The following is a 107,374-nucleotide window of genomic DNA, read 5'->3' on the forward strand; positions in this document are numbered from 1 at the left end:
GGCTTCGGTGCCATCGTCGCTGTCATCGCGCTCATCGCGGCTGCACTGCTGGCAGTCCGACGCAACAACTAACGACTGACCGCCGCAAGCGGTCTCACCGCGAATTCTTTTATCAACACGCTACCGCCCCAGAGCCGCTGCTCTACCGAACCTGACGAGTAGCAGACTTCTGGTATCAAACGAGGAGTTGCGCCGCTCCGTAGTCGGCGTGAAAGAGTCCGAAAAACGGCAGGGATGGACTCGGCGGGATTTGAACCCGCGGCCTTCCCCGTGCCAGGGGGATGATCTACCGCTGATCTACGAGCCCGCGGCGCATCGATTCGTACCGCGGTCCGAATAATAAGGGCTTCGACTCGTCTGCTGGGCGTCGAGGGGGGCTTCGAAACGGTTTAGTGCCGGAGCGAGAACACTATGTCGGGAACGGCGCGACCGCAAATCTGACTCGCCCATTTGGGCTTGGGATTGCGGGAGTGCGTGTACCGACAGCTGTCGGTCACGATACGCTTCTGCGGTCTGTGCGGTTCCAATCTACCAATGGCACGAATGCATACCCGCCGCCGTGGCTCGTCCGGTTCGGACAAGCCGGCGGCAGACGAACCCCCGGAGTGGAGCGACGTAGATGAATCTGCCATCGAGGAGCGGATAGTCGAACTCGCCGAGCAGGGTCACGACCCGAGCGTCATCGGGATGAAACTGCGTGACGAGGGCGTGAAAGGCACGCCGATTCCCGACGTCAAACTGGCGACGGGAAAGAAGGTCACGGAGATTCTCGAAGAGAACGACGCCGACGGTGACCTGCCGGCAGACCTGCGAAACCTGATGATTCGGGCGATTCGCCTGCGCGAGCACATGGCGGAGAATCCGCAGGACCATCAGAACAAGCGCGCACTCCAGAACACGGAGTCGAAAATTCGTCGACTGGCCGACTACTACCGCGGTGACGCCCTCGACGAGGACTTCACCTACAGCTACGACGTCGCCGTCGAACTACTCGAAGAGTAATGTCCACCGCGCCCGCTGCTGTCGAGGACGCCGCCGGCGAGATTGCCGCCGCGCTGCGCGACGCCCCGTTCGTTCGGGTCGTCGCCGCCGCCGACGGTGACGCACTCGCCGCCAGCGGCGTCCTCGTGCGGGCGCTCAGACAACTCGGCACCCCGTTTCAGGTGCGCGTCGAAGCGGTCCCCGACCCGATTCCGGGCGAGGGCGACGACCTCGTTCTCGGCATCGGCGCCGGCGCGACCGGCGGTGACCGCTCTCTCACCGGGGCCGACCCGGCGAGTCTGGTCGCCGCGGCCGCGGTGCGCGAACTCGGCGCGGACGTGGACCCGGTACTCGCGCTCGCCGGCGTCGCGGCGGCGGACAGACCGCTCGACGCCGGAGACGCGGCGACGCTGTTGGAGACGGCCCGGACGGAGACGGCCGTCGACCGCCGCCCCGGTCTCGCGATTCCGACGACGGACGTCTCGGAAGGGCTCGCCCACTCGACGCTCGTCCACGCACCGGTGTCGGGCGACGGCGAGGCGGCGCGGGCCGCTCTCGACGACCTGAACGTCGGACCGGACCCGACCGACGAGGACCGGCGTCGCGTGGCGTCGTGGCTCGCAATCGAAGCGACGGCGTCGTCGGCGCGGGCCGCCGAGGCCGTCGAGCGAGTCCTTCGACCGCACGCGACCCCGGACGGTCGGTTCGCGACCATCGAGGGTTTCGGCGACGTCCTCGACGCCGTGGCTCGCGAGCGCCCGGGAACGGGCGTCGCACTCGCCATCCGCGACGGCGGGTTGCGCGCCGCGGCGCTGGACGCGTGGCGGGCACACGCCCGCGGCGTCCATACGGCACTCCGAGAGGCGACGACGGGCCGGTACGACGGCGTGTTCGTCGCTCGGACCGAATCGGCCGCTCCCGGTCGACTCGGGACGGTCGCCCGGCTCTGCCGGGACTTCCAGTCACCGGAGCCGGTCGTCCTACTCGTCAGCGACGAGGGCGCCGCGGCGGCGAGCGTCGACGACGCTCGTCTTGGCGACGCCATGCGCGAGGCGATTCGGAGCGCCGACGTCGAGGGACGGAGCGCCGGGAACGGCACGCGGGCGACGGCACAGTTCGACACAGCAGTCGAGGTATCGAGGTTCGTCACGGCGTTCAGGGAGGCGCTATGAAACGCGCCTGCGTCGAAACGACACACGCGGACGCGGAGACGATTGCGGCCGCGCTTCGGCCGGACAACACGCCGTCGATGTCGACGCGCGTGGATGGCGACGTGGTGCGGACGCGAATCGAACGCGAGACTGCGGGCGGACTGCAGTCCACCGTGGACGACTACGTGGTGAACCTGACGGTCGCAGCGACCGTCGCACGAACGACACGCGAACACAGACACAACCATGAGTGAACGCTCAGTATCCAAGCAGAAACGCGGCAAGCGCTGGTACACCGTCTTCGCCCCGGAGCAGTACGACCGGGCGGAACTCGGCCAGACGGTTGCCGACGAACCGGAGAAAGTCATCGGACGAACAATCGAAACCACCCTCGGCGACCTCACTGACGACGCCGGGGCGAACAACACTAAGCTCACGTTCAAGATTACGGACGTGGGCTCGGACGCCGCCTACACTGAGTTCGTCAAACACGAACTCACGCGGGACTACCTGCGGAGTCTCGTGCGCCGCGGCGCCTCGAAAGTCGACGCGACCATTACCGTGCTGACGACGGACGACTACCGCGTCCGCGTCCAGCCCGTCGCGTTCACGACGAAGAAGGCCGACCGCAGTCAGGAGCAGGCCATTCGTCGCATCATGATTGACATCATCGAGAACGCCGCCACCGAACGCGACTTCCAGTCCTTCGTCGAGAGCGCCGTCGAGGGCCGTCTCTCCTCCGCCATCTACGGCGAGGCCAAGACGGTCTACCCGCTCCGACGGGTCGAAATCCAGAAGCTCACCCTCGAAGCGCGACCCGAAGAGGTCGCCGCCGAGGAAGAAGCCTCTGTCGACGTGGACGAAGAAGACGTCGCCGTCGAGGAGGACTGAGGCTCCGTTTTCACCTTTTTCGCGACGCTCACCGGCGAGCCGAAGGCTTATCTCCGGCCGTTTTTTAGGCATACCTAAAATGAATGGGTCGACGGAACAGATAGCCGGGGCCGTGTTTCGAGCAATCACTCGACACGGGCACGAGGAGGTCGAACAGGCAGCCATCAACGCGTACGCCGACGTCGACGAGGATGCCCGGTCAGATAGAGAGGGACTCTCGCGGACGATGTTCGCGGAGTTGCTCGATGCGCTCGCTCACCATCTCGACAGCGATGAACAGGTCGAGGTGCTCACAGCAGCAATCGAAGGACTGGTGAACCGCTTCGGGACCGTCATCGACGCGGCACCGGTTGCCATCTGTGCCGTCGACGCCGATGGCGTGGTTCAGTTGTGGAATCCCGCCGCCGAGCGGACGCTCGGATACGACCAATCGGTAATACTCGGTCGCCCGTTCGAAACGACGTGGGCCGACGACGACGAGACGATATCGCTGTCGGCGTGTCTGGAGCGGATTCGGGCGGGAGAACGGCTGACCGGCATCGAGACGCGACACCACCGCCCCGACGGCTCACTCCTCGATACGCAGGTGTGGGCCGCACCGCTGGACGACGACACCCAGAATGCGATGTTCGTCGTCGTGGACGTGACCGAACGCCACGCGCGACAGGAGCGACTGTCCGTCCTCAATCGGGTGCTGCGTCACAACATCCGGAACGACCTGAACGTCGCCATCGGCCATCTGGACCGTCTCGCGGAACAACTCCCGGCTGACGACCCGAGTCTGCGACTGGTCCGCGAGCGACTCGACTCCATTCTCGAACTGAGCGATACCGCCCGTCGAATCGAACGGGTCGCCGACGCCGACCGCACCGATGCGATATCGTTCGACCTCGCTACCGTCCTCGCCGACTGCATCGACCGCCTCCGCCAAGACGTTCCCGCCGCCGAGGTGTGTGCAACGCTCCCCGACCGCCTCGCTGTCGTCGGGCACGAACTCCTCCCCTACGCCTTCGAGAACGTCCTCGAAAACGCCGTCGAGCACAACGACGCCGCCGAACCGACGGTATCGGTCGAACTCACGCAACCACCCGATGGCGACCGGGCGGCGGTCCGTATCACCGACAACGGACCGGGGTTGCCCCCGGTCGAACGGCAGGTGCTCCAGACCACCGAGGAGACCCAGCTCACACACAGCACCGGTTTGGGGCTATGGCTCACGAACTGGATCGTCCGCAAATCGAGCGGGCGGGTCGACGTCGACTGCTCGGCGAGCGGGACGACCGTCGTAATCGAACTCCCGACGGAAACCGGTCACTCCTCGACGACGACCTGACCGACCATGCCCGCTCGCTCGTGGGGGATGCAGAAGTAGTCGTAGGTGCCCGGCACCTCGAAGGTGTGGCTGTATCGCTGGCCGTTTTCGAGGGCGCCGTTCATCCCGTCCCACGCCTCGCGGGCGGCCGCCTCCGTCTCGTACCCGCCCGTGGCGAAGTAGTCGGCCTTGTCCGGGATGGATTCCTCGTAGGCGGTAATCGAGTGTGCGCGGGCGCTGTTGTTGTACCAGACCACTTCGTCGCCGACGGAGACGGTGAGTTCCGCGGGTTCGAAGGCCACCGCGGTCATCCCCACGTCGCCGTCGACGCCGCCACCGACCGCGCCGAGAGCGGCACACCCCGACGTTCCCGCGGCGAGCGCCGTTCCGAGGGTCGCGAGCACTCGACGTCTGTGCATACCCATCTCTCGGGGAGCGGCGGATATAGGCGGCGTGGTTCGCGCGTCGAAGGGGCGATATAAAGACGTAAATCCTCGGTGGCTGAGTGAGCCACTATGCAACCGCGGTTCGTGGGCCGGCTGGGACTCGCGGACGCCGTCACCGTCGGCAACGCGATGCTCGGCTTCCTCGCCGCGTTCGTCGCGACGCGCGATGCGGCGCTCGCCGCCCGAATCGTCCTGCTCGCGGCGGTGCTCGACGGTCTGGACGGAGTTATTGCGCGCAAGCGCGGCGGCACGCTCGCCGGGCCGTATCTCGACTCGCTCGCGGACGTCGCCTCCTTCGGCGTCGCGCCCGCGCTCCTCATCGCGTCGCGCGCGGCCGAGACGTGGTCGCTCGGCGCCGACCCCGTCAAATACGGGCTCGCACTCCTCTTGCCCGCCGTCTACGTCGGTATGGCGGTCACCCGACTCGGGCTCTACACCGCCTACGACAGCGACGTCTCCGAGACGAAAGGGGTTCCCTCGACGCTCGCGGCGACGGTCCTCTCGGCGGGCGTCCTCGCGGGGTTCGTCGGGCCAGCGCTTCTCGTGGCGCTCTCGGGACTGCTCGCGGCGCTCATGGTGACACAAATCACGTACCCCGACCTCCACCCGCAGGACGCTATCGTGATGGGTGTCGTGCAGGTGCTCGCCATCGTGCTTCAGGGGCGCCCCGGCGAAGTGTTTGCCTTCGCGCTGCTCTTTCTCTCGCTCGCGTATCTCGTCCTCGGGCCGCGGTTCTACTGGACGTGACGGCTCGCGGGCGGCGTCACATCCCCATGTCGCTAGCTTCCTCGGGAACCGGTAAGTCGTGGACGCTGACACCGAGGAGTTCGGCGGCGTGGTCGAGCGCCATGTCGAACCCGTAGTATCGCTCCAGTTCGTCGCCCTCGGCGTCGCGGCGGACGGTCACCATCGCGTACCCCTCGCTGTTCTGGGCGAGCGCGGCGGTTCGACCGTCGCGCTCGAAGACGACGACCCGCTCACCGCCCGCTTCGTAGTAGCGAGCGGTCACGTCGTCCGTTTCCTGTACGGCGTTTCCCGTCTCCTCGTCGCTCATGTGGTCGAATCGACGCTCCGGCCAGTCGAAACTTCCGGTCCACCGGTCGACCCCATGACAATCACTATAAGCCATCGCGGCGCAGTACGTGTATGGCACTCGATGCCGTCGAGACGGACAAGAGCGTGGGATTCGGCATGCTGTTCGGGATTCTCGCCGCCGCCGGTGCGCTGGGTATGCTCGCCGCCCCCGGTCAGTTGGCCAAAGCCGGCGGGTTCGCACTCGCCGTGGTCGCCGCCCTCTGTTCGGTCGTGGCGGTGCAAGTGTACGCCTGACGGCGTCCGCTTGAAAGAGTTAAGAGCATGAATCCCGTAACAGGGGTGAACGATGACCTCCCTGACTGAAGAGGAACGGCGAATCCTCGCGTATCTCCACGACAGCGTCTCTCGGGGTGAACGCTATTTCCGCGCGAAGAACATCGCCGACGCAATCGGTCTGACGGCCAAGCAGGTCGGGTCCCGGCTCCCCCGACTGGCCGAGAAATCGGAGGACGTGGAAATCGAGAAGTGGGGACGGGCCAAATCCACGACGTGGCGCGTCACGCAGGGGTAACCCCACGCTTTTTGGCTGTCCGACGGAACCACATCGTATGACCGTACGTGTCCGGCGGGCGTTCGAGTTCGAGGTGCCGGCGGAACGCGTCTGGGACTTCATCTCCGACCCCGGCAAGCGCGCCGAGGCCATCAGCGTCGTCCGCGACTACGAGATAGACGGCGACGCCGCGACGTGGCACATCGACCTCCAGTTGCCGCTCGTAGACCGAACGGCCACCGTCGAAACCGAAGACGTCGAGCGCGACGCCCCGACCTACGTGAAGTTCGTCGGCCGCTCGAAGGTACTGCGTGTCACGGGCGAACATCGCATCACCGAGACGGAGACGGGCTGTCGACTCGACAACGAGTTCGTCGTCGACGGTCGGCTTCCGGGCGTCGAGCGCTTCTTCAAGAAACGGCTGGACGACGAACTCACGAATCTCGAAACGGCGCTCCGGCGTGACCTCGGGCTGACGGCATGAAACTCGCGCTGGCCCAACTCGACCAGACGGCGGGTGACGTGGACGAAAACCTCGACCGGGCCGCGACTGCCGTCGCCGACGCCGCCGCTCGCGGCGCCGACCTCGTCGTCCTCCCCGAACTGTTCACCGTGGGCTACTTCGCGTTCGACAGCTACGCCCGCGTCGCGGAGGGACTCGACGGGCCGACGTTCGACCGGCTCTCGGCCCTCGCCGCGGACCACGGCGTCGGCCTACTCGCTGGCAGTCACGTCGAGGACCTCGCGGCGAGCGCCGACGCCGGCGTCGACGTGCCCGACTCCGACGGCCTCGCGAACACCTGCGTGTTCTACGACCGCGACGGAGCGCGTCGCGCCGTCTACCGCAAACACCACCTCTTCGGCTACGAGTCGGCGGAGACGCGCCTGCTCACGCCGGGCGAGACGCTCGCGACCGTCGAGTTCGAGGGGTTCACGCTGGGGATGTCGACGTGTTACGACCTGCGCTTTCCCGAACTCTACCGTCGGCTCGCCGACCGGGGGGCGACGCTGGTCTGTGTGCCGAGCGCGTGGCCGTACCCGCGGGTCGAACACTGGGAGACGCTCGCGCGAGCGCGGGCCATCGAGAACCAGTGTTACGTCGCCGCCGCGAACGGCGCCGCCGAGTTCGCGGACGCGACGCTGCTCGGGCGCTCGACGGTGTACGACCCGTGGGGGACGACGCTCGCGAGTGCGGCCGACGACCCGACGCTCGTCGTCGCCGACGTAGACGCCGACCGAGTCGAGGCGGTCCGCGAGGAGTTCCCGGCGCTTCGGGACCGGCGAGACTGACCGTCCGCCGCCGGTGTCGGTGGATTTATCTGTCGCAGGAACAAGATTCGGGTGCCGACGCATCGACGCTTTTCTCGTCGAGACTCGGCAACAAAACTCCACCACGTCGTCGCTCGCCCGGACCCGGACCCCTCTCGCCCGGCAGGGTGTTCCGGGTCACCCTTCGTCTCCTCACCTCGTCCACCCCTTTCGTAGTGTGCATTGTGACTGTGTCCCGCTGGTTCGCCACTCCGTTCCGGCGAACCAGCAGTGCTGACTCATAATAAACACTATCATGCCGCGCGCTTCTCGATTTCGCCCTTGAGCGCCGCGGCGTCGAAGCCGTGGTCCGGCCTGATGTTGACGAAATCGAGGAACTCCCGCGCCGCGAGGAGTTCCTCCGTGGTGTAGGCCGTCGCCGCGGCGTCGACGGTCGCCGCCGCACCGATGAGCGGTTCGAGCGCCGCCAGCCCGCAGGCCGCGTCGTACGACCGCGCATCGTCCCGGCCCTCGGAGCCGACGTTCGTGGCGTCGATGAAGTAGAGTTCGCCGTCGAGGATGAGAACGTTCTCCGCCCGGAGGTCACCGTGTGCGAGGCCGTGGTCGTGCATCGTCCGCAGCGCCGCAAAGAGTTCGGGCGCGAGTTCGCGTTCGGTCTCGCGGTCGAGTTCGTCGAGCGGCCGGAACTCCGGCAGATATTCGAGAACGACCACGCCGAGGCCGTCGATTTCCAGCGCTTCGAGGGGTTCGGGCGCGTTCAGCCCGATGTCTCGCATCTGTCTAGTCGCGTCGAGTTCGTGTTCCGCCATCCCGTAGGGGGTGCCGAAATGCTCGAAAAAGCCCTCGGTCCCGGCCGAGAAGACGCCGAGGTTGCGCCCGGTGGTAATGAGGGCGTGCACCAGCGAGTTCTGCTTCGAGATGACTTTCACGAAGAGGTCCTCGTCGAGAACGACCGGCGTCGAGAGCCAGTTGTCGGCGTCGAGACAGCGGACCGACGGCTCCTCGCGACCGTACCGCGTCGCGACTTCGTCGACGACCCGGTCGAGGCGGTCGTCGTCGATTCGACCGCGGAGGAGCTGCCGGACTTCCATCAGCGCTCGATACGCCGTCGGGAGGGATATACTGTTGGGCGAACCGAGACAGCCGCTATCATCGCTCCAGTGCCGCCGAGAGCGTCTGTGACACCCGTGTCCCCTCGGAGCGCGCCACCGGGAGACGGACGTCGCTCTCGCCGAATCGCTCGATGACGAGCGCCGGCTGTCGCGTTCGGAGATAGCGCCAGCCGAGCGCGAGCGCCCCGGCACAGAGTCCAACGCCGCCGACGAGAAGTAGCGTCGTGAGAAGCGAGAGCGCCGCGACGAGGGCGTCGGTCACGGCGAGGACGCTCCCGATGGGGGCACCCTCCGCGCTCGCGCTCACGGCGAGCGTCTCACCGAGACCCATCGCACGGAGGGCGACACTGCCACCGACGGCAACGAGGCCGTAGACGCCGGCGCGCAGACTCCAGCCGAGCAGTTGGCGCTCCCCCTCGGCGTCGACGCCGACGCTGCTGACGTTGGGTCGGGGGACCGCTTCAAACCGGCGTCCGTCCGCGGCGGGGTCGTACGCGAGGACGCGATGGCTGGTGACGGCGACCCAGCCGTCGCCGAGGGACGCGTTTTCGACCACCTGTTCGCCGGCGTAACAGAGGTCCTCGGGGTCGTAGTCGGTCGATGCTCCCGCGGTGTCGGCCATCGGACGCCCCGACGGGCGCCGCCCTCCTGACCCTTTCGGCGGGTCGACCGGGCGATTTTAGACATCGGCGGAGCGAGGTGGCCCGTATGCACGTAGGTGAACGGAGCGGATGAGCGACGATTCGGAGTCCAGTTTCGTCGCGTACGGCATCGAGGACAAACCACCGGTGCTCACGTCGGCGCTGCTCGGCGTCCAGCACTACCTGACGATGGTGGGGGCGAACGTCGCCGTCCCGCTGATTCTCGCGGGTGCGCTGGGGATGCCCGAATCGGTCATCCCGCGGTTCGTCGGGACGTTCTTCGTCGTCTCGGGCATCGCGACGCTCGCACAGACCACCTTCGGCAACCGCTACCCCATCGTTCAGGGCGCACCGTTCTCGATGCTGGCCCCCGCGCTCGCCGTCATCGGCGTGGTCCAAGCCAGCAATCCGACGGGGCCGGCGTGGGAGGCGGCGCTTCTCCAACTGCAAGGGGCGATTATCGCCGCCGCACTGGCCGAAGTCGTCATCGGCTACTTCGGCCTGCTGGGCCGGCTCCGTGCCTACATCTCGCCGGTCATCATCGCGCCGACCATCGCGCTCATCGGTCTCGCGCTGTTCAACACGCCGCAGGTGACGAGCGCGAGCGGGAACTGGTGGCTGCTGGGGCTTACCCTCGGCCTGATAGTCCTGTTCTCGCAGTATCTCGGTGACGCCTCCCGGGCGTTCAAGCTCTTTCCCGTCCTGCTGGGCGTGGTCGCCGCGTGGCTGGTCGCCGCGGTGCTGTCGGTGACCGGCGTCTACGCACCGGACACGTCGGGCTACGTCGACCTCGCGTCGGTGGCGGCGGCGCCGGCGCTCATGCCCATCCACCCGCTCCAGTGGGGAGTCCCCCAGTTCGAAACGGCGTTCATCATCGGGATGCTCGCCGGCGTCGCGGCGTCCATGCTGGAGTCGTTCGGTGACTACCACGCCGTCGCTCGCCTCTCGGGCATCGGCGCGCCGAGCGAGCGCCGAATCAACCACGGCATCGGTATGGAGGGGCTGATGAACGTCTTCGCGGGGCTGATGGGCACCGGTGGCTCCACCTCCTACTCCGAGAACATCGGCGCCATCGGGCTGACAGGCGTCGCCTCGCGGTACGTCGTCCAGATTGGGGCGGCGGTGATGCTCGTCGTCGGCTTCGTGGGCTATTTCGGCCAACTCATCGCGACCATCCCCGACCCAATCGTCGGCGGCCTCTACGTCGCCATGTTCGGCCAAATCGTCGCCGTCGGCCTCTCGAATCTGGAGTACGTCGACATGAACTCCTCGCGAAACGTCTTCGTCGTCGGCATCGCGCTCTTTACCGGCCTCGCCATCCCGGCGTACATGGGTAACGTCGGGAGCGCCGCGGCGTTCCGCGAGGGGATGCGCGGCGTCGCCGTCCTCGGCCCGGTGCTCGGCGCCCGCGCCGTCGCCGACACCATCTACGTCATCGGGTCGACCGGCATGGCCGTCGGCGGCCTCGTCGCCTTTGTCCTCGACAACACTATCGAAGGGACGCGAGAAGAACGCGGCCTCGTCGAGTGGGAGCAAGCCACCGAAGACGAGGGCGATTTCGCATCCGCGTTCGACCGCTTCCTGCGCGACTGACCGACACGCTTTTTGTTTTAGGCAAGTCTAAAAACACATAGCAGGACCGGGATTCGGCTTCTGGCCGACTGGTGAGATGCGTCTCTGTCACTCGCTCATTCTGTCGTGGCTATCGGAGGGTTTTTGTATTTTTAGGCTGGCCTAAAACACATGCGGCACTCCAGACGAAAGTTACTACAGACGACCGGCATTGCCCTCGGTGGCATCGGGCTGGCCGGCTGTAGCGGGCAGAGCAGTACCGAAACGGAAGACTCGACGGCGACTTCGACGGCGACAGACACGAGTGCGCCGACCGAGACGCCGAGCGGTGGGGCGTCGGCGGACACGGCACTCGCCGCGGAGTGGAACACGATGCGCGCTCGACTTCACGACGCGGCGGCGCTCGGGCGCGCCGAACAGTCCGGCGCGGCGGCGTCGCTGGTCGGCGACGTCTTCAGCCGATTCGAGCAGGCGTCGGGCGAGTACGGCGCACACGAGGGGCTGGAGTCGACGGACGAGTCAGCCTACGAGTCCTTCGAGGGCACCCTCGGCGACGCCCGGTCGGCGTTCGAGGCCGGCAACGTCGAGGAGGCGACCAGTGCGCTCGGCACGGCCGAGGATAACCTGTCGTCCGCCCAGCAAGCGCGGACGTCCGGGAGCGCCACCGAGGCGTTCTCGCTTTTCGTCTTCGCTTCGCGCGTTCGGAACGTCGACGCGCTGGCGACGGCGGGCAAGACGGACGCCGCAGCGACGGTCGGACAGCAGGTCTTTGCCGACTTCGAGCAGGCGGCCGTCCACGACACCATCGAGTCCGCGGGCGAGGAGTACTACGAGGGCTTCGAGGGTGGTCTGGAAGACGCCATCTCGGCCGCGAACGACGGCGACGCCGACGGCGTTCACGAGGCGGCGCTATCCGCGTCGACGGCCGTCGTCGACGCCGCCTACGAACTCGTCTCCGAACCCGTCGCGGGCGTCGGCCACCTCTCGCTGATGGGTGCGGTCGGGTTCGACGCCGAGATGGTCGCCAGCATGGGCGGGCCGGGCGTCGCCACCGCCCACGCCGCGGGGCTGAACGCCTACCGCGTCCGCGTCCGTGACGCCGCGTGGCTCTACGACGCCGGACAGCCCGAGGCGGCGAAAGCCGCCGCCCAGTCCATCTTCCAGCACTTCGAGGGCGCTCGCGCTCACGAGGCGCTCGAAGAGGCGAGCGAGTCCGCCTACACCCAGTTCGAACACGAGGGGCTGGAGTCGCTCATCACGGCCATCGAAGACGGGAACGACCAAGGCGTCACCGACTCGGTGACGACGGTCCACGACGCGCTCACGACGGGCATCACCACGCTCGCGAGCGACGCGGGGCCGACCCTCCAGTCCGGCTTCTTCCGCGCCCGACTCGGTGACGCCGGCGAGCGCTACCGTCAGGGCGAGGCCGAGGTGGCGGCGACGATTGCCGAAGACCTCTTCGCTCGCTTCGAGGAGAACGAGGCCGGCTTCCACGAGGCGCTCGAAGACACCAGCGAGGACCTCTATCACACCTTCGAGGAAGACCATCTGGCGGCCCTGCCCGACGCCTTCCGCGCGGGCGACGACGACGCCGTCGAAACGCATCTCACCGGCGCGCAGGACGCGCTGGTCGAGTTCGAGGCGACGACGAGTACGCCGCTCGCGAGCGCCGCCGCCGCGGGCTACATGACCGGCCGCGCTGGCGACGCGGGCGTTCTCTCGACGCTCGGTGCGACCAGTCGCGCCGAGACGGTCGCCAGCGACGCCTTCAGCTACTTCGAGGCGGGCGCCAACGGCTTCCATGAATCCGTCGAAGAAGCCAGCGAGGACCGATACCACGCCTTCGAGGAAGCGCTCGGCGCCGTGCGCTCCGCGACGACCGGTGACGCCGACGCCTACGACGCCGCGACGACGTTCGCCGACGAGGCGACGGCCGCCGTCTACGCCGTCGTCGAGAACGGCGGCTCCGGCGGCGACGTGAACGCCGGACCGCTCGTCAGCGACGTGTTCGCGGCGTTCGAGAACGCCCGCGTCCACGAAGCCCTCGAAGCGGGTGACCACGAGGCCTACGAGACGTTCGAGGGAGCGCTCTCGGACTACGTCTCCGCACTGGAGAGTGGCGAGGGCGTCGATGCCGCGGCCGAGCGGTTCGCGAGCGCCACACAGCGCGCCGGCTTCGCCGTCGCCGGAGCGATGGAGCAGGCTCCGCCGCTCGCCGAGAGCGGCGGTGGCGAGGAAAGCGGGGGCGGCGAGACGGACCTCCAAGGCGGCCCGAACGTCGTCGAGGGCGTGCCGGACGACGCCGACCACGTCGTCGACATGCAGGCCGTCGCGTTCGAACCCGCGGAACTCACCGTCTCCGTCGGCGACACAGTGGCGTGGAGCCACGCGGCGGGCGAACCCCACTCCGTCACGGCCTACGGCGACAACATCCCGGACGACGCGACGTACTGGGCGTCCGGCGGCTTCGATTCGGAGGAGGCCGCTCGGACCGGCTGGGAGGAGGGCAGCGGCGCCGTCCAGTCGGGCCAGTCGTACGTCCACACCTTCGAAACGGCCGGCGAACACGCATACGTCTGCATCCCGCACGAGGCGGCGGGCATGGAGGGGACAGTCGTCGTCGAGGAGTAACGCACTCGGCGGCCCCCTGACCGCCACACCACCTCGCTACCGTGGGCACGGTAACGTACACTCCCTCCACTCCTTTTCGCGGCGTCGACGACGTGACAGTCGAAAGGTTCTGGTTCGTCCCCGTCACAGAGAGGGACATGTATCGCCGAGGCCACTGGGGCGTCTCCTTGCTCGTTTTCGCACCCGTCGGGTTCGCACTCGTCAGTTTGGGGCGCCCCGAACTCGCCGTCGTCGGCGGCGGCGCCATGCTCTGGCTGTCGACGGTGCCCGACTGGGACCACCGACTCCCGCTCATCTCACACCGCGGTCCGACTCACACGCTCGCGTTCGCGCTTCTCGTCGGCCTCGTCGGCGCCGGCGCGGGAGCGGCGTTCGCCGAGGTGTTTCCGGGCGACCGGACGACACTCGTCGCCTTTGGGTTCGGCATCGGAACGCTCGGCATCCTCGCACACCTCCTCGCGGACGCCCTGACGCCTGCGGGCATCCCGCTTCTGTGGCCACTCTCCGGCCGCGATTTTTCCGTGTATCTCACCCGCGCCGACAACACCGTCGCCAACTACACCCTCTTTGCCGTCGGGGTCTGTGCCACTGCCGCCGCCGCGTTCGTCGCGACGGGAGTGGTCTGATGGGCGATATTGAGCCACAGAATCGCAAAATGGTCGCCGCATCCCCGATATAATTTGATATGTTATATCATACCACGCATCCCCAGAAACCTTATATCTCTGCTTTTCGTCGTATGTGACGCAATGGCGACTGGTACGGTTGCGTTCTTCAACGACACGGGCGGTTACGGGTTCATCGAGAGTGAAGATGCGGACGAAGACGTCTTCTTCCACATGGAAGACGTCGGCGGTCCGGACCTAGAGGAGGGTCAGGAGGTGGAGTTCGACATCGAGCAGGCCGACAAAGGCCCGCGAGCCACCAATCTTCAGCGACTCTGAGGTCGAACCGCGGTTCGGTTCGACGCCCGAGTAGCGGCGCACGAACGACAATGTCCTATTTCTCTCACCCTCATAGCGTGCCCGCTGCCGCACGCTCGCGTATCCGCGCCACTCGCTCCCGAATCGCCGCCCACTCGTCGGCGGACTTGTCGTCGACGTGGCTGTACATCAAGCCCATTCGCCCCGTTCCGCGTAGCGTCGACTCGTGGTCGTTCAGGAACGCCCAGTAGAGCGCGTTGAACGGACAGGCATCGTCGCCCGTCGTCGCGTCGACGTCGTACGGACAGGCGTCGCAGTGGTCGCTCATCCGGTCGATGTAGTTGCCCGAGGAGACGTAGGGCTTCGAGGTGAACGCGTCGGTAGCGAAGGTGCCCATCCCGAGGACGTTCGGCGCCGTCACCCAGTGATAGGCGTCGACGAACCCGAACTGAAACCACTCGGTCAACTCGTGAGGGTCGGCGCCGTACAGCGTCGCGAAGTTGGACAGGACCATCAGGCGCTCGATGTGGTGGGCGTAGCCCCGCTCGTAGACGTGTGACACCGCCTCGTCCAGACAGCGCATTTGCGTCCCCTCGCCGTAGTACAGCGGCGGCAACGACCGTGACCGGTCGAGCACGTCGCCATCGGTCAAATCGGGCATCGTCCGCCGATAGACGTGGCGCATGAACTCCCGCCAGCCGAGAACCTGCCGGACGAACCCCTCCACGCTCTCGATGGGCGCCGCATCGCGCTCCCACGCCTCGACGGCGGCGTCGACGACTTCACCGGGGCGGAGGAGTCCGAGATTGAGCGACGCCGACAACAGCGAGTGTGCAAGCGCCCACTCGCCGCCGACCATCGCGTCCTGATACGGGCCGAAGTTGGGGAGGCGATGCGTGACGAAGTGGTCGAGGGCGTCGAGTGCCTCCTCGCGAGTGACGGGCCACGCGAACCCCCCGATTTCGCCCCACGTGTCGAACGTCTCCGCCACCCAGCCGAGCGTGTCCCGAGTCAGGTCGTCGGGGTCGTACCGTGGCACCGGCGGTGGCGACCAGTCCGCCGGCGGCGTCTCGCGGTTCGACTCGTCGTAGTTCCACTGCCCGCCGACCGGGTCGTCGCCGTCCAGCAACACGTCGTCTCGCCGTCGCATCCAGCGATAGAAGTTCTCGTGGCGGAACTCGTCCTCGGCCGAATCCCACTCGTCGAAGGCGTCGGGCGGACAGCGAAACCGGTCGTCCTCGACGAGCGTGAGCGAGCCACCGCGGCTCTCCACCAAGTCACGCAGACGGGCGGCGGCGCCGTGGGTCGGCGGACGCATGAGACGCAGGTCGTCGCCCGGATGCGCCTCGAAATGGGCGTCCAGCGCGTCGCCGAAGGTGTCCGCCCGACGATACTCGACGTCGTACCCCGCTTCGCGACGCGCGTCACGAGCGTGGCGCATAGCCGCAAACACCAGTCCGAGTTTCTGCGGGTGGTACGGCCGGCGTCCGGCGAAATCCGTCGCTTCCACCATGAGCACCCGGTCGGCGCCGTCGAGGACGTGATGCGACGGGTGGAGGTGGTCGCCGAGTAACCAGACGGTCATGCCGGGGCGTTCGGCCTACCGCATCAAAACGGTGGGGCCGACGTGCGGTGGTCACGTCAGTCGGTGACCTCCCCGCGTCGACGGGCTATCGACACCCCATACCGGGAATAAAGCGTTCCAGATACCGTCGGCTCGGCGTCTAGCGTCTGAAAAATGTTGCTGTCTGTCGCTGTGAGCGACAGTCGTTGTTACAGTCGGACGACGTTCGCCGCGCGAGGCCCCTTGGGCGAGGACTCGATGTCGAACTCGACCTCAGTACCTTCCGTGAGGTCTTCGCCGCCAACGTCCTCCATGTGGAAGAACACGTCTTCGTCGTCGTCGAGGTCGCCGTCTTCAGTCGAAATGAAACCGTAGCCGCCTGTGTCGTTGAAGAAATCAACCGTACCAGTTGCCATTACATACAGACTGAGGGTTGGGCGAGGGATAACCCTTCCGCGAGTCGGGGTACCACGACCCAGAACGCACGTGGCGGCCGACCTGTGGCCGTCCGAATACGACTGGCGTCGCCATCTTCGTCACGAACGTCGGAAAACGAGTGCGTTGGGTCGAATTTGAACCACAGTCTTTCGTCAGTCTATGACACGGACGCTCCGCTCACAGTCGCGATATCGACAGAAATGGGTTGGGGCAGATTCGAACTGCCGACCTGCTCCGTGTGAAGGAGCCGTCATAACCGGACTAGACCACCAACCCGCCAGTACATCGATACTGGCGAGGTGGACTTAAGGGTTGTCTTACTCCGCCGAATCGTCGCCGCGGTATCGGCGAATCCGCTCCCGGGCGTTGGCGATGGCAGTCTGTGCCTCGCCCTCCGCCCGCTCTTCGAGTTCCTCCAGTTCCGACTGCAGTGTCGCCAAGCGCGACGGCTCGGGCTCCTCCTCGCGGCCGGTGAGTTCGCGGAAGCGCTCTTCGAGCGGTTCGAGCTCCTCCAGCGCCCCCTCTTTCGCGTGTTCGCCCGCTCGACCGATGTAGTACAGTGCGTCCTCGAAGTGCTTGTTCATATATGACCAAACGCGAAGGACAGATATAGCCTTTGTGGCGACTATCGTCGCGGACCGAGACACCGTCTGTCGATGTGAGGGGAAGGCCGGAGTCGACACAGAAATGAGCCGGTCAGTACGTCGGGCGGTCTTCGGGGACGCCGTCTCGCTGGTTGACGAGGCGAGCAAGGGTGAACAGGGCGTCGGAGAGGCGGTTGAGATAGGCGATTGCGTCAGGGTTGATGGGGTCGGTGCCGGCGAGGTCAACCGCCCGTCGCTCCGCTCGGCGGACGACGGTCCGAGCGTGGTGGAGCGACGCCCCCGCCTCGCTCCCGCCGGGGAGGACGAAGGACTGGAGCGGGTCGAGTTCTTCCTCGGCGGCGTCAATCCAGTCCTCCAATTCCTCGGTGTGGGCCTCGCGGACGACCGGGTCGTCCTCGTCGGGGTCGGGGTTGGCGAAGTCGGCTTGGACGATGTGGAGATGGTTCTGGATGCGTTCGAGGTGGTCGTCCACGTCGTCGTAGCCGGTGGGTCTGATGGTCCCGATGAGCGCGTTGGCCTCGTCGACGGTGCCGTAGGCTTCGATGCGCGGACTCGTCTTCGAGACGCGGGACATGTCCCGGAGGTCGGTCATGCCCTCGTCGCCGCGGCCGGTGTAAATCTTCATGCGAGGGTTCGGTCGACGTACTGCAGGATGTTCTCACTCTCGGCCATGGTGACACCTCGGCCGTCGTCGACGATGACGGGGACGCCGCGCTGTCCGCTGACGCGTTTGACCTCGTTTCGCTTCGAGTGCAACGCCTCGACCCACGTCGTCTCGTAGTCGACGCCCGCCTCCCGAAGCGCGTCGTGGACCGCCTCGCAGTACGGACAGCCGTCGAGCGCGTAGAGCGTGATGGCCATACCTGCCGTTGGGACGGGGCGGGCAAGTAGCTTGGCCCGCGACGGGCCGTGAGCGGCCACTGCGAAGCGAATGCTATCAGTGATGAGAATTTGACCGGCGGACTTTAGTGGGCGACAGGTGCGTTCCCGGATATGAATTTACTGTCCGGTATCGTCGGCGCCGTGTCTCAGGAGGCGAGTACGACCGATTCGACGGAGACGGAGGACGTCGAAATCGAGTCCGAATCGAAATCGGAAGCCGGCCTCGGGCTAGACGCGGATTTCCACACGATTCTGAACCACATCGACACGCCCATATTCATCATCGACGCGGACGGGAATCTCGTGTTGTGGAATCGGGCGCTCGAATCGTTGACCCAAGAGTCCGAGGAGCGAGCCAAAGAACTCACCCGCGAACACGGCGTCACTGGTCCGGCCTTTTACCCCGACGGCCGGCGGTCGAAAACGCTGGCCGATAAGGTCACCGACGCGCCGGAACAGGCCCACGAGGAGTACGATGTGCCCCGGATTGCGGACGTCGAGTACACGCTCTACGGTGACGAGAGCGTGATGACCGACGCCAGCGGCAACGACCGCCATATCGAGTTCACCGCCGCCCCGCTCTACGACGACGACGGCACCTTCGTCGGCGTCGTCGAGATGATTAACGACCGAACGGAAGACGCGCTCAAACAGCAGGAACTCGAGGAACTCGTCGACGAACTGCAGTCGACGATGCAGGCCATCGAAGGCGGTGACCTCGGGGCTCGCGCCGCCGTCTCTGACCCCGAACACATCGACGCGGAACTCCTCGAAGTCACGGAGAGCCTCAACGAGATGGCGAGTCGGCTGGAGGGGATGATAGACGAGATTATCGACATCGCGGACACGGTGTCGGCGACGAGCGAAGACCTGAGCAGCACCAGCGAGGAAGTGACCAGTTCGATTCAAGAGATTGAGGCCTCCAGCGGGGAGATAGTCGAGGGCGCGGACGAACTCGCGGAACAAGTCTCGGACGCGGACACGAGCATCTCGAATCTCTCGGCGTCAATCGAGGAGATTACCGCGACGACGAACGACGTCAACGAGCAGTCGGAGCAGGCGGCGGACCTGGCCACCGAGGGCGTCGAGGAGGCGACCGACGCAATCGGCCAGATTCAGAACGCGGTCGAGGCCGCCAACGAGATACAGGACGACATCGACACGCTGGAGCAACAGATGGACGAAATCGGCGAGGTGACGGACTTGATTGCCGATATCACCGACGAGACGAACCTGCTCGCGCTGAACGCGAACATCGAGGCCGCGCGCTCTGCGGACGGCGGCGACGGGTTCGGCGTCGTGGCGAACGAAATCAAGTCCTTGGCCGAGGAATCACAGGAGGCGACCGAGGAAATCGAAGCGATAATCGAGGAGACCCAAGACCGGACCGAAGACGTCACGGAGCAAATCAACACCGCGACGACGGAAATCACGGGCGGCGCGGAGGCCGTCGAAGAACTGGTCACGGTCTTCGAGGAAATCGACACCGCGGTGTCCGACGCCAGTAACGGAGTCGCAGAGATAGCGCAGGCGGTCGAATCACAGGCTGAAGAAGCCGACGAAGTGAGTCGCGTCGTCAAGGAGACGTCGGCCATGTCGGAGCAGATTGCCGGGTCGATACAGCAGATTTCGACCGGCGTCGAACAGCAGTCGTCGGCCATGTCCGAGACGGCCGATATGGCTCAGGAGTTGAGCCACTCCAGCCTCCAACTTCACGAACAGGTCGCGCGATTCGACACCGAGCGTAGCCGAAGCGAGCGAGGCACCGAGAGCGACTGAGGGCGTCACGAGCCAGAGGAAGCGGTCTCTTTGCGTGGTATCCAAAATCGACGAGTCGGACGTTCGCCGATCTATTTTGTATAGCATTATAGAATTTATCACGCGTTTCGGGAACCAGTATCTTCAATGTGACCGGTTCCCGAGGGGAACGTATGAGTCTGGAGATGGAACACGACTGTCCGGAGTGCTCGAACGACACCTTCTGGCGGACGGCGAGTACGGCGCTACATCTGGGTGAGAAGACGAAGTGGTCGTGTACGGACTGCGACTACGGCATGATTCGAATCAACGGTATCGATAGCTCGAAACACACCGGCTTCTGAGGCGGCTCACTCGATTTGGTCGCGGTACTCGTCCGGCGAGAGCAGCGTGTCGAACTCCTCGGGCGAACTTGGCTCGACTTCGAGCAGCCAGCCGTCGCCGTAGGGGTCCTCGTTTATCAGTTCCGGCGTGTCGAACAGCGCTTCGTTGACGGCCGTGACGGTGCCCGAAACGGGCGAGACGAGGTCCGAGACGGCCTTGATGCTCTCGACGACGCCGAACTCCTCGCCTTTCGTCACCGTCTCGCCCTCCTCGGGGAGTTCGACAAAGACCACGTCGCCCAGTTCGTCCTGTGCGAACTCGGAGATGCCGACGCGAACGCTGTCGCCGGTGGTCGTCCATTCGTGCGATTCCAGATACCGTCGGTCGTCGGGTACGTCAGAGCTCATGTGTCGATGAAAGGTGGTGTCACTACGTTCGCCTGTTTCGGTTCGCCGCGGACGACGACCCGGACGCGAGTGCCCGGCGTCGCCTCCTCGGAGAGGTATCCGAGGCCGATTGGCTCGCCGAGCGTCGGACTCATCGTCCCGCTGGTGAGGTGGCCGAGGCGGTCGCCGTCGCCGTCGACGACTTCGTAGCCGCCGCGCGGGACGCCTCGCTGGAGGAGTTTGACGCCGCGGAACCGCTCTTCGGCCCCCTCGCGCTCGACGCCTTCGAGGGCGTCACGCCCCACGAACTCCCTATCGAGGTCGACCGTCCAGCCTACGCCCGCCTCGTAGGGCGTCCGGGGCTCGTCTTCGGGGTCGAAATCCTGCCCGGAGAGCAGAAAGCCCATCTCCATTCGGAGCGTGTCGCGGGCGCCCAAGCCGCAGGGCTGGCAGTCGAACGCCGACCACACCGTCTCGGCGTCGTCCCACGGAATCAGGAACTCGAAGCCGTCTTCGCCGGTGTAGCCCGTCCGCGAGGCGTAACACCGGACACCAGCCACGTCGAGAAAGGCGGCCTCGAACCGGTCGATATCCGTCGCCGCGCCGTCGGTGGCGTCGTCGGCGAGTTCGGGCGCGTCGGGGCCCTGCACGGCGACCATCGCCCACTCCTCGGTGGCGTCGTGAACCGTCGCGTCCAGCCCCCACTGCTCGCGGTACTCGGTCCAGCGCGCGTACATCTCGGCGTCGTGGCCGGCGTTTGGGATGAACAGGTACTGCGGGCCGTCCCCGTCGTCCGGAAGCCGGAACACCATCGTGTCGTCGAGGATGATGCCGTCCTCGTCCGTGATGCAGGCGTACTGCGTGTCGCCCACGTCGAGTTCCCGCACGTCGTTGGTGGTCAGTCGTCCCATCAACGTCGTCGCATCGGGGCCGGACACCCGAATCTCGCTCATGTGCGAGACGTCGAAGATGCCCGCAGATTCCCGGACAGCGGTGTGTTCGGTCCGGATGGAGTCGAACTCGACCGGCATCTCCCACCCGCCGAACTCGGTGAGCGACGCACCCAGTTCGGTGTGAACGTCTTGCAACGGCGGCTTCCGTAGGCCCATGCCCCTACTGAGACGCCTCGTGACCTAATGGTTTTGTCCGTTCGCTGCCGGCCGATTATAGCCATAAATCCTATGTCGCGATAGGAAATCGGGACAGGGCCGAGACGCTACCGCCGAACGCGCACCGGTTCGCCGGCGACCATCGCGACGTCGCCGGTAGCGGGGTCGTGAAGCATGAGCGCCCCCGACTCACAGCGGGTCGACGGGAAGATGGGTGCTTCGGGGATGTCGTAGTCCGAGGGGTCGCGGCTCGTCGCGGCGATGGTCCACGTCCGCGCCAACATACTCGACTCCTCGCTCATGACTGCGAAGGGGGCGCGGCGAACTCGTCACGCAAGTGAGCGGGCGTTCGGCCGTGGCGCACCGCGAGCAGTTCTGCGACGATACTGTGGGCTATCTGATAGGGCGTCCCACCCCCGAGGTCGAGTCCGACCGGCGTGTAGAGGCGGTCGAGCTCCGACTGCGAGAGTTCACGCCCCTCCGCCCGCAGTTCGTCCGCAATCCGTTCGAACCGCTCTGCCGGTCCCATCAGTCCGACGTACGGCACGTCGGAGTCGAGAAGTTCGCCGACGGCAATCGTGTCGTCGACGAAGTTGTGCGACATCACCACCGTGTAGGTGTCGGCGTCTAAGTCGAGTTCCTCGCGAATCTGTGCCGGCGAGAGCGAACGCACCGCGTCTGCCGTCGGAAAGGCCTCGCTCGTCGCGTCGCCACCCCGGAAGCCAGCGACGGTGACGCGGAAATCCGCCAATCGCGCGAGTTCGACGACCGGCGCGATGTCGTGGCCCGTGCCGAAGACGACGAGGTCGGCCGGCGGCGTCACGACGTCGACGAACACCTCCGTGCGCCCGCCGGGACGGGGAACTTCGACCGTTCCCGACTCGTCCGCGTCGCGAAACTCGCGTCCGGCGTCGGCCAAGTCGTCACCGAACCACTCGGGGGCGTCGGCGGGCGTTGGGCCGTCGCCGACGGCGATGGCACGCTCACCCACGGGCACCGCGGAGTGGTCGGCGTCGACGACGGTGTAGACCACCGCGTCCGTGCCGTCGTCGTACGCGTCGACGACGGGACGGTATTCCGCGTCGAGGGGTTCGAGCAGGATGTCGATGACGCCGTTACAGCCGACGCCGAGCCCCCACACGTCGTCGTCACCGGTCAGGTCGAAGCGCTCGACGCGGGGCTGACCCGTCTCGCGCACCTCGCCCGCGCGTTCTATCATCACGTCCTCCAGACAGCCAGCGGTGATGCTTCCAACCCCTTTGTCGCCAGTGACGAGCATCTTCGCGCCCGGCCCGCGGTAGGCGCTCCCCTCGACGCCGACGATGGTCGCCAGTACGGTCGGGTCGCCGGCGTCGATGGCGTCTCGTATCGACGACATCACGTCCGCTTCGGGGGCGCTCCACTCGGCGTCGGGATTCATGGGTCCGCTCCAATCGCAGTCGGTCGGCGAGTCGGTACAATCGTCGGTGTGGTGTGTGTGCGTGTCATCTCTCGGTGCGTCGCCAGTCGTGTTCGTAGCCGACGGGGCGTCGCCGCCGGCGAATCTGTCGAGCCAAGTCGAAGAGGTCGGCGGGCTCGGCGAACGCAAAGAGCCCGTCGAGGTGGGGGAGGGCAGCCGACATCCCCCGACAGGTGGGTTCGTACGCAGTCGAGGCCGCGAGCGGGTTGAGCCAGAACACCCGGCGTGCCCGGCGGTCGAGCCACGACATCCCGGCTTCGAGTTGCGACACCTCTCCCGTCTCCAGCCCGTCGCTGAGTATCAGGACGACCGTATCGCGGTCGACAGCCATCGGCGCCGTGTCTCGGATCGTCGTCAGCGCGTGGCCGATGCGGGTGCCGCCGCCCCACGCGGCTTCGAGACGGTCGAACTCCTGCAGCGTCGTTTCGGGTGATTCGGCACGGAGTGCCGCCGTCACCTCCGTCACGTCGGTGTCGAAGAGGAAGGTGCGAACCTCGCGCCACTCGTCGGTCAGCGCCCGCAGGACGCTCACGAGGAACTCGCGGTCCAGCGTGTCGAGTACCGACCGACTCACGTCGACGAGCACTAGCCCGCGGACGGTCGTGGGGCGCGCGGCGTGTTCGGGGAGGTCCATCACCACGCCACCGGTGGCGTGGCTCTCGCGCATCGCCCGCCTGATATCGGGCTGTCCCGGCGACGACGGCCGCCGGCGCCGTCCGGGGCGGCTGGCCAGCGCGTCGGTCAGCGCCCGCACCGCGGCCGTCGGCTCGTCGACCATCCCCAGCGTCTCGCTCTCGACGCGCGTGGACGCGCCGGTCGGACTGTACCGTGTGCGCGTCTCGTCGGCGTCGCTGCGGGTCGAGTCCTCGTTCTCGACGCGACGGGTTCGCACTTCCCCACCGTCGTCGTCGCGGGACTCGTCACCGGAGTCGAGGCCGTCGTCGCCGGAGTCGATACCGGGGTTGAGGCCGCCGTCGAGGGACGATAGGTCGGCGTTCTCGTCGGCGGCGTCCTGCATCTCCGTCCAGAACCGGTCGAAGAGTCGGTCGAACGTCGCCCGGTCCTCCGGGCGAGAGAGGAGGGCGGCCCGAAGCGCGGTCCGAGCGGTGGCCTCGTCGTCGAACCCGACGGTCGCGAGCGCCTCCGCAGCGACGAGCGAGCCGTCGGCCGGCACCTCGACGCCAGCGGTGCGGAGCGCGCCGACGAACCGAACCAGCGTACTGCGAACGTGTGTCAGCGAATCCGTCAGCGGGGTGTCGGCGACCATCGGCACTCAGGCAGTGGAGTCGTTCGCCGCCGTGAGGAGGGCAGACACCGTTTCGTCGTCGAGCCGTTCCACGTCCTCGGCCTCTTTCAGGAGACAGCCGACCGTCCGCCGAATGTCCGATTCGGTGAGCGGGGGGTCGCCGGCGTCGCCCAGCGCGGAGAGTGCGCGAGCCCAGTCGAGCGTCTCGGCGACGCCCGGCGGTTTGAGCAGTGGTTCCTCGCGGAGCCGCCCGGTCACGCCACAGACGGCGGCGGCGACAGCGGCGTCGAGTTCCGGCACCTTTCGCCGGACGATGGCCCGCTCTTTCTCGAACGACGGCGGTTCGACGTGGAGATACAGACAGCGCCGCTTGAGCGCGTCGCTGAGGCCGCGCGTCCGATTCGACGTGATGACGACGATGGGCGCGACGTCGGCCGTCACCGTCCCCAGTTCCGGAATCGACACCTGGAAGTCAGAGAGCACCTCCAACAGGAGCGCCTCGAACTCCTCGTCGGCCCGGTCTATCTCGTCTATCAACAGCACGGGGGGACGAGCCCCGTCGTGTCGGAGCGCGCGGAGGAGGGGTCGCTCCAGCAGATACTCCTCGGTGAACACCGACGCCTCGCCGTCGCTCTGGCCGGACTGCATCGCGAGCAGTTGCTTGGCGTAGTTCCACTCGTAGAGCGCGCTCTCGGCGGCCAGCCCCTCGTAACACTGGAGTCGGACGAGGTCGGTGTCGAACCCCTCCGCGAGCACCTTCGCGAGTTCGGTCTTGCCGGCGCCGGGTTCCCCCTCGACGAGGAGGGGCCGACCCAGTTTCAGCGCAAGCAACACCGTCGTCGTGAGTTCGTCCTCGGCGACGTAGTCCGTCGCGTCGAAGATAGACTGCAGTCGCTCGCTCGTCAGCGTCTCGAACTCGTCGTGGATGTCGTCGGTCATAGGGCGAGAGCGTCAGGGGGACCCGGCGCCAGCAATCGCGTCGGGACCGGTCGCCGCCTCCCGAATCGCGCGCTCGACGTAGCGTTCGAGCAGTTGGGCGCGGAACTCCGCCGACGCCTGAAGGTCGTCCATCATCATCATCTCGTCGAGGTCGGCGTCGGCTTTCGCGGCCGCCGCCTCGATGGCGTCGTCGTCGAGCGTCGTCCCTGCGAGCGCCTCCTCGACGGGGTCGAGGCGAACGCCGTGGTCCATGATTCCGTTCGCGGCGACGCCGACGTCTTCGACGCGGCCCGAATCGACCGTCAGCGCGACGGCCACGCCGACCATCGCGTAGCCCGAGGAGGGACTCGGTTTCTTGGCGTACGCGCCGGTCGCCTCGGGACGCGCCGGGAACTCGACCCGCGTGAGGAGTTCGTCCTCGGCGACGTCGGTGGCGTACATCCCGAAGAAGAAGTCGTCGGCGTCGACGCGGCGTTCGCCGTCCGGTCCCTGCACGACCATCGTGGCGTCGGCGGCGAGCGCGGCCGCGGGGAGGTCGGACGCGGGGTCGGCGTGGGCGAGGTTGCCCCCGACGGTCCCGCGGTTGCGGACCTGCACGTCACCGACGGCGTGGGCCGCCTCGGCGAACACCGTGGCCCTCTCCTGCATCGACGCCGAGTCGGCGATGGTCGCGTACGTCGTGAGCGCGCCCACCGACACCGTGTCGCCGTCGGCGTCGATGCCCTGCAGGCTGTCGATATCGCTGATGTCGATGAGCATATCGGGACTCGCGAGCCCCGACTTCATCGTCGGCAGGAGGCTGTGGCCGCCCGCGAGGATTTCGGCCTCGGGGTGGTCGACCTGCAGGTCCAGCGCCGCCTCGACCGTCTGCGGTCGCTCGTAGTCGAACTCGTCGGGGTACATCAGCTCTCACCCCCGTCGGTCGCCGCTCGCCATACCTTCTCTGCCTTCAGCGGCATGTCGATGTGGTCGACATCCAGCGCGTCACAGACCGCGTTGACGACAGCCTGCGGCGCGGCGATGGTACCAGCCTCGCCGACGCCCTTGACGCCGAGCGGGTTGACCGGACTCGGGGTGCAGGTGGAGTCCGTCTCCATCTCCGGGATGTGTTCGGCCTTCGGAACGGTGTAGTCCTGCATCGACCCCGTCACCAACTGGCCGTTGCTGTCGAACTCCGCGCCCTCGTAGAGCGCCTGTCCGATGCCCTGTGCGACGCCACCGTGAATCTGCCCCTCGACGATTTTGGGGTTGATTTGGTTGCCGACGTCGTCGACGGCGACGTAGCGCTCGATGTCGATGTCGCCGGTTTCGGGGTCGACCTCCACGACTGCCGCGTGCAGGCCGAACGGGAACACGAAGTTGTCGGGGTCGTAGAACGACGTCGCCTCCAACCCCGGCTCCATGTCGTCGGGCATATCGTGAGCCAGATACGCCTCGGTGGCGATTTCGGTGATGTGCATGGAGCGGTCGGGCGCGCCAGCGACGCTGAAGTCGCCGTTCTCGAACTCGATGTCCTCGGGCGAGGCTTCGAGCTGGTGGGCCGCAATCTGTCGCGCCTTCTCGACCAACTTCTGTGAACTCTTGACGAGCGCGCTCCCGCCGACGGCGGCGCTTCGGCTCCCGTAGGTGCCCATCCCCTGCGGAATCTCGTCGGTGTCGCCCTCGACGACGTCGACGTCCTCGTACTCGACGCCGAGTTCGTTGGCGACGATTTGGGCGTAGGTGGTGTCGTGGCCCTGCCCGTGGCCGGAGGTGCCGCAGTACGCAGTCACCTTCCCGGAGGGGTGGAATCGGACGAGGCCGCTCTCCCAGAGTCCCGCCTGTGCGCCGAGTTGCCCGGCGAGTTCCGACGGGGCCAACCCGCAGGCCTCGATGTACGCCGAGAGGCCGACGCCGATGTAGCGCCCCTCCTCTCGCGCTTCCGCCTGCCGTTCGCGGAGGGCGTCGTAGTCGAGGTGGTCGAGCGCCCGGTCGAGTGTCTTCTCGTAGTCGCCGCTGTCGTACTCGACGGCGACTTCCGTCTGGTAGGGGAACTCCTGAACGAAGTTGTGGCGGCGGAACTCCGCGGGGTCCATATCAAGCTCCTTCGCGGCGAGATGGACCATCCGCTCGACGACGAAGGAGGCTTCGGGGCGGCCGGCGCCGCGGTAGGCGTCGACCGGTGGCACGTTCGTGAACGCGCCCTCGACCGAGCAGTGAATCGCCGGGATGTCGTACTGCCCCGATAGGAGCGTGCCGTAGAGGTAGGTCGGCACGGCCGGCGCGAACGTCGAGAGATAGGCGCCGAGGTTGGCGCGGGTGTCGACGCGGAAGCCGAGGATGTCACCGTCGTCGGAGAGCGCCATCTCGGCGTGAGTCTGGTGACCGCGCCCCGGCGCGTCCGTGAGATACGTCTCGGTTCGGCGGGCCGTCCACTTCACGGGACGCTCGTGACGCTTGGCCGCAAGCGCCACGAGCGCCTCGTCGGCGTAGTGGTGAATCTTGCTCCCGAACCCGCCCCCGACGTCGGGAGCGCGCACGCGAAGTTTGTGTTCGGGATGGTCGATGACGCCCGACATGAGCAGGCGGTGCAGATGCGGGTTCTGAGAGGTCATGTGGACCTCCAACTCCTCGTTCGAGGGGTTGTACTCCGCCACCGCCGCCCGCGGCTCCATCGCGTTCGGAATCAGGAGCTGGTTTTCGAGGTCGAGGTCGACGACGTGGTCGGCGTCCTCGAAGGCGGCGTCGGTCTTCTCGGCGTCCCCGATTTCCCAGTCGAACGCGGTGTTGTCGCCCGCGTCGTCGTGGATGACCGGGGCGTCGTCGGAGAGCGCCTCGTCGGGGTCTGTCACCGCGCCCAGTCGGTCGTAGTTCACGTCGATTTGGTCGAGGGCGTCGTGAGCGACGTACCGCTCCTCGGCGACGACGACGGCGAGGGCGTCGCCCTGATACCGGACGCGGTCGGTTGCGAGAATCGGGTGTTCGACCTGTTCGAGCGAATCGAGGAGCCAGCCGGTCGGGACGTTCCCCGGCACGTCGACGTCCTCGGCCGTGAGCACGTCGAGGACGCCGTCCATCGATTCGGCCGCCTCGGTGTCGATGCCGTCGATGCGCGCGTGGGCGTGTTGACTCCGCTTGATGGCCATGTGGACCATCTGCGGCAGTTCGATGTCGTCAGTGTACTCGGCGTCGCCCGTCAGCAAGGCGGGGTCCTCGCGGCGCTCGATGGCCGAGCCGAGTATGTCGGCGGCGTCGACGTCGTCGGGGTCGAGCGACTGAACGCCGGAGTCCTCCGATTCGGCGCCCATGGTCACTCACTCCCCCCGTCGGCGACGGCCGGTTCCTGCATCTTTTCCGCGGCGTTCTCGACCGCACGGACGATGTTCTGATACCCCGTACAGCGACAGAGATTGCCCTCCAGCGCCTCCCGAATCTCCGACTCGGTGGGGTCGGGGTTCCGCTCCAGCAGTTCCGTCGCGGTCATCATCATCCCGGGCGTGCAGTAGCCACACTGCAGTCCGTGTTCCTCCTGGAACCCCTCCTGAATGGGGTGGAACTCGCCGTCGTCGGCCAGCCCTTCGACGGTCGTGACCGCTCGCCCGTCAGCCTGTACGGCGAGCATCGTACAGGATTTGACGGCCTTGCCGTCGAGGTGGACCGTACACGCCCCGCACATACTGCTCTCACAGCCGACGTTCGGGCCGGTGTAGCCCAGTTCGTCCCGAAGGACGTGAATCAGCAGCGAGCGAGGCTCGACGCTCAGTTCGTGGTCGGTTCCGTTGACCGTGAGTGTAATCTCCTGTGACATGATTCAGATGTAGTTACTGATGCGGTCGCGAAGCCCGGACGACTGCTCGCCGACGTCGCTCAGTTCCTGCTGAATCTGCTTGAAGAAGCGCCCGACGACGCGGTTGGCGACCGGGTTGATGACGCGTTGGCCCATCTGCGCGACGCGGCCGAAGACATCGGCCTCGGTCCACCACTCGACGTCGACGCCGTCGTCCGTCTCGACGAGTGTCATACCGGAGTCCATCTCGAACGACGAGTCGCTCGCACTCCCGTGCCCCGACGCGTCCATCTCGGGGAACTCCTTGCGGTCGATGGTGACGACAGTCTCGAAACGCGGCTTCACGCTCCCGACACCGACCTGCACGAGCGCGGCGTAGTGACTGCCCTCGGTCAGGCCGCGGTCGGCCACGTCCTCGGGGTCGGCCTCGGGGAGCGTCGGCGGGTCGTCGGCGTCCGCCGCCTCGTCGACGAGTCTGTCCCAGTCCACGTCGTCGGGGTCGTCGACTTCGACGAGGAACTGACAGCCGGGGAGGGCGTTCTTGACCATCACCGGGTCAGAGAGCGCGAGCCACACCTCCTCTGTCGTCACGTCGGACAGACTGAACGTCCCGTCGAACTCCACTACTGGACACCTCCGAGCAGTACCGCGATGTTAAATGGTTGTGGCATCTTCAGTAAACTACCGTGAAAGTAACCACAATAACCAATCTAATAAGATTTTTGAGGAAAATAGTAAATAATTGTGGTTTCTCTACGATATCAGAGTCGTCTAGCACCCGTCAGAGCGAAAGCAAATTTAGTTTATTCTCAGAATGAGCATCGAATACGATTCTGAAAATAACTGTATTCAGTTACGCTATCGAGGGGCGCCGTGACGCCGCTCACCGACCCAGACGCGGCGTCGCGAGCGGCGGCGCGGATTCGCGAGGCGCCAAGCGAGACGGCGGTCCCGCTCGATGCGATTGGCGGGCGACGACTCGCCGAGGCCGTCGTCGCGCCCGCCGACCGGCCGGCACACGACTACGCGACGATGGACGGGTTCGCCGTCGCCGCCGCCGACACCTTCCCCGTGTGCGTCCGCGACCGCTCACTCGGGCCGGCGGCCGACCCGTTCGACCACGAGTCCGGGACGGCGACGCCAATCGCCACCGGCGCGCCGCTCCCCCACGGGGCCGACGCCGTCGTCCCCCGAGAGGACGCCCGTCTCACCGATGGACGACTCGACGACCCGGGCGTCGAGGCCGGGACACACGTCGTCCAGCGCGGGAGTTACTGCACCGCCGGCGAGACGCTCTTCGACGCGGGCACGACCCTCTCACCTCGCGACGCCGCGCTCCTCCGAGATATCGGCCGGGAGCGCGTGACCGTCGAGCGACCGCTCTCTGTCGGCGTCGTGGCCACGGGCGACGAAGTCGCCACCGGGGTCCAGCCCGACCGCGACTCGGAGACTGTCGCCGGGCTACTCCGTCGGTGGGGTCACGACGCGACGCTGGCCGACCCGATTCCGGACGACCCGTCGGCGCTCGGGGACCGACTGACGGCGCTTGCCAGCGAACACGACGTCCTCGTCACCTCCGGCGGCACCAGCGTCGGCCAGCGCGACCACACCGTCGGTGCGCTCGCCGACCTCGGCACCGCCGTCTGGCGAGGGGTGGCGCTCCGCCCCGGCCGACCGGCGGCGTGTTACCGCCTCGATGACGCCGTCGCGTTCGCCCTCCCGGGAAAGCCGGTCGCCGCCTACGTCGCCACCGTGACCCTGCTCGCACCTTTCTTCCGGGGCGAGCGGACGCTGTCTCACCGCGCGGCGACGGTCGACCGCGACCTGTCGCTTCCCGACGCGCCGCTGACCTACGCCATCCCCGTCGCCGTCGACGGCGACACCGTCTCCCCGGTCGGCACACCGGGGTCCGGATGCGAACTGTACGACGGCCGATTCCGGCCGGGGCGCGTCGCCGCCTGTCCGCGCACCCTCCGGGGCGACGGCCTCCTCTTTCGGTCGGCCCCGCTTGTCGCGGGCGAGCGCGTCGAATGGATACCGTTCTCGACGCTGGAGGCACCGTGACCGACGACTGGCCCGTCCGCTCGCCCCCCTTCGACCCGAGTCAGGCGGCGAGCGTCGCCGGCGTCGTGCTCGCGGCGGGGACGAGTTCGCGCTACGGCGGGGCCAACAAACTCCTCGCCCGTCTCGACGGCGACCCACTCGTCGCGCGGAGCGTCCGGGCCTTCCTCGATGCCCCGGTCGACCCGGTGGTCGTCGTCGTCGGGCACGAACGCGAACGCGTTCGAGCGGCGCTCCCCGACGGGGTGAGAACTGTTCACAATCCGGCGTACGCGGACGGGCAGTCGACCTCGGTCCGAACCGGCGTCGACGCTATCGCCGACGATTCCGACGCCGTCGTCGTCGGCCTCGGCGACATGCCGTTCGTGAGCGCCGAGACGGTTGCGACGCTCGAACGCGCGTTCCGGGCGGGCGTCGGCGACCCGCTCGTCGCCGCCGTCGACGGACAGCGGGGGAACCCGGTCTGTTTCGGCGCGCAGTGGTTCGACGACCTGCGGTCCGTGGGCGGCGACGTCGGCGGTCGACACCTCCTACGCGAGGCGTCGACGACGGCGCTGGTGGAGACGGGCGACCCCGGCGTGCGCCGCGACATCGACCGTCCCGAAGACCGCCCGTGACGCCGGCAGAGCGAAATGACCCGTGTGCGTAGTCGACCCGTGACCGAACGTGTCGGCCCGGTTGCGCTCGACGTGACCGATTTGGACCGGATGGCCGCGTTCTACGAGGAGGTGGTCGGACTCCGGACGCTCGACCGAACCGACGGGCGAGCCGTCCTCGGCGTCGACGACGCGCTGCTCGTCCTCCGCGAGTCGCCCGACTCCTCCGCTCGCGGGCCGGCGGAGACGGGGCTCTTTCACACCGCCTTCCGCGTTCCCTCGCGAGCGGCACTCGGCGACGCGCTCGCCCGAATCGAGTCCCGGTGGCAACTCACCGGCGCCTCCGACCACGGCGTGAGCGAGGCGCTCTACCTGCAGGACCCCGAGGACAACGGGGTCGAGGTGTATCGGGACCGGCCGCGCGCGGAGTGGCCCGTCACTGACAGCGGACGCGTCGACATGGACACGCGGCCGCTGGCGCTCGACCCGCTCCGTGACGCCGCGAGCGACGCGGACCGGTGTCCGTCGGGGACGGCCGTCGGCCACGTCCATCTCGAAGTCTCGTCGCTCGACGACAGCGTGGCCTTCTACGGGGATGGGCTGGGGCTCGATATCAGACAGGCGATAGAGGGCGCGCGCTTTCTCGCGTTCGACGGCTACCATCACCACGTCGGACTCAACACGTGGAACGAGCGCTCGGAGCCGCCCGCGGGACGCGGACTCGCGTGGGTCGAACTCCGGGTCGACGACCCCGCCGACGTGCGCGCTCGGCTCGACCCGGCGCGAGTCACCGAACGCGACGACGGCTTCGACGCCGTCGACCCCGACGGCATCACGATTCGGGTGCGCAGGGCGTAGGTCAGTCGTCGGTCAGCGCCGAGGGTGGCGTCCGAATCCCCGCCTCGTCGAACCGGCGTAGCGCCCGTCGGGTCACGTCCGACTCGAACGCGAACTGCGCGTCGAGGTCGTTGACGTAGGCCTTGGCACGAATCGTCCGGTAGCGGGGCTGGGCCTCGACGAAGACGGTCACCGGTCGCTCCGGGGCGAGATGCCGGGAAGTGTAGACTGCTTCCTCGACGATGTCGCGTGCCCGCTCGGCGTCGGCGTCGTTCGCGACGAACAGTTCGGTCACGACGAGCATCTCGGGCGACCCGGCGTTGGCGTTCGCGACGGACTCGGTGATGGCGAGGTAGTTCGGCGCCGCCACCAGATTGTCGTCCGGCGTCTGCAAGCGGGTGGCGCGAAGGCCCACGTCGAGCACTTCGCCGTAGTGGTCGCCGAGTTCGATTCGGTCACCCACCTGATACGGCGTCTCGAAGACGACCACCAGCCCCCCCACGAGATTCGCGAGGAGGTCTTTCAGCCCGAGGCCGAGCGCCGCGCCGAGGATGCCCGAGAACGCGAGCGCCTGCGTCTGCGAGAGGCGAAACAGCGGCCCGAGAATCGAGTAGACGGCGACACCGTAGATGAGGAACTTGGTCAGCGGGATGACCAGCCGGATGACGGGCGCGAACTTGGCCGACCGGTCGGCGAGCGCCGCGAGCAGGAGCCGCGCTCCGCGAGCCACGAGGACGGCGACAACGAGGACGACGGCGGCGCCGGCGAGCGTCGTCGCGTCGACGCGAAGCCCAGCTAGTGGCTCCGCGGTCACCACAGCCACCGCCTCCGTTCCAGCGAGTCGATTGCACTCGGAAGCGCGCCGGGACGGAGCCGGACCACACCTTCCGCGATGTCGACGAAGCCATGGTCGGCGAGCGTCCGCAGTGTCCGGTCGAGGGGTACGTCGGGGACGACGGCCGACAACTCCGCGCGGGCGACACGTTCCTTCGGGACGGCGACGCCGAGGACGCGGGCCGCGTCGTCGCCGACGGTCAACCGCTCGTCGACGGGCAACGCGATATCGTCCGGCGTAATCGTCTCGCGCCCGTCGACACACGCCGTCCAGATGGCGGTCGCGACGCCCGGGTTGCCGTCAGCGAGGCGGGCGAGGCGCTGGAAGACGAGGTCTTCGGGAGTGGGCGGCGTTCGGCGCTGGAGTCGAGCGGCGACGTAGTCGACGTCGACGGTCGGCACGCGGACGGAGACCGACCGATTCGACCGCGGGAGCGACGGGGCGTACTCGACGCTCGTGACGAACGAGCGGCCGTCGGGCGGGAGTTCGAACGCCGGCCAGTCGTCCGTCGTCGCGCCGACGACGTCCGCGACATCGTCGGTACTCAGCGCCGGAACCGTGAAGACGTGGCCGAAGTCGTCGGCGAGGCCACGGACCGCGTCGAGGTAGTTCCAACTGTGTCGGTTCCACGACGTGACGGTCTGTCCGGACGATGACGCGAGACGGTCGAGGAGGCGGTCGAGCGGGTCGAACCCGCCGATTCGGTGGGCGTAGCAGTGATGACAGTCGTCCAGAATCACCGGGCCGTCGGTATCGGCCTCGTCGACGGCTGTATCGGTGTCGAACCGAACCCGCGTGGGCGCGCCGAGTCGGTCGGCGGCGCGGTCGAGAACCGCCTCGCGGCCGGCGAAGGGTGGGGCAACCACCGCGACGCTCGCCTCGGCGTCGGACAGGGCGTCGTCGAGGGAGTCGGCTCCCTTCTTGGAGTCGAGGGAGGAAATCGACGACGCCATTGTCGCCTCTGACGCCCGCACCGACATGAAGGTGGTGCCCCGCTGGCGACGAGCGCGCCGCGTGTCAACGCTGCGGGAATCGGGACGTATATCCCAGCGAGCGGGGTACGTGATGTATGGACCTGTTCGGACGACTCGCGGACGAGGACGACACGCCGCGAGTCGCGCTGTTCGTCGACGGGCCGAACCTCCTCCGCGAGGAGTTCGACGTCGACCTCGACGACGTGCGGGAGGCCGCGGCGGCGGCGGGGCATCCGGCGACGACGCGGCTGTACGTCGACGAACACGCGACCCCCGAACTGATTCGCGCCGCCGAGGCGCGGGGGTTCGAGGTGGTCGTCACCAGCGGCGACGTGGACGTGAAACTCGCAGTCGACATGACACGCTTCGCCGTCGAGGACCGCGCGGACATCATCGCCATCGCCTCGCGGGACACGGATTTCAAGCCCGCCATCGAGACGGCAAACGCCTGCGGGATTCGCACCCTCGCCATCGCGCCCGGCACGCACGGGCGCTCTGACGCCCTCCGCAACGCCGCCGCCGAGAGCGTCACGCTGGACGAGTAGCGTTTTGGGGCACGCGCACCCACGACCGCCCGTGAGCGATACGGAACTCGACACGCCGGTGCTCGACGACCACCTCCATCTCGACCCGGATTCGGGACGCGGCCTCGACGCCGTCCGCGACTTCCGTCGCTTGGGCGGGACGCATCTGCTCGTCGTCAACAAGCCCTCGTGGCATCTGGGCGTCGAGGTGGACGGCCCCGACGACTTCCGAACCGTCTTCGACCGAACGCTCGAAATCGTCAGCGACGCCGCCGACCTGCTGCCGGGGACGGCGTGGCCCGTCCTCGGCGTCCACCCCGGCCTCGTCTCGCGGCTAGTCGACGAGCGAGAGATGGCGCCGGCCGACGCGCGCGACCTGATGCAGACGGGACTCGACGTCGCCGCGGAGTACGTCCGCGACGGGGCGGCGCTCGCGCTCAAGACGGGGCGCCCCCACTACGACGTTACGGACGCGGTGTGGGACGCCTCGAACGCCGTCTTGCGACACGGGCTGGCGCTCGGGGCGACGGCCGACTGCGCGGTGCAACTCCACACCGAAGCGAGCGAGGACCTCACCGAAATCGCGGCGTGGGCCGAGGAGCGGGACTTGGCACCGCATCGCGTCGTGAAACACTACGCCGGGCCGACGCTCGCGGGGCCGACGCCGAGCGTGATGTGTCGCAAGGAGTGGCTGGAGTCGGCCGCGGCGGGGGACGAGCCGTTCCTGATGGAGACGGATTTCGTGGACGACCCGGACCGCCCGGGAGCGGTGATGGGGCCGAAGACCGTGCCGCGACGGGTGCGCTGGCTGCTCGAACAGGGGTACGACGAGGCGATTCGGCGGGCGCACGTCGAAACGCCCGCGCGCGTGTATGGAATCGACACCGAGGCGACGCTGACGGCCTGAGCCGGTGCGTTCGCGGCCGCATAGGAAAGGTCTTTGAGTCCACGAACGTTCGGACGAGGTATGACCGACGTGGAGGACACGTTCTACACGGAAGACCGCTGGCAGAACTGGATAGAGCGGGTAGCAGAGGAGGAGCTCGACCCCGAGAACGAGGATTCGGCGCGACTCTTGCTCAACCTGCAGGACGACGCCGCCATCGCAGTCGCCAAAATCATCAGCGCCTACGAGGACGACCGCTTGAGCGAGGACGAGGCCGTCGACGAACTCGCGCAGGTGCGCGATATCGTCCTCGACGACGTGGATTTGGAGGACGAGGAGAAGCGAATGCTCGTCGACGGCGTCCAGACCAGTCTCGTCTGTGTCTTCTACGCCGCCGAGGAGTACATCGCGGCCGGGCCGACCGACGACGGCACCGTCGAGGAGTACGTCCACGCCGCCGCCGATGCCGAGGCCAACGAGGACTTAGACGCCGCGCTCGGCTACTTGGTGCAGGCGGGGACGCGCATCATCGACGGCGACGAACTCGACATCGCACTCGTCGAAGACTTGGAGTACGGCCTCGTCTCGGAGTGGGTCAACGGGCTCGACAGCCTCCAGAGCGCGATGAGCGACCCCGAAGTCGTCGAAGAGGACGAAGACTGATACTGTGACTGGGTACCGGTGGGTCGCCGAAACAACCCGGCGAACCCCGGTACTGCCTCACAATAAACCGTATGAGCACCGGCGGCAACCTTTTGCGTGTCCCTCCTGAAAACTGAGCGATGAGTTTCCGGGGCGACCGTCGAGGGGTTACTGTCCAAGTCGGTGCAGTGTTGCTACTCGGGATTCTCGTACTCCTTCTGGCGACGTATCAGACGACTGTCGTCCCCCAGCAGAACGAGCGCGTCGAGTTCCAACACAGCGAGGCCGTCCAAGAGGACGTCCTCAACCTCCGCGGTGCGATTCTCGAAACCGCAGGCAGGGAGGGCTTCCGGTCAGTCAGCATCCAGATGGGCACCCAGTACCCCGAGCGCGCGCTGTTCGTGAACCCGCCTCCCGCGTCGGGGACGATAGCGACCAGCGACGCGGGCGAGATGGGCGTCCACAACGTGAGCGCGACGAACCCGGAGACGCGGGATTATCTGAACGGCTCGCGAACCGTCCCGACCAAACACCTGAGCTACGCCCCCTCCTACAGCGTCTATCAGAACGCGCCCCGGACGACGTATCAGAGCGGCGTCGTCGTCAACAGCTTCGAGAACGGTCGGAGCATCGCCCTGAGCGAACAGCCAATCGTCCGCGGGAACGAAGTGACGCTCGTCGCCGTCGACGGCTCGCTCTCGCAGTCGCAGGTGCGCGCGCTCGAAGTCGAGCCGCGGTCGCTCAGCACGATTCGAGAGTCGACGACGGTCCGAGGCACCGGCGACGGACTCAACGTGACGGTGCCGTCGACGCTCTCGGAGAGCGCGTGGGAGTCGCTCCTCGCGGACGAACTCGACCCCGCCGGCGACCCGAACAACGCGCGGTACGTGACGAGCGTGACCAAGACAGGTGATACGGTCCGCATCCAACTCGAAGCCAACCGGACCTACCGCCTGCGGACGGCGCTCGTCGGCGTCGGCAGCGGGGGCGAGACGCCACAGCCAGCGTACGTGACCAACGTGACCGAGACGAACACGTCGCTGGCGCGGGGGACGCCGCTCGTGGTCGAGGTGCGTGACCGCTACAACAACCCCGTCGACCCCACGACCTACCCCGACGACATGACCGTAAACGTCACCGAGGGGCGGTCGCTGGTCGACGTCAATCGGACGACGGTGGCCCCAGACGGCCGCGCACAGGTCAGATACACCGGCGGCGAGGGGCAGATAACGCTCACAGTCGAGCGCCTGAGCGGGCCGGAGTCGGAAGTGACATTCAACGTGACCGAGCGGACGGCGGCGGGTGGAGGCGGCGGTGGTGGCGGAAGCGGACCGGGAACGCCGAACCTCCGAGTCCGGGTCGACGACCTGACGAATATCAACACTAATGCCCCGAACTACATCGTCTCTTACGACGCGTCGAACGCGAACGGTCAGTTCGACCGCGTCGAAGTGACCTTCTCCTCCCAGAACGGTGGTGGTGGGACGGAAGTGGCCCAGACCGAGCGGGGAAGCGTACAATTTCAGACCAATTACGGCGCAGAGACGGAGTACCAAATCGAGGTGAAAGCGTACTACACAGACGAGAGCGGCGGAACCACGGTCGGTCAGACACGGACGGTCACCGACGTCGCTGACACGCAGAATCCGAGCAACGACGACCTGAGCGAATCCGGAAGCCCGTCGCTCGACTCCTACTTCATCACCGATAGGAGCAACAACAACGTGCGGTACAAGTTCGACTATAGCGTCAACACCAACGGCAACTTCCGGAACGTGTATCTCGGCGTCGTCAGTCGCGACGGCAACGGTGGCGCTACCGTGGAGAACATGACACAGGCGTCCCGGAGTACCCAAGTGACGGTCGGCTACGGAGTGGACGAGGAGTTCAAAGTGACCATCCTCGTGGCCGACGAAAACGGCGTCGTCGTCGAAGAGGCAATGAGAATCGACCAAGCGGACGGGGATGCCGACGGTGACCCGCCGTAGCGACCGCGGGCAGTCGGAAGTTGTCGGCGAGATACTGGCCATCGGCATGGTCGTCATCGTCGTCACTACCGCCGGCGCCTATCTCCTCAGCGACGCCGCGTCGCCGGACGAGGAGACGCTCGCCCAAGTAACAGTCGACGTCTCGGAGGAGCGCATCGAACTCGCTCACGCCGGCGGCGAGAGCGTGGCGACCACCGACCTCGAACTCACCGTCGCCGTCAACGGCACGGACCAACCCGGCATCACGTGGGCGAGCGGCACGGTCGAAGACAGCGATGGCGACGCGCGATTCGACCCCGGCGAGCGCTGGGTGCGCTCGGGGCTGAGCCTCGCGCCCGACGCGCGAGTCCGGGTCACGCTCGCCGACACCGACACGGGGACGCTCCTCCTCGACCGGACCGTGACGGTCCGCGTCGGTCGCTGAAACCCACAACCTACAGGAGCTTCGAGAGCGTCGTCCGCGCATGGGCGCGACAGCGCGACTCGCCGGCCTACTCGGTCTCTGCTTCCTCCTCGTCAGCGCACTCGCCGCACTCTGGGGCGTGGGGCTGGTCGGCCTACTCCTCTTGAACGGCCCGACCGCCACGCGCGTCATGGCCATCATGGTCGCGTTCGGGCTGGCGCTCGGCGCGGGATTGACGGGGGTCGTCGTCCGCAAGCGCGCGGCGGGGACGCTCCTGCCGAGCGACGTCGACCTCTCGGTCGGGTTTCGGGGTGGGCAGGGTGGGTTGTGAAGCGAGAGCGGCGAGAGCGGACGCGCACCGCGAGTCCGCTCTCGAACCGGAGCGGTGAACGGAGTGAACCGCGGAGGTGCGGACGTACTCGTTGGCGCTCTCGCGCCGCTCCGCCCGAGGTCTCGTTCCCTTCAGCTCCTCCCCCTGCTCCGCGGCTCGCTCCGCTCGCCGCTTCGCACCGAGGTCTCGCTCCCTTCGGTCGCTCGACCTCGGTTGCGACGAACTAACATTCGACAAACGACGTACCCAGCATCGACAAACCCATATAGCGTCTCCCGCAACCCGAGGGTATGACTGCCGTCGGCATCGACGCACTCGAAATCTGGACGGGGAAGCTCAAGCTCGACTTGGCCGAGACGTTCGCCCCGGCCAAAGACGATTCTCCAGAGAAGTATACGAAGGGGTTGGGACTCGAAGCCTCGTCGTTCCCGGACACGTACGAAGACATCGTCACGATGGGAGCGAACGCGGCGAAGCGGCTGATGGACCGCAAGGGGCTAGAACCCGACGACATCGGCCGTATCGACGTCGCGACCGAGAGCGCCTTCGACAACTCGAAGCCGGTATCGACGTACATCGCCGGCTGTCTGGAGGACGTCTACGACGGCGACTTCCACCACGCGAACAAGGGCGAGCGGAAGTTCGCCTGCGTCGCCGGCACACAGAGCATCGACGACGCGTACAACTGGATTAAGGCGGGACGGAACCGTGGCCGCGCGGCGCTCGTCATCGCCACCGACACCGCGCTCTACGCCCGCGGCGACCCCGGCGAGGCGACACAGGGCGCGGGCGCCGTCGCCATGCTCGTGACCGAGAACCCGAATCTGGTCGAACTCTCGACCGAACAGGGCTACGGTAGCGCCGACGAGACGGACTTCCTCAAGCCCAACCAGCAGTTCCCCAGTGTCGACGGCAAACGCTCGGTGCAGGTGTATCTGGCGCGGATGCGCGAGGCGCTCGAAGACTTCGAGTCGGTCGCCGGTCGCACCCACCCCGACGACTTCGAATACATCCCCTTCCACACGCCGTTCCCGGGGATGGTGCGGAAGGCCGCCCTTCTCGGCTTCCGACACATGACCCGCGACACCGACGTCGAGGACGGCCTCGCCGACGAAATCGGTCGCCAGCCGCGTCGAGACGAGTACGAGGACTGGGATGCCTACGAGGACGCCATCCGCGACTACATGGACGCGCTGAAGGAGACCGAGACGTACGACGCGTGGTACGCGGAGGCCATCGACCCGACGCTTACGCTCTCGCGACGGGTCGGCAACTGGTACACCGGCTCCGTCCACGTCGCCCGCGCGAGCGCGCTCAAGACGGCGGCTGAGATGGGCCGTGCCCTCTCGGGCGAGCGACTCCTCGTCGGCTCCTACGGCTCCGGCGCGCAGGCCGAGATTCACTCCGAAACCGTCGCCGACGGCTGGCGCGAGGAGATAGACGCGCTCAACATCGACGAGCAACTCGCTCGGCGCTACGACCTGAGCTTCGAGGAGTACGGGCGCGTCCACGACGCCCACAACCACGAGAAAGAGCGGGAACTCGAGGAGTTCACGGTGCCGAGCGGCGAGTTCGTCTTCACCGGCTGGGGCCGGATGAACGAGCGCAAGTACGAGTACGTCGACTAGGGAAGTTCGCGGAGTCTCGCGAGCGCCTCGTCCAAGTCACAGGTCGACACCGCGAGCGCGAACCCGTCTATTTTCGCGAGCGCCGTCGCGTGTTCCCAGAGGTCATCCGGCTCCAATCCGTGGAGGATGACGGCGTTCGGCGTCGGGTTCACCACGCGGAGCGCGACCAGCGGCGATTCCCCGCGCGTCACGTCCGTGAAGACGAGCGCGCGGTTCGTACTCTGGCCGTAGAGGCGATAGAACTCCTCGCTCGGGAGTCGCGTGATGGCCTCGATGCTGTTGATGACGGTGTGGCCGCTGACGTGGTCGCGCTCCCCGGGCACTACTTCGGTCGCTTCCATCGCCTCGTAGAACCGCTCCAGCGGAATCGAGGTGGGATACTCCCGAAGGTCGTGGACGATGTCGCTCTCGAAGCCAGCGGAGATGACGCGGGCGTACTGGCGGATGCGCCCGCCGCCGCGGGACTCGTCGATGTCGAGCAACGCCCGGACGATGCGGCTGACGACGCCGATGCCGGGACTCTCGCGGCGTCCGCTCTCGTAGTCGGAGATGACCGAGGAGGAGACGTCGAGTCGCTCCGCGAGTTCGGTCTGTGAGACGTCGAAGTCGGTGCGCCACTTGCGGAGGGTCGCACCGGGATTTGAGCTGAGCGTTATCTCGCCGGCGATGCGTCGAGCGAGGTCGTCGCGGGGCTCGTCACTCATCGGCCACCCCTCCGACCCTGGAACCACAGCATACCAAACGGGGGGGTCGGTGAGCGCAAAAGGCTACCGACTCGGGGGGTCGCCCGACAACTTTAGCCAGCGCCTCGTCAAGAACGGGCCGTGACCCGAACCATCGACGACGCGCAGGCCGACCGACTCGGCGAGCGCCTCGACGAAGCGTATCGCCGGGGCGACCCGCTCGACCCCGACGAACTGTCGGCCGACACCCTCACCGTCGCGGACGGCTACGCCATCCAGCGGGCCGCACTCGACCGCCGCGAGGACCGGGCGGGCCCGACCGTCGGCTACAAGGTCGGATTCACGTCCGAGGCCATCCAGTCGACGCTCGGCGTCGATTCGCCCGCCTACGGGCGCGTCCTCGCCGACACCGTCCAATCCGAGGGGCGACTCGACGCGAGCGGGATCGTCGACCCGAAACTCGAACCCGAACTCGCCGTTCGGCTCGGCAGCGCGCTCGACCCGCCGGTGACGGCAATAGATGTCCTCGGCGCCATCGAGTCGGTCGTGCCCGTCCTCGAAGTCGTCGACTCGCGGGTGGCGGACTGGACGATGACCGCGGGGAGCGCCGTCGCCGACAACGCCCTCGCCGCGCGGGTGGTTCACGGGGAGCGGACCGCCGACCCGACCGGATTCGATTTGGCGCTCGAAGGCGTGGAAGTCCGGCGAAACGGCGAGCGGACGGCGACGGGTATCGGCGCGGACGTCCTTGGCTCGCCCGTGCGGGTCGTGGCGTGGCTGGCGGAGACGCTCGCGGACCACGGCGAGCGACTGGCGGCGGGCGACATCGTCTCCACCGGGTCGCTGACCGAACTGGTGCCGGTCGAGCCGGGCGATACGGTCGAGGCACGCTTTGCGTCGCTGGGGAGTGTCACCGTGTCGCGCCCCCCGAGAGATTCAAGCCTCTGACGTGTAGAGTCTAGGTGATGCCATCGACAGTCGTCCACTTGGCCATCGGCGGTATCGTCGCCGCCGCGCTACTGGGCGAGGAGTTCGACGGTCGGGCGGTGGCCGTCGTCCTCGCCGCCACGGCCGTGCCCGACTTGGACACCTTCGTCGGCCTCTACGTGCAGGGAGCGCACCGGGCGCTGTTACACACGCTCGTCGTGCCCGCGATGGCGACGGTGGCACTCACCTACGACACCCGACTGAGCCGGGTGTCACGACTGCACACGCGGTGGGGGGCGCGCGGGACGCGAGTCGCGTGGGTCGCAGTCGCCGCACTAGTGTTCGGCGGTATTTTGCCAGACCTGATGACGAACGGCGTCAACGCGTTCTACCCCTTCTACGACCGGTTCCTGACCGTCGACGGGGAGCTTCTGCTGTCGAATCAGCGTGGCGTCGTCCAGACGTTCGTCGACCTGTCCGGCGCGCCCGACCGGACGACCGAAAACACCCACTACTGGACGGGCGTCGACCCGACGCCGGGACAGGAGCCAACGAACGTCGAGCGAATCTTCCCGGTCGTCCGCTCGGGGTTTCAGTTGCTCGTGGTCGGTCTCGGCGCCTTTACCCTCGGTGCGCGATTTCTGGAGGAGCGCTGATACGGGGTAGTGTGACTGTTTGCCGGTGGTTCGCTGAGACGGGGCGGCGAACCACCGGTCATGACTCACGCTAACCCGTATGAGGCCTCGCTTTCACGTGACTGCGGGCATTACGGCTCCCGATGCCCGCCGACACCGCGCTCCTGTGGCTTCGCCGTGATCTCCGCCTCCACGACAACCCGGCGCTCGCCGCCGCTGCCGACGCCGACCGACTGCTCCCGGTGTCCGTCTTCGACACCGGTCACTACGGCCTCACCGACTTCGGCGGCGACCACTCGTTCACCTACGAGAAGACCGCCGGACAGCGGACGCGGTTTCGAATCGACGCCGTGGCCGACCTCCGCGAGCGTCTCCGTGACCGGGGGAGCGACCTCGTCGTCCGCGTCGGCGACCCAGCCGAGGTCATCGACTCGCTCGCCTCGGAGGTGAACGCCGAGGCGGTCCACGTCCACACGCGCCCGACGCCGGAGGAGAAGGCTGTCGAGCGGCGCGTCGAAAACCGCGTCGACGCGGACCTGATACCCCACTGGGGGCACACGTTGTATCACCCCGACGACCTACCGAGCGACGTATCAGAAATCGACGACACGTACACGCCGTTCCGGAAGGCGGTGGAGTCGGCGGCGACGGTCCGAGAGCCAGCGTCGGTGCCACCGCTTCCCCCGAGTCCGGAACTCGACTCAGGAGAGATACCCACGCCGACCGACCTCGGCGTCGACGTCGACCCAATCGACAACCGAAGTGCGCTCGATTTCGAAGGGGGTGAGACGGCGGCGCTCGACCGCCTCGACGAGTACCTCTGGGAGACGGATTCGCTCCGCGAGTACAAAGAGACGCGAAACGGGTTGCTCGGGCGGGATTACTCCTCGAAGTTCTCGCCGTGGCTGAACGAGGGGTGTCTCTCGCCGCGGCGGGTGAGTGCCGAAATCGACGACTACGAGGACCGGCGGGTGGCGAACGACTCGACGTACTGGCTCCGGTTCGAACTCACGTGGCGCGATTTCTTCCAGTTCCAGTTCGAGAAGCACGGCGGGACGTTCTTCACGCCGGGGGGCATCCGCCAGCGCGAGATTGCTTGGAACGAGGACGTCGAGGCGCTCGAACGGTGGAAACGCGGCGAGACGGGAGTCCCCTTCGTCGACGCCGCCATGCGCGAACTGGCGGCGACGGGCTATCTGTCGAACCGGGGTCGGCAGAACGCCGCCTCTTTCCTCGCAAACGACCTGCGAATCGACTGGCGGCAGGGCGCGGCGCATTTCGAGACGGAACTGGTGGACTACGACCCGGCCTCGAACTACGGTAACTGGGCGTACGTCGCGGGCGTGGGCAACGACTCCCGTGACCGGTCGTTCGACGTACTGTGGCAGGCCCACCGATACGACCCAGACGCCGAGTACGTAACCCGATGGCTCCCGGAACTCGATGGACTGATCCCCGAGGCGGCCCACGAACCGTGGACGCTCCCCGAATCAAAACGGGCCGGCCTCGCGTACCCCGACCCGATAGTCGACCCCGAGACGCTCCGGGAGGAGTGACCGTGACGGGCGAGCGTTGTGAGGTGGTGTACGTCCGCGTCGACGGCGAGGGGCTGTTGGTCGCGCCGAAGGGAGCGACGCTCAGAGACGTCCTCCGGGACGGCGACTGTTCGCCGTACACCCGGCTCACGGAGCGGGTGAACTGCGGTGGCCGAGGGCTGTGTGGGACGTGCGGCGTCCGAATCGACGAGGGACCGGACGCGACCCACTGGCACGATGGCCTCGCGGAGCGGTGGGGGTATCCGCGGCTCTCCTGTCAGGTCCGGCTGACCGAGGACGCGCGGGTACGCCTCCCGGAGAAGGTTGTGTGGGGGCGCCGGGAGTGATGGCAGGTCAGAGGGTATCGTAACCGTCCACCGATTCTCGTCGGACCGTCCCGGCGAGAATCGCGGATGACTGCCGAGACCCCTATCAGACCGGGCGGCCGTCGACGTCGGTACCGACGAGGTAGGTGCCGAGCGTGAGAAGCGCCGCCGCGGCGACGGCGACGAGGTCGATTGTCCGCGTCGTTCCGGGGAAGACGGTCGGGAGGAACGCGACCGTTCCCACTACCATCAGGACGATACCGATCAGGCCACGCTGCTTGAGACCGAGCATACGACACCGCTCGTTCCCCAGTTACATAATTGATTAGCTTTTTCGCCGGCAGAGTCACTTGCCGTACTCGTGACCGAGGACGAGGGTGACGGCGTTCACGGCGAGGAGGGTGAGAAACACCGTGACCTGCTGGCCGTCGAGGCCGCCGAGGAGGAGGGGCAGATAGAGGAAGGGGAGGGTGACTGCGGTCCAGAACGCCAGAAACCGGAGCGGTGCGACGACGACGGCGCGGCTCAGGCGAACGAGCCGCGAGTCGACGAAGTCGTCGGGGCGGGGCAAGCGGTCAATCGGTGGGGTGGGAGACGAGTTCGACATCGGGGACACCTCGATTACGTCATACAGACCCGACCCCATATACCCCGCCGAGCGTTGCCGTCGTTTCGGGGCATTTCATCGCCTGCCAGCGCGCGGGCGCGTCGGCTGACAGCCGCCTCACCGAGCGCGTAACATTTTATTATCTGTTCTAACTCTTTTATTCACAGTTTCACGCCAGAACATATCGGGCACCGCACACGGCGTCGGCGCCAGTCACGAACCGGTGTTCTCTTAACCACGGTGATGCGTAGGTGGGAACGAACGTTCATGTCGAATTCGAGCGCCACGACGGAGCGGCAAGTCGACAGTAACCTGTTCATCACCGTCTCCGGGCCACCGGGCTGTGGTGCGACGACACTCACTGAGGGGCTTGCGGACGCGCTGAACTGCGGATACGTCATCGGCGGCGACATCTTCCGTGACCTCGCCGACGAGCGCGACCTCTCGCTGCAGCAACTCATCGCCAAGGCCGAGGAGGACGACGAAATCGACCGTGCGCTCGACCAGCGACTCCGCCGCATCGCCGAGCAGTGGGGCGCGGCGAACAAGGCCTTCATCCTCGAATCCCGCCTCGCGGGGTGGCTCGCGGGCAACCGCGCCGACCTGCGCATCTGGCTCGACGCCCCCGAGGAGGTCCGCATCGAGCGCCTCAGCGACCAAGAGGAGATTGCCGCCGTGATGCGCGTCCGTGAAGTGAGCGAGGCCGGCCGCTACGAGAGCTACTACGGTATCGACGTCGAGGACCAGTCGTTCTACGACCTCTCCATCAACACCGCGCGGTGGGACGCAGACACCGTCCGCGACATGGTGCTGACGGCAGTCGAGGACTACGACCCCGAGACGGACGAGGGCGCGTTCACGACGCGCGACGTGACGATTTAGCGGCCGCGGTCGTTTCTGTGTCGCCCTCGACTTCCCTCAGCGCGCCGCTTCGCGCTCGTCGCGGACGGCCCGCAACACGTCCTGCCGAGCGACGATACCAACCAGAGTGCCGTCGTCGACGACCGGCAACCGGTTGATGTCTCGCTCGTCGTCCGCCAACAGGGAGAGGATGGTGTCGAGGTCGGCCTCGGGGGCGACCGTCACCACGTCCGCCGTCATCACCTCGCTGATGGGGCGGCCGGCGTGTTTCGCAAGGTCGAGACCGAGGTCGAGGTCGTCCCACGACACGTCGATGGCGTAGGTGAGCGTCTCGGTGAACGGCGGGAGCCCGATGGGGAGCCACAGCACCCTATCTTCGGTCTGGAACAGGTGGACCAAGTCGTGTTGAGTGACGATGCCGACGACGCGGCCCTCGTCGTCGACGACGGGGAATCCGTTGAAGTCGGCGCGGGCCAGTCGTCCGAGCACCTCGCTCACCTCGTCGCCGGGGGCGACCGTCTCGACGTCTGTCTCCATCAGGTCGCGGGCTGTCAGAGTCACATCGGTCGAACGGCCGACGCCGAGGTAGGTGTTTGGGTCCCCCGCGCCGTACGTTTAAGTAAGGGCACCGCAAAGGTGAGGTATGGCCGTTCACGGCCGGTCGACGCTCAGGAACCTGTTCGACGACTCGCCGACGCCCCACATCGCGCATCCGCCGCGCACCCACCACCGGCACTTCTACGTCGCCACCGACGGCTCCTATCGAGCCAACGGTGGCGGTCTGGGGGCCGTCATCGAAGCGCGAGACGGGACGCGAGTCGCCAGAGTCGCCCTTCCGGACACGCCGCCCGACAACAACGTGGCGGAGTATCGGGCGCTCCACCTCGGGCTGGACGTCCTCGCCGCCCGGGCGCCGCCGGGGTCGCGCGTGGGCGTCCTCATCGACCACGACGACCTCGCGGCGAACGTGAACCACGCCGTCCTTGCCGCGGACCATCCGGACTGGCAGCCGACCCGGCCGCTCGACGTGCCGTCGAGAAGCGAGTACCACTGGCGCGGCATCCGGGCGCGCATCGCCACCTTCGACGAGATTCGGGCGGCGCGTATCGACAGCCGCGTCAACCCGGCGCATCCGCTCGCGAACGCGCCCGAGCAGTACGCACACGTCAACCACCGCGAGGAACACTGCGTCGTCCCCGACACCGACGGGAGTAATCGCGGCCAGCCGAGCCGAGCGACGGCCGACGACGGCGAGATTCCGCCGCCGTCGCGGGCCGAGCGTCGTGCCAGCGACTAGTCGTCGCGCTCTTGGGCGTCGACGACGGCCACGCCCGCGAGGTTGACGATGTCTTTCACTTCGTCGCCGCGCTGGAGGACGTGGACCGGCTTGTCCATGCCGACCAGCATCGGGCCGATGGCGTCGGCGCCGCCGAGTCGCTGGAGGAGTTTGTAGCCGATGTTCCCGGCTTCGAGATTCGGGAAGATGAGCACGTTCGCGGGGTCCTCCAAGTCCGCGAAGTCGTAGGTGCCGTTGAGAATGTCCTCGACGACGGCGGTGTCGGCCTGCATCTCGCCGTCGACGGGGAAGTCGACCGCGGGGTCCTCGCGGAGGGTCTGGGCCGCCTGTCGCGGCTTCCGCGTCCCCTCGTTGTCCACGCTCCCGAAGTTGGAGTAGGAGAGGAACGCGGCTCGCGGCTCGACGTTGAACCGGCGGGCGAGTTCGCCCGTGTGGCGGCCGATTTCGGCCAACTCGTCGGCGCCGGGGTCCTGATTCACCGTCGCGTCAGCGACGAAGATGACGCGGTTGCGGAAGGTGAGCATGTAGACGCCCGCCGCGTACTCCGCGTCGTCCGCCGTCCCGATAATCTGGAGCGGGGGGCGAAGCGCCGAGGGGTAGTGATGCATCAGCCCGGTCAACATTGCGTCGGCGTCGCCCATCTCCACCATGACGCTACCGAGGTAGTTGCCGTCACGGACGAGTTCGCTCGCCTCGCGGCGGGTGACGCCCTTGCGCTTGCGGAGTTCGTACAGGCGGTCGGCGTAGGCGTCGAGTTCGTCGTTGACGGGGTCGACGATTTCGGGGTCGAAATCGAGGCCGAGTCCGTCCATCGTCGTCCAGATGTCGTCTCGGTCGCCGATGAGGACGGGCGTCGCGATGCCTTGGTCGGTTATCTGATAGGCGGCCCGAATCATCTTCTCGTCGGCGCCCTCAGCGAGGACGACCCGCTTGGGGTCGGTCTTGGCCTTGTTGAGGACGACCCGCATCATCTCGCGGGACTTGCCGAGTCGCGCCTCCAGTTCCTCGCGGTACGTTTCGAGGTCGATAGATTTGCGCGCGGCGCCGCTCTCGATGGCCGCCTCGGCGACGGCGGGCGCAACCTCGAACATCACTCGCGGGTCGACGGGTTTGGGGAGGATATACTCGGGGCCGAACTGGAGCGGCTGGTCGCCGTAGGCTTTCACCACCGCGTCGGGCACGTCCTTGCGCGCCAAGTCGGCGAGCGCGCGGGCCGCCGCGACTTTCATCGCCTCGTTGATTTCGGTCGCGCGCACGTCGAGCGCCCCCCGGAAGATGAAGGGGAAGCCGAGGACGTTGTTCACCTGATTCGGGAAGTCCGAGCGCCCGGTGCCGACGATGACGGTGTCGTCGCGCGCGGTCTTGGCCTCGTGATACCCGATTTCTGGCTCGGGGTTTGCCATCGGGAAGATGATGGGGTTGTCGGCCATCGACTGCACCATCTCCTGACTGACGATGCCGCCCACCGACAGGCCGACGAAGACGTCTGCGCCCGCCATCGCGTCGGCGAGGTCACCGGCCGAGCGGTCCTGTGCGTACTTGGCCTTGTACTTGTTGAGGTCGCCGTCCTCAACCCGGTCGGTCGTGATGATGCCCGAGGAGTCACACATCGTGATGTTCTCGCGCTCGACGCCGAGCGAGACGTAGAAGTCGGCGGTGGCGATGGCGCTTGCGCCCGCACCGGAGATGGTGACCGTCAGGTCTTCGAGGTCCTTGTCGATGATGTCGGCGGCGTTGACGAGGCCGGCACCGGTGATGATGGCGGTGCCGTGCTGGTCGTCGTGGAAGACGGGAATGTCCATCTCCTCGCGAAGCCGCTCCTCGATTTCGAAGCAGTCGGGCGCCTTGATGTCTTCGAGGTTGATGCCGCCGAAGGTGGGTTCCATCGCCTTCGTCGCCGTGACGATGTCGGACGGGTCGTCGAAGTCGAGTTCGATGTCGAAGACGTCGATGTCGGCAAAGCGCTTGAAGAGGACGCCCTTCCCCTCCATGACGGGTTTCGACGCCTGCGCGCCGATATCGCCCAGCCCGAGTACCGCCGAGCCGTTCGAGATGACGCCCACGAGGTTCCCCTTGGACGTGTACTCGTAGGCCATGTCGGCGTCCTCGCTGATGTCCTGACAGGGGGCCGCCACGCCGGGGGAGTACGCGAGACTCAGGTCCCGTTGGGTGTTCGTCGGCTTCGTCGTCGAAATCTCGATTTTGCCGGGAGGGTCCTGTCTGTGGTACTCCCTGGCGTCGTCGTCAAGTCCCATACCCGCGACCACAGAGGGACGGCCAAAAAACCTTCCGTGGCGCGTCGACACCCAGATTCGGCAGACAGCGACCAGTTCGGAGCGCATCACCGTCGTCGGTGTGGGTACATCAACGGAACGGGTCGTTCCCCGATGTCGGGAGGGTTCGGACAGGTCTAAGTGTACTGGGTCCCGAGCCGCGCGTATGCGCCTTCGCGACCGGGTTACGTTCCCTCGCTTCGCCGCGTTCACGACGGGGCTGACGCTCTCGCTCGTCATGCTCGGCGTCTACACCGCCGCGACGGGGTCCGGACTGGCCTGCTCGGCTCAGTGGCCGCTCTGTGACAACGGACTCCTCCCCCAGACCATCCCGAGTTTCATCGAGTGGTTCCACCGCCTCGTCGCCATGATAACCGGCTGGTTCATCCTCGGCACCGCCATCTGGTCGTGGCGACGCCCGGACCGCACGACCCGCCTCACCGCGACTCTCGCCGTCGTCCTCCTCCCGCTCCAGATTAGCATCGGCGCCGTGACCGTCACCCTGAGCGGGCTCTTTCCCAACGGCTACTCCCCGCCGACGCAGGGCGCACACCTCGTCGTCGCGCTCACCATCTTCTCGCTGCTCGTGTGGACGACGCTCTCGGCGTGGGAGTTCGAGGGTCCCGCCCTCGACCGGGTTGAACGCGCGCTCAACGTCGCGTTCGGCGCGGTGGTCGTGAGCGCGCTCGTCAGCCGGGTGTTCGCGCCGACGCCGTACGGCCCCGCGGGACAGGCCGTCTTCTACGGCGCGGCGCTCGTCAGCGTCGGCACCCTCCTCGCCGCGACCCGGTGGCTCGCCGCCTCGGCCGTGCCGCGACTCCGACTCGTCACTGCCGGCACCGTGGCGCTCGTGTTCGCCGCGATGTTGCTCGGCCGTGACCTCGTGTTTTACACGCCGACGGTCCGCGTCGTCAACGCGCTCGCTTTCCTGCTTGCCGGTGTCAGCATCGTCGCCGTCATCGCGCTCGTTCGCCGGACTCCCCCCAGTCGCTCGGGGTCGGTCGCCAGTTAGAACTCGGTGACCACTTCGACGCCCGTCGTCCCGTAGTCGGTCATCGCGGCCAGTCGCTCCGGCACCTCGTCCAGCGACACCTCGCGCCGAACGAGGCGCGCGGGGTCGATGGCGCCCGATTCCAGCAGGCGAAGCAGTTCGTCGTATCGCGTCGGCGGCATCCCGCGGGCGCCGTGGAAGTCGGCCTCCAGCATCGCCATGTGCTCGACTGGCAGGGCCACCTCGCCGCGCTCCTCGTCGGTCGTCAGCCCGACCTGAACGTGGGTGCCGCGCCGCCGCAACGAGAACACGGAGTTGCGACACGTCTCGGCCACACCGAGGGCGTCGACGGAGACGTGGGCGCCGCCGTCGGAGATGTCTCGGACTGCCTCGGGCACCTCACGGTCGGCGTCCGCCGCGTTCACGGTGGCGTCGGCGCCGAGGTCGGTCGCCAACTCGAGCGCTTCCTCGCTGATGTCGACGGCGACGACGCGCGCGCCGAGAGCGTCGGCGATGTGGACCGTCGAGAGGCCGACGCCACCACAGCCGTGGACCGCGACCCAGTCGCCGGCGCCGACGTCGCCCCGCGCGGTGAGCGCGTGGAACGCGGTCATGAACCGACAGCCGAGCGCCGCCATCGACCGCGCGGAGACGCCCTCGGGAAGCGCCATCGCGTTGTAGTCGGCGTGGGGGCAGTGGACCTGTTCGGCGAACGCGCCCTGTGCCTCCTGCTGGAAGCCGAGGGCGAGGCCGTCCGTACAGACGTTGCCGTGGCCGCTGAGGCATTGCGGACAGGTGCCGTCGCCGAGGTTGAAGGGGACGGCGACGCGGTCACCGACCGCCACGCGCTCGACTCGGTCGCCGACGGCGACGACGCGACCCGCGGGTTCGTGGCCGAGAATCTGGCCGTCCTGCACCCGGTCACCGACCCACTCGCCGTGCCCCTGCCACGCGTGCCAGTCGCTCCGACAGATGCCACAGGCCTCGACGCGTATCACCGCGCCATGGGGCGCGGGGTCGGGGCGCTCGACGTCGGTGATAGAGAGCGGTTCGCCGTGGTCACGGAGGACGGCCGCACGCATACCGGCCCCACGCGGGGCCAGCGCAAAAGCTCACATGAAATCGGAGAGGCCCGCTTGGCCGTCGTCATCGTCGTCTGCGTCGTCGGCATCGTCGACGTCGTCCGCTTCCTCCGACGCCACAGGGTCGGCGTCGGTCGCCTCGGGCGTCGCCTCGGCGTCGGCGTACTCCCCGCCAAACGCGTCGGAGTGGTCCTCCATCGCCGACTCGCGCAACTCCTGTGCGTCGGCGACGATGGATTCCACCTTGTTCGTCGTCTCGCCGCTCCCGGTGACAAAGGAGACGGCGGCCTCGTCGAGGTCGTAGTACGCGGCCATCGCCACCGTCAGGTCGCGGGGCTTGCAGTGGTGGGTCATGGCGGCGAGGAAGGGCAGTACCTCGCGCCGGGCGGTCGCCATACTGAACCCGCCGCTCTCGGCTACCTTCCGGACTACCTCGTCGGCCGTCGAGTCCGATGACGGCCAGAACTGCGGGCGGTTGAAGCGTGTCCAGCCGCCTTTCTCCCCGTCGCGGGCGGCGGCGACGCCGCCGGCGAGGGCGTCGGTCGCGTAGCGCCAGTAGCTGTACTCCTGACTCGCGCGCACCCGTCCGAGCCACCGGTCGGCGTCGGCGAGGTGGTCGTACGCCCGCGCGAGTTCCGCCCCCTCGTACACCTTCGGGACGTTCTCGGCAATCCACTTCGTGAGGTCGTCCGGCGTCTCGTCGACGCGGTAGGCGGACTGAATCGCCTCCTCGGCCGACTCCTCTTTCAGCACGGCGTCGAGGAACGGAAAGACGCCGAGGCTACGGTCGCGGTCGCTCGTCACCACGTCGTCGACGGTGAGCCGTCGGTCGCCTTCCGCGGCGGCCTGCAGGTCGTTCACCGCCGAGCGAAGGTCGCCGTCGTTCACCTCCGCGATGCGGTCGAGGGCGTCCGCCTCGAACTCGATGTTCTCCCGGCGGCAGATGTCGCGGAGGACGGGGACGATAGAGCGCGCGGAGACGTCGCGGAACTCGATTTCGCGGCAGGCGTTGCGCAGGCCGCGGCTCATGTCGTAGTAGTCGTTGGCGAGGAGGACGATTGGCTGGTCGGCGTCTTTCACGACGCGAGTGAGCGCGCTCGCGCCCCCGCGGTCGTAGTTGCCGTGGATGTTGTCCGCCTCGTCAAGGATGATTAACTGCCGGCCACCGGTGTCGTCACCACCGGTCGACCCGGCGAGCGTGGCGTTTTTGGACGCACGGCCGGCAAACCGCTTGATGACGTCCGAGGTGCGCTGGTCGGAGGCGTTGAGTTCGACCGTCTCCCACCCCATGTCGGCGGCGAGGGCGTGGGCCGCCGACGTCTTCCCGACGCCGGGGCTTCCGTGGACGACGGCGGCCTCGCGGTGGTCGTCCCACGTCTTCGCCCACTTCTCCAAGGCGTCGCGCGCCTTGTCGTTGCCCCGGACGGCCGAGAGCGTCGACGGGCGGTACTTCTCCGTCCAGTCGGTCATTACCCGATGAAGGTGGGAGACGCGTTTAGTGATTGCGGAGCGCCCTCCGAACCGGAACCGGACACCATTTACGTCGGCCACGCGGATTCTGCGGTATGCGACGCCGTGTGTTCCTCGCCTCGGCGGGTATCGCCGCCCTCGCCGGCTGTTCGAGTGGTACCGGGTCGAACGACGGGACAGCGACGCCGACGTCGGCGTCGACTCAGACCCAGACCGGCGACCCGAACTTCGAAATCCGGGGGACTCGCTTCCCCGGTTCGAAGACCCTGAACGTCGCGACGACGTTCGTCATCGCCATCGAAAACACCGGAACGGGAGCCGGAACGTTCACGTCCGAACTGGACATGCGAGTCGGTGACGGCCAGTGGGAGACCGCCGGCGAAATCGAGATGGACATTCCCGCCGGCGAGACGGCCGAGTGGCACAGCCCCGAGTTCCTCCCGCAGTATCTGACCACGCTCCACTTCCGGCTGTCCGAATTCGACCAGACGTGGTCCATCGAAATCACGCCGCGAGAGCTCGATTTCGGCAACTACTACGCCGTACCGAACGGCCTCTACATCAACGTCCTCGGGGGGGCGTTCGAGTCGGCGTATCCGACGAGTGACGAGTCGACGAACTCGACGGCGACAGCGACGGCGACGGCGACAGCAACGCCGACACCCACGGCAACGCCGACGCAGGCACCGGACGGCGAAACGTGGGCCGTCATCAGTCTCGACGTTCGAAACAGGTTGCAGGAACCGCTTACAGCGCCACCCGCCTCGTCGTTCGACCTCAAAGTCGGCGGGGAATCGCGCCCACAGCACCAAGAGGTGGCCGAGAACCCCTACGAGGGCGGCGAACTCGCGGGGCGAACGGTCAGACGGGGAGAACTGGTGTACGCCGTCCCCGAGGGAACGCAGGTCCGAGACCTCAGCGTCGTCTGGGACAAGTCGTTCCCAGAAGGCGATGTCAAGTGTACGTGGACGAAGTAGTCGCCGAAGACGGGCAGTAGCGCGTACCGCCGCGAACGCGACGCTTAGGGTGAAACGATTCCCTAACCGAACCAAATTAACTATACCCTTCGGCATAGTTATCGTGACCAACGGTCATGAAACTCGCTACAATCGGTGTCGGCAACGCCGGAAGTAAGGTTGTAGACCGGATGGTCGAGTTCGAATCCGAGACCAACCGAAACCTCTGTCGACACGTCCACGCGATCAACACCGCCCGAACGGACCTCGCCAAGCCCGAATACATCCCCGAAGAGCAGCGCGTTCTGGTCGGCGACACGAACCAGAAATCGAAGGGTCACGGCGTCGGCGGCGACGTCGAAATCGGCGCCGAGGTCATGTCCTCCGACATCGACGAGATACGGCGCGCCTTCGACGACATCGAGATTCACAACGTCGACGCGATTCTCGTCGCGGCCGGCCTCGGCGGCGGCACCGGCAGCGGCGGTGGCCCGGTCGTCATCGACGCTCTCCAAGAGATGTACGACGAACCAGTGTACGCCCTCGGCGTCCTCCCCGGCGAGTACGAGGGCGGACGCCCGGCGCTGAACGCCGCGCGCTCCCTCCAGTCGTTCGTCAACAAGGTCGACAATTTCATCGGCTTCGACAACGACGCATGGCGCGCTCGCGAGCAGACAATCGAAGAGGGGTACGAGGAGATGAACCGCGAACTGGCGGCCCGCATCGTGACGCTGTTGGCCGCGGGCGAAACCGACGACTCGGAGGTGGCCGAGAACGCGATGGACTCCAGCGACATCATCCGCACCCTCGACACCGACGGCGTGTCCTCCATCGGATACGCGGCCACGGCAGTCGATGCCCAGCCCGAGGGCCTGCTGGACAGATGGGGCGGCTCCACCGAGGAGGACCCGCTCGACGACGCCAGTCAAGCGACGAAAATCAAGTCGCTCGTCCGTCGAGCGACCAACTCACGGCTGACGCTCCCCTGCGGCGTGTCGAGCGCCGAGCGAGTGCTCGTCGTGCTGTCCGGCCCGCCGGGCGAGTTCTCCCGGAAGGGTATCGAGAGCGCCCGCCAGTGGCTCGAACAGGAGGCCGAGACGGTCGAAGTGCTCGTCGGCGACGACCCGCGCGAGAACTCGTCTCGGCTCGCCGCGGCCGTACTCCTCTCGAACGTCTCGGACGCACCGCGCATCGAGACGATTCAGAATCAGGCCGTCGACGCCCAAGAACAGATAGCCGAGCAGCAAGCGGCGCGCGAGGAGAAGATTAACGACCTGATTACGGACGAAAACGACGACCTCGACCCCGTCGTCTGAACCGTGTCTCGAACTGAACGCGCTCCGCTTTCGCGCCGAGGCCAGCGATGAAGCTCGCGATGGTCGGCGTCGGTGGCGCCGGGGGCCGCCTCGTCGACACGATTCGCGGCATCGAGACCGACGGTGACCGGCAGTTGTGTTACGGAAACCTGCTGACGGTCGACATCTCGCGCACTGTCGACGACGAGTTCGACCACGTCCCGTCGTCCCAACACGTGACGATTGGCGACACGCATCGCGAGGTCGATGACGGCGTCGACGGCGACCAGGACCTCGCGGTCGAGGTGGCTCGCACCGACTTCCCCGAGATTCAGCGCGCCCTCGACTCGATAACGATGCGCAAGCTGGACGGCGTCCTCGTCGTGACGAGTCTGGGCGGGGGGACCGGAAGCGGCGCCGGCGCCGTCATCGTCGAGCGGTTACAGGAGCTGTACGACAAGCCGGTGTACGTCCTCGGGGTTCTGCCGGGCGCGGACGACGACGACCGCGCCTCGCTGAACGCGGCCCGAGCCCTCAGGTCCATCGTACCCGCCGCCGACAGCACCCTGCTGTTCGACAACGACCGCTGGGTCGACGCCGACGCCGAGGCCATCGACGAGGAGTACGAGCGGGCGAATCGTCAGCTCGCCGACCGAGTCGTGACGCTGTTTGCCAGAGGCGACATCGACCCCTCGGCGATTGGGGCGAACACGCTGGACTCCAGCGACATCATCCGCACGCTCTCGCCGGGTGGCGTCGCCTCCGTCGGCTACGCGTCGATAGAACTCGACGACGGCGGCGGGTTGCTGTCGTGGCTTCGGACACTCCTGTTCGGCGAGGAAGAGGACACTGACGAGCGAACGGACGCCGGGAAGATTCAGAGCCTCGTCAGGCAGTCGCTCAACTCACAGCTGACCCTCCCCTGTGAGGTGTCGAGCGCCGAGCGAGTGCTCGTCGTGCTGTCGGGGCCGCCGGAGAAGCTCTCGCGGCGTGGCTTCGAAAGCGCCCGTCAGTGGCTCGAAGAGGAGACGGAGACGGTCGAAGTGCTCGCCGGCGACGACCCGCGAGCGGGGTCCTCGACCGTCGCAGCCGTCGTGTTGCTCTCGAACGTCACCGACGTCCCCCAGATAGATTCGCTGCAGGAACGAGCCGTCGAGTACGAACGCGGTGCCGAACAGACGATAGACGGCGCGGACTGACGGCTCTTAGCGCTCGTCACGTCGCGGCCGAACCGCGTTGGCGAACGTGACGAGCAGTCCCAGTCCCCATCCGATTGGAACGGCGAGTCCGGACCACATCCCCACGAACGCGAGGCCGGAGAGGTTGAACTGGCGGCGGATGAGTTCGTTGAGGTTGCCGACGAACAGGACGTTGTCGAGGAGCCACGCGGCCAGCGACGTGCTCCGCGGGAGGATAATCTCGCCCAGCGTGGGCGAGACGAGCGCGGCCGTCACCGGCGGCAGGAATATCGCCGCGACGACGAAGGGGTAGGCGGCGAGGAGGGTCAGCGGCCGGCCGCCGACGCGAGCGGTGCCCCACGCGAGGCCGGCGGAGGCCGTCGCGACGACGCTGGCTATGAGGACCGCTTGAAACCCAGCGGCGGAGAACTCGCCCCACGCGAGCACCGTCAGCGCACCCCAGACGACGGCCACGGTGGCGAGGATGACGAACAACCCCAGACCAGTCGCGATGCGCTCGAGCCGTCGGGTCACGTACCGGACCCAGAACCCGGCGACTGCGAAGGGGTACGCGGCCACGATGAGCACGGTGCCCAACACGCTCCACAGCCAGAACACGAGACGGTCGCGGGTCGTCTGGGGACGCCAGCGGTTCCGGACGGGATGGCTGTCCGAGTCCATCGAGAACAGAAGCCCGCGCCACGCGGTCAGCAACCGGAGGAAGTCGGCTCTGACGGCGGCGACGAGCTCGGAATCCGTCTGCATCGGTCGGTGATACTCAGCGGGGTGGTTAACCGTTTTCGCTCGGGAGTAGTCAGAACGAGAGAATGCCCGGGGTGGGCTCCGAACCCACGATCTCCGCATGTCCCAGGTTACGAGGCTCGGCGGGCCTCAGGGGAGGCGGAGGCTTCCAAGGCCGAGGTGTATCCGCACCGAAGCTCGAATACCCTATGAGTGCGGCGCTATGTCCAGCTAAGCCACCCGGGCGCAGTAATCCGTAAGCCGATGCCGCCCTTGAAACTTCCCATATCAGTCCACCCCCCGGATTTATCATCCGCGGCGGGGACAGTCCGCGCATGAGTCAGCCGGATATCGTCCAGTCTGCCCTCGACGGCGAGTCGGTGGCGGCGCGCGTGGGCTTGGGCGGTGACGACCTGCTTCTCGTGACGCCGACGCGGACGCTCGTCTACCGGGCGGAGGGGTTGCTCTCCGACGAGACGGTCGAGGAGTTCCCCCACGACGCCGAACGCGTCAGCGTGTCCGAGGGGCGCCGCAAGGCCAAGATAACGCTCGATTACGGCCTCGACGGCGAGGAGACGTTCTCGGTGCCGACGAAACAATTGGATCAGGTGCTGCATCCGGTGCTCGCCGGCGTCCTGAACGCCCGCGGCATCACCGACTCCGGCGAGACCATCAAACAGACCTTCCGGTTCAGCGAGTTGACCATCGTCGTCACGAGCGCGCGGGTCGTCCGCCACATCGGCGGCGCCGTCTGGGACGAGGACTACGAGTCGTATCACTTCGAGGACGTGACCGACCTCGACTTCGAGGAGGGGAGCGTCGCCACGTCCGTCGTCATCACCCTCGGCGGGAGCCAAGAGCGGTTCAAGGCGCCGAACGAGCAGGCGCGGGCGCTCCGCGAGAGCCTCGTCGACGCGGTGTGTGCGTACCACGGCGTCGACGACATCGACGAACTCCGACAGGCAGCGACGCCAGCAGAGGACGACGCGGCCACCGACCCGGAGGGCCGCGTCTCCTTCGGCGACGGCCCCGACCCGCTGGACACGAGCGGCGTCGACGGCGACATCGAGCGCGAGGACGGGACTGAGGAAGCGCCCGAACCGACGGACGCCGAAACGACGGCCGACGACGGGTTCGGCGGGTCGGGGTTCGAATCGGCCGGCGTCGCGGACGACGACATCGCGCAGGAACTGGCGGACCTCCGGTCGCTCGTCGAGGAGCAAAACGAGCGGCTGGAGCGACAGGAACAGACCATCCAGCAGTTGATAGAGGAGCTTCGGCAGGGCCGCTGACTACGCCCGCCCCAGCACTTTTCGGACGCATTCAGGCCCGAAGGGGCCGAGTTCGCCGCTCTCGAACTGGACGAAGTGGCCGGTCGAGAGCGACGCACCACAGCGCCGACAGTCGTAGTCGCCGTCGCGAGTGACGACGTCGCGCTCGAAGCGGACGAAGCCGTCGCGTCGCATCCGAACCCGGTCCGCGTCGCGCTCGATGATACCGCGGAGTTCCGCCTCGTCGAGGACCGTCCGAACGAGCGTCGGGTCGGTCGTCACCGTCTCGATGCGGTCGACGACGGCCGACAGCGGGAGCGAGTCGGCTTCGATGGCGGCGAGCAAGTCGAGCGCGACGGCGACCCGGTCGTCGGTCGGCTCGGGCGGTCGGTCCTCGGTCACAGCCGGCGTTCGATGCGCGCGCCCATCAACGTCTCGGCTCCGCCCGACGAAGCGCAAACCGTTTGCACGGGGGCGCCGAGCCACGGCGTATGCGCCGTCGCACTCGGCTCCTCGCTGGCGCGGGCCTCCTCGCGCTGGTGGGCGTCCTCAGCGTCCTCGTCTCGCCGGCCGTCGTCCTCGACCGACTGGCGTGGGTGGCCGCCGACCCACTTCGGCTGACCGTGGCGCTCACGCTCGTCGCGCTGGTCCGGCCCCTGTTCGCGTGGCCGACGACGCTCATCGCCGTCGTCGCGGGCTACGGCCTCGGACTGCGGGGATTCCCCCTCGCGCTCGCGCTCGTCGTCGTGACGAGTCTGCCGCCGTACTGGGTGGCCGGGCGAGGCGCGGGCACGGGGACCGTCGCCAGCGCCGGCGAGCGGTTCGTCGCCGAGGCGGGCGCGCTGCGGAGCGTCGCGGGCAGTCGGCTCCTACCCCTGCCCTCGGACGTGGTGTCCGCGGGCGCGGGCGTTGCAGGTATTCCGGTCCGGACGTTCGCGCTGGGGACGGCCGTCGGCGAGGTTCCGTGGGTCGCGGCGGGCGTCGTCGCCGGCGACTCCTTCGCCTCGCTCGATTCGGTGTCGCTGGCCGCCGTGCTGGACCCGCGGGTCGTCGTCGGGGCGGGGCTGCTCGCGCTGCTGGCGCTCGCGGGGCCAGCCTATCGAACCTACGGGCGGCAGTAACCTCACTGCAAGAGCGACTCGCCGGTCATCGCGGCCGGTTTCTCGACGCCGACGAGTTCGAGCAGCGTCGGCGCCACGTCACACAGCGAGCCACCCGAGCGGACGCGGCGCCCGCCCGTCGGGTCCGTGCCCGGCGCGGCGTAGACGAAGGGGACGCCGTTGTGGGTGTGGGCGGTGTGTGGGTCGTCGGGAGACCCCATCTCCTCCGCGTTGCCGTGGTCGGCGGTGACGAGCGCGTGGCCGCCGGCGTCGTGGACGGCGTCGACCAGTCGGCCGAGTTGGGTGTCGACGGCCTCGACTGCCTCGACGGCGGCGTCGAAGTCGCCGGTGTGGCCCACCATGTCCGGGTTGGCGTAGTTCAACACCAGCACGTCCGGGTCCTCGCGCTCGATGTAGTCGATGGCGGCGTCGGTGACGCCGACGGCGCTCATCTCCGGTTGGCGGTCGTAGGTCGGCACGTCGGGGCTCTCGACGATGTGTCTGTGTTCGCCCTCGAACTCCACCTCGCGTCCGCCGTTGAGGAAGTAAGTGACGTGGGCGTACTTCTCGGACTCGGCGATGCGGAGTTGGGTCTTGCCCGCCTTCGAGAGGACTTCGCCGAGCGTGTCGGAGAGGTCGGCCGGTGGGAAGGCGACGGGGAAGTCGAACCGCTCGTCGTAGGCCGTCATCGTCACGAGGCGGACGTCGGGCTGGTCGAGGTCGAACGACCACTCGGGGTCGACGTCGGCGAGGAGGCGGACGAGTTGGCGGGCGCGGTCGGCGCGGAAGTTGGCGAAGACGACGGCGTCGCCGTCGCGGAGCGCGGGGCCGCCTTCGACGAGCGTCGGCTCGACGAACTCGTCAGTCTCGCCGCGACCGTAGGCCGCGCGCACGGCGTCGACGGCGGTCGATGCGACGTGGTCGGCCTCACGGTCGACGATGGCGTCGTAGGCGCGTTTCGTCCGGTCCCAGTTGGCGTCGCGGTCCATCGCGTAGTACCGCCCGATGACGGTGGCGACGTCGCCCGTTCCCTGCTCCGCCGCGACGGTCGAGAGTTCGTCGACGAAGTCGACGCCGTCGGTCGGCGCCGTGTCGCGGCCGTCGGTGAAGGCGTGGGTGACGGCCTCGACGTCGTTGCGGGCGGCGAGTTCGATGAGCGCGTGGAGGTGACGTTGGTGGGAGTGGACGCCGCCGGTGCTGGCGAGGCCCATGATGTGGAGGCGCCCGCCCGTCGCGCCGACGTGGTCGACGGCGCTCCGGAGCGCGCCGTTCTCGAAGAAAGAGCCGTCGCCGGCGGGGTCGGGCGGCGAGTCGTCGGTCGCCGTATCCCGCTCGATGGCGTCGTCGATGCGGGCGAGCGGTTGGGTGACGACCCGTCCGGCGCCGATGTTGAGGTGCCCGACCTCGCTGTTGCCCATCTGTCCCTCGGGGAGTCCGACCCGGCGGCCGGAGACATCGAGCGCGCCGGCGGCGCCGGTGGCGTAGAGCCGGTCGAACGTCGGTGTGTCGGCGGTCGAGACGGCGTTCCGGCCCGAGCCGTCCAGCCCCCAGCCGTCGAGGATGACGAGCGCGGCGTCCATGTCAGAGGCGATGCCACGGGTCGTTAACTAGCTGTTGCATCGACACGACCCAGTTCACCGGCACGCCTTTCCCCAGCGGCACCCGAACGAACTCAGCCTCGCGGCTGACATCGGCGCCGGGCCGATAAAGAGCCTGATGCGCGTGAAATCCGGGAGCGTGAAATCCGGGAAGGCGCGCCCGGTGGTCGACCTCGTCATCGGCATCGGCGGCACCCAACACACCGTCACCGCGAGCGTCGAGGACCGGAGCCACATGGACTACCCCCTGCTGCTCGGCCGCGACGTCCTCGAACACTACCGGGTCGACGTGCGGCGGCGGGCGGACAGCGACGAGCGAGACACGCCCGAGATGCTCGAAGAGTAGGCGTCGGGTCGCGTCCTCACTCCTCGGTTAGCCCCTCTCGGAGACCCTGAACGATAGCTTCGAGGTCCTCCGAATCGATGTCCAAATCGAGCGAGATGGCGTGTGGCTCCGTCGCCGCCGCACCGCCCGCCGCGCCGCCACCCGCCGCCGTTTCGGCCGCGGTTCGGGCCTCCTCGGCGGCCGCCCTCGCGTCCTGAGCCGCCTCCTTGGCCTCCGTCGCCGCCGTCGTAATCTGGTCGACGAGTTCCGTCACGTCCTCGGCGTCGCCCAGTTCCGCTTCGAGCGCGTCCGTCACGTCTTCGGCCGTATCTGCTGCCGATTCTCCCGATTCTTCGGACCCCGCCGTTTCGCCTTCTCCGGCCGTCTCGTCCGGCTCTGCCTCGTCAGTGTCTGCCTGCGCTCCGGCGTCCTCGGCCGTCTCGGCGGCCTCCTCTGTTTCGGTGTCTTCGGCCGTCTCGGCGGCCTCCTCTGTTTCGGTGTCTTCGGCCGTCTCGGCGGCCTCCTCTGTTTCGGTATCTTCGGCCATCTCGTCGGCCTCCTCCGCTTCGGACCCCTCCCCGTCTTCTCCGTCCACGGAAATCGTTATTCCCGGTCCGGCGTCGATGTCGATGCGGACCGTTCCGTCTTCCCGAGCCAGTTCGACGTCGGTCGCCTCGTCATCCACCGCGTCCTCGACGCCGCCGTCCGGCTCCAGATTGTCGGCGTCGGACGGCCCCTCGGATTCGACGTGGACGCCCTCTGGCAGGTCCGCGTCCGAGAGGTCGCCGGCGAGGCTGATTTCGACGCCCGAATCCTCGTCGACGCTGATTTCGACGCCCGATTCGCCCCCGACCGTGACCTCGACGTCCCCGACGTCTTCCAGCAGTTGGCGCGTCATCTCCTCGGCCGTGTCGCTGTCCTCGTCCGACCCACCTTCGGCGGCCTCGGACAGCGCCTGCTCCGCCGTCTCGGCCAGTTCCACCGCCTCGTCGGCCGGCGCCGTCGCGCCCTTCTCGTCGCTCGTCTCCTCGCCGCCGGGTTCGGGCGGCGTGGCGTCCGCGGCGACGCCTTCGAGTTCGTCGGCGAGGTCACGGACCGTCTCCGCCGCCGCTTCCGCCGTCGCCGCGGCCCGGTCGGCCTCGGCGATGGTCTCCTTCAGCGCGTCCTGCGCGGCCGACGCGGCGGTTTCGGCCGCCACGTCCCGCGCGACCGATTCGGCCGCCTCCTCGGCGGCCTGCGTGGCCACCTCCCGCGCAGCCGACTCCGCGATTTCCTCGACCGACTCCGTCTCGACCGTCTCCGCGGCTTCCTTGGACCGCTCGGCGGCCTCCTCCGCCGTCTCTGCCGCCTCGACGACCCGCTGGGCCGTCTCCTCCTCCAGCTTCTCGCTGGTTTCCGCTGCGACGTCTCGGGCCACCCGTTCGGCGACGTCTTCGGCCGTCCGTCGTGCGATGTCCTCGGCCACCTCCTCGGCGGCTTCCCGGGCCGTCTCCTCGGCCGTCTCCGCGACCACCCGCTCGGTCACGTCTTCGATGGTCTGCTCGATAGCATGGCCCGCTTCCGCCGGCTCGGCGGTCGATTCGGCCGTTTCGCTGACTGTGTCGGATGCCGCCGCGTCGGCCGCGTCCACGGCCGACTCGGCCACCTCGACCGCCTCACGCGCCGCCTCGCTAGCCGTCTCGGGGCCCGTCGCATCACTCGTGTCCTCGGGGAGACGATATCGCCCCTCCGCGTCGCGTTCGAGAACCCCTGCCCATTCGTACAGGTCGAGCAGGGTGGTGAGTCCGGTTTCGACGCGGCTGGTGTCGAGGTCCTGTTCCGCGAGTTCGGCGACGAGCGGGACGAGTTCCGCCCGGTCCATCGGGTTGTCGTCGAGGACGCCGCGAACGTCGTCCGTGAGGTCCCAGTCCGAGAGGAGGTCCCGCGCCGTCGCTCTGGCGCGGTCCTCGTCGCCCTCGGCGAGCGCGTCCGCGAGTTCCTGTCCGGCGTCGGTCAACTCGTGGCGCTGTTTGTGCGGTTCGAGAACGCCGAGCTCTTCGAGGAATCGGGTCTGCCGGCCGACGACGTCGGACACACTCGTGAGCGCCTCCACGTCCGCGGTGTACTGCGGCTCGTCTGCGGCGCCCGCGTCGCTCCAGCCGACCAGAATTTCGTGCAGTGTGTCGAGGCTCACGCCTTTCGGAATGTCGTGCTCGGCCATACGTCGACGCTTGCTGAGTGTTCTCAAAAAATCCGCGGCCAAACTGGTATCGGCCACCCGGCTTTTATGTCTCCTGACAGTAGGCTGGCGACAATGCAACCGCTCGAACTCGGGCTTCGACTGGTCGCAGGTATCCTCCTCATCCTCGCCAACGGCTTCTTCGTCGCCGTCGAGTTCGCCCTCACTCGGGTCCGGCAGTACCCCGAATCGGAGTTCGACACGCCCGCGCTCCGGCGCGCGTGGGAGATGACACAGGACCTCGAAATCTATCTGACGAGCTGTCAGGTCGGCATCACCGCCTCCAGCATCGCAGTGGGTATCGTCGCCGAACCGGCGCTCGCGGCGCTGTTCGAGCCCTACTTCGCCGGCACGGCGCTGGCGTCGGTGGGCGCGGGCGCGCTCATCGCCTTCGGGATTATCAACCTCGTCCACCTCACGCACGGCGAACAGACGCCGACGTATCTCGGCGTCGAGCGGTCGAAGTTCGTCTGCCGATACGGCGCGCGCCCGCTCTACTGGTTCGCGTGGCTCATCTCGCCCATCATGCGCGTCGGCGACACGGTGGCGAAGGGGACGCTCAAACTGTTCGGCATCGAGATGACGGGCGCGTGGCTCGAAACCGAAGAGCAGGTCATCGAGTCCCGAGCCGACCTTCGCAACCGACTCGGCTCGCTACTTGAGGAGGGCGACGTGGCGGCAGAGCGACAAGAAGAGGTTCTCAACGCCCTCGCAATCGACGAGACGGCGGTCGCCGAAATCGTGACCGCACCCGACGACATCGTGGCGCTGTCGGCGACGGCGTCGGTGGAGGAGAACCTCGCGACGATGCGGTCGACCCCGCACGTCCGGTTCCCGCTCGTTGGCGACGACCTCGCCGATTTCCGGGGCGTCGTCTACTCGCCGTCGGTGCTGACGCATCTGGAGGCGCTGGAGCGCGGCGAGCAGACGTTCGAGGACATCGCCGCGCCGCCGATGACACTCGCCGCGGAGACGAACATCAGCGACGCCTTCGACCAGTTCCAGACGCAGGACCAAGAGCTTGCGCTGGTGCTCGAAGACGGCGAAGTCGTCGGCCTCGTGACCGCGACGGACGCGCTGGAGGCGGTGATGGGCGAACTCGAAGACCCGCTCGACCGGGCGTACGACTAGCTCTCGTAGTGCGCCCAGACGTAGCGGGTTCCGTAGGAGCGGAAAGGGCGCCACGACTCGGCCACCGCCCGCATCTCGTCCCGCGAGTCACAGTCGTACAGGTCTTCGAGTCCCCGTCGAATCGCGAGGTCACCGAGCGGGAGGACGTCCTCGCGCCCGAGGACGAACAGCAGATACATCTCGGCCGTCCACTGCCCGACGCCGCGGATGCGCGTAAGTTCGTCGACGACGGCGCCGTCGTCGACATCGGCGAGCCCCGAACGGGTGAGGTCTCGCTCCCGAAATGCCGTCGCTGCGTTGCGGAGGTAGTCGACCTTGGTCCCGGAGAGCCCGGTTTCGCGAAGCGCGTCGGGGTCGGCGTCGAGGACCGCGGCCGGCGTCACCTCGTCGAGGTGGTCGAACAGGCGCTCGCGGATGGCCGTCGCGCTCGCCGTCGACAGTTGCTGGTTGACGATGCTGACGACGAGTCGACGGAACTCGTCGTCCGCCGGCTGGACCGTCAGCGGACCGTGCGTGTCTATCAACCCGGCCATCACGGGGTCGGTGCGGAGGATATCGTGGGCCTCGCCGTCGGCGTCGCTCGTCATGCCTCTCCCTCCGGCGATGCCGGTGCCTGCGCGTCGCTCCGTCCAAGTCGGTCGAATCGGCGGTGGGCGAGGACGACGGCGCCAATCGAGAGCAGGACCGTCGCGACGACGAGCGGGATACCGGGGTCGTAGCGAAGCGGCGGGTAGTAGCCGAGGCCGTAATCGAAGGCGTCGTTGACGAGGAGGGCGCCGAGCGCGACGACCAGCGCGCGGTCCGTCGTCCGCGCGTAGTAGGGTATCGCGAGCGCTTCCACGGCGAACAAGGCGTGAGTGAGCATGATGCCCCAGTAGTCCCAGAGGGCGGCCGGGCCGAATCCGACGTACAGGCCGGGACGGAGGTTGAGCGCGACGACTGTCCAGAGGCCGTATTTGAGCAACCAGACGAAGGCGAAGGTGTGGAGATACGCCAGCGGGACGTTCGTCGGCGTGTCGCTGACGGGCGTGCCGAGGGTGGGGAGTAGCGTCGCGAGCGAGAGCGTGGCGAGTGCAAGCGCTGTCGGCGAATCACCGAAAAGCGGGTAGAGAACGGCTGGGAGGTCCGCAAACGAGGGGTCGGAGTGGACGTAGAAGCTCACGCCGACGAGGAAGGCGAGGCCGTTGGCGACGAGAAGCGTCGAGAGACTGGGCGCGTTGCCGAGGTAGTACTCCACGTAGCGCGCACCGTCGAACGAACCCGATGCCATCGGTCACTCACTGGGGCGGTCGGGGGTAAAAGCTGTCGCGTCGGCGGGCCGGCCATTTAACGTGCCACCTCGCGGAAGAGTGTGCATGGACTCGGACGGGGCCTTCACGTACAACGGCGGGAAGGTCGTCCCCGGCGAGCGACAGAACCTGCGCTACGGCATCAGCGAGACGTATCTGGGCGACCCGATTCGGATTCCGGTGACCATCGTCAACGGCGAGCGACCGGGGCCGACGGTGTTACTGTCGGCGGCGGCCCACGGCGACGAACTCAACGGCATCGAGGTGGTGCGAGAGGTGGCCTTCGACTGGGACCTCGACGGCCTCGCCGGAACCATCGTCTGCCTGCCCGTGTTGAACGTACAGGGGTTTCTCACCCAACAGCGGTATCTGCCGATTTACGACCGCGACCTCAATCGGTCGTTTCCGGGCGACCCCGAGTCGACGAGCGCGAAACGGATGGCAAGCGCCATCTTTCGGAACTTCATCGAGCCCTGCGACTTCGGCCTCGACGCGCGGGCGGACGAACGTGCTCCACGTGCGGGCGGACATGGAACATGAGGCGGTGTCGCGGCTGGCTTACGCCTTCGGCGCGAGCGTCATCGTCGACGGCGCGGGGAGCGACGGGACGCTCCGGGGCGAGGCGACGCGGGCGGGCGTGCCGACGGTGACGGTCGAGATGGGCGAAGCCCATCGGTTCGAGCGACCGTTGATAGACGACGCCCTCGACGGGGTGGCGAGCGTGTTCGCGGAGTACGGCCTGCGCGACTGGGGGCAGGTCCGGTGGCCGGGGTGGCGGACGGTCGTGACGGAGAAGACGTGGCTCCGGGCCGACGCGGGCGGGATGGTCGATATGCATTACGACCGCGGCGCGCTGGTTCGGGAGGGCGACCGCGTCTGCACGTTACGGACCCGTTCAAGGCGGACGGAACGCCAGTGTACGCCCCCTTTACCGGCGTCCTCATCGGCGTGTTGGAGAACCCGGTCGTCTATCCGGGCAACCCCATCTGCCACCTCGTGGAACTCGATTCCGATACCGCGGCTATCGTCAACCGCCGACAGGCGGGTCGGTAATCGACGGGCCACAGTCTCGAAACGTACGTAACTTCTATACGAACAGCGTCCGGAGTTCGGGACGAGCATGAGTCAGTCCTATGACCGGGGCCTCATCGAGGACTTCGGTCGGTGGCGGGAGTTCTCGGCTGGGATGTGGGCCTGGATATTCCACAAGTTCACCGGCTGGGTGCTGATAGGGTACCTGTTCACCCACATCGCCGTCCTGAGTACGGCGCTCACGTCGGCCAGCGCCGACCCCGCGACGGTCGCGGCGAATCAGGACCTCTACACCCAGACCATCCGAACGCTGGAGAGTCTGCTCGTGGTCCGCATCCTCGAAGTCGGGTTGCTGGCGGTGGCGGTCTTTCACATGTTGAACGGGACGCGACTCCTCCTCGTCGACCTCGGCATCGGGCTGGGGGCACAGGACCGGAGTTTCTACGCCTCCCTGATTCTGACGGGCGCCATCGTCGTCGCGAGCATCCCCACGTTCCTCGCGGGGGTGTCGCTCTGATGGCCGAGCGCTACTCCTCGTTCAATCCGGGCGGACGGCTGTGGCTCTGGCAGCGCATCACCGCCGCCTTCCTCATCCTCGTTCTCGCCTTCCACTTCTTCCTCCTCCACTTCGTCCACCACGCCGACGAAGTGACCTTCGGCATGAGCGCGGGGCGCATGCAGACGTGGAGTTACTACTCGCTGATGATTCTGTTTCTCGTGACCGCGACGTTCCACGGCGTCAACGGCATCTACAACGCGCTGGTCAGCGCCGGGCTGACCGGGACGAAACGCCGAGTCGTCAAGGGCGTCCTGCTCGTCGCGAGCGTCCTCCTGCTGGTACAGGGGTTCCGAACCGCGAACGCGTGGGCCGGCATCGACCTCCTCCCCATCCTATGAGCACGCAACGCCAACAGTCAGAGACCGAGCCGGAGAGCGCGGAAACTACGGACGAGGCGCGCCAGCGCGCGGACGAACGCGAGCGCGAGCGGATGGAAGCCGAACAGCGCGCGGCCGACGAGGCGGAGCGCTATCACCTGAAGGTGTTCCGTTACGACCCCGAAGTCGAGGGGAAACAGGAGCCGCGATTCGACAGCTTCCACGTCCCCTACGAGCAGGGGATGACGGTGCTCGACGCCCTCATCTACGCCCGCGACGAGTTCGACACGAGCCTCACCTTCCGCCACTCGTGTCGGCAGGCCATCTGTGGCTCCGACGCCCTCTTCATCAACGGGTCACAGCGCCTCGGCTGTCAGACCCAGCTCTCGGACCTGAACCAGCCGGTCCGCATCGAGCCGCTACCCCATCAGGACGTGGTGAAGGACCTCGTCGTCGACATGGAACACTTCTACGACCAGATGGAGTCCGTCGAGCCGTACTTCCAGACGAGCGACCGGCCGGACGACGAACTCGAAGAACAGCGCCAGAGCCGCGAAAACCGCGAGAAAATAAAGAAATCGACGCGGTGTATCTGGTGTGGCGCCTGTATGTCCTCGTGTAACATCGCGGCGGGCGACAACGAGTATCTCGGCCCGGCGGCCATCAACAAGGCCTACCGGTTCGCGATGGACGAGCGCGAGGGCGAGGACATGAAACAGCGGCGGCTGGAGATTATCGAGCAGGAACACGGCGTCTGGCGGTGTCAGACTCAGTTCTCCTGTACCGAGGTGTGTCCGAAGGACATCCCGCTGACCGAGCACATTCAGGAACTGAAGCGAGAGGCAGTCAAGAGCAACCTGAAGTTTTGGTAACCATGCACGAATACGACGTCATCGTGGTCGGCGCGGGCGGCGCGGGCCTGCGCTCGGCCATCGCGGCACAGGAAGCGGGGGCGAACGTGGCGATGGTCACGAAACTCCACCCCGTCAGGAGCCACACGGGCGCGGCGGAGGGCGGTATCAACGCCGCGCTCCGCGAGGGCGACGACTGGGAACTCCACGCCTACGACACGATGAAAGGCTCCGACTACCTCGCGGACGCTCCGGCCGCCGAGGCGCTGTGTCAGGAGAGTCCGAAAGAGGCCATCCAACTCGAACACTGGGGCATGGCGTTCTCCCGCGAGGACGACGGGCGCGTCTCCCAACGGCCCTTCGGCGGCCTCTCGTTCCCGCGGACGACGTTCGCGGGCGCGGAGACGGGCCATCACCTCCTGCACACGCTCTACGAGCAGGTGGTGAAACGGGGCATCGACGTGTTCGACGAGTGGTACGTCCTGAACCTCGCCGTCTCCGACGAGGACGACCCCTCGGACCGGACCTGTCACGGCGTCGTCGCCTACGAGACGGCGACCGGCAACATCGAGGCGTTCACGGCGAGCGACGGTGTCATCCTCGCCACCGGCGGCCTCGGGCAGGTGTACGACCACACCACGAACGCCGTCGCGAACACGGGCGACGGCATCGCGATGGCCTACCGGGCGGGCGTCCCCGTCGAGGACATGGAGATGATTCAGTTCCACCCGACCACCCTGCCGTCGACGGGCGTCCTCATCTCCGAGGGGGTTCGCGGCGAGGGCGGCATCCTCTACAACGACGAGGGCGAGCGCTTCATGTTCGAACGCGGCTACGCGAACAACGACGGTGAACTCGCCTCGCGCGACGTCGTCTCCCGCGCCGAGTTGACGGAGATAAACGCGGGCCGGGGCATCGAGGACGAGTACGTCCACCTCGATATGCGCCATCTGGGCGAGGAGCGCATCGTGGACCGACTGGAGAACATCCTCCACCTCGCCGAGGACTTCGAGGGCGTCGACGGCCTCGAAGAGCCGATGCCGGTCAAGCCCGGCCAGCACTACGCGATGGGTGGCATCGAAACCGACGAGTACGGCCAAACCTGCGTCGACGGCCTCTACGCCGTCGGCGAGTGCGCGTGCCCCAGCGTCCACGGCGCGAACCGTCTCGGCGGCAACGCGCTCCCCGAACTCACGGTGTTCGGCAAGCGCACCGGCACCCACGCCGCCGGCGGCGAGACGGAGGAGCCGAAGATACCGGTCGGGCGAACCGACGACGTGGAGACGGGCGACGTCGACGCGCCGGTCGAACTGGGCGAGCCGTGGACCGACGACGCTGTCGCGGACGGCGGCGCGACGGCCGAGACGTCGACGGCTGTCGTCGAGCGGACGCTCGAACGCGAGCGCGAACGCGTCGACCGCCTGCTCGAACGCGACGAGGGGACCCAGCACGCAGAGATTCGGGCGGCGGTCCAGCACACGATGACGGCAAACGTCAACGTCTTCCGCGAGGAGTCGGCGCTGAAGGAGGCGCTGGCCGATATCAGCGCGGCGCGCGAGCGCTACCGCGACGTCTACGTCGCCGACCCGTCGAGCACCTACAACACGGACCTCATCCAGACCATCGAGACGCGGAACCTGCTCGACATCGCGGAGATGATTACCCTCGGCGCACTCGCGCGCGAGGAGTTCCGCGGCGCTCACTGGCGCAAGGAGCATCAGGAGCGAAAGGACGACGAGTGGCTCAAACACACGATGGTGTCGTGGGCGGACGGTTCGCCCGAACTCTGGTACCGGCCCGTCGTGCTCGAAGGCGAGTCGAAGACGTACGAACCGAAAGAGCGGAGCTACTAGCCGCTCACGGCTTCTCGGGGCGGGAGTCGTCTCGCCGCTACATTATCCCGGTTGATATTTGGCCAGTTGATTTATCCGTCAGTACCGCGTTTCTTAGCCAAGCACGCCGACGCGTGTCGTGCGGGAGCACCTCCCCCCGGCTCCGGCGTGTCCACGCAACAATGAACTTCAAAAATCTACTGACGGACGACCGAGCAGTCAGCCCGGTCATCGGCGTCATTCTGATGGTGGCTATCACCGTCATCCTCGCCGCTGTAATCGGGACATTCGTCCTCGGACTGGGCGACCAAGTGAGCGAGAGCGCGCCGCAGGCGAGCTTTAGCTTCGACTTCTCCGCGAACGGCGGCGGATTCAACGGCCAACCGGGCGACATCGTTAATGTGACTCACGAAGGTGGTGAGACACTCGAAGCGAGTGCCATCAGCGTCGAGGGCGACAACGATTCGACTACCTTGACTACTGGTACCGCATTCAGTGGAACAATCTCGTCGGGTGATACGGCAGGGTACAACCACGTTGACCCCGGCGAGACCATCCGCGTCATCTGGACGAACCCGGCTGGCGGCAGCACCAACACTATCGCTCGCGCGACTGCACCGCAGTAACGCGCTGGCGACGACGCGTTCATTTTTCGGCTCCTACACTCGATAGCGACGGCACCGGGTGTGTATCACCGCCGATAATCGGCCAGTGGACTTTATACAGTTCAGTCGCGTAGATGACGTATACACGCCGACGCGTATCCGTTCGGGCGCACCAATGTTCCCCCCGGAATCGGTTTGGCGTGTCCACACAACATGAACTTCAAAAATCTACTGACGGACGACCGAGCAGTCAGTCCGGTTATCGGCGTCATCCTGATGGTGGCTATCACCGTCATTCTCGCCGCTGTAATCGGGACCTTCGTCCTCGGACTGGGCGACCAAGTAAGTGAGAGCGCACCGCAGGCGAGCTTTAGCTTCGACTTCGAGGCGAACGGGAGCTCGTTCAACGGTCAAGCGGGCGACATCGTTAATGTGACTCACGAGGGCGGTGAAACTCTCGAAGCGAGCAACATCAACGTCGAAGGCGACAATAGTACGAATACCTTGAGTGGTACCGGATTCAGTGGAACAATCTCGTCGGGTGATTCGGCAGGGTTCAATAAGGTCGACACCGGCGAGACCATCCGCGTCATCTGGACCAACCCGGCTGGCGGCAGCACCAACACCATCGCTCGCGCGACGGCACCGCAGTAACGCGCTGACGGAGTTCGACTTTTTTCGGAACCGAGCCATTGAGTAGTGGCGAGTCCGTAGGCCGGGTATGGACGCCGATGCGTTTCTGACAAGGGACACGATTCTCATCCTGCTGCTTCTCGTCGTCGGTATCGGCGGGTCGGGACTGGCCCGCGGACTGCTGGCCGAGCAGGGGTACGACGCCCTCGGGTCGGCCGTGTTCGTCGTGGGCTACGGAACGATGGTGGTGGTGCTGTGGTACGGGTGGATTCGACCGCTCGACATCACGGGGCCGAGCGGGCGCTGACCAGCCCGTCGGTAAGCGGAACTTTAATGCCCGATTCCGGGCGAGTTGTGGGTAGGAATGCTCCCGCTACAGGTCATCGACAGTTTCCTGCTCAACTACAACATCGGGCAGGCGCTGTTGCTGGTTTTCATCCTCGCGACGGTCGGGACGCTCCCGCTGAAGTCACGGCGGGTCATGGCCGCTAACGCGACGGTGTTCGGCCTCGTGTTCATCCTGACGCCGCAGTCGCTCGCACCGGTCCACTACCTGTTTCTCGGCATCGTGCTCTTGGTCGTGGGACCGATACTGTGGGTCACGGCCGAGCGCTGAGACGGAACGCGACGTTTAACCGACCGAGGACACAACCAGCGCTATGACGAAACCGGACGTCCCGGGCGAGACGCAGACGGTCGACCTCCCGTGTGGAGAGACCGTCCGCGCCACCGACCTCGACCTGGGGATGCGGGAGTTCGAGTGCGCCTGTGGCGACGCCCACGCCGTCGTGATGGACGTCCACCCACCGGAGCGGTTCCTCCCCGACTTTCTGGTCGACCTCCTGCAGGAGACGGTCGAAACGAGCAGCGACGAGATGCCCGAGTTCGACACCCCACACCTGTTGGGCGTCGTTCTGGAGGAGTTTCCGGACCACGTCGCGGTGGCGGACCTGAGCGAAGACGGCGACGTCGGCTACGCGCTCCTGTGGGTCACGTCTTTCGACGCGCGCCGCCTCCACGAAGTCGTCGTCGAACTCGTCATCGAGCTTATGGAACACGCCGTCAGTCACGCGGACGACGACGCGGCGATTCAGGAGTTCGAACAGCAGATGGTCGAGTTCGACGTCTCGACGTTCGTCGAGCAGTACCGCGCGGAGCGAGATATCGAGGCCGACGACGTGTACGGCAACGCGTAACGCAAGCCCGACGCCGTCCGGCGGTCGAGCGAGCGGCGAGCATCGACCAGCGACAGCCGTCTGACATTCGTCGGACGGTCGTCTCACTGAACACTAAGTCGTTGCCGGCCGTTGTACGACGTATGCGGCCTCAATCGAGGGAATACGAGCAACTACGGGGCGTGCTCTCCGAGGCCGACGAGCCGCTCACCGCGAAGGAGATACTGCGGCTCGTCGAGGAGCACGAGGAGTTCGAGAGCGCCCACCGGGTCGCGACGATTCTCGGTCGCTGGGCCGACGAGGGTGACGTGGAAGTGTTACAGGGCAGTCCGTACCGGTACCGGCTGAACAACTGACTGCCCGGTGTGTGACCACCCCCCGTGGCACCGAGTGACGCTTCGAAATCCGTAATTTCGCTTCGTATCTCGTACCCTTTCGTGGGGCTTATTACGATGTGCGAACTCCGATTCGACGATGACTGACGAGGCCACCGTGGCGGACGGAGGTTCCGCCACCGACTCCGAGGAACGGACGATACTGTTGATCGGGAGCGGCCCGATTCAGATCGGGCAGGCCGCCGAGTTCGACTACTCCGGCGCGCAGGCCTGCCGAGCCCTGCAGGAGGAGGGGGCACGAGTCGTCCTCGTCAACTCGAACCCCGCGACGATTATGACGGACCCCGATATGGCCGACCGAGTGTACATCGAACCCATCACGACCGAGGCCATCGCGGAAATCATCCGGCAGGAACAGCCGGACGGCGTCATCGCGGGACTCGGCGGCCAGACTGGCCTGAACGTCACCGCCGAACTCGCGGAGGAGGGCGTCCTCGAGGAACACGACGTGGAAATCATGGGGACGCCGCTCGACACCATCTACGCGACGGAGGACCGCGACCTCTTCCGCCAGCGCATGGAGAAAATCGGCCAGCCGGTCCCCGGCTCGGTCACCATCTCGCTCGACGAGGGCGAGGAAGTGAGCAAACTCGACGAGGCGGCGCTTCGCGAACGCGTCGAGGCGGCCGTCGACGCCGTCGGCGGCCTGCCCGTCATCTCGCGAACGACGTACACCCTCGGTGGCTCCGGGTCGGGCGTCGTCCACGAGATGGACGAACTCATCGAGCGCGTCCGCAAGGGGCTTCGCCTCTCGCGCAACAGCGAAGTGCTCATCACCGAGTCCATCGCGGGTTGGGTCGAACTGGAGTACGAGGTGATGCGCGACGCCGACGACTCGACCATCATCATCTGCAACATGGAGAACCTCGACCCGATGGGCATCCACACGGGCGAGTCGATGGTCGTCACGCCGTCGCAGGTGATTCCGGACGACGGCCACCAAGAGATGCGCGACGCCGCGCTCGAAGTCATCCGCGAACTCGGCATTCAGGGTGGCTGTAACATCCAGTTCGCGTGGCACGACGATGGCACCCCCGGCGGCGAGTACCGCGTCGTCGAGGTCAACCCCCGCGTCTCTCGCTCCTCGGCGCTGGCGTCGAAGGCGACGGGCTACCCCATTGCCCGCGTCACCGCGAAAGTCGCCTTGGGCAAGCGCCTCCACGAAATCGAGAACGAGATTACGGGCGAGACGACGGCGGCGTTCGAGCCGGCAATCGACTACGTCGTCACGAAGATTCCCCGGTGGCCGAAGGACAAGTTCGGCGACGTGGACTTCACGCTCGGCACGGCGATGAAGTCGACGGGCGAGGCAATGTCCATCGGCCGCACCTTCGAGGAGTCGCTGTTGAAGGCACTGCGGTCGACGGAGTACGACCCCGCGGTCGACATGTCGACCGTCGACGACGAGACGCTCGAAGACGAGTATCTGACCCGGCCGACGCCGGACCGCCCCTACGCCATCTTCGAGGCGTTCGACCGCGGCTACACCGTCGACGACGTGGTCGAGATGACCGGCATCAAGGAGTGGTACGTCGAGCGCTTCGAGCGCGTCGCCTCGGCCGTCGCCGACGCCGCGCAGGGCGACTTCACGGAGGCGGCCGTCAAGGGCGTCACCAACGCGGAAATCGCCGCGACGGCGGGCGCCGACGTCGGCACCGTCGAGACGGCGGTACCCGGTCGCACGTACAAGCAGGTCGACACCTGCGCGGGCGAGTTCGCGGCCCAGACGCCGTACTACTACTCCTCGCGCAAGCCGGAGTACGTCACCGGGCCGTTCGAGGGCGAGGCCGCGGCGGGCGAACTCCGCGTCGACCGCGACGTCGAGAGCGTCGTCGTCGTCGGCGGCGGCCCCATCCGCATCGGGCAGGGCGTCGAGTTCGACTACTGCTCGGTCCACGCGATTCAGGCGCTCCGCGAGGAGGGCATCGACGCCCACGTCGTCAACAACAACCCCGAGACGGTGTCGACGGACTACGACACCTCAGACGGCCTGTTCTTCGAACCCATCACCGCCGAGGAAGTGGCTGACGTCGTCGAGGCGGCCGACGCCGACGGCGTGATGGTGCAGTTCGGCGGTCAGACCTCGGTCAACATCGGGCACCCGCTGGAGGCGGAACTCGACCGCCGCGGCCTCGACTGCGAGATTCTGGGGACGAGCGTCGACGCCATGGACCTCGCCGAGGACCGCGACCGGTTCAACCGCCTGATGGACGACCGCGGCATCGCCCAGCCGGAAGGCGGGTCCGCGACGAGCGAATCCGAGGCGCTCGAACTCGCGAGCGACATCGGCTACCCAGTCCTCGTCCGTCCGTCGTACGTCCTCGGTGGCCGCGCGATGGACGTCGTCTACAACGACGCGGAGCTGAAAGAGTACATCGAGGAGGCGGTGCGCGTCTCGCCCGACAAGCCCATCCTCGTCGACGAGTTCCTCGACGACGCGGTCGAACTCGACGTCGACGCCGTCGCCGACGGCGAAGACGTCCTCATCGGCGGCGTGATGGAACACGTCGAGAGCGCCGGCGTCCACTCCGGCGACTCGGCGTGTATGATTCCGCCCCAAGCCGACGAAGTGCTGGACGTGATGGACCGCGTGCGCGAAGTGACGGCGGAGATTGCTCGCGAACTCGACACCGTCGGCCTGCTGAACGTGCAGTTGGCGGTCAAAGACGGCACGGTGTACGTCCTCGAAGCCAACCCGCGCTCCTCGCGGACGGTGCCGTTCGTCTCGAAGGCGACGGGCGTCCCCATCGCCAAACTCGCGGCGAAGGTGATGGCGGGGGACTCACTCGACGAACTCGACGTCAGCGAGCAGATTCCGGAGAAGGTGAGCGTCAAGGAAGTCGTCCTGCCCTTCGACCGCCTGCCCGGTAGCGACCCGCGTCTCGGCCCGGAGATGAAGTCGACGGGCGAGGTCATGGGGACGGCCGAGCACTTCGGCAAGGCCTACGAGAAGGCCCAGTCCGCGACGGGCAAGGCCATCCCGAACGAGGGGACGGCCGTCGTCGACCTCTCGGCGGCGGAGTTCCCCGCCCCCGACAGCGAGGAAGGACAGGCGCTCATCGACGACTTCGCCGACTTCTTCGACGTTCGCGAGTTCGACGACCTGCCCGCGGCCATCCGTGCCGGCGAGGTAGACATCATCGTCTCGCGGAACCGAGCGGCGCTGGAAGTCGCCGTCGAGGAGGACGTGACGTACTTCTCGACGGAGGCGTCGGCCCAAGCGGTGCTGGAGGGACTGCGTCACTACGACGACCCCATCGACGTGCAGGCGACTTCGGACCGGCCGCGAGTGCAGAAGCAGTGGGGCGGCGAGTAGCGGCGTCGGTCTGCGACGCTCGTTGACGGCGCGCTAATCCAGTTTTTCGAGGGCTTCGAAGAAATCCGACGTCGGCCCAGCGACGCGCATCGGCGAGTCGGCGCGGCCGATTTCGACGTCGGTCGGCGGGTCGAGTTCGCGGAGAACCCGACCGTCGCCGACGACGACGGCCCGGTCGGTACCGGAGAGTCGGACCGTAATGTCGCTGTCCGGGCCGACGACGAGCGGTGGCATCCCGCCGTCGGCACACATTTCGTTGATAATCAGCGCGTCGACGCCGGGGTGGACGAGTGGTCCCGATTCGCTGAGGTTGTAGGCCGTACTCCCGGTGGGGGTGGCGACGAGGACGCCGTCGGCACGGCTGGCGGAGTAGGTCGACCCGTCGACGCGGATGTCGATATCGACGCCGCCGCTCGGGCCGCGAATCGGCCCCTGTACGACCACCTCGTTCGTCGTCGGCGGCGCGGTCCAGTCGTCGCCGCTCGCGGCCAGTCGCGGCGTCTCGCGGACGGGCATCTCGTCGGCGCGGAAGGCCGCCACCTCGTCCAAGACGACGTCAACGGCTTCGTCGGGACCGACGGCGTTGAGAAAGCCCACTTCGCCGAGGTTGACGCCGAGAATGGGCGTGCCGTCGGCGTCGCGAGCGGCGTAGAGGAAGGTGCCGTCGCCGCCGATGCTGACGATGAGGTCACAGACGTCGAACGATTCGACGGGCGTCCCGTCCAAATCGAGGGCTTCGGCGGTAGTGGTGTCGACGGCGACGGACACGTCTTCGGCCTGAAGGCGTCGTCGCAACTCGGACGCGAGAAACGTGGCGCGGCTGTTCCCTCGCTGCGCGACGATACCGACGTGCATACTCCGCCGTTGCCGTCCGAGAAAAAAAGCCCACCGGACGGACAACATTGATGCCACTCGCGCGCGCAGAGTCGACAATGCAACGGCCCGCGAGACAGCGGCGTCGATACGGGCCGTCGCGAGACGGAGACACAGGATGAGTGAAGACGAGGAAGACTGGTTCGAGCGAGCGCTCCGCGAGTCCGACGAGGAGGCGTCGGCCGAGACGGAGAGCGACGCCGACTCGGACGAGGCGGCGTCCGAGGAAGCCGAGGAGGAGCCAGTAGACGTTCCGGACATCGACGACGTCGGCGGCTTCGAGGACCTCGGCTCGGGCGGGGGCGGGGGTGGCGCCGACTCGGAGTCGCCGTTCGACCAAGACTTCGCCAGCGCATTCGAAAGCGCGCCCGATATCAGCGAGGGGTCGGGCGGGGAGAGCCCGTTCGGTGGCGAGGGGCCGGACATGGGTTCGGGTGGGCCGCCCGGCATGGGCGGCGAGTCGACATCCGAACCGTTCGCGGACGAGGACGCCGACTTCGACTCCGCAATCGACCGCATCGACCTCGGGGTCGAGGGGTTGGACAACATGATTCTCGGCGGCGTGCCGACGCGGTCGCTCATCTCGGTCATCGGCTCGGCGGGGACGGGCAAGACCACGTTCGGCCTCCAGTTCCTGAACGAGGCCCTCTCCAACGGGCAGCGCGGCGTCTATCTCTCGCTCGAAGAGACCACGGACCGAATCTACGACACCGCGGCGGAGAAGGGGTGGCCGTTCAGGGAGTACGCCGACGAGGGGCGACTGGCCGTCGTCCACCTCGACCCCGTGGAGATGGCAAACAGCCTATCGAGCATCCGCAGCGAACTGCCGGAACTCATCGAGGAGTTCGGCGCCGACCGACTCGTCCTCGACTCGGTGTCACTTCTCGAAATGATGTACGACCGCGCGTCCGACCGGCGAAGCGAGGTGTATCAGTTCTCGAAGGCGCTCAAGGACGCGGGCGTGACGACGCTCGTGGTCAGCGAGGCCAGCAGCGACAGCCCGTACAACTCCCGCTACGGCATCATCGAGTATCTCGCGGACGCGGTGTTCATCCTGCAGTACGTGCGGGCCTCCGACTTTCAGGAGACGCGGCTGGCGGTCGAGATTCAGAAAATCCGTGACGCGAACCACTCTCGGGAGACGAAGCCCTACGAAATCACCGACAGCGGGCTGAGCGTCTACCGGCAGGCGAACATCTTCTAGCGCGCGACGGGGTCGAACTCGTCGAGATGGACGATTTCGTCCGCGGACCGGCGGAACTTCCGCGGCCGTTCGAGGTCGGCGGCCTCGTCTTCGGGGTAGCCGAGGGTGACGAGCATCACGGCCTCGTAGTCGTCGGGAACGTCGAACGTCTCGTGGAGCGCGTCGGCGTCGAACCCGCCCATCGGACAGGAGGCGATGCCGCGGTCCCACGCGGCGTGCATGAGCGTCATGGCCGCGAGGGAACTGCTCTGAGCGGTCCAGAGGCGCCGCGTCTCGCTGTCGGCGTCGGCGAGGCCGTCGACGGTGTCGAGGCGAGCCTCGGCGGCCTCCTCGCTCGGGAGATAGCCTTTTTCGAGCAGGTCGCTCGTGACGCGCTCGGCGTGGTCGCTGGGGTCCAAGGTGCCGAGGACGACCACGGCCGCCGCGGCGTCGGTGACGTGTTCCTGCCCGTAGGCGACCGACTGGAGGTCTTCGAGGTCGTCACCGCGGACGACGAGGAACTCCCACGGCTGGAGGTTGAACGAGGAGGGGGAGTAGCGGACGTCCTCGAAGATGTCGTACAGCGTTTCGTCGTCGATGTCGGCGTCCGAGTACTGATGCACCGAGCGTCGGGTCTGAATGACGTCGTCGAACTCCATTACCGGACGAACGGTCTCCAGCGTCAAGAACCGGATGGAGTCGGCCGAACTCGCCGGGTGGCGGATGATACCAGTTATCGGACGACCGTCACGGGGACGGGCGACCGGCGGACGACGGTTTCGGCGACGCTCCCGAGGAGGACGCGGGAGACGCCCTCGCGGCCGTGGCTCCCGAGGATGACGTGGTCGAAGGGGCCGTCGGCGGCGACGTCGACGATGACCCGCGCGGGACTCCCCACCTCGACGCGGGTGTCGAACTCGCGACCGGTGAGTTCCGCCGCCTCGTCGAAGTAGTCCTGCGCGCGGTCACGGGCGTTGTCGTACCACGCCGTGGAGCCACCGGGGAGCGCACGGTCACGGAAGCCCGTGGTGACCGGGTCGGCGACGTACAACAGGGTGTGTGTCGCCTCGGGCCACTCGGAAACGGCGAATTTCAACGCCGCCTCCGACTGCGGGCTGCCGTCGAACGGCACGAGCGTGTGCGAAGTCATATCACGGGCTACGCGAGGCGAACACAAAAACGGGGGTGCCGTGACAGGCTATCGACACGAACACCCGCCTGCACGCGCAGGGCTTTTCAACTATCGACGCTAACCTCACGTCATGGACTCGGCGGTACTACTCGATTTACTCGGTAACGAGAACCGCCGGCGGATTCTGCGTCTTCTGGCCCGAAAGCCCTGTTACGTCACCGAGATAAGCGAGTATCTCGGGGTGAGTCCGAAGGCGGTTATCGACCACCTCCGAAAACTGGAGGAGGCGGGACTGGTCGAGAGTCACACGGACGACCAGCGACGCAAGTACTTCCACATCTCGCGCAACCTCCGACTGGAGGTGAGCGTCTCGCCGTACGGGTTCGGCGCCAAGAGCGCCTATCCGGCGAGCCCGACGCTCGATATGAACGGACAGTGCCGACACGTCTCGCTGGACGCACCGGGGGAGACGGACGACGACGTCGAGGACCTCGCGACGGCGTTCGACCAGTTGCAGGCGCTGGAAAACGAACTCTCGCTCGCCCAGCGGTGGGTGTACGGCCGTATCACCGAAGTGATGGACCGCCTGAACGACCACCTCGGCGTCGACGCCGACAGCCGGTTTCACGCGGAGGTGCTGGCGGCGGTGGCGACGGGGTCGAATACGACGACGGAAATCGTCGAGGCCGTCGACGCGCCGACCGACGCCGTCCGTGGCGCCCTCAACACGCTCGCCGACCGGGGACTGGTCGGCCAGCGTGGCGACGAGTGGCGCATCACCTAGTTACAGGTCGCGGGTGAGCCCGGCCCGCAGGTCGCGTCCGAAATAGTGGCCGACGAGCGCCGCGGCGAGACCGGTCGTCGTTCCGAGACCCGCAATCTGGACGCCGTAATCGGAGACGACGGGGAGGAGCGTGGCGTCGAGTGCGCCGAGGACGAACCCCGCCCCGGCAGCGACGGCACCGGCGACGCTCGCCTCGGCGTACCGACGGCCAGACGCGAGGAAGGCGAGGGCGAAGCCGGCGACGGCGATGCCGAGAAAGCGACCGAACACGCCGATGACGGGGATGGCGCCGCCGGCGACGACGCCGACAACGGAGAGCGCGAGGGCGAGGACGAACACCCGCGGCGAAAAGAGGCGACGGAGACGGCGGCCGATAGCGAATCGACTGCTGGACGTGTCGTCGCCGTCGTCGCTCGCGAGGCGCATACTCCGACTCGGGGTCGGAGCGAGAAGTGGCTTGCGGCGCGCAACGAGTGGATTCAAGTCCGCCCGGACGATACCTCGGCGTATGAATCCAGGGGATCGCGTCCGCGTCGAGCGCGGGGGCGTCGAGAACGAGGGCGTCCTCATGCCGTCGACGACGGCGGAGAACCTCGTCGTGAAGCTACCCGGCGGCTACAACGTGGGTATCGCCCGCGACGACGCCGCGGTCGAAGTGCTCGAACGCGACGTCTACGACGTCGAGAGCGCGAGCGGCGACGGCGCCGAGTCGACCGTCGAGTTCGACGACGACCTGCCGACCGTCTCGCTCATCTCGACCGGCGGCACCATCGCGTCGACGGTCGACTACCGGACCGGCGCGGTGACCGCGCAGTTCGACGCCGAGGACGTGCTTCGGGCGGTGCCGGACCTCGCGGGCCGGGCCAACTACCGCGGGCGCGTCGTCGCCAACATCCTCTCCGAGAACATGACGCCGGACGTGTGGCAGGAGTTGGCGACGGCCGTCGCCGAGGAAATCGAGGCCGGCGCGGACGGCGTCGTCGTCATGCACGGCACGGACACGATGCAGTACACGGCCTCCGCGCTCTCCTTTATGCTCGATACGCCGGTGCCAATCGTGTTCACGGGGAGTCAGCGCTCGGCCGACCGTCCCTCCAGCGACAACGTGATGAACGCGGTCTGTGCCGTCGAGGCGGCGACGAGCGACCGGGCCGAGGTGCTGGTCTGTATGCACGAGTCGTCGAGCGACGACGCCTGCGCGCTCCACCGCGCGACCCGCGTGCGGAAGAACCACACCTCGCGCCGCGACGCCTTCGAGACGGTCGGCGCGAAGCCAATCGGGCGGGTCGACTACGATACGGAGCGAGTCGAGTTCCGCCGCGACGGCCCCGAACGCGGCGATGTCGACCTCTCGCTCGCTTCGGATTTGGAGACGAGCGTCGAACTCGTGAAGTTCACGCCGGGGATGAACCCGGCGGCGCTCGACCACCTCGACGACGCGGCGGGTGTCGTCATCGAAGGGACGGGGCTGGGCCACGTCGCGACGGACTGGATAGACCGCATCGAGGAGTTGGTCGACGACGGCACCGTCGTCGCCATGACGAGTCAGTGTCTCGAAGGTCGGGTCTGTGACCGCGTGTACGACACGGGGCGTGACCTGCTGGATGCGGGCGTCGTTGAGGCGGGCGACACCCTGCCCGAGACGGCGACGGCGAAACTGATGTGGGCGCTGGCCAACCGCGACGACCCGGCGGCGGCAATGAGAGAGTCACTCGTCGGCGAACTTCAGGACCGTTCGGTGCCGTGGACCTGACCCAATCCACAATTCACTTAGCCGCGGTGGCCACAGAGTGGGTATGATTCACGTCGTCGGCGGGGGTATCGCCGGACTCGCGGCGGCCTATCGGCTCCAGCAACACGGCTACGAGGCGACGGTGCTGGAGGCGAGCGACGACCTCGGCGGACTGGCCGCGACGTACGAGACTGCCGGCGACGACATCGAGAAGTTCTATCACCACCTCTCGAAGTCCGAAGAGACAATCGTCGAACTGGCGACGGAACTGGGACTGGGCGACCGGGTGGAGTGGCTGGTCGGCAAGAACGCCTACTACGTCGACGGCGTGGTCCACCCGCTCGACACCCTGCCCCAGATTGCCGCCTATCCGCATCTCAGCCTCTACGACACGTTTCGGCTCGGCCTCCTGACGCTCGAAATCGACGTTCGCGGCGGGCGCCCTCGGTTCGATACCTACGACGACCTGACCGACTTCGAGGACGTACCCATCAAGCAGTTCCTGCTCGACCACACCACCCGCGGCGTCTACGAGAACTTCTTCGAACCCCTGCTCGACGCGAAGTTCGGGGACCGGAAGGACGACGTGAGCGCCGCGTGGCTCCTCGGACGCATCAAGTTCCGAGGGGAGCGTGACCTGCGCCGAGGCGAGATTCTGGGTTACTTCGACGGTGGCTTCGCGACGCTCATCGACGCGCTTGTCGACGCAGTCGGACGAGAGAACATCGAGACGGGGGCGCGCGCCACGGACCTGACGGTCGGGCCGGACGGTGTCGAGACGCTCACCGTCGACACCGAGACAGAGACGAGGACTCACGCAACCGACGGCGTCGTCATCGCGACGATGCCGAACGTCCTCGAATCCCTGACGGGCTACACCTGCGATATCGACTTTCAGGGCGCCGTCTGTGCCACGGTGACGATGGACGAGCAACTGACGGAGACGTACTGGCTCAACGTGGCCCACGACGCCCCGTTCGGGGCGCTCATCGAACACACGAACTTCGTCCCGCCGGAACGCTACGGCGGCGACCACCTGTGCTATCTCGCGAGTTACGTCCAAGACGAGTCGGAGACGACGTGGCAGATGGACGACGCAGAGCTAGAGGAGACGTGGCTGGGCCACGTCGAGGAGATGTTCCCGTCGTTCGACCGGGCGAGCGTCAGCGAGTTCCGCGTGGCGCGCAACCCGCGGGCGGCGCCGGTGTACGAGCGTGGCTATCTGGACATGGTGGTGCCGTACGACCTGCGCGAGGCGGTGGGAGACGGTGTCTACTACGCGGGGATGGCGAGTCGGGCGCAGTATCCGGAGCGGAGCCTCAACGGCGGTATCGTCGCGGGCTTCGAGTGTGCGGACCTGATTGCAGACTAATCCTCGTCGGGCCGGGTGTCGTCGTCGACGCCGGGCGCGGCGGTCACGTCCACGTCGTCGGGGTCGTCGGTCCCGCCGATGACGAGGTTGCCGTCGTCGTCTTCGACGTAGACGTCGTCGGCGAAGCCACCCTCCGCGTGGGGGTGGACGGGGTTGTCGAGTCGCTCGGGCGTCGACGGTGCCTCGGGCACGTCGCCGCCGTACTCGCCGAGGGGGTCGGCGATGGTGATGCCGTGGCGCTCGAAGAAGTCGCGATAGCGGTCGTAGTGGGCGTCGAGTTCGTCGGCGGGGAACTCCATCATCTCGGTCCAGCCGTGGTTGTAGAAGTCGAAGTTCGCCTGTACGTGCGTGATTTCGCGGGCCTTCGCCTCGGAGAAGCCGGCGTCGAGGGCGTCGACGTAAGTGTCGAAGGTGCGGTCGAAAAACGCCTCCAGATGGGGTTCACGCTCCTCGCGGTGGCCCTCGGCGGCCTTCGACCCGAAGACGTCGACGTGCAGATCGACGAGACGGTCACGGACCATCTCGCCGACGACGGGCATCGTCAGCGCCTGTTTGGCGGCGAAGTGGCGAACGTTCTGGCGGAGTTTCATTGCCGACGCTTGGGTTCGTCCGGCCTTCAAGCCAGCGTTTCATCACACACTCTCACACGCCACCAACGGTAGTCGAACCCCCCTATCGACGATTGCGGCGAATTTCGCAGATAACAATCGACATTAACGTGTACCACTAAATTTCGGCATATATGACTCAGTCGTATGTGATAATCGGAGACGGCATCGCAGGGAGTTCTGCCGCCGAAACGCTGCGCGAAGAAGCGCCCGATGCCGATATCACGGTCATCACGGACGAAGGCGAGGCCCTCTACAACCGCATTCTCATCAAGGAGTTCGCGAAAGGGAAACTCCCGGAGATGCCCATCTCCATCCACGAACCGGAGTGGTACGAGGAGCGCGACATCGACCTGCGGCTCAACACGCTGGTCACGAACATCGACCCCGAGGGCCACCGCCTCAAGACTCACGAGGACGAGATAATCGAGTATGACAAACTGCTCGTCTCGACGGGCGGGACGCCCACCCAGCTACCGGTCGAGAACAGCGACGCGGAGGGCGTCCATCACTTCTGGACGTTCCAAGACGCGCGCTCGATTCGGAGTCACGCCGAGGAGGCGGAGACGGGCATCATCGTCGGCGCGGGCCTACTTGGCATCGACCTCGCGGCCATCTGTGGCGCCCAAGACGTCGAGGCCCACTACCTGATGCGTGGCGACTGCTGGTGGCGCTACGCGCTCTCGACGGAGGGCGCAGAGATTCTCCACGACGCGATGCGGGAGCGAGGCGTCGAACCCGTCTTCCAGAGCGGTGTCGACCACTTCGAGACGGACGACGACGGCCACGTGACAGCGGCCATCGACCCCAACGGCGAGCGCTACGAAGGTGACTTCGTCGGCATCGCCATCGGTCTCAACTTCAACACGGAGATTCTGCAGGGGACGGGAATCGAGCGCGACGGCGGCATCTTCGTCGACGAGTATATGCGGACGAGCGCGGACGACATCTTCGCCGCGGGCGACATCACCCGGTATCACGACACGATTCTCGGTGAGCGCGCCCAGAACGGGTCGTGGGACAGCGCCAAATCGCAGGGCACCGTCGCCGCGAAGAACATGCTCGACCCCGAATCGGAGGAGTTCCGCTTCGTCTCGTCGTACTCGATTACGCACTTCGACTTCCCCTTCCTCTCGTTCGGTCACCCGACCATCGGCGACGACGAGTGCGAGCGAAAGTACTCCGACACGGAGTGGCGACGGCTGGCGTTCAAAGACGGCAAAATCGTCGGCGGCGTCCTCATCGGTGACCTCTCTCCCCAGAGCGCGTACAAGCAGTTGATGCGGGAGGAGCGCGTCGTCGCGGACCAGAAAGAGGTCCTCCTCCAGCAGGACGTCGACCTCGACGACTTGGCGCCGTCCCAAGAGCAGTAAGGTCAGCGCGCTTTTTCCAGTTCTCTGCGTCCCCGACCGCTACCCGTGGGTCGTGTCAGGTGTAAAACGTCCTACCGTTTTATGAACCCGGTGGGTGATGGGCGTGCTACGTGGACACACTCCACGTGGTACTTACGGCCATGAACATCGATATCACTTATCGAGACTGTGACGACGAACGGACCCGGCGGCGACCGACGCGGAGGGGGGCGCCGTGATTGTGGGGGTGCCGACCGAGGGGGCAGCGGAGACGCGCGTCGCGCTTACGCCCCCCGTCGCGAAGCGACTGGTCGAGCGCGACCTGTCGGTGTGTGTCGCGAGCGGCGCGGGCGCGGGGTCGGACTGGGACGACGAGGCGTACCGAGACGTGGGCTGTGAGGTCGTCGACGACCGTGCAACGGTGTTCGAGCGCGCAGACGTGCTCTGTCAGGTACAGGGACTCGGCGCGAGCGACGGGGCGATGGACCCGTACACCGAGGGGCAGGTCGTCGTTGGGATGCTCGGCCCGTACGACATCGACGACGCGGCGTACGACACGCTCGCGGAGCGGCAGGTGAGCGCGTTCGCACTCGAACTCATGCCGCGCATCAGCCGCGCCCAGAGCATGGACGTGCTGTCGTCGATGGCGAGCATCGGCGGCTACAAGGCGACGCTGGTGGCCGCCGAGGAGTTGCCCAAACTGTTCCCGCTGGAGATGACGGCGGCGGGGACCGTCCGCCCGGCGGAGGTGTTCGTCATCGGAGCGGGCGTCGCGGGGTTGAAGGCCATCTCGACGGCGGAGCGTCTCGGCGCCTCGGTCCGGGCCTACGACATCCGGCTGGAGGTGAAACAGGAAGTCGAGAGTCTGGGCGCCGACTTCGTCGAACTCGACCTCGAAACCGAGGAGTCGGGCGACGAGGAAGGGTACGCCCGCGAGATGGACGACGAGTTCTACCGGCAACAGCGCGCGGAGATGAACCGGGTGGTGCCGGAGTCGGACGTCGTGATAACGACGGCGGCCATCCCCGGCCGGCCGGCGCCGGAACTCGTGAGCGAGGAGATGGTCGCGGAGATGGACGACGGCTCGGTCATCGTCGACCTCGCCGCGGCGGACGGCGGCAACTGCGAGCCGACGCAAGCGGGCGAGACGATAGTCCACGAGGGCGTGACCGTCTTCGGCCCGACGAACCTGCCGACGACCGTCTCGCACACGGCGAGTCAACTGCTCGCGAACAACCTGTACAACTTCCTCGACCACCTGCTCGACGAGGGGACACTCGTCGTCGACACCGAAGACGAAATCGTCGACGCGACGCTGCTCACCCACGAGGGACAGGTGCGCCGACCGCACGAGAGCGACGAGCAACCGGAGGAGGCCGATGCCTAGGGGGCGCCGATGACGTTCGTCCAGAACCTGACGCTGTTCGTGCTCTCGGCGTTCGTCGGCTACGAAATCATCACCAAGATTCCGACGAACCTGCACACGCCGCTGATGTCGGGTGCCAACGCCATCTCGGGCATCACGCTCATCGGTTCGGTGGTGGTCGCGGGGTCGGGGTCGACGACGCTCGCGACGACGCTCGGCTTTCTCGCCGTCGTGATGGCGACGGTCAACGTCGTCGGCGGCTACCTCGTGACCGACAGTATGCTCGACCAGTTCCGAAGCGGGGGGAGTGACTGATGGCGCCGATTCTCGGTAACCTCTCGGCGTCGGGGCTCGCCTTCGTCTATCTCGTCGCCGGCATCCTGTTCATTCAGGGGCTGCGCGACATGACCCACCCGCGGACGGCGCCGCGAGGCAACCGCATCTCCGCGGGCGGGATGGCGCTCGCGGTGGTCACGACGGTGCTCGTAACGGACATCCTCTCGCCGATAGTGTTGCTGGCGGGTATCCTCGTCGGCGCCGCCGTCGGCGGGTGGCTGGCCATCAGCGTCGAGACGACGGAGATGCCCCAACTCGTCGGCCTGTTCAACGGGTTCGGCGGGGGCGCCTCGGCGCTGGTCGCGGGCGCGGAACTCGTCGACGCGTTCGGAACCGGCGCCGTCCAGACGAGCGTGACGGCGACGGCGGCGCTGGCCGGCATCGTCGGCTCCGTCACCTTCTGGGGCAGCGCCGTCGCCGCCGGCAAACTCCACGGCGTCATCGACGACTCGTCGGTTCGCTACACGGGCGAACAGGTCGTCAAGGCGCTGTTTCTCGCCATCGCGGTGCTGTCGGGGCTCTATCTGGTCGTCCGACCCGGCCTGTTCGGGGCGGTACCGCTCGCTGGTTGGGTGCCCTCGTACTGGGTGCTGGTCGCCGCCGCGTCGGTACTCGGCGTGTTGCTCGTGATACCGATTGGCGGCGCGGACATGCCCGTCGTCATCGCGCTCCTGAACTCCTACTCGGGGCTGGCGGCGGCGACGACGGGCTTTGCCCTCGACAACTCCGTCCTCATCATCGCGGGGACGCTCGTCGGCGCTTCGGGACTCATCCTCACGCTCATCATGTGTGAGTCGATGAACCGCTCGCTGACGAACGTCTTCCTCGGCGGCGTCGGCGAGACGGCCGACGACGACGGCGAGACGCCCGACATCTACGAGGGGAATATCACGACCACCTCGTCGGAGGAAGTCGAGATGCTTCTGGACGTGGCCGACCGCGTCGTCATCGTTCCGGGGTACGGGATGGCCGTCGCACAGGCCCAACACGCCGTCGCGGAACTGGCCGAACTGCTCGACGAGAACGACGTCGAGGTGGAGTTCGGCATCCATCCCGTCGCGGGCCGGATGCCCGGTCACATGAACGCCCTCCTCGCGGAGGCGGACGTGCCGTACGAAAAGCTCCGCGACTTGGAGGAAATCAACCCAACCTTCTCCCAGACGGACGTCGCCATCGTCATCGGCGCGAACGACGTGGTAAACCCGTCCGCCAACACCGCCGACTCCGGCCCCATCGCGGGGATGCCCGTCCTCAACGTCGGCGAGGCGCGAACGGTCATCGTCAACAAGCGAAGCCTCAGCCCCGGCTTCTCGGGCGTTCCGAACCCGCTGTTCGCCGAGGACAACACGAACATGCTGTTCGGCGACGCCAAGGAGTCGATGCAGGAACTGGTGAACGTCTACAAGGAACGTCACTAGCGCCGTCGGCAGAACTTTTATCATCTTTCATGATAATAGTTGACGTATGGCACACACCGTCGACACCGACTACGACGTGAACCGAGCCGAGGCAGTCCCGAAAAGCGGACGCGTCCGACACTTCGACGAACTTGACGAACGAGCGCAGGACTATCTCGTCCACGTCGCGGAGGGAGCGTCGCCTCGGGACCCGACGAACCTCTCCGGGTTGCGAGAGGGAGACGTCGTCGTGTTCACGGAGTACTACCGCATCGAGTAGCCGGACCGAAGCGGTTTTGTCCGGGCCAGCGGTAGGACCGCTATGGATAGCGGCGGTACGATGACGCTCGCGTTCGAGTTCGAGGCGCTGCAAGCGCTCGCCGACCCGAACGCGGTGTTCGACGACGCCCGACAGTGGACGGAGTACGTGGGCGTCCTGAGTGACGAACCGACGTACGTCGTCACGAACTTCACGCGGAAGCGACGCCTCCGACAGGACTTTTTCTCCGGGCCGCGCGGCGTCGAGGAGAGCCTCGACGGCGTGGCCGAGCAGTTCGACACGGACCGGCACGTCTTCGTCGGCACGACGGAGGACGACCGCGCTGCCGCCGAGGCCCACGGCTGGGAGTATCTCAGTATCGAGGAGGCGGCGGAGTTCGCGGAGTGGGAGTTGGGCGACGAGCCGGAAGAAGACCCCTTCGAGGCGGAGACGCGCGACGACTGGCCGTAGCGACCGAAAGCCCTAATCGCGGCGGGTCCTTGCCGATAGTCGATGAGCCACCAGCTGCCCGACGTGCAGGCGAGCCAGCCCGACGTGACGGTCGGACTCAGCCAAGTCGGGGTGACCGGCGTCGAGAAACTCGTCAAACTCGACCGGAACGGGAAACGCCCCATCGTCCTGATGGCAGAGTTCGAGGTGTTCGTCGACCTGCCGAGGGGTCGGAAAGGCATCGACATGAGTCGCAACATGCAGGTAATCGACGAGACGCTCGAACGCGCCGTCTCGGAGCCGTCCTACCGGGTCGAAGAAGTGTGCGGTGACGTCGCCGAGCGACTGCTCGAAAAACACGACTACACGTCCACCGCGGAGGTCCGGATGGAGGCCGACTACGTCACGCGCGAGCAGACGCCCGCGTCCGGCCTCGACACGCAGAACACCGCGACGATTATCGCCGGCGCCGTCGCCACCGAGGAGGGCACGCGCGAGGAAATCGGCGCCCGCGTCACCGGCATGACCGTCTGTCCCTGCTCGCAGGGCATGTCGGAGTCGCGCGCCCGCGAAACCCTCTCCAGTCTCGGCGTCGACGAGGAGACGACCGAGGCGTTTCTGGACGAGGTGCCCCAGCCGGGTCACTCCCAGCGCGGCCACGCCACCCTCACCATCACGAGCGACGGGTCGCCCGACATCGACCTGCGGGACATCATCGACGTCGCCCGCGACTCGATGAGCGCCCGCATCTACAACCTCGCCAAGCGACCCGACGAGGACCACATGACCTACCACGCCCACGCGAACGCCAAGTTCGTCGAGGACTGCGTGCGCTCGCTCGCCGAATCCGTTGTCGAGGAGTTCGACTATCTGGACGGCGATACGGTCGTCCACATGAAGCAGTCGAACGACGAATCCATCCACCAGCACAACGCCCACGCCGAACGCGAACTCACGCTCGACGCGCTCCGCGAGGAAGTCGGCGAGTAACTACTCCTCCGTCCGGAAATCGAGCGGCGTCGAATCGGCCCACTGCTCCTCGAAGACGGTTCGGACGTCGTCCGCGAACGCGGCGTCCTTGAAGTCGATGAGCGCGAACGCCTCGCTGGTGTCGAGCGGGTTCGGCACCTCGACACACACCTCCTCGCCGTCGATGAGGACGAACGTCCCGTCGATGGCCGCCGACGCCCGACTCGAATAGTTCTCGTGGTCGCCGAGGCGGGTGGCGTACTCCCGCCGCAGGTCGTCGTCGACCGTCTCCACCAAGTCGACGTCGATGAGCGCCGACACCGTGACACCGCGGTCGAGCGCCGCCTCGAAGGCTTCGAGGACGCGCAGGCCAACCTCGCTCAGGTCGACCTGTGGCGAGGGGAAGCCAGCGATGTGCTGAATCTCCTCGTCGGCCGCCGATAGTCGTTCGAGCAACAGGTCGACCGTCTCATCCGGGCCGACCGCCGCCGTCCAGAACTGCCCGTCGACGGGGTCGGCGGCGTCGAGGTCGTCGACGAGTTCCGCGGCGACGGCCTCATAGCGCTCGGCCTGCTGGTCGAGTTCCCGCTTTCGCGCCTCAACGAGGCGGTCGAGCGCCGTGTCGGGTTCGACCGCGATGTACTTTTTCGGCCGGCTCGCCGCCTGACTCCGCACAAGTCCGTTCCCCTCCAGCCCGTTGAGCACGTCGTAGATTCGACCCATGGGCACGTCGCTCGACGACGACAACTCTTTGGCCGTTGCTGGTCCGTTATCCAGAAGTGCCCGGTACGTCCGGGATTCGTACTCCGACAGCCCGAGGTCGCGAAGGGAGGCCATACCCCGATGACGAGAGCGGGATTCAAAAACTAATCGGCTGTTTACTCGACGAGCGATGCGACGGCGTCAGCGAGGGCCGACGGCGACGAGACGGTGCGCGAGCGGTCGCCGACGGCCACGACGGCGGTGCCGCGGTCGGGCGCCGACGCGTCGGGACGGACGACCTTCTCGTGGTCCGCGATCCGGAGCGCGGCGCGGTGGAGGTCCGACCCGGCGTCGTCGGCCACCGAAACGACCAGCGACTCGCCACAGAGCCGCGCGGCGACGGCGCCGTAGCCCGCCACCTGCACGCCGAACCGGTCCCACGCGCCGGCGAAGGCGCCGACGGCGTCCCGGGCAACGTCCCGGTATCGGTCCTCGCCGGTCAGAATCGCGAGGTCGAGCAACGCGTCCGCGGCGGTGACGGTACCGTCGAGCGGTCGGAGCGGGCGGTCCAGCAGCCCCGGTCCCGTCGCCGGCCCGTCGCGGAACGACCCGTCGTCGAACAGGGCGTCGATAGTCCGGTCAGCGACCCGACGCGCCATGTCAAGCGCCTCGCTATCGCCCAGCACCTGCGCGGCGCGGACGCCGGCGGCGACGGTTCGCGCCTGATCGTCGAGAACGAGCGTCGGCGCATCGTCGTCGGCCCAGTGCCGGACGACGCCGTCGTCGATGAAGTCAGACTGGAGTGTCGACAGCACGCGGCGGGCGTAGGTCCGCGGCTCCTCGGCGTCGGTGTAGGCCGTCAGGGTGAGGAGTGCGTCGACGGTGAGGGCGTTCGACCCCGCGAACGCCGTCAGGTCCGTCCGCGTTCCCGTCTCCGTCTCGGGCCCCTGACTCCCGCCGAAGGCCGACCCGTTCCAGAGCGCGTCGACCAGAAAGTCGACGGTGCGGTCGGCTGGCCGGCGATACGCCTCCTCGCCGGTGTAACAGTAGGCGTGGGCAAAGGCCCGAACCAGCGCCGCGTTGTCGGCGAGCAGTTTTGCGCGGTCGGGGTCGCCCCAGTCTCGGGTCCGCGCGTAGCGGTAGAACCCGCCCGCCGACTCGTCGAAGAGTCCCCGCGTGATGGCGTCGAGGGTCTGTCGTGCCTTCGCCCGGTCGCGCTTGAGCGCGAACTCGACGGTCCGAGGCAGGGGGAACTTCGGCGCGTCGCCCCACCCGCCGAACTTCGCGTCGAACTGCGCGTCGAGTTGGCCGGCGAGGTGTTCCTCGATGCGGTCGGTCAGCTCGCCAGCGGGCGGCGCATCGTCGGCGAGGGCGCGCGGGACGCGGCCGGCGTCGGCGCCGCTCGCGTCCCAGCGCTCGCGCACGCGGTCGATTACCTGCCGCATCCCGTCGGGGCCGAGAAAGCCCGCGCTCGCGATGCGCTTGCCGTCGGGCGTACAGAAGACGGTCGAGGGGAAGCCGCCGACGTTGTACCGCTCGCGAACCCGCGGGTGTCGGTCGACGTCGACGCGCACGGGCACGAACCCGTCGTTCAGGTTGGCGGCGATGCGCGGTTCGCCGTACGTCTGGGCATCCATCTCGTGACACTCGCCACACCACGTCGCCGTCAGCGCGAGGAGAACGGGGTCGCCGCGGCGGTCAGCCTCGTCGAAGGCCGCCGTCCCCCACTCGCGCCACTCGACACGCGTCCCGTCGGTCATACCGCCTCTGCGTGACGGGCGGGCCTAAGGGCTTCGTCCCCGCGTCAAAAGGGCTATGGGCGGGCGGGCGAAAGTGAGTCGTATGCGACTGCGCTGGGTGTTCGCGCTGCTGTTGCTCATCCCGCTGGCCGACGCCCTGTTTCTCGTCGTCGTCGCCGACGCCGTCGGCGCGCCGATGACCGTCGCGCTGGTCGTCCTCACCGGCCTCGTCGGCATGTTGCTGGTCCGGGCCGAGGGCCGACACACGATCCAAAGCCTCCAGCGACGACTGGCGACGGGCGAGGTGCCGACGAAGGAACTCATGGACGGCGCCCTGCTCATCGCCGCGGGCGCCTTCCTGCTCACCCCCGGCCTCGTCACCGACGCCATCGGGTTCCTGCTCGGCGTCCCGCTCACCCGCGCGCCGATTCGGGCCGTCCTCAGCCGGTTCGTGGTCCGGCCCTACCTCGACTCGAAAAGCGACGGGTTCGTCAGCGGCAACGTCTACGTCGGCGGCTTCCCGAACGAGGAACCCGACGACGACGTGTACGACGTGGACGGGAGTTCCTACCGCGTCAACGACGAGTAGTCGGCCTGTCGGTCGTGCGATGAGAAACGAAAAGAAACCCTTAAACAACCGACCGCGCAAGCAATTGATGCGCTCACCTGGGCCAATAGCTCAGTCAGGTTGAGCGCTCGGCTGATAACCGGGAGGTCCGCGGTTCAAATCCGCGTTGGCCCATCCACTACGTTCACGGATTCCGTGACGCGTTAGGGGCTGATTCCTCCCCAGCCACCTAACTTCGGTTTCTACTGGCTTTGGAGAGGCTTCTCTCGTTTCAGATGAGTTTGCGCGGTCAGCGATGCTCGTCGACCCACGCACACCACGCGTGAAAATCGTCGGCACCACACTGATTGGCGATACTCCGGAGGGTGTCACCGCTAATCTCGTGTCCGAGCGGCACCGTCACGTTTCGCGTCTCGCCCGTCTTGGGGTGGACGTAGCGGAGCTTCAGGTGACTCCCCGTCCGGTCGACCGGCCGGTACCCCATGTCGGTCAACACACTCACGATTTCGCGACCGGTGAATCGCGTCCGTGCCACGTCTACTCCGCAGAATCGAACCACGGCGCGTCCGGTTCCGCTGGCTCGTCGGGAACGGAATCCGGGTCGATTCCGAGTTCCCGCAGGTCCTCGTCGGTGACTGGGTCGCCATCCTCGCCGGTGTGAAGCGCCACCGCCTCGTCGAGCATCTCCAGCGCCTCCTCGCGGGTGTCGCCCTGACTGGCGACGCCCGTCTCCTCGTCGAGGGCCGACCATCGGCCGTCGTCCTCCTCGACGAGTCGGATTTCGCGACCGGTACTCATGGTCGGTAGTAGTGGAAGTGCGCCGATAAGCGTTCGGGAGGTGACGCCGGGTGAGCAACGCGCTCGACTCACCAGACACCGCGTGGAGCGCCACCTCAACATCGGAGCGGGGAGTTCGAGTCGCTATCCTGCGTTGGCCCATTCACTGCGTTCACGGATTCCATGACGCGTTAGGGGCTGATTCCTCTCCAGCCACCGAATTTCGTTTCAGCACCACCGAGTTACTGCCTGCACCTGAATTCAAACCCCCAATTCTCCAGCGTGTCGCTCCAGAATCTCGTCGAGAGAGACATTCTTCTCGGCCAGTTCGTAACGCACCCGAACGACGGGAACATCTACGTCTATCAGCCGCCCCAAATCGTGTGGCGTCCCTGAAACGACCACGTCGGGGTCGGCGTTGCGGATGGTCGCCTCCAAGTCCTCGATTTGCTGGTCGGAGTAGCCCATCGCCGGGAGAACGGTGTCGAGGTGGTCGTAGGCCTCGAAGACACGTTTGAGCGACCCGACGGCGGCGGGTTCGGGGTCAACGATATCGCTCGCGCCGTACTTGCGGGCGGCGAGCAGTCCGGCGCCGTGGGGGGCGCCGCCGTGGGTGAGCGTCGGGCCGTCCTCGACGACGAGGGCGCGCTTGCCGGCGATGGCCGACTCGTCGGCGGTGACGACCGAATCGGCGTGAATGATATCGGCGTCGGGATTGACCTCGCGGACGTTCTCCTCGACGGTGCGAATGGCGGCGGCGTCGGCGGTGTTTTCCTTGTTGATGAGGACGTAGTCCGCGAGACGGAGGTTCGTCTCGCCGGGGTGGTATCGGCGCTCGTCGCCGGCGCGGTGCGGGTCGGCGAGGACGACGTGCAGGTCGGGCGTGTAGAAGGGAAGTTCGTTGTTGCCGCCGTCCCAGACGATGACGTCGGCTTCGGCCTGCGCCCGGTCGAGAATGGCCGCGTAGTCGACGCCGGCGTAGACGACATGGCCCCGTTCGATGTGGCTCTCGTACTCCTCGCGTTCCTCGATGGTGACGCTGGCGGCGTCCAAGTCATCGAGCGTCGCGAAGCGCTGGACGCGCTGGTCGGCGAGGTCACCGTAGGGCATCGGCTCTCTGACGACGGCTACCGTCGCGCCCCGGTCGTCGAGGAGGGTGGCGAACTTCCGGGCCGTCTGTGACTTGCCACAGCCGGTTCGGACTGCGTCGACGGCGACGACGGGCACGTCGGCGTCGAGAGTCATTCGGTCGGGGCCGAGGAGACGGAAGTCCGCGCCCGCGGCGAGCGCCCGCGACGCCTGTTCCATCACGTGGTCGTGGGAGACGTCGGAGTAAGAGAACACGACGGTGTCGACGTCTTCCTCGTCGACGATGGCTTCGAGGTCGGACTCGGGGCGAATCGGAATTCCGTCGGGGGAGCGGTCACCGGCCAGTTCCGGGGGGTAGCGGCGGGTCGGTGGCTCGTCGAGTTCGCCCAGATTCTGCGCGTCGGTGCGGGTGAACGCGACCACCTCGTAGGTGGGGTCGTCCCGAAAGACGGTGTTGAAGTCGTGGAAGTCGCGCCCCGCTGCGCCCATGATGACGACTCGGGTCGGCGCCATACCGACCGCGTCGCGCGCGAGCAGGAAAGTAGTGTTCGTCCCGGTGAGGGCCCATCACTAACTGACGGGCGGGCGTCGAGCGGGCATGGCGACGGAGACGACACCGGTCGTGGTGGCGCTCGGCGGGAACACGCTCCTCGACGCCGGTGGCTCGGCGACGGCGGCGGACCAGCGTAAGGCAGTCGAGCGGACGGCGACACACCTCACCGACGCGCTGGCGACGGACCGGCTGGTGCTCACCCACGGCAACGGCCCGCAGGTGGGCAACCTGCTCGTCCAGCAGGCGGCGGCGAGCGAGACGCCGCAACTTCCGCTCGACGTGCTGGTGGCGGAGACACAGGCACAGATTGGCTATCTCCTGCAACAGGCGCTCGACAACGAGCGTGCGACGGCGACGGAGGCGATGACGCTCGTGACGCAGGTGGTGGTCGACGCCGACGACCCGGCCTTCGACGACCCGACGAAACCGGTCGGGCCGTACTACACCGAGTCGACAGCGGCGGCGAAGCCGTTCGAGACGGCGCGGGTGGCGGAGGGCGAGCGCCCGTATCGCCGCGTCGTCCCCTCGCCGGACCCGGTCGAGGTGGTGGAAGCGGACGAGATAGCGAGTCTCGTCGACCGCGGGAAACTCGTCATCTGTGGCGGCGGAGGCGGAGTCCCAGTCGTCCGCGACGACGGCCTGCGCGGCGTCGAAGCTGTGGTCGATAAGGATTTGACGAGCGCGTCGCTGGCGACGGCGCTCGGCGCCGACACGCTCGTCGTGCTGACGGACGTCGACCACGCGTACGTGAACTTCGGCGAGTCGGACCAGCGGGCACTGGAGCGTGTCACGGCGGCGGCCCTCCGCGAACATCTGGACGCCGGCGAGTTCGCCGCGGGCAGTATGCAACCGAAAGTCAGGGCCTGCGCCCGGTTCGTCGAGTCCGGGGGCGAGCGAGCCATCATCACGACGCCGGAGCGGATGGAGGTGGCACTCGACGGCGAGGCAGGGACGCGAGTCGTCGGGGACGACCAGCGGCGGTCGTAGGGGACGGAGCGACGAGCGCCCCCGAAACCGGCAATCATGTCGCTCGGCCGCAAGTTTCTTGGTGTGTCATATCATACCAAAGTCGTACGAGGTGATCGAACAGTCTATCGACGGCCCAAGTTGACTGTGACATGCCGCACGAGCCTCGCAATCAGTCGCCGCCCGCTGGTCCCGATTTCCTGCGCCGAACCCCGAACCGTTAACACCACCTCCGTCCGAATCGTCGCCAATGGGAGTTGTGCTGGGCCTCGTCGCCGACGTGTCGTACGACCTTCGGCGACTGCACGGGCTCTGGATGGCGATTGCGTTCCCGCAGTTGCGGGAGACGCATCCGGTCGTCACGCGGTGGACGCCGACGACGACGGGCGAGCGAGCGCTCTACACCATCTGGTCGGCGCTCGGTAGCATCGGTCTGTTCGTGGGCTATCCGCTCGCGGTACTCGGCTTTCTGACGCGGTTTCAGGTCCGGCGATTCGACCGGACCGCGACGCGACTGGGCGCCGTGGGGACCGTCCTCCTCGCTATCGTCGTCTGGGGCGCGCTGACCGCGCTCGCGCGGATACGCTTCTCGCCGGAGGGCTTTCTCGCCGTCGCCGCCGCGGGCACCGTCGCCGTCGTCTCGACGGTCCTCGCGCTCCTCTTTCGCGCTCTCGGCGGGCGAGTGACAACCGTCGTCGTCGCGTACCCCTTCGCCGTCGTCGCCGTCTTCCTCCCGCCGGTGGTGGCGGCGCTCTACTCGCCGACGCTCGCGAGCGTCGTCTTCCCCCGAAGCGAGACGCTCGCGGTGTGGCTGCTCGACACACTCCTCACCTACCGCGGGCTGAACACCCTCCTCAGACAGCGGTTCGAACTCGTCGGCTTCGCACACGTCGGGATGTGGGGCGGCCTCGCGGTGCCGGTCGGATGGACGCTCGGCGTCCTCGTGACCCTCGCGAATCTGGTCCGCCCGAGCGACGAGGACGAGGCCGAGACAGAGGGATAGACACCCCCAAGTGGGCGCAGCGACTGCGTCCGATGTGGTCGTTATCGTGACCTGTGAGGAGTGTGGCCGAGGGTACTCACACACGCGCTTCGTCGGCGACCCGGACAGCCACGGCGCCCGCCCGATTCAGTGCCCGAACTGCTATGCGTATCTGGGTCGGACGAAACAGGAATCTGAGTCGCCGATGGCGTCGGAATAAATAGCTCAACCGCTCGCATCGCTTCTCGGTCGTAGTGCGCCGCCAGAACATAGCGGGAGGTAGATTTGAACCGCGGTCGTTCCGCTCGCTTCGCTCGCGTCACTCCCTGATTCAAATCTAGCGGGCGACGCTGGCGACGAGTTCTCTCGTCGCGTTACTCCTCGGTCGTCGTACGTCGCCAGAACATAGCGGGAGGTAGATTTGAACTACGCGAACGGCTCGCTTCGCTCGCCGTTCTCTCGTTCAAACGACGGGCGAGTGTTTTGGCGACCGGTTCCCTCCTCGCGTTGCTCGTCGGTCACTGTGGTCGCCAAAACATAGCGGGAGGTAGATTTGAACTACCGATCTCCGGGTTATGAGCCCGGCGGAATCTCCTGGCTATCCCATCCCGCTACTGGTGTCTATTCGCGAGACGGCGTTAAGGGTTTTGAAATCCAGACGCTCAGTCGGAGACGAACCGACCGGGCAACTCGTCGACGGCGCCGACCTGTACCGCCCAGAGGTCGGCGTACAGACCGTCTCGCGCCAGCAGTTCCTCGTGGGTGCCCTGCTCGACCAGTCGCCCCTCGTCGAGGACGAGGATCTGGTCGGCGTCGCGCACCGTCGAGAGCCGGTGGGCGATGGCGAAGGTGGTCCGGTCGGCGGTCAGGTCAGCGAGGTGACGGCGAATCACCGACTCGGTTTCGTTGTCGACGTGGCTCGTCGCCTCGTCGAGGACGAACAGGTCGGGGTCGGTCAGGAGCGCGCGGGCGATGGCGAGCCGCTGGCGCTGGCCGCCCGAGAGCTTCACGCCGCGTTCGCCGACCATGGTGTCGTAGCCCTCGGGGAGGTCGGTGACGAACTCGTGGGCACCGGCGCGTTTCGCCGCCTCGATGACCGCGTCCCGGCCGGCGTCTGCGCGCCCGTACCGGACGTTCTCGGCGACGGTACCGTAGAACAGGTACGGCTCCTGACTCACGTAGCCGATAGCGTCGCGGAGGCTGTCGCGGGTCAGGTCCCGAACGTCGATGCCATCGATGCGGACCGACCCCTCGTCCGCGTCGTAGAAGCGAACGAGGAGTTTCAGAAGCGTCGTCTTGCCCGCGCCGGTGGGGCCGACGACGCCGACGAACTGCCCGGGTTCGACGTCGAAGCTCACGTCGTCGAGGACGCGTTCGTCTGTGCCGGGGTAGCGGAAGGTGACGTGGTCGTAGGTGACGCGGCCGGCGGGGTCGGCGAGGGCCGTCGCGTCCTCGGACTCGGGCAGTCGGGGGCGACGCTCGTCGATACCGACGATACGGGCGGCGGCCGCGCGGGCGTACTGGTAGTCGTTGAGCACCTCGCCGACGCGACGCATCGGATACCGGAACCGGCGACTGTAGAGGAGGAAGGTGACGAGGACGCCCGCCGAGAGGGGTTCGGTGAAGCCAAACGGCGGCCCGAACAGCACCCACCAGCCACCGAGGAGGAAGGTGGCGGCGTAGCCGGTGGCGGTGAGGGCGCGCAACACGGGGAAGAAGGCGATGCGGATGCGGATGGCGTCCCACTGGCGGTCGAGATACGACCGCGAGGCGTCGGTGACGCGCTCAGTCTCGAAGGCTTCGTTCGTGTAGGCTTTCACCGTCTCGATGCCGCCGAGGTTGTTTTCGAGACGGGCGTTGAGCGCCCCCACCTGCTCGCGGACGGCGCCGTACTTCGGCTGGATGCGGCGCACGAACAGGACCGAGACGGCGACGAGAAAGGGGACGACGAGGAGGGCGACGAGCGCGAGTTGCCAGTTCAGCCAGAACATGATGGCGCCGATGACGACGACGCGCGTGACGATGCGCATGGCGTTGTGAAGACTCGTCGTCAGAAACTCCTCGAGTTGGTTGATGTCGTTGTTGAGGACGCTCATCACCTCGCCCGTCTGTGTCCCCTCGAAGAAGGCGAGTTCGAGGCCCTGCACCGACTGATAGGCGGCGGTCCGCACCTCGTGTTGGAGGAACTGGGCGAAGTGGTTCCACGCCAAACTGTTGAGCCAAGCGAGCGCCGCGGCGGCGAGATACAGGCCGAACGCGAGCGCGACGAGCAGGACGAACTGCTCACGGGTGGCGGTGGGGAGCCACGCGTCGGGCACCAGCGGAAGCGAGAAGGGGCGTTCGTTTGTGAAGAACACGTCGATGGCCACGCCCAGCAGGTAGGAGGGCACGAGTTCGAGCGCGATGGAGAGGGCGCTGGCGACGCCGCCGAGGAGGAACTCGGGGAGATAGGGGCGTCCGTAGGTGGTCAGCACGCGACGGAGCGGGGCGTCGTGGTCGCCGGCCAGCGCGACGTCTCCGGGCACGACGCCACGAACGAGACGGGCGACCAAAACACCTCGGTCGACGTAGCATCTTCGGCGAACGTTTAATGAGACTCGCGGGTGCAGACGTGGTATGGTCGAAGCGTTTGTCAGACTGCAGTGTCCCGAATGTGGAAAGGATTGGGAGGAAGGGCCGACCGACCTCCCCGGTCACCGGAAGAACTTCGACTGCCCGAACTGTCACGCGACCAGACGGCTCGCGGAGTTCATGCGAACCGAGCGCGACTTGGAACTCGTCAAGCAGTTCGAGGAGTAATCAGAGGTCGGGAATCGCAGAGAGCGCCCCGCAGGCATCGCATTTCAGCACCGTCGCCCCCTGTTCCTCGACCAGTCGCGTGTCCGGCGAGTCACACTCCGAACACGTCACGAACGAGTCGACGTACTCGTCGAGGGCGTCGGCGACGCGCGACTGCTTGAAGTCGCCGGTGAACCGCGCGCGCCCCCGGTCGTCGATGCTGGCGCTGGTGCCGAGTTCCGACTGGAAGAACTTGAGGAAATGTTCCTCGTCGCGGTTCAGTCGGTCGTAGGTCGCCTGAAAGTTCTCGTAGATGGTGACGTTGCCCTCCGGACGAACCTCGGGGTCGGGGACCTGAAACCGGTCGGCGGCGTCGCCAACCTCGGGCGTCTCGGTCAGCGCGCGGTCGAGGCTGTTTTCGTAGTCCATGTGTCAACGTGACAGTTCGCACGACTAAAACGTTTCAAAACGAGTCGATGGTGTCGGCACGGCGACCCGTGTCAATTCCACCCATGGAGACGAGCGGCTGGCAAATATCGCCAAAGCTACCCAATTAAGCCCGGATTTCGAGAGACGCGTGTTAACCTTCCTCAAGATAATAATATAACCTTCGAATCGCTATGGTGTGTTGTTATGAAGAAGCAGGAGCTCATTCACCTGCACGGCCTCCTCGCGGAGGTAGAGAAACAGTGCGCAGCGTGGCACGACGACGAAATTGACCTGACCGCCTATGAGGAGATGGGGGTACGACCTACATCTATTCACAAATCGAAAACGGACCACAAGGCGGCTGTTTTCAAACTGGCAAAGGGGATTACTTCTTCGCTGGAGACGCCCGAGGAGCGCGTCGCTCCTCACGCCGACTGAGTTCGACGGCGCGGCGCAGTGCCGACCTGACGCCCGACCCGACCAGCGGCCGCGCTCTCATTCGTCGACCAGTTCCTCGAACTCCGGAATCAGGTCCTCGTCGTCCTCGCTCGCGTCGTCGGTCGCCGTCGAATCGGCGTCGGCCGAGTCGTCGTCCGCCGACTCGATGGGGTCAGTGCGAAGCACGGTGAGCGGAACGTTGTCGAGACGCTGACCGATTTCCTTGCGCGCGATGCGCGAGGCGTGTTCCTCCTGCTCGACGTTGAACACCTTCATCTCGAGTTCGAGTGCGACCAGCGCCTCGTCGGCGGCGATGAACGCGGGCGGGAGTTCTTCGCCCGACGGCGATGTCCGTGACCCCATCTCGATTTCGACGTAGTTGAGGTCCGGATTCAGCATTTCGCCGGTTTTGGCGATAGCAATCCGAATCGCCTCGTCGGGGGTCGCTACGTCGTACACCGGAACTGCGGCCTCAACGACGACTCGACAATCCATACCACACACTAATTGTACGTCCACCGTCATGAATTTTCGCCCATCGTACCACGGGGAGTCGGCACATGCATATCTGTCGGAGTATAGTTGAGTATCCGTTCAACAGAGTTCTGTATATAGTCTATGTACCGCCCTATATCCGCCTTTTATCGCTCGACCGGAATAGTTACTTGAACAGATACTGAATCGAGTCGTATGAGTCAGGGGACAGACCGACTGCGGCGATATCTCGCCGACGAACTCGGGGAGTGTCGGACCGAGGACGTCGAGGAGCGACTCGACGAACTCGGCACGCTCGAAGCCAGTCTCGGGACGGCACAAGCGCGGGCCGAACTCGACGTGCTCTCGGCGCTCGCCAACGAGACGCGCTACACGCTCGTCCGCGCACTCGTCGCCGCGGCGGAGGAACTCTGCGTGTGCGAGTTACACGCCGTCGTCGACGTGAGCGAGAGCGGCCTGAGTCACGCCCTCTCGACGCTCGTCGACGCCGGACTGGTCGACGGCCGGAAAGAGGGCCGGTGGAAGAAGTACCGCGCGACCAACCGCGCCGTCGCGCTCGTGACGGTGCTGGAGGGCTGTGTGAATGAGTAACGCCCACGGCCCGAACTGCGAGTGTCGGAGCTGTGGCGACCCGCGGACGATGGACCTCCTCGATAAGTATCTCACCGTCTGGATTCTCGGAGCGATGGCCGTCGGCGTCGGCCTCGGGTACGCCGTCCCGTCGGCACCCGGCCGAATCGAGTCCCTCCATCTCGTCGAACTCGGCCTCGTCGTGATGATGTATCCGCCGCTGGCCAAGGCAGACTACTCGAAGCTGTGGATCGTGCTTCGAAACTGGCAGGTACTTGGGCTGAGCCTCGTCCAGAACTGGCTCATCGGGCCGACGCTCATGTTCGGCCTCGCCGTCGTCTTCTTCGGCGGCGTCGTCCCCGGCCTGCCCGCGCGCCCCGAATATTTCCTCGGTCTCGTCTTCATCGGCATGGCCCGGTGTATCGCGATGGTCCTCGTCTGGAACGACCTCGCGGACGGGTCGACGGAGTACGTCACGGGGCTGGTGGCGTTCAACAGCCTCTTTCAAATCGTCACTTACGGCGTCTACGTCTGGCTGTTCGGCCTCGTCCTCCCACCGCTGCTCGGACTGGAGTCGCTCGTCGCCGGCGTCACCGCCTTCGACGTGACGCCGCTGCAGGTCGTCCGCGCCATCGCCGTCTTCCTCGGCATCCCCTTCGCGGCGGGCGTCCTCACCCGCTACGTCGGCACGCGCGTCAACGGCGAGACGTGGTACGACGAGGTCTTTATCCCTCGAATCGACCCGCTGACGCTCGTCGCGCTCCTGTTTACGGTCATCGTCATGTTCGCGACACAGGGCGGCGCCATCGTCGCCGCGCCGGGTGACGTCCTCCTCATCGCCGTCCCGCTCACCATCTACTTCGTCGTGATGTTCTTCGTGAGCTTCGGCATGGGACGGAGCATCGGTGCCGACTACTCGACGACCACCGCCATCGGCTTCACCGCCGCCTCGAACAACTTCGAACTCGCCATCGCCGTCGCCGTCGCCGTCTTCGGCGTCGGCTCCGGCGTCGCTTTCACCACCGTCGTCGGCCCGCTCATCGAAGTCCCCGTCCTGCTCGCGCTGGTCAACGTCGCGCTCTACTTCCAGCGCCGATTCGACTGGAGCGGCGCTGACGACGACCCACTCATCACCACCGACTGACCATGACAGACACCACCACGCCCGAACGCATCGCCTTCGTCTGTGTCCAGAACGCCGGCCGCTCGCAGATGGCTAGGGCCTTCGCCGAGCGCGAACGTGACCGGCGAGGGCTCGACGTCGAACTCCTGACCGGGGGCACCCACCCCGCCGACCACGTCCACGACGAAGTCATCGACGCGATGGCCGAGGTGGGAATCGACCTCTCGGACCGAACCCCGCGACGGATTACCGACGACGAACTCCGGGCCTGTGGCTACGTCGCCACGATGGGCTGTTCGACGCTGGAGTTGGGCGACGTCGACACGGTGGTTCGCGACTGGGCGCTCGACGACCCCGACGGCGAGGACCCGGAGCGGGTCCGCGAGATTCGGGACGAGGTGGAGCGTCGGATCGTCGCCCTGTTCGACGAAGTCACCGAGTGAGGCCTCGTCACTCCCCGTTCGCGCGGAGGTAGTAGAACAGGTAGGTCTGGGCGTAGCCGGCGTACTCGCCACCGAGTCGCTCGCGAATCGCGCGCGAGGTGTCGGCGTACGACCCCCGGTCGCAGTCGGGGTAGTGGTCCGCGATGGCCGAGCGAATCCACGTATCGAGCGGGACGGCTTCGAGATAGCCCAGCGAGAACAACAGCACGCAGTCGGCCACTTTGTCGCCGACGCCGACGAACGTCGTGAGATGCTCGCGGGCCGCCTCGTACGGGCGGCCACGGGCGTCCTCGGGCGCGGCCTCGCCGTCGGCGACCATCGTCGCCGTCCGCTGGACGTAGGGCGCCCGGTAGCCGAGTTTCAGGTCGCGGAGGGCGTCCTCACTCTGGGCCGCGAGTTGGTCGGGCGTCGGGAAGGCGTGGTACGTCCGCCCGTCGACGGCGAGTTCGTCGCCGTAGGCCCGGGCGAGCGCCCGTTGCATCCCGTGGATGCGCGACACCCGCATCTGGGCGGAGCAGATGAAGGAGACGAGACAGGGGAAGGGTGGGTCCCGAACCAGCCGCATCCCCCGGTAGGCGTCGTACGCACGGTCCAGAAGCGAGTCGTCGGGCGTCGCGTCGAGGATGGCGTCGAGGTCGTCGTCCAGCCGCAGGAGATGCGTCAGGAGGGGGACGGCGTCGGTCGTCGACTCCCACTCCAGTCGGTCGTCGGTCTGGCGGACGCGGACGACGGCGCGGTCGTTACCGACGCCCTCGATGGGCGGGACGACCGTCTCGTACCACGCGTCGCCGCCGTGGACGTCCATCTGGTCGTACATCCCGCCGTCCGACCGGTCCCAGAGGTAGCTCTGCCCGCTCTCGACGGTCGCCTGCAGGTCGAAGGGGCCGTCGAGGTCGGTGAGGGGGATGGCGCCGCGTTCCATGCCACGGAGTTGGCGGCTCGGGGTTTCCCGGTTTCGCTTTGGGCGTCGCGATACCTGCCCACCCGCGTGAAACCCCCTCACGCCTCCTGTTCGACAGTATTATTCCGTTCGTCCGATTTCCTCCGGGTATGAGTGAGATCGTAGTGACGCTTCCCGACGGCTCGGAACTCACCGTCGCGGAGGGGTCGACGGTCGAGGACGTCGCCTTCGAAATCGGCCCCGGTCTCGGCCGCGACACGGTGGCTGGGGTCGTCGACGGCGAACTCGTCGACAAGGACACCCCGCTACACGAGGACGTCGACCTCGTCATCGTCACCGAAGACAGCGACGAGTATCTGCGCGTGTTACGCCACTCGGCGGCACACGTCTTCGCACAGGCACTCCAGCGACTGTACCCCGACGCCAAACTCGCCATCGGTCCCCCGACCGACGACGGCTTCTACTACGACGTGACGGGCGTCGACCTCGACAGCGAGGACTTGGAGGACATCGAGGCGGAGGCCGAAGACATCATCGAGGCCGACCTCGATATCGAGCGAATCGAGCGCTCGCGCGAGGACGTTCGCGAGCAGTACGCCGACAACCCCTACAAACTCGATATCCTCGACACCGAGGCGGCGGGCGAGGACCCCGTCACCCTCTACAAGCAGGGCGAGTTCGAGGACCTCTGTCAAGGTCCCCACGTCGACTCGACGGGCGAAATCGGCGCCTTTTCCCTCCTCAACATCTCCTCGGCGTACTGGCGGGGCGAGGAGGACAACGACACGCTGACCCGGGTCTACGGGACGGCCTTCGCCGACGAGTCGTCGATGGAGGACTACCTCGAACGGCGACGGAAGGCCGAGGAGCGCGACCACCGCAAACTCGGGCAGGAACTCGATATCTTCTCCATCGACGAGACGACGGGGCCGGGCCTGCCGCTCTATCATCCCAACGGCAAGCGGATTCTGGACGAACTCTCGGCGTTCGCGCGGGACATGAACCTCGACGCCGGCTACGACCCCGTCGAGACGCCGCATCTCTTCCGGACGGAGCTGTGGAAGAAGTCGGGCCACTACGAGAACTACGTCGACGACATGTTCCTCCTCGACGTCAACGACGAGGAGTACGGCCTGAAGCCGATGAACTGCCCGGGCCACGCCACCATCTTCGACCAGTCGTCGTGGAGCTACCGCGACCTGCCCGTCCGCTACTTCGAGGACGGCAAGGTGTACCGCAAAGAGCAGCGCGGCGAACTCTCGGGGCTCTCGCGCGTCTGGGCGTTCACCATCGACGACGGCCACGTGTTCGTCCGCCCGGACCAAATCGAGTCCGAGGTGAATCTCGTGATGGACAACATCTTCCGCGTCTTCGAGACGTTCGACCTCGACGCGGAGGTGGCGCTCGCGACCCGTCCAGAGAAGTCGGTCGGGAGCGACGAAATCTGGGAGCGCGCCGAATCGCAGCTTCGGTCCGTCCTCGACTCGCAGGGCATCGACTACGACGTCGAAGCCGGCGACGGCGCCTTCTACGGCCCCAAAATCGACTTCGCGTTCGAGGACGCCCTCGGCCGCAAGTGGGACGGCCCGACCGTCCAACTCGATTTCAATATGCCCGAGCGGTTCGACCTCACCTACACCGGCGAGGACAACGAGGACCACCGCCCAGTCATGCTCCACCGCGCCCTCTACGGGAGTTACGAGCGATTCCTGATGGTGCTCATCGAGCACTTCAACGGGAAGTTCCCGCTCTGGCTGGCGCCCGAACAGGTGCGCATCCTCCCCGTCAGCGACGAGAATCTGGGCT

At 66.9% G+C, this 107,374-nt stretch carries 120 protein-coding genes, 5 tRNA genes and 2 pseudogenes (1 of these 127 cut by a window edge); 75 read left to right on the forward strand and 52 right to left on the reverse strand.

From position 1 onward, the window contains the following. On the forward strand, positions 1–72 hold a 72-nt coding region (locus ACQUSQ_RS09785), incomplete at its 5' end, for a PGF-CTERM sorting domain-containing protein (protein WP_435069178.1). Positions 73–235: 163 nt separating this feature from the next. Here the strand turns inward: ACQUSQ_RS09785 and ACQUSQ_RS09790 are convergent. Continuing rightward, positions 236–307, reverse strand: a tRNA-Ala gene (locus tag ACQUSQ_RS09790). Positions 308–534: 227 nt separating this feature from the next. Here ACQUSQ_RS09790 and ACQUSQ_RS09795 point away from each other — a divergent pair. The 5 genes from ACQUSQ_RS09795 to ACQUSQ_RS09815 all read left to right on the forward strand — a co-directional run bounded on the left by ACQUSQ_RS09795 (position 535) and on the right by ACQUSQ_RS09815 (position 4,356). Continuing rightward, positions 535–1,002, forward strand: coding sequence for a 30S ribosomal protein S15 (locus ACQUSQ_RS09795; RefSeq protein ID WP_435068692.1), 468 nt, complete (start codon positions 535–537; stop codon positions 1,000–1,002). Further along, on the forward strand, positions 1,002–2,153 hold the full coding sequence (locus tag ACQUSQ_RS09800) for an exonuclease RecJ (protein WP_435068694.1): 1,152 nt from the start codon (positions 1,002–1,004) through the stop codon (positions 2,151–2,153). Before ACQUSQ_RS09795 ends, ACQUSQ_RS09800 begins: the two co-directional genes overlap by 1 nt. Beyond that, a complete protein-coding gene (locus tag ACQUSQ_RS09805) occupies positions 2,150–2,386 on the forward strand; it encodes a KEOPS complex subunit Pcc1 (protein WP_435068696.1) in 237 nt (78 codons plus the stop codon). The genes ACQUSQ_RS09800 and ACQUSQ_RS09805 overlap by 4 nt, the downstream gene beginning before the upstream one ends. Beyond that, entirely contained in the window at positions 2,379–3,023 is a 645-nt protein-coding gene (locus ACQUSQ_RS09810) for a 30S ribosomal protein S3ae (RefSeq protein ID WP_435068698.1), read from the forward strand. The genes ACQUSQ_RS09805 and ACQUSQ_RS09810 overlap by 8 nt, the downstream gene beginning before the upstream one ends. Before the next feature lie 79 nt (positions 3,024–3,102). Continuing rightward, positions 3,103–4,356 carry a PAS domain S-box protein gene (locus ACQUSQ_RS09815; RefSeq protein WP_435068699.1) on the forward strand — a complete coding sequence of 418 codons (1,254 nt, stop codon included), beginning with the start codon at positions 3,103–3,105 and terminating at the stop codon, positions 4,354–4,356. On the opposite strand, the gene ACQUSQ_RS09820 is transcribed toward ACQUSQ_RS09815, so the two are convergent. Further along, a complete protein-coding gene (locus ACQUSQ_RS09820; RefSeq protein WP_435068701.1) occupies positions 4,335–4,754 on the reverse strand; it encodes a cupredoxin domain-containing protein in 420 nt (139 codons plus the stop codon). The two genes, ACQUSQ_RS09815 and ACQUSQ_RS09820, sit on opposite strands and share 22 nt — an antisense overlap. A gap of 96 nt (positions 4,755–4,850) precedes the next feature. Here ACQUSQ_RS09820 and ACQUSQ_RS09825 point away from each other — a divergent pair, with 96 nt between their 5' ends. Further along, on the forward strand, positions 4,851–5,528 hold the full coding sequence (locus tag ACQUSQ_RS09825; protein ID WP_435068703.1) for a protein sorting system archaetidylserine synthase: 678 nt from the start codon (positions 4,851–4,853) through the stop codon (positions 5,526–5,528). 16 nt (positions 5,529–5,544) lie between these two features. Here the strand turns inward: ACQUSQ_RS09825 and ACQUSQ_RS09830 are convergent, their stop codons facing one another. Then, positions 5,545–5,835 carry a DUF7111 family protein gene (locus tag ACQUSQ_RS09830; RefSeq protein WP_435068705.1) on the reverse strand — a complete coding sequence of 97 codons (291 nt, stop codon included), beginning with the start codon at positions 5,833–5,835 and terminating at the stop codon, positions 5,545–5,547. Positions 5,836–5,927: 92 nt separating this feature from the next. Here ACQUSQ_RS09830 and ACQUSQ_RS09835 point away from each other — a divergent pair, with 92 nt between their 5' ends. The 4 genes from ACQUSQ_RS09835 to ACQUSQ_RS09850 are packed head-to-tail and all read left to right on the forward strand — an operon-like array spanning position 5,928 to position 7,656. Next, positions 5,928–6,110: a DUF7525 family protein gene (locus ACQUSQ_RS09835; RefSeq protein ID WP_435068707.1), complete on the forward strand. Its 183-nt coding sequence runs from the start codon at positions 5,928–5,930 to the stop codon at positions 6,108–6,110. 52 nt (positions 6,111–6,162) lie between these two features. After that, a complete protein-coding gene (locus tag ACQUSQ_RS09840) occupies positions 6,163–6,387 on the forward strand; it encodes a DUF7123 family protein (RefSeq protein ID WP_092629599.1) in 225 nt (74 codons plus the stop codon). A 37-nt stretch (positions 6,388–6,424) separates the two neighbouring features. Continuing rightward, entirely contained in the window at positions 6,425–6,850 is a 426-nt protein-coding gene (locus ACQUSQ_RS09845; RefSeq protein WP_435068709.1) for an SRPBCC family protein, read from the forward strand. Beyond that, positions 6,847–7,656: a carbon-nitrogen family hydrolase gene (locus tag ACQUSQ_RS09850; protein ID WP_435068711.1), complete on the forward strand. Its 810-nt coding sequence runs from the start codon at positions 6,847–6,849 to the stop codon at positions 7,654–7,656. The genes ACQUSQ_RS09845 and ACQUSQ_RS09850 overlap by 4 nt, the downstream gene beginning before the upstream one ends. A 272-nt stretch (positions 7,657–7,928) precedes the next feature. On the opposite strand, the gene ACQUSQ_RS09855 is transcribed toward ACQUSQ_RS09850, so the two are convergent. Together ACQUSQ_RS09855 and ACQUSQ_RS09860 are read right to left on the reverse strand one after the other, a co-directional pair. Then, entirely contained in the window at positions 7,929–8,726 is a 798-nt protein-coding gene (locus tag ACQUSQ_RS09855) for an RIO1 family regulatory kinase/ATPase domain-containing protein (RefSeq protein WP_435068714.1), read from the reverse strand. A 58-nt stretch (positions 8,727–8,784) separates the two neighbouring features. Next, positions 8,785–9,369, reverse strand: coding sequence for a hypothetical protein (locus tag ACQUSQ_RS09860; RefSeq protein WP_435068716.1), 585 nt, complete (start codon positions 9,367–9,369; stop codon positions 8,785–8,787). A gap of 109 nt (positions 9,370–9,478) precedes the next feature. On the opposite strand from ACQUSQ_RS09860, the gene ACQUSQ_RS09865 reads away from it, so the two are divergent. The 4 genes from ACQUSQ_RS09865 to ACQUSQ_RS09880 all read left to right on the forward strand — a co-directional run bounded on the left by ACQUSQ_RS09865 (position 9,479) and on the right by ACQUSQ_RS09880 (position 14,538). Further along, positions 9,479–10,981, forward strand: a complete 1,503-nt coding sequence (locus ACQUSQ_RS09865; RefSeq protein WP_435068718.1) for a uracil-xanthine permease family protein — start codon at positions 9,479–9,481, stop codon at positions 10,979–10,981. Positions 10,982–11,131: 150 nt separating this feature from the next. Next, positions 11,132–13,594 carry a DUF5059 domain-containing protein gene (locus ACQUSQ_RS09870; protein ID WP_435068720.1) on the forward strand — a complete coding sequence of 821 codons (2,463 nt, stop codon included), beginning with the start codon at positions 11,132–11,134 and terminating at the stop codon, positions 13,592–13,594. 137 nt (positions 13,595–13,731) lie between these two features. Beyond that, positions 13,732–14,220 (forward strand): metal-dependent hydrolase, encoded by a 489-nt coding sequence (locus tag ACQUSQ_RS09875; protein ID WP_435068721.1) that lies wholly within the window; start codon positions 13,732–13,734, stop codon positions 14,218–14,220. Positions 14,221–14,343: 123 nt separating this feature from the next. Beyond that, positions 14,344–14,538: a cold-shock protein gene (locus ACQUSQ_RS09880; protein WP_435068723.1), complete on the forward strand. Its 195-nt coding sequence runs from the start codon at positions 14,344–14,346 to the stop codon at positions 14,536–14,538. Between the two features lie 70 nt (positions 14,539–14,608). On the opposite strand, the gene ACQUSQ_RS09885 is transcribed toward ACQUSQ_RS09880, so the two are convergent. The 6 genes from ACQUSQ_RS09885 to ACQUSQ_RS09910 all read right to left on the reverse strand — a co-directional run bounded on the left by ACQUSQ_RS09885 (position 14,609) and on the right by ACQUSQ_RS09910 (position 17,985). Then, positions 14,609–16,102 (reverse strand): cryptochrome/photolyase family protein, encoded by a 1,494-nt coding sequence (locus ACQUSQ_RS09885; protein ID WP_435068725.1) that lies wholly within the window; start codon positions 16,100–16,102, stop codon positions 14,609–14,611. A gap of 188 nt (positions 16,103–16,290) precedes the next feature. Beyond that, entirely contained in the window at positions 16,291–16,497 is a 207-nt protein-coding gene (locus ACQUSQ_RS09890) for a cold-shock protein (protein WP_435068727.1), read from the reverse strand. Positions 16,498–16,720: 223 nt separating this feature from the next. Then, positions 16,721–16,795 (reverse strand) — tRNA-Val (locus tag ACQUSQ_RS09895). 41 nt (positions 16,796–16,836) lie between these two features. Continuing rightward, positions 16,837–17,103, reverse strand: a complete 267-nt coding sequence (locus ACQUSQ_RS09900) for a DUF7553 family protein (RefSeq protein WP_435068729.1) — start codon at positions 17,101–17,103, stop codon at positions 16,837–16,839. 112 nt (positions 17,104–17,215) lie between these two features. After that, positions 17,216–17,749, reverse strand: a complete 534-nt coding sequence (locus ACQUSQ_RS09905; RefSeq protein ID WP_435068731.1) for a cob(I)yrinic acid a,c-diamide adenosyltransferase — start codon at positions 17,747–17,749, stop codon at positions 17,216–17,218. After that, positions 17,746–17,985: a glutaredoxin family protein gene (locus tag ACQUSQ_RS09910; protein ID WP_435068733.1), complete on the reverse strand. Its 240-nt coding sequence runs from the start codon at positions 17,983–17,985 to the stop codon at positions 17,746–17,748. Before ACQUSQ_RS09910 ends, ACQUSQ_RS09905 begins: the two co-directional genes overlap by 4 nt. 132 nt (positions 17,986–18,117) lie before the next feature. Here ACQUSQ_RS09910 and ACQUSQ_RS09915 point away from each other — a divergent pair, with 132 nt between their 5' ends. Together ACQUSQ_RS09915 and ACQUSQ_RS09920 are read left to right on the forward strand one after the other, a co-directional pair. After that, complete coding sequence (locus ACQUSQ_RS09915; protein WP_435068734.1) at positions 18,118–19,785, forward strand: methyl-accepting chemotaxis protein; 1,668 nt, start codon at positions 18,118–18,120, stop codon at positions 19,783–19,785. Between the two features lie 152 nt (positions 19,786–19,937). Next, positions 19,938–20,108: a hypothetical protein gene (locus ACQUSQ_RS09920; RefSeq protein WP_435068736.1), complete on the forward strand. Its 171-nt coding sequence runs from the start codon at positions 19,938–19,940 to the stop codon at positions 20,106–20,108. A 6-nt stretch (positions 20,109–20,114) separates the two neighbouring features. Here ACQUSQ_RS09920 and gcvH read toward each other — a convergent pair whose 3' ends face one another. The 10 genes from gcvH to ACQUSQ_RS09970 all read right to left on the reverse strand — a co-directional run bounded on the left by gcvH (position 20,115) and on the right by ACQUSQ_RS09970 (position 29,617). After that, positions 20,115–20,495 (reverse strand): glycine cleavage system protein GcvH, encoded by a 381-nt coding sequence (gcvH, locus tag ACQUSQ_RS09925; RefSeq protein WP_435068737.1) that lies wholly within the window; start codon positions 20,493–20,495, stop codon positions 20,115–20,117. Beyond that, positions 20,492–21,583 (reverse strand): glycine cleavage system aminomethyltransferase GcvT, encoded by a 1,092-nt coding sequence (gcvT, locus tag ACQUSQ_RS09930; RefSeq protein ID WP_435068739.1) that lies wholly within the window; start codon positions 21,581–21,583, stop codon positions 20,492–20,494. Before gcvT ends, gcvH begins: the two co-directional genes overlap by 4 nt. Positions 21,584–21,690: 107 nt before the next feature. Continuing rightward, the gene (locus ACQUSQ_RS09935; RefSeq protein ID WP_435068740.1) at positions 21,691–21,867 is read right to left on the reverse strand and encodes a hypothetical protein; all 177 of its coding nucleotides are present in this window, start codon (positions 21,865–21,867) and stop codon (positions 21,691–21,693) included. Positions 21,868–21,881: 14 nt separating this feature from the next. Beyond that, complete coding sequence (locus ACQUSQ_RS09940) at positions 21,882–23,003, reverse strand: XdhC family protein (protein WP_435068741.1); 1,122 nt, start codon at positions 23,001–23,003, stop codon at positions 21,882–21,884. A gap of 64 nt (positions 23,004–23,067) precedes the next feature. Beyond that, entirely contained in the window at positions 23,068–24,309 is a 1,242-nt protein-coding gene (locus ACQUSQ_RS09945) for a VWA domain-containing protein (RefSeq protein ID WP_435068743.1), read from the reverse strand. Positions 24,310–24,315: 6 nt separating this feature from the next. Further along, positions 24,316–25,227 carry an AAA family ATPase gene (locus tag ACQUSQ_RS09950; protein WP_435068744.1) on the reverse strand — a complete coding sequence of 304 codons (912 nt, stop codon included), beginning with the start codon at positions 25,225–25,227 and terminating at the stop codon, positions 24,316–24,318. A gap of 12 nt (positions 25,228–25,239) precedes the next feature. Then, a complete protein-coding gene (locus tag ACQUSQ_RS09955; RefSeq protein ID WP_435068745.1) occupies positions 25,240–26,130 on the reverse strand; it encodes an FAD binding domain-containing protein in 891 nt (296 codons plus the stop codon). Continuing rightward, positions 26,130–28,514 carry a xanthine dehydrogenase family protein molybdopterin-binding subunit gene (locus ACQUSQ_RS09960; RefSeq protein ID WP_435068747.1) on the reverse strand — a complete coding sequence of 795 codons (2,385 nt, stop codon included), beginning with the start codon at positions 28,512–28,514 and terminating at the stop codon, positions 26,130–26,132. Before ACQUSQ_RS09960 ends, ACQUSQ_RS09955 begins: the two co-directional genes overlap by 1 nt. Positions 28,515–28,516: 2 nt before the next feature. Beyond that, positions 28,517–29,014 carry a (2Fe-2S)-binding protein gene (locus ACQUSQ_RS09965; protein ID WP_435068749.1) on the reverse strand — a complete coding sequence of 166 codons (498 nt, stop codon included), beginning with the start codon at positions 29,012–29,014 and terminating at the stop codon, positions 28,517–28,519. Positions 29,015–29,017: 3 nt separating this feature from the next. Beyond that, positions 29,018–29,617, reverse strand: coding sequence for a CoxG family protein (locus tag ACQUSQ_RS09970; protein WP_435068751.1), 600 nt, complete (start codon positions 29,615–29,617; stop codon positions 29,018–29,020). 249 nt (positions 29,618–29,866) lie between these two features. On the opposite strand from ACQUSQ_RS09970, the gene ACQUSQ_RS09975 reads away from it, so the two are divergent. From ACQUSQ_RS09975 to ACQUSQ_RS09985, 3 genes are read left to right on the forward strand one after another with little or no spacing between them, the layout of a single operon-like run. After that, positions 29,867–31,057, forward strand: a complete 1,191-nt coding sequence (locus ACQUSQ_RS09975) for a molybdopterin molybdotransferase MoeA (RefSeq protein WP_435068753.1) — start codon at positions 29,867–29,869, stop codon at positions 31,055–31,057. Beyond that, positions 31,024–31,671: a nucleotidyltransferase family protein gene (locus tag ACQUSQ_RS09980; protein WP_435068755.1), complete on the forward strand. Its 648-nt coding sequence runs from the start codon at positions 31,024–31,026 to the stop codon at positions 31,669–31,671. The genes ACQUSQ_RS09975 and ACQUSQ_RS09980 overlap by 34 nt, the downstream gene beginning before the upstream one ends. 39 nt (positions 31,672–31,710) lie before the next feature. After that, positions 31,711–32,508, forward strand: a complete 798-nt coding sequence (locus tag ACQUSQ_RS09985) for a VOC family protein (protein ID WP_435068757.1) — start codon at positions 31,711–31,713, stop codon at positions 32,506–32,508. Position 32,509: 1 nt separating this feature from the next. On the opposite strand, the gene ACQUSQ_RS09990 is transcribed toward ACQUSQ_RS09985, so the two are convergent. Both ACQUSQ_RS09990 and ACQUSQ_RS09995 read right to left on the reverse strand, forming a co-directional pair. After that, positions 32,510–33,301, reverse strand: a complete 792-nt coding sequence (locus tag ACQUSQ_RS09990) for a mechanosensitive ion channel family protein (RefSeq protein WP_435068759.1) — start codon at positions 33,299–33,301, stop codon at positions 32,510–32,512. After that, positions 33,298–34,275: a hypothetical protein gene (locus ACQUSQ_RS09995; RefSeq protein WP_435068761.1), complete on the reverse strand. Its 978-nt coding sequence runs from the start codon at positions 34,273–34,275 to the stop codon at positions 33,298–33,300. Before ACQUSQ_RS09995 ends, ACQUSQ_RS09990 begins: the two co-directional genes overlap by 4 nt. A gap of 116 nt (positions 34,276–34,391) precedes the next feature. Between ACQUSQ_RS09995 and ACQUSQ_RS10000 the strand changes: the two genes are divergently transcribed. The 7 genes from ACQUSQ_RS10000 to hmgB all read left to right on the forward strand — a co-directional run bounded on the left by ACQUSQ_RS10000 (position 34,392) and on the right by hmgB (position 40,698). Then, a complete protein-coding gene (locus tag ACQUSQ_RS10000) occupies positions 34,392–34,841 on the forward strand; it encodes an NYN domain-containing protein (RefSeq protein WP_435068763.1) in 450 nt (149 codons plus the stop codon). Positions 34,842–34,872: 31 nt separating this feature from the next. Further along, positions 34,873–35,727: a TatD family hydrolase gene (locus ACQUSQ_RS10005; RefSeq protein WP_435068765.1), complete on the forward strand. Its 855-nt coding sequence runs from the start codon at positions 34,873–34,875 to the stop codon at positions 35,725–35,727. A 60-nt stretch (positions 35,728–35,787) separates the two neighbouring features. After that, complete coding sequence (locus tag ACQUSQ_RS10010; RefSeq protein ID WP_435068767.1) at positions 35,788–36,369, forward strand: DUF2150 family protein; 582 nt, start codon at positions 35,788–35,790, stop codon at positions 36,367–36,369. A 119-nt stretch (positions 36,370–36,488) separates the two neighbouring features. Further along, positions 36,489–38,336, forward strand: coding sequence for a hypothetical protein (locus tag ACQUSQ_RS10015; RefSeq protein WP_435068769.1), 1,848 nt, complete (start codon positions 36,489–36,491; stop codon positions 38,334–38,336). Next, positions 38,323–38,760, forward strand: coding sequence for a type IV pilin N-terminal domain-containing protein (locus ACQUSQ_RS10020; protein ID WP_435068770.1), 438 nt, complete (start codon positions 38,323–38,325; stop codon positions 38,758–38,760). Before ACQUSQ_RS10015 ends, ACQUSQ_RS10020 begins: the two co-directional genes overlap by 14 nt. A 40-nt stretch (positions 38,761–38,800) precedes the next feature. Further along, the gene (locus ACQUSQ_RS10025; protein ID WP_435068772.1) at positions 38,801–39,070 is read left to right on the forward strand and encodes a hypothetical protein; all 270 of its coding nucleotides are present in this window, start codon (positions 38,801–38,803) and stop codon (positions 39,068–39,070) included. 290 nt (positions 39,071–39,360) lie between these two features. Further along, a complete protein-coding gene (hmgB, locus tag ACQUSQ_RS10030; protein WP_435068774.1) occupies positions 39,361–40,698 on the forward strand; it encodes a hydroxymethylglutaryl-CoA synthase in 1,338 nt (445 codons plus the stop codon). Here hmgB and ACQUSQ_RS10035 read toward each other — a convergent pair. Beyond that, positions 40,695–41,402, reverse strand: coding sequence for a helix-turn-helix domain-containing protein (locus ACQUSQ_RS10035; RefSeq protein WP_435068775.1), 708 nt, complete (start codon positions 41,400–41,402; stop codon positions 40,695–40,697). The two genes, hmgB and ACQUSQ_RS10035, sit on opposite strands and share 4 nt — an antisense overlap. A 120-nt stretch (positions 41,403–41,522) precedes the next feature. On the opposite strand from ACQUSQ_RS10035, the gene ACQUSQ_RS10040 reads away from it, so the two are divergent. The 4 genes from ACQUSQ_RS10040 (at position 41,523) to ACQUSQ_RS10055 (ending at position 44,825) form a co-directional block, all read left to right on the forward strand. Continuing rightward, complete coding sequence (locus ACQUSQ_RS10040) at positions 41,523–42,329, forward strand: 2-keto-4-pentenoate hydratase (protein WP_435068777.1); 807 nt, start codon at positions 41,523–41,525, stop codon at positions 42,327–42,329. 17 nt (positions 42,330–42,346) lie between these two features. Beyond that, a complete protein-coding gene (locus ACQUSQ_RS10045; protein ID WP_435068779.1) occupies positions 42,347–42,964 on the forward strand; it encodes a metal-dependent hydrolase in 618 nt (205 codons plus the stop codon). Positions 42,965–43,086: 122 nt separating this feature from the next. Further along, on the forward strand, positions 43,087–44,499 hold the full coding sequence (locus ACQUSQ_RS10050) for a DASH family cryptochrome (protein WP_435068781.1): 1,413 nt from the start codon (positions 43,087–43,089) through the stop codon (positions 44,497–44,499). A 2-nt stretch (positions 44,500–44,501) separates the two neighbouring features. After that, a complete protein-coding gene (locus ACQUSQ_RS10055; RefSeq protein WP_435068783.1) occupies positions 44,502–44,825 on the forward strand; it encodes a 2Fe-2S iron-sulfur cluster-binding protein in 324 nt (107 codons plus the stop codon). 85 nt (positions 44,826–44,910) lie between these two features. Here the strand turns inward: ACQUSQ_RS10055 and ACQUSQ_RS10060 are convergent, their stop codons facing one another. Together ACQUSQ_RS10060 and ACQUSQ_RS10065 are read right to left on the reverse strand one after the other, a co-directional pair. Then, entirely contained in the window at positions 44,911–45,096 is a 186-nt protein-coding gene (locus ACQUSQ_RS10060) for a hypothetical protein (protein ID WP_435068785.1), read from the reverse strand. Positions 45,097–45,150: 54 nt separating this feature from the next. Next, the gene (locus tag ACQUSQ_RS10065; RefSeq protein ID WP_435068787.1) at positions 45,151–45,411 is read right to left on the reverse strand and encodes a hypothetical protein; all 261 of its coding nucleotides are present in this window, start codon (positions 45,409–45,411) and stop codon (positions 45,151–45,153) included. Between the two features lie 267 nt (positions 45,412–45,678). On the opposite strand from ACQUSQ_RS10065, the gene cmk reads away from it, so the two are divergent. Further along, the gene (gene cmk / locus ACQUSQ_RS10070; RefSeq protein WP_435068789.1) at positions 45,679–46,293 is read left to right on the forward strand and encodes a (d)CMP kinase; all 615 of its coding nucleotides are present in this window, start codon (positions 45,679–45,681) and stop codon (positions 46,291–46,293) included. Positions 46,294–46,329: 36 nt separating this feature from the next. Here the strand turns inward: cmk and ACQUSQ_RS10075 are convergent, their stop codons facing one another. After that, the gene (locus tag ACQUSQ_RS10075) at positions 46,330–46,833 is read right to left on the reverse strand and encodes a CBS domain-containing protein (RefSeq protein ID WP_435068791.1); all 504 of its coding nucleotides are present in this window, start codon (positions 46,831–46,833) and stop codon (positions 46,330–46,332) included. A gap of 82 nt (positions 46,834–46,915) precedes the next feature. Here ACQUSQ_RS10075 and ACQUSQ_RS10080 point away from each other — a divergent pair, with 82 nt between their 5' ends. After that, on the forward strand, positions 46,916–47,569 hold the full coding sequence (locus ACQUSQ_RS10080) for a ribonuclease H (protein ID WP_435068793.1): 654 nt from the start codon (positions 46,916–46,918) through the stop codon (positions 47,567–47,569). Here the strand turns inward: ACQUSQ_RS10080 and ACQUSQ_RS10085 are convergent. Then, positions 47,566–49,824, reverse strand: coding sequence for an NADP-dependent malic enzyme (locus ACQUSQ_RS10085; protein WP_435068795.1), 2,259 nt, complete (start codon positions 49,822–49,824; stop codon positions 47,566–47,568). The genes ACQUSQ_RS10080 and ACQUSQ_RS10085 overlap by 4 nt on opposite strands. Before the next feature lie 184 nt (positions 49,825–50,008). On the opposite strand from ACQUSQ_RS10085, the gene ACQUSQ_RS10090 reads away from it, so the two are divergent. Beyond that, positions 50,009–50,854 carry a COX15/CtaA family protein gene (locus tag ACQUSQ_RS10090; protein ID WP_435068797.1) on the forward strand — a complete coding sequence of 282 codons (846 nt, stop codon included), beginning with the start codon at positions 50,009–50,011 and terminating at the stop codon, positions 50,852–50,854. Here the strand turns inward: ACQUSQ_RS10090 and ACQUSQ_RS10095 are convergent. Further along, positions 50,851–51,915 carry a zinc-dependent alcohol dehydrogenase family protein gene (locus tag ACQUSQ_RS10095; RefSeq protein WP_435068799.1) on the reverse strand — a complete coding sequence of 355 codons (1,065 nt, stop codon included), beginning with the start codon at positions 51,913–51,915 and terminating at the stop codon, positions 50,851–50,853. The genes ACQUSQ_RS10090 and ACQUSQ_RS10095 overlap by 4 nt on opposite strands. A gap of 30 nt (positions 51,916–51,945) precedes the next feature. Beyond that, positions 51,946–53,385 carry a replication factor C large subunit gene (locus ACQUSQ_RS10100; RefSeq protein ID WP_435068801.1) on the reverse strand — a complete coding sequence of 480 codons (1,440 nt, stop codon included), beginning with the start codon at positions 53,383–53,385 and terminating at the stop codon, positions 51,946–51,948. Positions 53,386–53,480: 95 nt separating this feature from the next. Between ACQUSQ_RS10100 and ACQUSQ_RS10105 the strand changes: the two genes are divergently transcribed. From ACQUSQ_RS10105 to ACQUSQ_RS10115, 3 genes are all read left to right on the forward strand, one after another. Beyond that, on the forward strand, positions 53,481–54,362 hold the full coding sequence (locus ACQUSQ_RS10105) for a DUF4352 domain-containing protein (RefSeq protein ID WP_435068803.1): 882 nt from the start codon (positions 53,481–53,483) through the stop codon (positions 54,360–54,362). A gap of 116 nt (positions 54,363–54,478) precedes the next feature. After that, positions 54,479–55,657 (forward strand): tubulin/FtsZ family protein, encoded by a 1,179-nt coding sequence (locus tag ACQUSQ_RS10110; protein ID WP_435068804.1) that lies wholly within the window; start codon positions 54,479–54,481, stop codon positions 55,655–55,657. A gap of 47 nt (positions 55,658–55,704) precedes the next feature. Next, positions 55,705–56,835 carry a tubulin/FtsZ family protein gene (locus tag ACQUSQ_RS10115; protein ID WP_435068806.1) on the forward strand — a complete coding sequence of 377 codons (1,131 nt, stop codon included), beginning with the start codon at positions 55,705–55,707 and terminating at the stop codon, positions 56,833–56,835. Positions 56,836–56,841: 6 nt separating this feature from the next. On the opposite strand, the gene ACQUSQ_RS10120 is transcribed toward ACQUSQ_RS10115, so the two are convergent. Together ACQUSQ_RS10120 and ACQUSQ_RS10125 are read right to left on the reverse strand one after the other, a co-directional pair. Beyond that, positions 56,842–57,579, reverse strand: coding sequence for a hypothetical protein (locus ACQUSQ_RS10120; RefSeq protein ID WP_435068808.1), 738 nt, complete (start codon positions 57,577–57,579; stop codon positions 56,842–56,844). 63 nt (positions 57,580–57,642) lie between these two features. Then, positions 57,643–57,801, reverse strand: a tRNA-Met gene (locus tag ACQUSQ_RS10125). A gap of 89 nt (positions 57,802–57,890) precedes the next feature. Between ACQUSQ_RS10125 and ACQUSQ_RS10130 the strand changes: the two genes are divergently transcribed. Beyond that, positions 57,891–58,847 carry a DUF7115 domain-containing protein gene (locus tag ACQUSQ_RS10130; RefSeq protein ID WP_435068810.1) on the forward strand — a complete coding sequence of 319 codons (957 nt, stop codon included), beginning with the start codon at positions 57,891–57,893 and terminating at the stop codon, positions 58,845–58,847. On the opposite strand, the gene ACQUSQ_RS10135 is transcribed toward ACQUSQ_RS10130, so the two are convergent. Then, positions 58,848–59,228 carry a DUF5830 family protein gene (locus ACQUSQ_RS10135; RefSeq protein ID WP_435068812.1) on the reverse strand — a complete coding sequence of 127 codons (381 nt, stop codon included), beginning with the start codon at positions 59,226–59,228 and terminating at the stop codon, positions 58,848–58,850. A gap of 89 nt (positions 59,229–59,317) precedes the next feature. Between ACQUSQ_RS10135 and ACQUSQ_RS10140 the strand changes: the two genes are divergently transcribed. After that, complete coding sequence (locus ACQUSQ_RS10140; RefSeq protein WP_435068814.1) at positions 59,318–59,947, forward strand: TVP38/TMEM64 family protein; 630 nt, start codon at positions 59,318–59,320, stop codon at positions 59,945–59,947. Between the two features lie 2 nt (positions 59,948–59,949). Here ACQUSQ_RS10140 and gpmI read toward each other — a convergent pair whose 3' ends face one another. Continuing rightward, on the reverse strand, positions 59,950–61,506 hold the full coding sequence (gene gpmI / locus ACQUSQ_RS10145) for a 2,3-bisphosphoglycerate-independent phosphoglycerate mutase (protein ID WP_435068816.1): 1,557 nt from the start codon (positions 61,504–61,506) through the stop codon (positions 59,950–59,952). Between the two features lie 88 nt (positions 61,507–61,594). Between gpmI and ACQUSQ_RS10150 the strand changes: the two are divergent. Then, positions 61,595–61,870, forward strand: a pseudogene (locus ACQUSQ_RS10150) (RimK/LysX family protein); the annotation flags it as partial. A 16-nt stretch (positions 61,871–61,886) separates the two neighbouring features. Here ACQUSQ_RS10150 and ACQUSQ_RS10155 read toward each other — a convergent pair. After that, entirely contained in the window at positions 61,887–64,049 is a 2,163-nt protein-coding gene (locus tag ACQUSQ_RS10155; protein WP_435068818.1) for a hypothetical protein, read from the reverse strand. 93 nt (positions 64,050–64,142) lie between these two features. Here ACQUSQ_RS10155 and ACQUSQ_RS10160 point away from each other — a divergent pair, with 93 nt between their 5' ends. After that, positions 64,143–65,198: a CNNM domain-containing protein gene (locus tag ACQUSQ_RS10160; protein WP_435068820.1), complete on the forward strand. Its 1,056-nt coding sequence runs from the start codon at positions 64,143–64,145 to the stop codon at positions 65,196–65,198. Here ACQUSQ_RS10160 and ACQUSQ_RS10165 read toward each other — a convergent pair. Next, on the reverse strand, positions 65,195–65,785 hold the full coding sequence (locus ACQUSQ_RS10165) for a DNA-3-methyladenine glycosylase family protein (protein WP_435068822.1): 591 nt from the start codon (positions 65,783–65,785) through the stop codon (positions 65,195–65,197). The genes ACQUSQ_RS10160 and ACQUSQ_RS10165 overlap by 4 nt on opposite strands. Next, positions 65,782–66,468 (reverse strand): DUF1405 domain-containing protein, encoded by a 687-nt coding sequence (locus ACQUSQ_RS10170; RefSeq protein WP_435068824.1) that lies wholly within the window; start codon positions 66,466–66,468, stop codon positions 65,782–65,784. Before ACQUSQ_RS10170 ends, ACQUSQ_RS10165 begins: the two co-directional genes overlap by 4 nt. Positions 66,469–66,553: 85 nt before the next feature. Between ACQUSQ_RS10170 and ACQUSQ_RS10175 the strand changes: the two are divergent. The 12 genes and pseudogenes from ACQUSQ_RS10175 (at position 66,554) to carB (ending at position 77,202) form a co-directional block, all read left to right on the forward strand. Continuing rightward, positions 66,554–67,540 (forward strand): annotated as a pseudogene (locus ACQUSQ_RS10175) (succinylglutamate desuccinylase/aspartoacylase family protein). Positions 67,541–67,607: 67 nt separating this feature from the next. Then, positions 67,608–68,036: a succinate dehydrogenase, cytochrome b556 subunit gene (sdhC, locus tag ACQUSQ_RS10180; protein ID WP_435068826.1), complete on the forward strand. Its 429-nt coding sequence runs from the start codon at positions 67,608–67,610 to the stop codon at positions 68,034–68,036. Further along, positions 68,036–68,416, forward strand: a complete 381-nt coding sequence (locus ACQUSQ_RS10185) for a succinate dehydrogenase (protein ID WP_435068828.1) — start codon at positions 68,036–68,038, stop codon at positions 68,414–68,416. The genes sdhC and ACQUSQ_RS10185 overlap by 1 nt, the downstream gene beginning before the upstream one ends. Beyond that, positions 68,413–69,267, forward strand: coding sequence for a succinate dehydrogenase/fumarate reductase iron-sulfur subunit (locus tag ACQUSQ_RS10190; RefSeq protein WP_435068830.1), 855 nt, complete (start codon positions 68,413–68,415; stop codon positions 69,265–69,267). Before ACQUSQ_RS10185 ends, ACQUSQ_RS10190 begins: the two co-directional genes overlap by 4 nt. Positions 69,268–69,269: 2 nt before the next feature. Further along, a complete protein-coding gene (locus ACQUSQ_RS10195) occupies positions 69,270–71,099 on the forward strand; it encodes an FAD-binding protein (RefSeq protein ID WP_435068832.1) in 1,830 nt (609 codons plus the stop codon). 161 nt (positions 71,100–71,260) lie between these two features. Beyond that, positions 71,261–71,704 (forward strand): type IV pilin, encoded by a 444-nt coding sequence (locus ACQUSQ_RS10200; RefSeq protein ID WP_435068833.1) that lies wholly within the window; start codon positions 71,261–71,263, stop codon positions 71,702–71,704. 192 nt (positions 71,705–71,896) lie between these two features. After that, positions 71,897–72,337 carry a type IV pilin gene (locus ACQUSQ_RS10205; RefSeq protein ID WP_435068835.1) on the forward strand — a complete coding sequence of 147 codons (441 nt, stop codon included), beginning with the start codon at positions 71,897–71,899 and terminating at the stop codon, positions 72,335–72,337. A gap of 67 nt (positions 72,338–72,404) precedes the next feature. Continuing rightward, the gene (locus ACQUSQ_RS10210; protein ID WP_435068837.1) at positions 72,405–72,623 is read left to right on the forward strand and encodes a hypothetical protein; all 219 of its coding nucleotides are present in this window, start codon (positions 72,405–72,407) and stop codon (positions 72,621–72,623) included. Positions 72,624–72,680: 57 nt separating this feature from the next. Further along, positions 72,681–72,932 (forward strand): hypothetical protein, encoded by a 252-nt coding sequence (locus ACQUSQ_RS10215; protein ID WP_435068839.1) that lies wholly within the window; start codon positions 72,681–72,683, stop codon positions 72,930–72,932. 43 nt (positions 72,933–72,975) lie between these two features. Next, positions 72,976–73,512 carry a DUF5815 family protein gene (locus tag ACQUSQ_RS10220; RefSeq protein WP_435068841.1) on the forward strand — a complete coding sequence of 179 codons (537 nt, stop codon included), beginning with the start codon at positions 72,976–72,978 and terminating at the stop codon, positions 73,510–73,512. 122 nt (positions 73,513–73,634) lie between these two features. Beyond that, entirely contained in the window at positions 73,635–73,847 is a 213-nt protein-coding gene (locus ACQUSQ_RS10225) for a hypothetical protein (protein WP_435068842.1), read from the forward strand. A gap of 118 nt (positions 73,848–73,965) precedes the next feature. Then, positions 73,966–77,202: a carbamoyl-phosphate synthase large subunit gene (gene carB / locus ACQUSQ_RS10230; RefSeq protein WP_435068844.1), complete on the forward strand. Its 3,237-nt coding sequence runs from the start codon at positions 73,966–73,968 to the stop codon at positions 77,200–77,202. 33 nt (positions 77,203–77,235) lie between these two features. Here carB and ACQUSQ_RS10235 read toward each other — a convergent pair whose 3' ends face one another. Continuing rightward, entirely contained in the window at positions 77,236–78,057 is an 822-nt protein-coding gene (locus ACQUSQ_RS10235; protein ID WP_435068846.1) for an NAD(+)/NADH kinase, read from the reverse strand. A gap of 136 nt (positions 78,058–78,193) precedes the next feature. On the opposite strand from ACQUSQ_RS10235, the gene ACQUSQ_RS10240 reads away from it, so the two are divergent. Next, positions 78,194–79,279 carry a KaiC domain-containing protein gene (locus tag ACQUSQ_RS10240; protein ID WP_435068847.1) on the forward strand — a complete coding sequence of 362 codons (1,086 nt, stop codon included), beginning with the start codon at positions 78,194–78,196 and terminating at the stop codon, positions 79,277–79,279. Here the strand turns inward: ACQUSQ_RS10240 and ACQUSQ_RS10245 are convergent. Continuing rightward, positions 79,276–79,917 (reverse strand): nitroreductase family protein, encoded by a 642-nt coding sequence (locus tag ACQUSQ_RS10245; protein WP_435068849.1) that lies wholly within the window; start codon positions 79,915–79,917, stop codon positions 79,276–79,278. The two genes, ACQUSQ_RS10240 and ACQUSQ_RS10245, sit on opposite strands and share 4 nt — an antisense overlap. 74 nt (positions 79,918–79,991) lie before the next feature. Continuing rightward, positions 79,992–80,408, reverse strand: a complete 417-nt coding sequence (locus ACQUSQ_RS10250) for a universal stress protein (protein WP_435068850.1) — start codon at positions 80,406–80,408, stop codon at positions 79,992–79,994. Positions 80,409–80,520: 112 nt separating this feature from the next. Between ACQUSQ_RS10250 and ACQUSQ_RS10255 the strand changes: the two genes are divergently transcribed. Beyond that, on the forward strand, positions 80,521–81,174 hold the full coding sequence (locus tag ACQUSQ_RS10255; RefSeq protein WP_435068851.1) for an ArsR family transcriptional regulator: 654 nt from the start codon (positions 80,521–80,523) through the stop codon (positions 81,172–81,174). Here ACQUSQ_RS10255 and ACQUSQ_RS10260 read toward each other — a convergent pair whose 3' ends face one another. Beyond that, positions 81,175–81,600, reverse strand: a complete 426-nt coding sequence (locus ACQUSQ_RS10260; protein WP_435068852.1) for a hypothetical protein — start codon at positions 81,598–81,600, stop codon at positions 81,175–81,177. An 82-nt stretch (positions 81,601–81,682) separates the two neighbouring features. Here ACQUSQ_RS10260 and gatD point away from each other — a divergent pair, with 82 nt between their 5' ends. Further along, positions 81,683–82,927: a Glu-tRNA(Gln) amidotransferase subunit GatD gene (gene gatD / locus ACQUSQ_RS10265; protein ID WP_435068854.1), complete on the forward strand. Its 1,245-nt coding sequence runs from the start codon at positions 81,683–81,685 to the stop codon at positions 82,925–82,927. A 43-nt stretch (positions 82,928–82,970) separates the two neighbouring features. Further along, positions 82,971–84,278 (forward strand): NAD(P)/FAD-dependent oxidoreductase, encoded by a 1,308-nt coding sequence (locus tag ACQUSQ_RS10270; RefSeq protein ID WP_435068856.1) that lies wholly within the window; start codon positions 82,971–82,973, stop codon positions 84,276–84,278. Here the strand turns inward: ACQUSQ_RS10270 and ACQUSQ_RS10275 are convergent. Beyond that, entirely contained in the window at positions 84,275–84,868 is a 594-nt protein-coding gene (locus ACQUSQ_RS10275) for a DUF6149 family protein (RefSeq protein ID WP_435068858.1), read from the reverse strand. The genes ACQUSQ_RS10270 and ACQUSQ_RS10275 overlap by 4 nt on opposite strands. 152 nt (positions 84,869–85,020) lie before the next feature. On the opposite strand from ACQUSQ_RS10275, the gene ACQUSQ_RS10280 reads away from it, so the two are divergent. The 7 genes from ACQUSQ_RS10280 to mptA all read left to right on the forward strand — a co-directional run bounded on the left by ACQUSQ_RS10280 (position 85,021) and on the right by mptA (position 91,036). Continuing rightward, the gene (locus ACQUSQ_RS10280) at positions 85,021–86,259 is read left to right on the forward strand and encodes an NAD(P)/FAD-dependent oxidoreductase (protein WP_435068860.1); all 1,239 of its coding nucleotides are present in this window, start codon (positions 85,021–85,023) and stop codon (positions 86,257–86,259) included. Positions 86,260–86,473: 214 nt separating this feature from the next. Then, positions 86,474–87,625, forward strand: coding sequence for an NAD(P) transhydrogenase subunit alpha (locus tag ACQUSQ_RS10285; protein ID WP_435068862.1), 1,152 nt, complete (start codon positions 86,474–86,476; stop codon positions 87,623–87,625). A gap of 9 nt (positions 87,626–87,634) precedes the next feature. Beyond that, on the forward strand, positions 87,635–87,919 hold the full coding sequence (locus ACQUSQ_RS10290) for an NAD(P) transhydrogenase subunit alpha (RefSeq protein ID WP_435068865.1): 285 nt from the start codon (positions 87,635–87,637) through the stop codon (positions 87,917–87,919). Then, entirely contained in the window at positions 87,919–89,358 is a 1,440-nt protein-coding gene (locus ACQUSQ_RS10295) for an NAD(P)(+) transhydrogenase (Re/Si-specific) subunit beta (RefSeq protein ID WP_435068867.1), read from the forward strand. The genes ACQUSQ_RS10290 and ACQUSQ_RS10295 overlap by 1 nt, the downstream gene beginning before the upstream one ends. A gap of 46 nt (positions 89,359–89,404) precedes the next feature. Then, positions 89,405–89,617, forward strand: a complete 213-nt coding sequence (locus tag ACQUSQ_RS10300; RefSeq protein WP_435068869.1) for a hypothetical protein — start codon at positions 89,405–89,407, stop codon at positions 89,615–89,617. A 42-nt stretch (positions 89,618–89,659) separates the two neighbouring features. Continuing rightward, positions 89,660–90,067: a DUF7124 domain-containing protein gene (locus tag ACQUSQ_RS10305; RefSeq protein WP_435068871.1), complete on the forward strand. Its 408-nt coding sequence runs from the start codon at positions 89,660–89,662 to the stop codon at positions 90,065–90,067. A 42-nt stretch (positions 90,068–90,109) separates the two neighbouring features. Further along, complete coding sequence (gene mptA / locus ACQUSQ_RS10310; RefSeq protein WP_435068873.1) at positions 90,110–91,036, forward strand: GTP cyclohydrolase MptA; 927 nt, start codon at positions 90,110–90,112, stop codon at positions 91,034–91,036. On the opposite strand, the gene ACQUSQ_RS10315 is transcribed toward mptA, so the two are convergent. Beyond that, positions 91,037–91,852: a TrmB family transcriptional regulator gene (locus ACQUSQ_RS10315; protein ID WP_435068875.1), complete on the reverse strand. Its 816-nt coding sequence runs from the start codon at positions 91,850–91,852 to the stop codon at positions 91,037–91,039. It lies immediately after the preceding gene. Positions 91,853–91,893: 41 nt separating this feature from the next. Then, a complete protein-coding gene (locus ACQUSQ_RS10320; RefSeq protein ID WP_435068876.1) occupies positions 91,894–93,477 on the reverse strand; it encodes a DUF255 domain-containing protein in 1,584 nt (527 codons plus the stop codon). Between the two features lie 82 nt (positions 93,478–93,559). Between ACQUSQ_RS10320 and ACQUSQ_RS10325 the strand changes: the two genes are divergently transcribed. Both ACQUSQ_RS10325 and ACQUSQ_RS10330 read left to right on the forward strand, forming a co-directional pair. Further along, positions 93,560–94,045 (forward strand): FxsA family protein, encoded by a 486-nt coding sequence (locus ACQUSQ_RS10325; protein ID WP_435068878.1) that lies wholly within the window; start codon positions 93,560–93,562, stop codon positions 94,043–94,045. Between the two features lie 79 nt (positions 94,046–94,124). Beyond that, positions 94,125–94,198: transfer RNA gene (locus tag ACQUSQ_RS10330), tRNA-Ile, on the forward strand. Between the two features lie 115 nt (positions 94,199–94,313). On the opposite strand, the gene ACQUSQ_RS10335 is transcribed toward ACQUSQ_RS10330, so the two are convergent. The 3 genes from ACQUSQ_RS10335 to ACQUSQ_RS10345 all read right to left on the reverse strand — a co-directional run bounded on the left by ACQUSQ_RS10335 (position 94,314) and on the right by ACQUSQ_RS10345 (position 96,403). Then, positions 94,314–94,559, reverse strand: coding sequence for a type II toxin-antitoxin system HicA family toxin (locus tag ACQUSQ_RS10335; RefSeq protein WP_435068879.1), 246 nt, complete (start codon positions 94,557–94,559; stop codon positions 94,314–94,316). Positions 94,560–94,561: 2 nt separating this feature from the next. Continuing rightward, positions 94,562–94,822: a type II toxin-antitoxin system HicB family antitoxin gene (locus ACQUSQ_RS10340; protein ID WP_435068882.1), complete on the reverse strand. Its 261-nt coding sequence runs from the start codon at positions 94,820–94,822 to the stop codon at positions 94,562–94,564. A gap of 240 nt (positions 94,823–95,062) precedes the next feature. Further along, positions 95,063–96,403: a cyclic 2,3-diphosphoglycerate synthase gene (locus ACQUSQ_RS10345; RefSeq protein ID WP_435068883.1), complete on the reverse strand. Its 1,341-nt coding sequence runs from the start codon at positions 96,401–96,403 to the stop codon at positions 95,063–95,065. A gap of 85 nt (positions 96,404–96,488) precedes the next feature. Here ACQUSQ_RS10345 and arcC point away from each other — a divergent pair, with 85 nt between their 5' ends. The 3 genes from arcC (at position 96,489) to ACQUSQ_RS10360 (ending at position 98,611) form a co-directional block, all read left to right on the forward strand. Continuing rightward, entirely contained in the window at positions 96,489–97,430 is a 942-nt protein-coding gene (gene arcC, locus ACQUSQ_RS10350) for a carbamate kinase (protein ID WP_435068884.1), read from the forward strand. A 229-nt stretch (positions 97,431–97,659) separates the two neighbouring features. Further along, positions 97,660–98,412, forward strand: coding sequence for a hypothetical protein (locus ACQUSQ_RS10355; RefSeq protein WP_435068886.1), 753 nt, complete (start codon positions 97,660–97,662; stop codon positions 98,410–98,412). A 34-nt stretch (positions 98,413–98,446) separates the two neighbouring features. Further along, positions 98,447–98,611, forward strand: a complete 165-nt coding sequence (locus ACQUSQ_RS10360) for a hypothetical protein (RefSeq protein ID WP_435068888.1) — start codon at positions 98,447–98,449, stop codon at positions 98,609–98,611. 318 nt (positions 98,612–98,929) lie between these two features. On the opposite strand, the gene ACQUSQ_RS10365 is transcribed toward ACQUSQ_RS10360, so the two are convergent. Both ACQUSQ_RS10365 and ACQUSQ_RS10370 read right to left on the reverse strand, forming a co-directional pair. Then, a tRNA-Met gene (locus ACQUSQ_RS10365) sits at positions 98,930–99,004 on the reverse strand. A 49-nt stretch (positions 99,005–99,053) separates the two neighbouring features. After that, a complete protein-coding gene (locus ACQUSQ_RS10370; protein WP_435068890.1) occupies positions 99,054–100,916 on the reverse strand; it encodes an ABC transporter ATP-binding protein in 1,863 nt (620 codons plus the stop codon). Between the two features lie 91 nt (positions 100,917–101,007). Between ACQUSQ_RS10370 and ACQUSQ_RS10375 the strand changes: the two genes are divergently transcribed. After that, the gene (locus ACQUSQ_RS10375; protein ID WP_435068894.1) at positions 101,008–101,190 is read left to right on the forward strand and encodes a hypothetical protein; all 183 of its coding nucleotides are present in this window, start codon (positions 101,008–101,010) and stop codon (positions 101,188–101,190) included. Here ACQUSQ_RS10375 and ACQUSQ_RS10380 read toward each other — a convergent pair whose 3' ends face one another. Beyond that, positions 101,191–101,598 (reverse strand): translation initiation factor IF-2 subunit beta, encoded by a 408-nt coding sequence (locus tag ACQUSQ_RS10380; protein WP_435068896.1) that lies wholly within the window; start codon positions 101,596–101,598, stop codon positions 101,191–101,193. Positions 101,599–101,802: 204 nt separating this feature from the next. Between ACQUSQ_RS10380 and ACQUSQ_RS10385 the strand changes: the two genes are divergently transcribed. After that, positions 101,803–102,036: a UPF0058 family protein gene (locus ACQUSQ_RS10385; protein WP_435068898.1), complete on the forward strand. Its 234-nt coding sequence runs from the start codon at positions 101,803–101,805 to the stop codon at positions 102,034–102,036. A gap of 57 nt (positions 102,037–102,093) precedes the next feature. On the opposite strand, the gene ACQUSQ_RS10390 is transcribed toward ACQUSQ_RS10385, so the two are convergent. Continuing rightward, complete coding sequence (locus tag ACQUSQ_RS10390) at positions 102,094–102,531, reverse strand: DUF555 domain-containing protein (RefSeq protein WP_435068900.1); 438 nt, start codon at positions 102,529–102,531, stop codon at positions 102,094–102,096. Positions 102,532–102,726: 195 nt separating this feature from the next. On the opposite strand from ACQUSQ_RS10390, the gene ACQUSQ_RS10395 reads away from it, so the two are divergent. The 3 genes from ACQUSQ_RS10395 to ACQUSQ_RS10405 are packed head-to-tail and all read left to right on the forward strand — an operon-like array spanning position 102,727 to position 104,667. Next, positions 102,727–103,122: an ArsR/SmtB family transcription factor gene (locus tag ACQUSQ_RS10395; protein WP_435068902.1), complete on the forward strand. Its 396-nt coding sequence runs from the start codon at positions 102,727–102,729 to the stop codon at positions 103,120–103,122. Continuing rightward, complete coding sequence (gene arsB, locus ACQUSQ_RS10400; RefSeq protein WP_435068904.1) at positions 103,115–104,245, forward strand: ACR3 family arsenite efflux transporter; 1,131 nt, start codon at positions 103,115–103,117, stop codon at positions 104,243–104,245. The genes ACQUSQ_RS10395 and arsB overlap by 8 nt, the downstream gene beginning before the upstream one ends. Positions 104,246–104,247: 2 nt before the next feature. Further along, complete coding sequence (locus ACQUSQ_RS10405) at positions 104,248–104,667, forward strand: low molecular weight phosphatase family protein (RefSeq protein ID WP_435068906.1); 420 nt, start codon at positions 104,248–104,250, stop codon at positions 104,665–104,667. Between the two features lie 7 nt (positions 104,668–104,674). Here ACQUSQ_RS10405 and ACQUSQ_RS10410 read toward each other — a convergent pair whose 3' ends face one another. Beyond that, entirely contained in the window at positions 104,675–105,589 is a 915-nt protein-coding gene (locus ACQUSQ_RS10410) for a DNA-3-methyladenine glycosylase family protein (RefSeq protein ID WP_435068908.1), read from the reverse strand. Between the two features lie 128 nt (positions 105,590–105,717). Here ACQUSQ_RS10410 and thrS point away from each other — a divergent pair, with 128 nt between their 5' ends. Then, positions 105,718–107,374, forward strand: the 5' portion of a protein-coding gene (gene thrS, locus ACQUSQ_RS10415; protein ID WP_435068909.1) for a threonine--tRNA ligase. Its footprint extends 266 nt past the window's final position; 1,657 of the gene's 1,923 nt are visible here — the first part of the coding sequence; the start codon lies at positions 105,718–105,720; its stop codon lies off the right edge, out of view.

The organism is Haloplanus sp. C73 (assembly GCF_051195115.1).
Taxonomy (GTDB): Archaea; Halobacteriota; Halobacteria; order Halobacteriales; family Haloferacaceae; genus Haloplanus.

Coding starts and splice junctions, on each gene's coding strand:
- ACQUSQ_RS09795 (WP_435068692.1), top strand. CDS start 535: ATGGCACGAATGCATACCCGCCGCCGTGGCTCGTCCGGTTCGGACAAG.
- ACQUSQ_RS09800 (WP_435068694.1), top strand. CDS start 1,002: ATGTCCACCGCGCCCGCTGCTGTCGAGGACGCCGCCGGCGAGATTGCC.
- ACQUSQ_RS09805 (WP_435068696.1), top strand. CDS start 2,150: ATGAAACGCGCCTGCGTCGAAACGACACACGCGGACGCGGAGACGATT.
- ACQUSQ_RS09810 (WP_435068698.1), top strand. CDS start 2,379: ATGAGTGAACGCTCAGTATCCAAGCAGAAACGCGGCAAGCGCTGGTAC.
- ACQUSQ_RS09815 (WP_435068699.1), top strand. CDS start 3,103: ATGAATGGGTCGACGGAACAGATAGCCGGGGCCGTGTTTCGAGCAATC.
- ACQUSQ_RS09820 (WP_435068701.1), bottom strand. CDS start 4,754: ATGCACAGACGTCGAGTGCTCGCGACCCTCGGAACGGCGCTCGCCGCG.
- ACQUSQ_RS09825 (WP_435068703.1), top strand. CDS start 4,851: ATGCAACCGCGGTTCGTGGGCCGGCTGGGACTCGCGGACGCCGTCACC.
- ACQUSQ_RS09830 (WP_435068705.1), bottom strand. CDS start 5,835: ATGAGCGACGAGGAGACGGGAAACGCCGTACAGGAAACGGACGACGTG.
- ACQUSQ_RS09835 (WP_435068707.1), top strand. CDS start 5,928: ATGGCACTCGATGCCGTCGAGACGGACAAGAGCGTGGGATTCGGCATG.
- ACQUSQ_RS09840 (WP_092629599.1), top strand. CDS start 6,163: ATGACCTCCCTGACTGAAGAGGAACGGCGAATCCTCGCGTATCTCCAC.
- ACQUSQ_RS09845 (WP_435068709.1), top strand. CDS start 6,425: ATGACCGTACGTGTCCGGCGGGCGTTCGAGTTCGAGGTGCCGGCGGAA.
- ACQUSQ_RS09850 (WP_435068711.1), top strand. CDS start 6,847: ATGAAACTCGCGCTGGCCCAACTCGACCAGACGGCGGGTGACGTGGAC.
- ACQUSQ_RS09855 (WP_435068714.1), bottom strand. CDS start 8,726: ATGGAAGTCCGGCAGCTCCTCCGCGGTCGAATCGACGACGACCGCCTC.
- ACQUSQ_RS09860 (WP_435068716.1), bottom strand. CDS start 9,369: ATGGCCGACACCGCGGGAGCATCGACCGACTACGACCCCGAGGACCTC.
- ACQUSQ_RS09865 (WP_435068718.1), top strand. CDS start 9,479: ATGAGCGACGATTCGGAGTCCAGTTTCGTCGCGTACGGCATCGAGGAC.
- ACQUSQ_RS09870 (WP_435068720.1), top strand. CDS start 11,132: ATGCGGCACTCCAGACGAAAGTTACTACAGACGACCGGCATTGCCCTC.
- ACQUSQ_RS09875 (WP_435068721.1), top strand. CDS start 13,732: ATGTATCGCCGAGGCCACTGGGGCGTCTCCTTGCTCGTTTTCGCACCC.
- ACQUSQ_RS09880 (WP_435068723.1), top strand. CDS start 14,344: ATGGCGACTGGTACGGTTGCGTTCTTCAACGACACGGGCGGTTACGGG.
- ACQUSQ_RS09885 (WP_435068725.1), bottom strand. CDS start 16,102: ATGACCGTCTGGTTACTCGGCGACCACCTCCACCCGTCGCATCACGTC.
- ACQUSQ_RS09890 (WP_435068727.1), bottom strand. CDS start 16,497: ATGGCAACTGGTACGGTTGATTTCTTCAACGACACAGGCGGCTACGGT.
- ACQUSQ_RS09900 (WP_435068729.1), bottom strand. CDS start 17,103: ATGAACAAGCACTTCGAGGACGCACTGTACTACATCGGTCGAGCGGGC.
- ACQUSQ_RS09905 (WP_435068731.1), bottom strand. CDS start 17,749: ATGAAGATTTACACCGGCCGCGGCGACGAGGGCATGACCGACCTCCGG.
- ACQUSQ_RS09910 (WP_435068733.1), bottom strand. CDS start 17,985: ATGGCCATCACGCTCTACGCGCTCGACGGCTGTCCGTACTGCGAGGCG.
- ACQUSQ_RS09915 (WP_435068734.1), top strand. CDS start 18,118: ATGAATTTACTGTCCGGTATCGTCGGCGCCGTGTCTCAGGAGGCGAGT.
- ACQUSQ_RS09920 (WP_435068736.1), top strand. CDS start 19,938: ATGAGTCTGGAGATGGAACACGACTGTCCGGAGTGCTCGAACGACACC.
- gcvH (WP_435068737.1), bottom strand. CDS start 20,495: ATGAGCTCTGACGTACCCGACGACCGACGGTATCTGGAATCGCACGAA.
- gcvT (WP_435068739.1), bottom strand. CDS start 21,583: ATGGGCCTACGGAAGCCGCCGTTGCAAGACGTTCACACCGAACTGGGT.
- ACQUSQ_RS09935 (WP_435068740.1), bottom strand. CDS start 21,867: ATGTTGGCGCGGACGTGGACCATCGCCGCGACGAGCCGCGACCCCTCG.
- ACQUSQ_RS09940 (WP_435068741.1), bottom strand. CDS start 23,003: ATGAATCCCGACGCCGAGTGGAGCGCCCCCGAAGCGGACGTGATGTCG.
- ACQUSQ_RS09945 (WP_435068743.1), bottom strand. CDS start 24,309: ATGGTCGCCGACACCCCGCTGACGGATTCGCTGACACACGTTCGCAGT.
- ACQUSQ_RS09950 (WP_435068744.1), bottom strand. CDS start 25,227: ATGACCGACGACATCCACGACGAGTTCGAGACGCTGACGAGCGAGCGA.
- ACQUSQ_RS09955 (WP_435068745.1), bottom strand. CDS start 26,130: ATGTACCCCGACGAGTTCGACTACGAGCGACCGCAGACGGTCGAGGCG.
- ACQUSQ_RS09960 (WP_435068747.1), bottom strand. CDS start 28,514: ATGGGCGCCGAATCGGAGGACTCCGGCGTTCAGTCGCTCGACCCCGAC.
- ACQUSQ_RS09965 (WP_435068749.1), bottom strand. CDS start 29,014: ATGTCACAGGAGATTACACTCACGGTCAACGGAACCGACCACGAACTG.
- ACQUSQ_RS09980 (WP_435068755.1), top strand. CDS start 31,024: ATGGATACCGTTCTCGACGCTGGAGGCACCGTGACCGACGACTGGCCC.
- ACQUSQ_RS09995 (WP_435068761.1), bottom strand. CDS start 34,275: ATGGCGTCGTCGATTTCCTCCCTCGACTCCAAGAAGGGAGCCGACTCC.
- ACQUSQ_RS10000 (WP_435068763.1), top strand. CDS start 34,392: ATGGACCTGTTCGGACGACTCGCGGACGAGGACGACACGCCGCGAGTC.
- ACQUSQ_RS10010 (WP_435068767.1), top strand. CDS start 35,788: ATGACCGACGTGGAGGACACGTTCTACACGGAAGACCGCTGGCAGAAC.
- ACQUSQ_RS10015 (WP_435068769.1), top strand. CDS start 36,489: ATGAGTTTCCGGGGCGACCGTCGAGGGGTTACTGTCCAAGTCGGTGCA.
- ACQUSQ_RS10025 (WP_435068772.1), top strand. CDS start 38,801: ATGGGCGCGACAGCGCGACTCGCCGGCCTACTCGGTCTCTGCTTCCTC.
- hmgB (WP_435068774.1), top strand. CDS start 39,361: ATGACTGCCGTCGGCATCGACGCACTCGAAATCTGGACGGGGAAGCTC.
- ACQUSQ_RS10035 (WP_435068775.1), bottom strand. CDS start 41,402: ATGAGTGACGAGCCCCGCGACGACCTCGCTCGACGCATCGCCGGCGAG.
- ACQUSQ_RS10045 (WP_435068779.1), top strand. CDS start 42,347: ATGCCATCGACAGTCGTCCACTTGGCCATCGGCGGTATCGTCGCCGCC.
- ACQUSQ_RS10050 (WP_435068781.1), top strand. CDS start 43,087: ATGCCCGCCGACACCGCGCTCCTGTGGCTTCGCCGTGATCTCCGCCTC.
- ACQUSQ_RS10060 (WP_435068785.1), bottom strand. CDS start 45,096: ATGCTCGGTCTCAAGCAGCGTGGCCTGATCGGTATCGTCCTGATGGTA.
- ACQUSQ_RS10065 (WP_435068787.1), bottom strand. CDS start 45,411: ATGTCGAACTCGTCTCCCACCCCACCGATTGACCGCTTGCCCCGCCCC.
- cmk (WP_435068789.1), top strand. CDS start 45,679: ATGTCGAATTCGAGCGCCACGACGGAGCGGCAAGTCGACAGTAACCTG.
- ACQUSQ_RS10080 (WP_435068793.1), top strand. CDS start 46,916: ATGGCCGTTCACGGCCGGTCGACGCTCAGGAACCTGTTCGACGACTCG.
- ACQUSQ_RS10085 (WP_435068795.1), bottom strand. CDS start 49,824: ATGGGACTTGACGACGACGCCAGGGAGTACCACAGACAGGACCCTCCC.
- ACQUSQ_RS10090 (WP_435068797.1), top strand. CDS start 50,009: ATGCGCCTTCGCGACCGGGTTACGTTCCCTCGCTTCGCCGCGTTCACG.
- ACQUSQ_RS10095 (WP_435068799.1), bottom strand. CDS start 51,915: ATGCGTGCGGCCGTCCTCCGTGACCACGGCGAACCGCTCTCTATCACC.
- ACQUSQ_RS10100 (WP_435068801.1), bottom strand. CDS start 53,385: ATGACCGACTGGACGGAGAAGTACCGCCCGTCGACGCTCTCGGCCGTC.
- ACQUSQ_RS10105 (WP_435068803.1), top strand. CDS start 53,481: ATGCGACGCCGTGTGTTCCTCGCCTCGGCGGGTATCGCCGCCCTCGCC.
- ACQUSQ_RS10110 (WP_435068804.1), top strand. CDS start 54,479: ATGAAACTCGCTACAATCGGTGTCGGCAACGCCGGAAGTAAGGTTGTA.
- ACQUSQ_RS10115 (WP_435068806.1), top strand. CDS start 55,705: ATGAAGCTCGCGATGGTCGGCGTCGGTGGCGCCGGGGGCCGCCTCGTC.
- ACQUSQ_RS10120 (WP_435068808.1), bottom strand. CDS start 57,579: ATGCAGACGGATTCCGAGCTCGTCGCCGCCGTCAGAGCCGACTTCCTC.
- ACQUSQ_RS10130 (WP_435068810.1), top strand. CDS start 57,891: ATGAGTCAGCCGGATATCGTCCAGTCTGCCCTCGACGGCGAGTCGGTG.
- ACQUSQ_RS10140 (WP_435068814.1), top strand. CDS start 59,318: ATGCGCCGTCGCACTCGGCTCCTCGCTGGCGCGGGCCTCCTCGCGCTG.
- gpmI (WP_435068816.1), bottom strand. CDS start 61,506: ATGGACGCCGCGCTCGTCATCCTCGACGGCTGGGGGCTGGACGGCTCG.
- ACQUSQ_RS10155 (WP_435068818.1), bottom strand. CDS start 64,049: ATGGCCGAGCACGACATTCCGAAAGGCGTGAGCCTCGACACACTGCAC.
- ACQUSQ_RS10160 (WP_435068820.1), top strand. CDS start 64,143: ATGCAACCGCTCGAACTCGGGCTTCGACTGGTCGCAGGTATCCTCCTC.
- ACQUSQ_RS10165 (WP_435068822.1), bottom strand. CDS start 65,785: ATGACGAGCGACGCCGACGGCGAGGCCCACGATATCCTCCGCACCGAC.
- ACQUSQ_RS10170 (WP_435068824.1), bottom strand. CDS start 66,468: ATGGCATCGGGTTCGTTCGACGGTGCGCGCTACGTGGAGTACTACCTC.
- sdhC (WP_435068826.1), top strand. CDS start 67,608: ATGAGTCAGTCCTATGACCGGGGCCTCATCGAGGACTTCGGTCGGTGG.
- ACQUSQ_RS10185 (WP_435068828.1), top strand. CDS start 68,036: ATGGCCGAGCGCTACTCCTCGTTCAATCCGGGCGGACGGCTGTGGCTC.
- ACQUSQ_RS10190 (WP_435068830.1), top strand. CDS start 68,413: ATGAGCACGCAACGCCAACAGTCAGAGACCGAGCCGGAGAGCGCGGAA.
- ACQUSQ_RS10195 (WP_435068832.1), top strand. CDS start 69,270: ATGCACGAATACGACGTCATCGTGGTCGGCGCGGGCGGCGCGGGCCTG.
- ACQUSQ_RS10200 (WP_435068833.1), top strand. CDS start 71,261: ATGAACTTCAAAAATCTACTGACGGACGACCGAGCAGTCAGCCCGGTC.
- ACQUSQ_RS10205 (WP_435068835.1), top strand. CDS start 71,897: ATGAACTTCAAAAATCTACTGACGGACGACCGAGCAGTCAGTCCGGTT.
- ACQUSQ_RS10210 (WP_435068837.1), top strand. CDS start 72,405: ATGGACGCCGATGCGTTTCTGACAAGGGACACGATTCTCATCCTGCTG.
- ACQUSQ_RS10215 (WP_435068839.1), top strand. CDS start 72,681: ATGCTCCCGCTACAGGTCATCGACAGTTTCCTGCTCAACTACAACATC.
- ACQUSQ_RS10220 (WP_435068841.1), top strand. CDS start 72,976: ATGACGAAACCGGACGTCCCGGGCGAGACGCAGACGGTCGACCTCCCG.
- ACQUSQ_RS10225 (WP_435068842.1), top strand. CDS start 73,635: ATGCGGCCTCAATCGAGGGAATACGAGCAACTACGGGGCGTGCTCTCC.
- carB (WP_435068844.1), top strand. CDS start 73,966: ATGACTGACGAGGCCACCGTGGCGGACGGAGGTTCCGCCACCGACTCC.
- ACQUSQ_RS10235 (WP_435068846.1), bottom strand. CDS start 78,057: ATGCACGTCGGTATCGTCGCGCAGCGAGGGAACAGCCGCGCCACGTTT.
- ACQUSQ_RS10240 (WP_435068847.1), top strand. CDS start 78,194: ATGAGTGAAGACGAGGAAGACTGGTTCGAGCGAGCGCTCCGCGAGTCC.
- ACQUSQ_RS10245 (WP_435068849.1), bottom strand. CDS start 79,917: ATGGAGTTCGACGACGTCATTCAGACCCGACGCTCGGTGCATCAGTAC.
- ACQUSQ_RS10250 (WP_435068850.1), bottom strand. CDS start 80,408: ATGACTTCGCACACGCTCGTGCCGTTCGACGGCAGCCCGCAGTCGGAG.
- ACQUSQ_RS10255 (WP_435068851.1), top strand. CDS start 80,521: ATGGACTCGGCGGTACTACTCGATTTACTCGGTAACGAGAACCGCCGG.
- ACQUSQ_RS10260 (WP_435068852.1), bottom strand. CDS start 81,600: ATGCGCCTCGCGAGCGACGACGGCGACGACACGTCCAGCAGTCGATTC.
- gatD (WP_435068854.1), top strand. CDS start 81,683: ATGAATCCAGGGGATCGCGTCCGCGTCGAGCGCGGGGGCGTCGAGAAC.
- ACQUSQ_RS10270 (WP_435068856.1), top strand. CDS start 82,971: ATGATTCACGTCGTCGGCGGGGGTATCGCCGGACTCGCGGCGGCCTAT.
- ACQUSQ_RS10275 (WP_435068858.1), bottom strand. CDS start 84,868: ATGAAACTCCGCCAGAACGTTCGCCACTTCGCCGCCAAACAGGCGCTG.
- ACQUSQ_RS10280 (WP_435068860.1), top strand. CDS start 85,021: ATGACTCAGTCGTATGTGATAATCGGAGACGGCATCGCAGGGAGTTCT.
- ACQUSQ_RS10290 (WP_435068865.1), top strand. CDS start 87,635: ATGACGTTCGTCCAGAACCTGACGCTGTTCGTGCTCTCGGCGTTCGTC.
- ACQUSQ_RS10295 (WP_435068867.1), top strand. CDS start 87,919: ATGGCGCCGATTCTCGGTAACCTCTCGGCGTCGGGGCTCGCCTTCGTC.
- ACQUSQ_RS10300 (WP_435068869.1), top strand. CDS start 89,405: ATGGCACACACCGTCGACACCGACTACGACGTGAACCGAGCCGAGGCA.
- ACQUSQ_RS10305 (WP_435068871.1), top strand. CDS start 89,660: ATGGATAGCGGCGGTACGATGACGCTCGCGTTCGAGTTCGAGGCGCTG.
- mptA (WP_435068873.1), top strand. CDS start 90,110: ATGAGCCACCAGCTGCCCGACGTGCAGGCGAGCCAGCCCGACGTGACG.
- ACQUSQ_RS10315 (WP_435068875.1), bottom strand. CDS start 91,852: ATGGCCTCCCTTCGCGACCTCGGGCTGTCGGAGTACGAATCCCGGACG.
- ACQUSQ_RS10320 (WP_435068876.1), bottom strand. CDS start 93,477: ATGACCGACGGGACGCGTGTCGAGTGGCGCGAGTGGGGGACGGCGGCC.
- ACQUSQ_RS10325 (WP_435068878.1), top strand. CDS start 93,560: ATGCGACTGCGCTGGGTGTTCGCGCTGCTGTTGCTCATCCCGCTGGCC.
- ACQUSQ_RS10340 (WP_435068882.1), bottom strand. CDS start 94,822: ATGAGTACCGGTCGCGAAATCCGACTCGTCGAGGAGGACGACGGCCGA.
- ACQUSQ_RS10345 (WP_435068883.1), bottom strand. CDS start 96,403: ATGGCGCCGACCCGAGTCGTCATCATGGGCGCAGCGGGGCGCGACTTC.
- arcC (WP_435068884.1), top strand. CDS start 96,489: ATGGCGACGGAGACGACACCGGTCGTGGTGGCGCTCGGCGGGAACACG.
- ACQUSQ_RS10355 (WP_435068886.1), top strand. CDS start 97,660: ATGGGAGTTGTGCTGGGCCTCGTCGCCGACGTGTCGTACGACCTTCGG.
- ACQUSQ_RS10375 (WP_435068894.1), top strand. CDS start 101,008: ATGGTCGAAGCGTTTGTCAGACTGCAGTGTCCCGAATGTGGAAAGGAT.
- ACQUSQ_RS10380 (WP_435068896.1), bottom strand. CDS start 101,598: ATGGACTACGAAAACAGCCTCGACCGCGCGCTGACCGAGACGCCCGAG.
- ACQUSQ_RS10385 (WP_435068898.1), top strand. CDS start 101,803: ATGAAGAAGCAGGAGCTCATTCACCTGCACGGCCTCCTCGCGGAGGTA.
- ACQUSQ_RS10390 (WP_435068900.1), bottom strand. CDS start 102,531: ATGGATTGTCGAGTCGTCGTTGAGGCCGCAGTTCCGGTGTACGACGTA.
- ACQUSQ_RS10395 (WP_435068902.1), top strand. CDS start 102,727: ATGAGTCAGGGGACAGACCGACTGCGGCGATATCTCGCCGACGAACTC.
- arsB (WP_435068904.1), top strand. CDS start 103,115: ATGAGTAACGCCCACGGCCCGAACTGCGAGTGTCGGAGCTGTGGCGAC.
- ACQUSQ_RS10405 (WP_435068906.1), top strand. CDS start 104,248: ATGACAGACACCACCACGCCCGAACGCATCGCCTTCGTCTGTGTCCAG.
- ACQUSQ_RS10410 (WP_435068908.1), bottom strand. CDS start 105,589: ATGGAACGCGGCGCCATCCCCCTCACCGACCTCGACGGCCCCTTCGAC.